Origin of the sequence: Paenibacillus agricola (genome assembly GCF_011440305.1) — a bacterium.
Taxonomy (GTDB): domain Bacteria; phylum Bacillota; class Bacilli; order Paenibacillales; family NBRC-103111; genus Paenibacillus_S; species Paenibacillus_S agricola.
In genome coordinates this window covers 1-115,343 of the sequence record NZ_JAAOIW010000016.1, presented here as the reverse complement: position 1 = coordinate 115,343, position 115,343 = coordinate 1, and the positions used below count along the sequence as shown (strand labels likewise).

The window sequence follows — 115,343 nt, the reverse complement described above, 5'->3', positions numbered from 1 at the left end:
AGTATCGTTTTCTTGACTAATAAAAGTGATCGTAACTTTTCTTCCATCTCCAATAGTGTAAGAAATACATTCATTTATTCTCACTTCGTCATAAACTCCACCAAAATCAAATCCAAAACTGCCATCCTTAGCTTCCATTCTTGTAAGAAATCTCCCGCCAACCCTTAAATCATTTTCGGCATTTGGCGCATGCCATTCTTCAGAAGCAAAAGACCATTTCGTTATGTGCTGTGGTTCTGTCCAATAATCCCATACTTTTTCAACGGGTGCATGAACTGTGGTTTCTACCGTGATTGTTACTTTATTACCTGTTTCCATTTTATCTCCTCGATTCTATAAAATTACAATACTAGTTAATTATATATGTTAAAAGCATTTTCTTCAAATTGTATTACGGGTACCGCGGCATTCAGATACAGCTCGTGTCTGAAGAACAATGGGCAATACCATGCTCGCTTGTACCGTATATGTTTATAAAAAAAAGACACTCACGCATTCACGTCAGTGTCTTAAAAGTAAACCCTAGTTGGGAAAACTGCAACTTAAAGTTGCACTGTTTTTTTCCAATCGGCAGCGAATTTCTCCATGCCTTGATCCGTCAGCGGATGCTTGGACATTTGTTCGATGACTGAGAAAGGAACGGTTGCGATATGCGCTCCAGCCATTGCTACGCGCGTCACGTGGTCCGGATTACGGACAGATGCCGCGATGATTTGTGCATCCAGGTTATGCGTACGGAACAATTCAGCGATTTTTGTTACGAGTAGAACGCCGTCTTCCGAAATATCATCCAAGCGGCCAAGGAACGGGGAGACATAAGTCGCGCCAGCGCGAGCAGCCAAGAGTGCTTGGTTCACGGTGAAGATCAGTGTTACGTTTGTTTTTACACCTTTCTTCGTTAGGTAACGGCATGCTTCTAAACCTGCCAACGTCATCGGCAGCTTAATGGTGATGTTTTTGTCATTGTTGTTGATTTTAATCAGTTCATTCGCTTGGGCGATCATGTCATCAGCGGTTACTGCATCAGGCGTCACTTCGGCCGAAACGGATTCAACCTCAGGTACTTCGCGTAAAATCTCAGCGATGCGATCTTCGAACTTTACACCTTCTTTGGCAATCAAGGATGGGTTTGTTGTAACACCAGACAAAAGACCGACTTTATAAGCCTTTTTGATATCTACCAGATTCGCAGTGTCGATAAAGAATTTCATAGTTATTTCCTCCGTTTTTTTATGGTTTTATTTCAATTACTTATACAAATCTAACGTATTTAACCTCAATAGTACATTCCAACTATGTTTTGGCTATAATTTTATTTCTACAGGTTTACTATAGTAGCTCTTTCGTCAAACGAACCACATTATCCACGGTAAAGCCAAAGTATCCCAAGACCTCAGCACCTGGTCCTGAAGCTCCGAAGGTATCGATGGACAATATATGGCCGCTTGGTCCTGTGTAACGCTCCCAACCAAGCGAGATACCCGCTTCAATAGCTAAACGCTTCGTAACAGCAGCAGGTAATACAGACTGCTTATAAGCTTCGGATTGGCGGTTGAACAGCTCACGGCTCGGCATGGCAACTACGCGAACAGAGATATGATCCTTCTCAAGCTCAGCTTTGGCGTTCACGGCCAAGGAAACTTCCGAACCGGTAGCAATCAGGATGACATCTGGCTGATCATTGGTTTCCATTAGGACGTACGCTCCTTGGGCTACCCCTTCCACATTGCCTTTGGTTGCTTCATATATAGGCAGGTTCTGTCTGCTAAGCACCAGGGCTACCGGACCTTCATTTTGCTGCAAGGCATAGGCCCATGCGCTTGCCGTTTCATTGGCATCGGTAGGTCGAATGACCGTAAGTCCCGGAATGGTTCGCAGCGCAGCCAAATGCTCAACTGGCTCATGCGTAGGCCCATCTTCGCCGACAGCCACTGAATCATGGGTAAATACGTAAGTAACAGGCAGTTTCTGCAGCGCAGCCAGTCGAATCGACGGGCGCAGGTAATCGCTGAACACGAAGAACGTGCTTACGAATGGTTTTATGCCGCCGTGCAGCGCCATACCGTTGCCAGCAGCGCCCATTGCATGCTCGCGGACGCCGAAGTAGATATTGCGTCCAGCATAGGATTCAACGGCAAATACTTGCTCACCGCTAATATCGGTCATTGTCGAATGGGACAAGTCGGCGCTGCCACCGAAAATCGATGGGACTGATTTAACGAAATGATTGATCGCTTGACCGCTTGCTACGCGTGTTGAAACCGTCTTGGAAGAATCGAAGGTAAGGATGTCTGCTGCATCGATTAAGACGGAACCGCCGATGCTTTGTTCAAGCTCCGCGCCAAGCGTTGGATACTGTGCTTTATATGAGAAGACCAATTGGTTCCACGCTGCTTCTTTGTCCTCGCCATTTTGTTTAAGCTGCGCAAAATGAGCTTTGACTTCTGCCGGAACCGTGAATTCTTCCTCATACTTCCAGCCATAAGCTTCTTTAGTTGCCTTTGCTTCTTCTTTGCCAAGCGGATTGCCATGCGCTTTATTGGTTCCTGCTACTTTGCTTCCGTAACCGATAATCGTCCGGATTTCGATAATCGTCGGTTGGGAATCATTTAGCTTGGCTGTTTCGATCGCTTTAGTAATTTGCTCGATGTCGTTGCCGTCTTCAACTCTTAAATACTGCCAATGTACGGATTCCGCTCTTTTTTGCATGTTCTCTCCGAAGGAAAGATTGAGTTCTCCGTCCAAGGAGATGTCGTTGGAATCGTACAATACAACTAATTTGCCCAGTTTCATATGTCCTGCCATGGACATGGCCTCGTAGGAGATCCCTTCCATCAAGCAGCCATCTCCGACAAGCGCATATGTGTAATGATCGACGACCGGGAACCCGCTTTGGTTGAATTTCGAAGCCAGATGCGCTTCAGCCATCGCCATACCTACAGCCATCGCCACACCTTGCCCTAGAGGGCCGGTTGTTGCATCTACGCCATCCGTGTGGCCAAATTCAGGATGACCTGGCGTTTTACTGTTCAGCTTGCGGAACTGCTTCAGATCTTCTATAGAAACGTTATAGCCAGACAAATGCAGAAGGCTGTAAAGCAAGGCCGAGCCATGGCCTGCCGATAATACGAAACGATCGCGGTTGAACCATTTGGCATGGGCAGGATTGTGGTTGAGTTGTTTACTCCAAAGTGCGTACGCCATAGGCGCAGCTCCCATTGGCAGTCCCGGATGTCCGGAATTGGCGGCGTTGACGGCATCAATAGATAACGTACGGATCGTATCGACAGCCAGTTGATCAATCGTTTGTGTGATAAGCATAGTGTTCTCCTTTTATGGTTTCGACTTCTTGTTCCGACTTGTCATCGAACCACCAATGATAGCCGTCCTGTGCCAACAGATCGTCGGATTCGGCAGGACCGTAGGTGCCAGCTGCATAGAGATGAAGTGGAACCTGGTTCTCTTCGTATGCATCTAGGATAGGTTGAACCCATTGCCATGACAATTCGACTTCGTCCCAATGCGCGAAGAACGCAGAATCTCCGTGCAAAGCGTGGCTAATCAAATTCTCGTAAGCCTCGGGCACATGATCTCGACTCTCACGAAAATCGATGTGCATGGGCTTGAGCTCCCCTTTGTTCAGATGATCTCTTGTATTTAATTGGAGTGAAATCCCTTCGTGAGGACTGATTTCAAATACGAGTAGATTAGGCGTTTTATTATCATGGTTTGCCCCAGACTGCTTTAACGGTTCTTTGAACTCGATCACGATTCGCGTCGATTTGTCCTTCATTCTTTTGCCTGTGCGGATGTAAAATGGAACTCCCCGCCAAAAATAATTGTCGATCTGGAGCTTTGCTGCGATAAATGTATCATTTCTTGAGGTTGCGGCAATGTTGGGTTCAGATAAATAACCGACCACTGTTTTCCCTTCGATCGTTCCTGGTCCGTACTGCCCGCGGATAACATGAGATTTAACATCCTCTTTTTGCAGCTTCTCCAGGGATTCCATCACCTGTTTCTTTTTGAAACGGATATTCTCGGAAGTACTGTTGTTCGGGAGGTGAATCGTCAGCATCATGAGCAATTGCAGCATATGGTTTTGGAACATGTCTCTTATTGCACCCACATGATCGTAATAGCCAGCCCGTTCCTCAACACCGACGATTTCGTTCGCCGTTATTTGAACGTTAGCAATGTAACGGTTGTTCCATAATGCCTGAAGGACAGGATTATTCTGCTGCAGAACCTCAAGCTTCTGTACCATCGGTTTGCCGAGATAATGATCGACACGAAAAATCTCATCTTCTTTAAACGCTTTGCTCAGATTTTCATTCAAATCCCGAGCAGATTGCAAATCATGACCGAAAGGCTTTTCGATCACCAAGCGCTTCCAGCCATTCGCAGAACCTAGCCCACTTTCCAGGATGTTGGCAGTGATCGTTTCAAAAAATTCAGGTCCTACGGACAAATAAAACATACGATTCGGAACTGTGCGTTGCTCTTCTTCCTGCTGTTCAATCAAGTGCAGCAGCTTCTGGTAATCTTCTTTACGGCTTACATCGAGAACACTATAGCGAAATGCACGTAAGAAGTTATTCATTAAAACGGGATCTTTTGCTTCACGTCTGGAAAACATAAGGAGAGATTGCTCGACATTAGCTTGAAAGGTTTTATCGGAAAGTTCTCTTCTTCCAAGACCGATCACGGAGAAGGACTGAGGTAGTTTCTGATCGACGAACAAATTATATAGAGCAGGGTAAATTTTTCTTTTGGCTAAATCCCCTGTCGCCCCAAACAAGACAAACGTAGTAGCTTCCATTTTCCTTCTCCTTTCAGCAGGCTTCTTAGTTAGCTCTGGTTTCTATTTCTTAAATCCACTATAATATGAATATCATCTATACAGGTAATTAATATATTTTACAGGAGCTATAGACCACGTCTATGATCAATTACGAACTATACAAGGTTTTCTATTGGGCCGCGAAGACAGGAAGCTTGTCTAAGGCCGCCAAATCGTTGTTCATCACCCAGCCAAGCGTCAGCCACGCGATCAAGCAACTGGAAGACAGCTTCGGCATCATCTTGTTTTACCGGAATTCCAAAGGCGTTGCCTTAACGCCGGAGGGCGTCACGCTTTATTCCTATATCGAGAAGTCCCAGATCCTAATCTCGTTGGCAGAAGAAAAAATGGCAGCGCTTAAAAATCTGGACAGCGGCGAGCTGCGGATCGGCGGCAGCGATTCGTTGTTCAAGCACTATATGCTTCCTTACCTGGAAAGCTATCATCAGAAGCATCCCGGTATCAAATTGCATCTGAATCATGGGACCACGCCAGAAATCATCGCATTTTTGAAAGAAGGTAAAATCGATTTGGGCGTCGTTCGTATGCCCATTATCGATCCCCAACTTGAAGTGATGAGGGGAATTCAGCTGCAGGATTGCTTTGTAGCGGGTTCTTATTATGCCGAGCTTAAGGACAAAGTACTCTCGCTGGAGTTGCTGCTTCAGTACCCCATCATCCTATTCTCGCGGAATAGTCGGGTACGGATGGCCATCACGGAGCTATTTCAAAGCTACGGTTATCAAATCAAACCTGAAATTGAGGTGGGAAGCGTGGATCTTCTCATCGAGTTCGCGCGCAAAGGCCTCGGAATCTCTTACATAACGAAAGAATTCATTTCCAAGGAACTCGAAGAGGGGTCCCTCTTTGAAATTCAATTAGATATCAAGATGCCACCTTCCCAGGTGGGATTCATGATTATGCGCGACATGCCGCTTTCCCATGCAGCGAGTAAGTTTATTGAACTCGTGAAAGAACCAATGGGTAATCATGAAAGTAACTAACAAAAAGCATCCGCTATCCGGCTGAAACCGGCTGGGATGCTTTCTTGTTTCTACGTTTAGATTAAAAAAATAAGCGCGAACATTTTACCTGCAATTTTGATCACCAATGGAGCGGATCCGAAGGGACAATCCATAGTCGCTCCATATGTTGAGCTTCGTCCCCGTCATTAAACGAAGAACTTATTTCTCTTACTCTAGTCCGATACCTTCGTCAAATCCAAGCATAATGTTCAAATTTTGAATGGCTGCCCCCGAGGCACCTTTTCCCAAGTTATCAAATCTAGTAACAAGTAATATTTGATCTTTATGACCAAAAACAAATATATCCAAATAATTTGTATGATTACATTGCATGAGATTAAAGAAACCGTCTTCAAGATATGCCTCAGAGTCGTATGGGATAACTCGAATAAAACGTTCATCTTTGTAATACGAGGCAAGCAGTTCTTGAATATCTCTTGCCGTTACATTCTTTACAAACATTCTAGGAAAGAGAGGAATAGTAACTTCATCACCCTGGTAATAGTTCGCGACTATTGGAGTGAAAAGTGGTGCTGAGTTTAACCCGGAATATAGTTGCATTTCTGGAAGATGCTTGTGGTTAAGGTTAAGTCCATATTGTCTTGGTGCAAAAAGCTGTTCTCTTTTTGAGCTCTGATATTCAGTTATAAGTTTCTTACCTCCACCACTATATCCTGTAAGCGAATAACAAGACACAGGATAATCCCTAGGTATAATTCCTTCAGCTACTAAGGGCTGTATAGCTAAAATAAATCCTGTCGCGTGACATCCAGGGACAGATACCCTAGATGAATTTCGGATTTTATTCCGTTGATTTTCATGTAATTCTGGTAATCCATATGTCCACTCCTGGTTCGTCCGAAACGCCGTACTTGCATCAATTATTTTGGTCTTAGTATTACTTATCATAGCTACGGAATCCCTTGAAGCGGAATCTGGAAGGCAAAGGAATACGACATCAGCTTCATTTAACAATGCCCTACGGGCTTCGTAATCTTTTCGCTTTTCTGACTCAATTTTGATTACTTCTATGTTAGAAACCTTAGATAAGTAATCATGTATTTTTAAGCCTGTTGTACCTTCATGACCATCCACAAATATTTTATATGTCACTTTTCCACCCCTTACCGTCAAACCTCTATGTATAATTATATATTAAAGTGTATATTTATTCAATACTAGCTATTGAGTTATCCTGTCCGTCCATTAAAAGAGAACGCTCCCGCGCCTTCGCTTGGGATACGTCCTCCACATTACCAACCCGGCTGGCGCATTGGCAGATTAAATACCGAGTTCATCGGGATCTACCCTTTCTCCCGAATAACTCCTTTTTATTCGTGCGGGATCTTCCTTAGACTGTCGGAATCGTTCCGCCATCGATGACATACTCGCTGCCCGTAATCGCCGCGGCGCGATCCGAAGCCAAGAAGGCGACGAGTTCGGCCACTTCCTCCGGCAGCCCAGGTCGGCCGATCGGAATGCCTCCCAAAGAATTCATTAACTGCTGCAAGGCAGCGTCGCGGCTACCGGCTTGAACAGCCAAGCGATCAATCAGACGATCAGCAGCTTTAGTCTGGATGAATCCCGGCGCTACGGTATTCACGCGAATCCCTTGCGGCGACACTTCTTTGGACAAGCCCTTGCTATAGTTGGTCAGTGCAGCCTTAGCCGCAGCATAAGCCAAGGTAGATTCGTACAGCGGGAGCACCCGCTGTATGGACGAAATGTGGATAATGACGCCGGAGCCTCGGCTCAGCATGGAAGGCAGGATTCCGCGGTCCAGCCGGACGGCAGCAAACAGATTCGTATTAAAGGTTTCCTGCCAAAGTTCATCGGTGAGCGCCAGCGCACCGCCGGACGGTGCCGACGATCCGCCGACATTGTTAATCACGATGTCGATATCGCCTAATCGCTCCAACGCGCCGTTGACCACTTTATCGATGCCTTCCGGCGTACTGATATCCGCCTGGATAAACAGCTCCGGTGATGACAATGAATCGGGAACCGATCGCGCGGTTGTCATGACGGTTGCCCCTGCCGCGGTTAACCTTTGGACAATTGCCTCCCCCATTCCTTTCGTTCCGCCCGTAACCAATGCCTTTTTTCCCACAAAATCCTTCAAATTGCTTTCTCCAAAATTCATGTGATTTCCTCCAGTTCAATTTAGCGTTCTATCTTCTCTGATAATCAGTCTGTGTCTGGATATTTGGTCGCCAATCAACAAAAAATAAAATCTAAAACGATAGCGACCACCGGGATAATCACTGTTATACTTGCGATTACGATGGTTTCAAGCTCCTCACGAGCGATCTAGGATTCGACAACTTTCGGCAATGCAGATGTCAAATGAAAGCAGTCCTTTCTTTGAGAATCGACGTCGATTGCCTCAAACTTATATTATCATTTGACGAAGCTAGCAGTCTATTTTATAATTTTCATAATAATCATGAATTATATTCATCAATGGAGGAGACAATGGAACTTACGCAACTCGTTTATTTTCTGGCTGTCGCTCGTCATCAGCATCTGACAAGAGCATCCGAAGACTTGGCGGTTACCCAACCTGCACTCAGCCATGCAATTTCCAAATTGGAGAAAGAACTGGGAGTTCCGCTATTCGAGCGAGTCGGCCGTAATGTCAAGGTGAATAGGTACGGGGAGATATTTGCCAGGCGGATCGAGAGAGTTATGCAGGAGCTTGAAGCTGGAAAGCACGAAATCGCAGAAACCGCCGATCCCGAGACTGGCATCATCAGCTTATCGTATTTGAATATTCTGGGGGTTGACCTGATCCCTAATCTTGTCCGGGAATATCAGCGTTTGAAACCCAAGGTCCGCTTCGAGTTGATACAAGGCAACCTGGACGACATTCATTCCCAACTTGTAAACGGGTATTCAGATCTCACGATTACTTCCAAGGAATCGGGCATCGAGGATTGCGAATGGATGACGATGAAGAAGGTACCATTGTTTATTGTTGTTCCCGCTGCACACCGTTATGCGAATCGACCATCCCTAAGTTTGCTGAAGCTCAATGACGAACCGTTTATCGGCATTAAAAACAATTGCGGTCTCAAAGCGACGCTGCAATCGCGTTTTCAGCATACCGGCTTTTCTCTTACCTCCACTTACGATGCCGAAGATCTAATTACCGTTGCCGGCTTTATCTCCGCAGGTCTCGGCGTTTCGGTCCTCCCTCATACAGCAGGTCTAGCTTTGGATGGGCTTGTCTGGCTACCGATTGAGGAAGAAGGATGGGTTTGGGAGATCGGTGCCATGTGGAAAAAGTACCGCTTTCTGTCTCCCGCCACGCGACAATTTCTTCAATTTGCAACTGGCACTCTCGACATAAATATTTTAAAAGCTTGATTCCGCGCACCGTCAGTTCCTAATAATGGGATTGACCACATTTTTCATCTTACCTGACAACTCCGCTAAGTAGTTCGGTTAAACTTGGAACGAATATAAATGTTGGGGGAATCATTATTGGCTGCTGCGGGCAGATCCCTCGGCAGCTGATATCATTCAATTAATTTGCCCGTAAGCGTCAGACCCCCCGAGTCATTTTCCCGTGGCAGCCGGATAATGTGCTTGTCCGATAACTAAAAAGCCCGCTGATTTCGCGGACCTCATTCGGATAATGTGCTTGTCTTCCGACAAATAAGGATGATCTTATGGGAATCAATCTCCGTCTGGAGAAGCGCTAGAGTCAATTCATCAGTGACATTGCCGTTGATATCTATTTTCGACGAGGCATGGTTAATGACTGATCAGTGCAGCATTGCATCCAAACAAAACATCTCTGAGATGCATATGGCTGCGCACTTAATCCCAACCGTTTCCGATGACGGGAGCAGGAAATTGCGGATGTCCGTTAGCAGGCTGCTCCCGCAGTCCGTAAGGCTTCTGCGGATAGTGGGCACCATGGTGATGGGTATGGGAAGGCGCGTTTGCCGTTCCACCCACTTGGCCTGGCTTGCATCCGACAGGCGGTCCGATGACGACCGTTTGCGTAATAGGTGCAACCGCTGCTTTCCATGTTGCTTCATCCAGGCAGTAGGTATGGGCAAAAACACTGGCCGGTGTCAATCGGAGCAGATCCGAGCCCGGAATAAATTCTGGTACCGGCGCGTCGAATATCGCGAGCAGATGGGTATTATCGACCGTGGCGATCTCGTAATGCCACCAGCCTTGGGGGACGTTTGCCACTTGGCCAGGCTGAATCGGAAAGTTCAGCAATTTTTTAGTGAACGGATTGATCAGCGAGACGACTGCCGCGCCGGAGAAACAGTAGACGAGCTCAGAAGCGTTTTGATGAGTATGGGGTTCGATGACATTGCTCGTGCTGAGGTAGATGTCCAGCAGCGAGACGTTGCCGAGTGTATTCAGTTGAGCTATGCCGAGAGCGTTGATTAAATTGCGCGAATCCTTCGTGAAGAAATTGTTGTTCTTCAGATCGTACGTAAACTGTACGTTCGGAGCGGTGTAATCCATGTAGGAAACTGCCATTCTTTTCTCCTGCCCTTCTGTCCATATAGGCTCTTGCCTGATGGAGTAGTGTATGTTCATGGGCGGTTCCGCGTGCATCTCCATGGGCAATAAAATCGGGCCCAAACTAAGCCGGTGGGAGTTGTTATGTTTCAGTTTTGGCCACCCGGCGAAAAGAGGTCTTGCAATGAATAACGGAACTTGACGCAACTTCATTTGCTTGGCTGGAAGAAGAGCAACACCTCGTTTATTCAATTCGTTACATACTGCATCCACATCATCCACTCGAATGGTAAACTGAAAACGAGATCCAGATTCTCGGCTTGCGACTGTTCCAGGATGGATAAGACCGTATGCCTCGGAAATATCCAAGAGGTTAATACTCATATTTCCGAATTTGAATACCGCAGACACATCGTCTTCAGATTTAATCATTAATTGCTAAGTTCCAAAATTTACTGTTACTTCCTATATCATTTTTAATTAGATTTACTAGAAGTTATACTTGTCCCCTTTGAATGGCATTACAAGCACTCAAAAAGTTTCCATCTGGGTCTTTGAAACCAAATCCCCCGTGGTCGGAGTTCATATTCAATTTCCCGACTTCAACACCTTGTTTTATTAGATAATTACGAAACTCTTCGAGATTAGAAGTATAGAAATCTACTACACTGTGGGTTATACCATTAGAAGTATTTACGAATTGCAATCTTTGGTTATCCTCTGTTTGACAAAGGAAAATACCTGGCACACCTATTGCATTAAAAGTTAACATGGCATCATTTGAACCTCTATACTGTACTTCTAATCCTAATAGCTTAACATACCAATTTATTGAGCTTTCTAAATTAGAAACAGGAATTTCAATAGCTGAAATTCTTAGAATGAAATTTTCCACCGAATAACCTCCCCCTAGATTTTGGTAATATATATTAATTTCTGTATCCATCATAATTTTCCTTCTAATCCTCTTATTTTACATAACTGTCAGTTAGCTTAGTCCTCTTCAGTAATTTATTAAATGACAAGAAACTGGTCATATCACTATTAGGATCCGATTCCCCACCATCAATAAATACATCACGAAACGGATCGAAAAAGAAAGCCCCATATGGGACCTTCTACTAAGTACCTCATTAAGATATCGTTTCCTTTAGTTCAACGCGACGCCAAGCTGACCTAGATACGAATATCATTCATAGATATTCTAGAAATATCTTCTGTGATTAATAACGAGACTTTCATGGCTACTTCCTCTTTGTGAAACGATGTATCCCCAGATGCCCATAAATAACCAGCCTCGTGTATGATATTGGCATAAATAGATACGTAAAAATTCTTCTCTATTTCTGTTAATATGTTATCCAAACTTCTCAGCATATATTTTTTCAACTCAATTATCATTTTTTCTTTCAAAAGCGGTGCAAGGCTTAAGTAGCTACGGCGGCATTGAATATTCGGTGGTTGATGAAAGTCACATACGGCTAAAACGAGTTGAATGATGTTGTTCTGATCGAACTTTACCACTCCTAATGTACGTTTTTCAATCACAGTAGAAGCAGAATCATTAATCATGTAATCTAACAATTCGTACTTGTCATTGAAATGCGCATAAAATGTAGCACGATTCACCTGAGCTCCATTTGTTATATCTGCTATTAATATTTTGTCGAAATCCTTTTTGTTCACTAAGCTAACAAAGGCATTAATCAAAGACTGCTTTGTCGGTGTCATTCGTATATTCCTTACTTTAGTCCCCACTTCTTCTCCCCACCAGACATGTTTTTATTATTGTTGCTATAACGACATTCTTACTTTATTGTTGGTTGTTCTATTTCATTATAGGCTATATGCTTATTAAGACAACACATGTTGCTTTAAAATACACCACAGATAAGGGGATAAATTAAAATGAGAACTATTGCAATAATCGGTGCAGGACCTGGACTAGGATTGTCTCTCGCGAAAAATTTTGGAGAAAAAGGATTTAAGGTAGCTGCGATTTCTCGTAATCCTGAGAAATTGGAAATTATCGTGAACGAACTAAACAAGCTGAATATTGAGGTACGGTCTTATGTCGCGGATGTCACGGATTTCACCGCATTAAAACAAGCTTTACGGGCTGCTAAAAAAGATTTTGGCAGCATTGATGTACTTGAATTTAGCCCTTATGCAGGATGGACTACATTTACAAACGTCTTAGAAACAACACCTGAGAGTGTTATGGAACAAGTAAACAGCTATTTGCTTCCTGCCGTTCTTTCAGTCAATGAAGTATTACCGGACATGCTAAACAATGGTTCAGGAGCGATTCTATTTACAACTGGCTTATCTTCTATGTTCCCTTTGCCTTCTGTTGGAAATGCTGGAATCGTGATGTCAGGCATTCGTAACTATGCAACAAACCTGCATAATGAGCTAAAAGAAAAAGGAATATTTGTAGGGCATCTTTCTATAGGAACTTTTATACAAGCAGGTACAGCAGGAGATCCAGATGTCATTGCAGAAGCATGGTATAACCTATACGATGAAAAGAATTGCTTTGAAGAAACATTCCCGAAAGGGATTGATCCCACTAATCTGTCAAATTAATAGTTAAGCGATAAGATGACCATCAAATAGCTGTCTTATCGCTTTTTTGATAATATCCGTGAGTTTAAAAAGTTTTCATCATGTGCTTAATTTATCTATCTGGTCAAGTGTCGGAGAAAAGATATTCAGGGGTCTTTTTTTTGAAGAAGCGGACTTGAATAAATCCAATTGCATCCCCAGAGTAGGTTGCTCCATCCCACGTGCAGGTCGCTTACTCGGCCTTCATATTTAATGATACTTCCTCATGTAAACGAAATCGAAAGGAAGAAACAATTTCCCATTGTTCTTGCTCCACTTGAATATGATAATGAAACTCTTTTCCCTGGAATTGAATATTAACCACTTCACCTTGAATCCCTTGGTGAGATGCCGGATCCAGTTTAAATTGGTCAGGTCTTACCGGATAAAGACCTCCTGCTTTAAATTCACTGGCCACATGCTGACCAAGCCATTGCAAACTACCATCAGTTCCATCAGGTGTGAACCTATCATCATTCCATCGACCACGGATAAGGTTAGCTTTCGAGACGAATCTGGCTACAAATTCAGTTTGGGGCCACAGATAAATTTCCTCCGGCGAACCGACTTGCTCAATTTGTCCGTCCTTCATGACAACGATACGATCTGCCATAGCCAACGCTTCACCCTGATCATGTGTCACATAGACGATTGCGGATCTTGTTTGCCGGTGGATGGACTGAATCTCCCGCCGCATATCCGTTCGCAGCATTGCATCCAGACTGCTTAACGGCTCATCCATTAATAAAATCGATGGTTCCGCAGCGATCGCTCTGGCAAGAGCAACCCTCTGCTTTTGTCCCCCTGATAATTCATGGGGCATCCGTGTCCCCAGTTCAGACAGCCCTACCATACCCAGAACTTTGGAAATTCGTTCTTTTTCATTAGCACGAATGGCTTCAGGGGTTTCATGATGATGATGAATAGGAAAACGAACATGCTCCCTAACATTCATATGAGGCCATAACGCGAAAGCTTGAAATACCATACCGATTCTTCTCTTATCTGGTGGAAGTATAAAGCCCTCTTTAGCTACAAGTACTTTGTTCATATGGATTTCGCCGGATGTAGGCTGCTCGAATCCAGCCAGCAGCCGCAACAAGGTCGTTTTTCCGCAGCCGGAGGGACCTAAAATAGCCACGAATTCTCCATCTGCTATCGTAAGATTCACTGAAGTTAATGCTTCAAAGCTCCCGAATTTTTTGCTTACCTGATTCAATTCAATGCTCATCATTAAACTCCTTTTTCATTGGGATTTCATTGGGACCGGGACTTTTTGCAAGATATGCAAAGCTCCCATTCCTGCAACAATCAAAACGACAATTAACGACGATAATGCAGTAGAATATACCGTATCTCCTGCCTGCTCAAAGTTAAATATCGTAACGCCTATTGTTTGAGATCCCGATGACCAGAGAAGTGCTGATACGGTAAGTTCTGTGAGGGCCGTCAGGAAGACAAGAAAAGCGCCGCTCAGCATTCCTGGAAGCAGCAGCGGTAGCAGTACAAATATCCATTTTCTCCATCCGTTAGCTCCAAATATGTGGGCGGCTTCTTCCATAGATACATCGATTTGCATGAAGGCAGTAATACTCGCCCGAACCTGCAGAATCAGAAAGCGGCAAATATACGCAATAAATAAAATACGTATAGATCCATAAATGCCAGGATTCCACCCAGGGATCGGCTCCATCCATGTAAAGATCATCGATAAACCGAAGACAATCCCGGGCAATGCAAAGGGAATACCAATGATGATTTCCGCCGTTTTGGTAAACCAAGAAGGTCGGCGAACCCGCAAATAGGCGAGCATCGTACCGAGTATCAAACAGACGGCAAGCGTCGTGAAAGACAGCGTAAGACTATTTTGAATGGAGGTCCATACTTTCGGATTCTCCAGCAGGATATACCTATAGTGAGAAAAAGTTAAATTACTCAGCTTAAAGGGCAATCCGTAAGCCTTTTTCATAGAGGTAACGACCATTGACAACAGTGGCACGACCGTGACCAGTATCAACGAAGTCCACAAGAGCGCACTCACCCATTTTCGAAAGTGCCCCAAATTATAGCGAGGATTTTCGTCTACCTGCATCGTGTCTATTGCTTTTATTTTTCTGACTGAAAGCCACTGAAGAAGTGTACCCATGACTGCAAATACACCCAAAATTACAGCTAAGGAAGCCCCCCTTGCAAACGCAGTCGGGCCGAAGCCGATAATTTCTTCATAAATTAGAGTGCTTAGTACAGAGATATTAACGGGAATTCCCAAGAAGGCAGGGATCCCAAAATTGTCCAGCCCAGCCAGGAATGCAAGCAGCCCACCGCTCGCCAAGCCTGGCAGTGCCATCGGAAGCGTGATTAAAGCAAAAGTTTTGAGCTTGCCTGCCCCACTTGCTCTGGATGCCCACTCCAAATCCCGCGGGATTTTCTTCAGTACATCAACGGTCAGCATATAGACAAGGGGGAAGTGATGAATTCCCATAATAAAAATAATGCCGCCGTAGCTATACATGCTCCAAGGCTTGGCAACTGGATTAAACAGATGGAGCACATACGCCATTAATCCTTGGGTTCCCATAAAGGAGGACCAGGATAGCGTTAATACATAAGAAGGCAGAATAAAGGAAAGCAGAAGCATTAGGTGCAGCAGCTTTTTGTGCAAAAGATCGGTATATGCCATCAACCAGGCGGTCGCTACACCTAAGAAAACGGACAAAAGCGTGGATCCGGAAACAATAAGGAAAGTATCCTTTAAAGATTTCCAAGTTCGGGCTTGTTGAAGGATTTCCATATAATTCGCTAAGGATAGTCCCGTTTTAACCTGGACGCTTAAATAGAGCAATTTCCCAATCGGTATAAGGAAGAACACAATAAGGAATACGATACCTAATAAGCTAAAGAGCTTCTTGCCGGCAAAAAAAGAAGAGGGCAGAAGATTGGATTTAATCTCCAATCCGCTCCCCTTCATTTGTTTGTTATGTGAGTTAGATGTAGTCATTGGGGTTTAGTCTCCACTTCTTACTGTCCGAACAACTGGATGAATTCCTTTTTATCCGCTTCGCGAGCTTCAGTCAGCTTGGAAATATCTGATGACAGCACTTTGAACTCCGAGCTCGACTTTAATCCTTTAGGCGCCGCAATCCCTTCTCGAATCGGGGTATATCCAATTTCAGAAGCCACTTTTTGCCCTTCTTCAGACAGCACGAAATCCACAAAGGATTGAGCGGCTTTCACGTTAGCCGCTTTTTTCATAATACCAATCGGTTCTGTAATGATGGGAACCCCTTCGGAAGGGTACACAAGCTCAACAGGAGATCCTTTGGCTTTCTCCCTTGCAACCATATAATCAACCACCATAGCGTATGCTTTCTCCCCTGTTGCTACGGATTTCAGTACAGCACCATTTCCCTTGACGACGGAAATATTATTCGTTTTTAACCCCTTCAAATAGTCCCATCCAAAACCATCCGTGCGTGTAAATACACCTACATTATAAGCAGCGGCCCCAGAATAAATCGGACTTGGCATGATACTATTATCTTTACTTTCGGCAGAACTCAGCACTTTCCAACTAGTCGGAACTGTTTTAACTTTCTCAGTATTAATAGCCAAAGCGGTCGCTATGATTTTGGTTCCCGCATACATGCCATCCGGGTCCACTAACGTCTTGGGTATCTTGTTCAACTCAGGCGATTTATAAGAAAGCAGAAGCTCTTGTTTTTTCAAGCCTTCGAATGTTACAGCATCAGCCACCAACAGGACATCTGCTTGAATTTTGCCCGCTTGATTTTCCGCCTGTACCTTGGCTATAACTTCTTCTGTACCAGAACGGAAAGTTTCGACCAACACATCCGGAAATTTCTTATTATAGGCAGCTAGCAGCTTCGTTACATCTTCTTCTGGTTGGGACGTATAGAACGATAGTGACCCCGCTACTGGCGTGGTTACTGCTTTATTCACGCTTGTCTGTTCTGAACCTTGTGTAGGTGCCGATTGCTCTTTGGAACCGCATCCGCTAATTATCATTAATACTGCCAACCCCATCATCAATCCGTTTTTCTTAAACAAATAGTTTCTCTCCCTTAAAAATCGTTTTATCTCTCTCCCCTCAATTATAAGCAGTATTTGTTAACAGACTATTATCCACAGATTTTCAGTTTGTAAGAATCCGAGTTAAATCGATTAATCAAGTATAAAATTGAAGATTCAATAACTAAGGGGCTATCCCTCATGTCTTTTCAGACCTTTAGGACAACCCCTTATAATAATTGATGGTAGGAACCTTTAAACCGATGCTCGTTCAGCCCTTCTATCAATGAGCGCCTGCAAGTTCGCTAGCCCTGCGTCTATACTGCCTAATGGGTAGGCCATATTTCCATAGCCTCCGTGAAAATCGGAGCCTCCGGTCATCACCAGATTATACGTTTGCGCATAGGCTTTTGCCTTTTCCACTTCTCCAGCTTTGTTGTGGGAAGGGTGAAAGACTTCGATCCCTTCTAAGCCAATTTCGACCCACTCGGCAATAGCTTCATAGTTATTCAGCTGTCCGGGGTGGGCTAATACGGGAATGCCTCCTGCTTCACGAATCGCTTTAATCGCGGTAGCTGCATCCACATATTGCAGTGGAATATAGGCAATTCCAGGTTGATCTCCTTCACCACTGCGTGAAAACAGCTTTTTGTGTAATTCACCTAAGATTTCGCTGCAATAACCATTATCCATCAATGCATTCATAATATGCTGTTTATAGACAGCCGACCCGCCCTTGGCATATTGCTGAACTTGCTCCCAGGTGAGATTATAGCCTGCTTCGATTAATTGTTTAACCATTTGCATGGAGGCTTGATGCCTTTGCTCGACAATTGGATTACATATCTCTGTTATGGCCGGGTGTCCCTGCATGATATAGTAACCCAATATATGGGCTCTTCTATTTCTGTTGTAGTCATAGGCAGAAATTTCAATACCAGGAATAATATGAATACCCTGCTGTTCCCCAAGGGTAATCGCTTCTGCTAAGCCGAGTGTTGTATCATGATCCGTGATAGCCAAATGGCTGATCCCCGCTATCTTTGCCGACTCTATCACTTCGCGAACGGTAAGCGTATTATCGGATGCTTTGGTATGGCAGTGTAAATCCACTTTACCTTGAGTAATCATCAAACAGCGCACCACCTCTTGTTTTTTTCTGCGCACATGCTCTTGTATATTATCCTACATGTTGCTTTTCGGTTGGAAGGGTCATATCTATTGGTGTACTCTCTAATGACAAAAGATCGTGGTGCTTTTGGGATAATTCGCTCCAGCTGTACTCGTATTGTTCTCTTATTTCGTGAATCAGGTAACCATGGAATGGTGTGGCTTCCAACATTCTGGCGATTTGCGCCATGGGAACCTCGCCTTCCCCTATAGGCATATGCATGTCGCCGCGTCCCAGAGGCAGGAGCTCGTATTGGTTCTTTTCCGTCGAAAAGCAGGGCTTGCCGAAATTGTCATGGACATGTAAATGGATAATATATGGAAGCATTGCCTGGAGCTCATCATGCAAGCTTAGTCCATACATCTGCGTGGAGAGATGTAAATGTCCTACATCCAGTGTAATACCTACATGAGCATGGCCAATGGCGGCAACCTGCTGCGCTAGCATTCTTGGAATGACCGAATAGCAGTAATCAGGACAATCTAGATAAGGCCGCACATTTTCCATTCCGATTCGAACCTTTAGCTGTTGGGCACGTTCTCCAGCGATACGTATAAAATCAATTTCCTGCTGCATCAATTGCTGCTTTTCGGCATCCGTGTAGCTCATCCAAGTATGCGGATAAATAAATTGCTCTTCACCTACGAAACGTCCAACGTGATAAACCATGATCTCCGCTCCAACCGCTCCAGCCACTTCAAGTGAAGCCATAAATAATTTTTTCTCGAAGGATAAGCTACCTTGCCGGAATAAATTCAGATCGAATGGAGCATGCATCGTATAGTTCAATGACAAGCTGCCAAGCAGCTTCGAATAGGCATCCAGCCTTCGCAGATCGATCTCACCGTTTACAATAACGTTCATTCCTTGGATCGGAATTTCAACCGAGCTAAAGCCGGCTTCGATTACGTTTAACAGTTTTTCTTTTAACCGCTCCAAATTACTGACAACACCGTATGACATTAAGCTCACTCCGACACCCTTAAGCTTCAACACGTTCTGCTCCTTTCAAGGACGCAGCAGTCAATCCCGATAAATAGTCCATTTGACAAACAACTTGACCGCGAACCAGAACTTTTTCAATAACCGGCGATTGTTGGTTTTCCTTGACGATTAATAAATCGGCTTCTTTACCCACTTCTATAGACCCTGTTCGATGGTCGATATTCAATGCCCTAGCTGGATTTAAGGAAACCATATTAACTGCTTCTGTTAGACCCAAACCTTGGTTGTATAAAAGAAAAACCGCGCGAATCATGGCAGGAGGATAGTAATCGGAACATAGAATGTCGACAACTCCCGCTTTTACCGCGTCCTGAGCGGAAAGATTGTTGCTGTGCGAACGTCCCAGCATGACATTGGGTGCTCCCATAACCACATAAAGCCCACGTCGCTTTGCTTCAACGGCCACCTCCATATCAACAGGGAATTCACTAATGGTCCCTCTCCACTTCTGAACCATGTCCAGCTTTTCTATCGTATCGTCGTCATGGGAAGCTAAGGGTATTCCGTTATTGTACGCAAGATCCGCGAGCTTCTGAAGCTGCTCTCCATTGATTTTCGTTCTAGTTTTGCGTTCCTCCAGAATAGCCATAACTTCTTCCTCAGTTTTCTTTTGACGCTCCATAATGAATTTCTTTTGCACATCCGTATTACGATATTGACCTTGACCCGGGGTATGATCCATAAATGAAATCTGATCAATGACTCCGTTGTCTATGAATTCTTCGACGAAGGGAACAACACTATCATTCGTCATCTCAACCCGAATGTGAACTCGATGATGAATAAGGTGTTCTTGTTTACGTAATTTCCAAATACTATCAACAATTTCCTTCACACTTTGGTTTTTGCGGAAGTCATTGGTAGTATTCTCACCCCACATACTCAAAGAATGATAAATCGTTGTGACTCCTTGGCTAACGAGCTTACGCTCCAGCTCGTAATAAGAAAACTCCAACGCAAATCGACTTGTTGGCCTTGGCTGCATCTCATGCTCGATGGCATCACTGTGCATGTCAATCATGCCCGGCAGCACTAGGCGGCCCTTCGCATTATAGTCAGTCGAAGCAACCCTCCCTGTAGAAGAAGGTCGTATATCTACGATAAGGCCGTCTTCAATAACGATTGTTCCATTCTCAATAATTCCCTTTGGCGTCACAATGTTGCCGCCGTGTATAGTTAGATTCTGTTTCATGGTTGGTCTCCTTAGAGTTTGCGGAGCAAACTAGCTTCGTAAGCATCCGCCTTAGAGTTTGCGGAGCAAACTAGCTTCGTAAGCATCCGCCTTAGAGTTTTCTTTAGAAAACTTACTTCGTAAGCATATCCCTTTGAAGTAATGAATCTACTCAACGCCTGCCATTTGCTGCTGCCCCTTAGCAGATTGATGTGTACGCAAATCCAATATATGATCGGCAACCTTGCCCATCACTTCCCAATCATGAAATACTCCGATCATCGTTGTGCCTTCCTGCTTCATCTCTTTCAGAATCGCCAGCACGTTATGTTTCGTTTCATTGTCCAGCGATGCGGTAGGTTCATCCAAAATCAGCAGCCGTGGGCGTACAATAAACGCTCGGGCCAAGTTCACCCGCTGCTGCTCCCCACCGCTGAATGTAGCAGGAAATGCTTGCCACAGCTTCTCCGGAATATTTAGTCTTTCTAATAACTTTGTGGCCAAAGCTCTCGCTTGCTGCAAGGAATAGCCCAGCGGCAGCAGTCTTTCCGCAACGATATCGAGTGCGGAGATGCGAGGTATTACTTTTAAAAACTGGGAAACATAACTGATTTCATGGATACGCAGATGTGTGATTTGACGCTCAGTTGCTTGGGCTAAATTGATCGTTCCATAAAGTGACGAATCGTACCATACCTCGCCTGTAGTGGGCAAATAAGTGCGATACACACATTTTAAAATGGACGATTTTCCTATTCCGCTGGGACCCGCAATGCCCATAAACTTACCTTCTTCCACCTCAAAGGAGAGGTTTTCAAAGGGATTCACTCTCATATGATTCGAAATGGACAGTTCAAACAATTTGCCTAATCCTATTACCTTTAAAATAAGGCTCACCGCTTTCTTTTTGAGGTACACTCGCATTTTATGTTGCAGAATTATCTAAAGTAAGGAATGGACTAGCAGCTGCGTGTAAGGATGCTGAGGATCCTCTAGTATTTGATCTGTTAAGCCTTGCTCCACAATAAGTCCCTGGCGCAGCACCATCGTCCGATCAGCAAGCATACGTATAACGCCAAGATCATGGGAGACAACGATCATTGCCACCTGCAGCTCATGTTGGATATTACGTATTAAATCAAGCACCTTTGCTTGAACCGAAAGATCAAGTCCAGTGGTCACCTCATCAAGCAGCAATAGTGGAGGGTTATTGGCCAATGCTTTGGATATTTGCACCCTTTGCTGCATGCCACCACTGAAATTTTTCGGCGGTTCATCCATGCGAGAGAGCGGAATTTCTACTTTTTGCAATAAATCAGCGGCTCGCTCGCGAATGCTGCCCACATGAAAATGATCGGCGGCAAACAGCTTTTCAGCGATATTTCCACTGCTGGAAAAACCCATCCGCAGTCCCAGATAAGGATTCTGGTACACCATCCCCATTACATGATTGCGAATATACCTTTTTTGTTGCGCGGATTTACTGAATAAATCGGTGCTGCCCTCTTCAAAGCTTGAGATGCTCATGGAGCCTGACGTCACTTCTTCATCAAAGTATAAGCATTTTACAAGTGTGCTTTTTCCTGAACCACTTTCGCCAACTACCCCAAGAATTTCACCCGGATATAAGTCAAAGCTTAAGTTTCTGCATGCCCATATGCTCCCACAATATTTACAACGGCTGCCTGTCTGTTCATCAGTAGACGGCTTATGGCAATGAACGCACCCCGCACCGAATTGTTTATGCAGTCCTTGAACCTTGAGCAGTGGTGTTTCGTTCCAAACCATCGGTTCGAGAGCTTGATCTATCGTCTTAACATGGTTCATCGACATTGTTACGCCTTCCTTTCCTGTTGCTGCTTACAATATGCGGTATCTGAGCATTGGTAAAGCGTCGTTCCTGCTGCCTCGTCTGCCACTTCATCAAGAAATGTATGTGTGCTATCGCAATGGCGGCATGACTTATCTATAAAGCTCTCCACCTCAAACGGATAGTCCTCGAATTGGAGTGGCGTCACGTTTGTATAGGGCGGAATTGCATATATTTTCTTTTCCCGACCGGCTCCGAACAAGGAGAGGTGGTCACTTTGATGCAGCTTTAACGTGTCCCAACGAGGTATTGGACTAGGAGCCATTATATAGCGGCCATGAACCATAACAGGATAATCCGCACCTAAGGTAATGCTTCCCCATTTCACTATGCTTTCATAAAGGGTTAGCCACATAGCACTGTAATCCATCTCTGCATGGCGAATTCTCGTCATTTCTTCCCGACGTTCAACCTTACGTAAAGGCTCAGGCTGCGGTACCTGCAGCACGAGAATTTGGCTCTGATCCAGCTTTTCCTCAGGTATGCGATGGCGTGATTGAATAATCGTTGCTTCCGATGTGGCTTCGGTTGTCGAAATGCCACTCGTTTCTTCTACAAGTCTACGAATGCTAACCGCATTCACGCTATCATCGTTCCCCTGGTCAATCACCTTCAAAATATCCTGCCGGCCCAGCAAAGACAGTGTTAGCTGCAGCCCACCGGTTCCCCAGCCTCTTCCTATAGGCATCTCCCGTGAAGCGAACGCCACTTGATATCCTGGGATAGCTACAGCCTTGAGTGATTTTCGGCGAATTTCCCGCTTGGAGCCTTCGTCTAAAAAGGCAAAGTTATACGCCGCTGTGTTGAAGGTTCTTCTGTTCGGCTTTTCCTCTGTCATCTGCATCCTGCTCATTCTCCTTTATTTGGGCTTTCTCCTGTGTCTGAACCTGAACTTTTCTGATTTGGTCAAGCGATGATTGGAACGTAATATAGTGAGGCAGCTTCAAATGAGACACAAACCCGCTGGATTCCACTGAATCAATATGGGTCAAGACGAATTCTTCATCCTGTGCAGGAGCTGTACCTTCTGTCTCCAAGCTGCGTTCGAGGATTGCCATCGATATCCCTTTGACCTCATTTTGACCGAAGCACAAACCATAACCTAATAAAAACTGCACTTCCCCTGAATCCCCATCCTGCTTAAAGGAATTGATCGTTTCCACTTCGGTTAGCATCATTTCACCAATATATACGGTGTCGTCCTCATCATCCTGGCTGTAAGGATAAGGGATATGGACGGCTGTATAACCAACGCGAAGCTCACCAATGGTTGGATGCACGACACCATACCCGCGCATGCTGCTGTAGGCGAGAGCCGTCATCGCACCGGTTTCACCGCGAGCAAGGGTTTGTAAACGCGCAGCACGCGTAGAAGGGATGGTCATCTTTTGCCTCGTAATATCAAAAGGCTCTTGTTCTTGTTCGCGGGATTCTGCATTCGCAATCTTCGCCATAAGCCCCTGTTCGCGAAGTAAGTCCGCCACCTTCTTCAAGGTAAGGCTGCCCTCTACAATATCAACTTCTGCCATATATTCCTTGGCAAAAGCAACCATAGCTTCATCGCTTTCCTGACGTAGCGAAAAGTTCAACATCCGATGTGTATAATCATAAGTCGGTCCTAGAATTTGCCCTCCGGGAACATCGCGAAAGGATGACGAAATTCGGCGGATGACCCGCATATCTCCCGGCTCCACGGTCAACGAGTAATGATTTCTCGGCAGCGTCGAACGATAAGCTCTAAGCAAAAATGCTGCTTCTGCCGGATCACCCTCAGCTTGTTTTAAGGCAATAGCCGCGTACTCGGGTGAATACATACCGCCTTCACCCATAATCCGATCAATCAACAGCCGCAGCTGCTTTTCGATTAGCTCTATATCTATACTTTGCTTGGAGTCCTTAACACGATAAAAATTAACGAGGCTATTCGCTTCTGCGATAGCTTCCTGACCTCCGGTAACCGCAACATATGCCATCTTACACGCCCTCTTCCCTCATGATTGTTGTTCTTGGCAAAGCTGTTAGCTGCCCGCTTTCCGTAAACAACACCATATCTATGCCTAATGGATACTCAGCATTTAACTTGGTTCGCTCATCTATCCACGCCTTGGGTAGCCCTTGTACACATAAGGTACCAACATCTTGAATACCAGGACCTGTGAGTGTCCAACAATTTCCTTCCGTGCCCTTATTCGCATCCATCCCATCAACATGTATAAATACCGTAGCTCCGTCTTCAGGCCGAATCAACGTTCCGTTTTTCAGCTTGGATAACAGGTCGTATATCTGATCCTCTCCCATGCTGCCTTTAGCAATAACGTAATCCGCCTCTGAAGCGGGGCCAATCCGGCTAAAGGTTTGCTGACGTACATAAGCCTCCAACTCTTGCTTATCCTCCATTTCAATGGAAATGCTGACCTCTCCGTCAAAAAGCGTCATCGCGAAGCATGTGACCATTGCTTGCAAAGGAGATAAGGAGCTCAGTTTTGTGGAATTGAGCGCAATGCTACTGATTTGACCGGGTCTTGCGAATGCATCCAGCAGCTGCCTATAAATAAACTGCGTATCATGAACTCGATCGAAAGTCTGTTCTTTAACGTTTGGCATTGTATTCCTCCATCGTGTCGAAATTCACTTTCGTCTTCATAGCCTGGGAATACACGAGCTTATGCTCCATCAGGATATTATGCTCCTCCACAAGCAGCAGCGCATCCCATGCTTGCGTTTCCGGCAGACTCGCCTGAAAAGCTCCATCTACAACGGCAAGCTGATAGGATCTTTCCGCATCCTCACCCATTAAAATACCGAAACCATAAATACCACCTATTGAAACCGTGCACTCCGTAACTAACACTTCACCCATGTAAAAAGGCTGCTGCGAAACGGAATCTTTGGCTTTAGTCATGACCAGGCTTTTCTCTGGAGGTTTAATAATGTTGATTGTGTAATTGTGCTCGATCTCTTCACTTAAAAGCTGTAGCAATTTAGGATCACCACTAATTAAAATACGGGAAATTTGCGACTTTTTCATAATGACTACCCCCTTCTGCGGATTTTAATTTTCAACCGATTGCTGAAAAATTCAACACTGAACACCATAATAAAAATGACCAAGGCAACAAACCCGACTGTATCAAATTCATAAGCCCGCATCGCATTGGAGATTTCCCATCCAATACCTCCTGCGCCTACTGCTCCTAGAATGACAGCTTCCCCAATATCGATTTCTAGACGGAAGACGCTCCATGCCATAAATGAGGTGAACACATTCGGGATAACGGCCTGAGCCATGATTTGCAGCCAACCCGCTCCTGTAGCCCGCATTGCCTCTAACGCACCTTCGTCTACTTCTTCAATCGACTGGGAGAACACCTTGATTAGCATCCCCACCGCATGTACGCAAATAGCTAATATTCCGGGAAAGGGCCCTAAACCGACAGCAACGATGAATATTAATGCCCATACCAGCGTAGGTACCGCACGGAGAAAAGATCCCAAGCCTTTAAAGAACCATGCCGTCCGAGGAGACACATTCTCTGCAGCCAGAAAAGATAGGAAGAATGCAGAGATAACAGCAAGGACCGTTCCTACAATGGCAACCTGGAGAGTGACAAGCCCGGCCAATAAAATTTCTTTCCAGTCGGATACGTTTGGAGGCAACATCATTGCAAAAGAAGCAATAAATTTTAATGTGCCTTGAAATATTTTATAGTAATCGAAATTTAACTGGATTAAGCAAAAGACGAAGAAGATCGCCCCAAAAATCGCCGCTCCTACCAATAAAGGATCTTTCCTTGGTTTCTGCGGATATTCAACCAATCCCTGCCGCTGCAAGTCTGCCATTTTACCAGCAGTTTGAGTCCAATCAGTACTCATAGGATACGCTCCCTTATTTTACTTGTTGTCCATTCCGTCATCACCACGATAAGAATGACCATAATGATCGCCATGCTCACTTCCTGGTATTGGAACAGCTTAATGCCCTTTTGGATTGCAAAACCCAGACCACCGCCACCGACCATGCCAATAATGGTTGAAGCCCGAATATTCAGCTCCAATTTATACAGTGACCAACCAATAAACCCGGGCATAAACTGTGGCATAACCGCTTGCCCCAGAACTTGAAAGTAGGATGCGCCCGTCGCCCTGACCGCTTCAACCTGCCCCATATCAATTTCTTCCAATATTTCCGCATAAGCTCTGGTTAAGGTTCCAATCGATGTAATAATAAGCGCCAGACAGCCGACCGTTGTCCCCAAGCCATAGGCAAAGACGAGTAGAATGGCCCATATTAATGTGGGAATATTACGCATGACCGAAGAAAATGCTCTTACGGCAACCTGAATCACTTTATTGGGAGCCGTTGTTGCGGCTGCAAAGAATGCCAGAATCATGGAAATGAAGGCACCAATGACCATAGCTACAAAGCTGATGTAAATCGTATCGAGCGCAGGTCCTATTAAGTTATTAATTCTCGAGAAATCTGGAGGGAGGAAGTCGAAAATGATAAAGCGAAAGATTTCGCCTCCCCCCTTAAAGAGCTCTCCAACTGAAAAGTTGGTTTCAATAGCCGACCAAATCGTAATAGCCAGAATTGCTGCGGCAATCAACATGGACTGCTGCTTTTTCTGCCGCTGCAAATCCTTCAACCGATCTTTCATCGCGTGGCAAGCCCCTTTCCGGACTATTTCTGGTAAATATGCTGTATGACTTCATCCGACAATTCATCCGGCTTGCCGTCAAAAGCAACGGTTCCCTTATGAATACCGATAATTCGTGTTGCATATTTTTTGGCTACCTCAACCTGATGGAGATTGACAACGCAAGTAATGCCATCCTCCTGACAAATCGTATGGAGATGATTCATAATCGTCTCCGACGTCACGGGATCAAGGCTTGCAATGGGCTCATCCGCAAGGATCAACTGAGGCTGCTGTGAGAGCGCACGGGCAATGCCGACTCGCTGCTGCTGCCCTCCACTTAATTCATCCGCTCTTTTATAAATCTGCTGATGGAGTCCAAGACGGTGCAGAATTTTTTTGGCCTCTTCAATGTCGTGTTTGGAGAACATACCAAGTGTGCCCATCAGTTGGTTCATATAGCCGAGACGTCCGTGCAATACGTTTGTCAACACCGATACGCGTTCAATTAGATTGAAGCCTTGAAAAATCATCCCAACCTCACGGCGCAGCTTTCTTACTTGACTATGGCTCGCTTTGGTGGCATCCATATTATTGAACATTACGGAGCCTTCCGACGGCTGCACCAAGCGGTTAATACAGCGCAGCAGCGTACTTTTACCTGCTCCACTGGAGCCGATCACAACTACGAATTCGCCTCGGTCCACCTTAAAATCAACACCTTGCAGCGCAGTAGTTCCATCGTTATACACCTTTTTTAAATTACGGATTTCCAAAAGAGCTGCCATGTTTCCGCTCACCGTACCTTCCTGCTATTTCAATAATTGTGCTGGATCCATATTGAGTGCTTTGGCCGTATCTTTGACAACCTTGAAGTCTTTATCTTCAATCGGGAAAAATTTTTGGGTGCCATTAGCAAAAAATTGAGGATTTTTCGTATGGTAATCAAACATAAACGTTTTGATTTTTTCTACCAGCTCGACCGGAAGATCTTTACGATACGTATACGGGCTCGTTGGGATCGGATCGGATTTAGCCAAGATACGGAAGTCGGTTGTCTTAACAAGTCCAGCGTCGATTACTTTTTGTATACAGGTGTCACATACCCCTGCTCCGTCTGCAGTGCCTTTGGCAATAGCCATAATTGACTTATCATGACCACCGGAAAAAGATACATTGGAGAAAAAAGATTCTATATCTTCATTCTTGACTCCTAATTTGTTAATGAAGATGGCCCGTGGAAACAGGTGGCCGGAAGCGGAGGCCGGATCTGCGAACAAAAACGTTTTTCCTTTTAAATCAGCTATCGTTTGTGCTGTTGAACTAGCAGGGACGACGACCAAGCTGTTATAAAAGGCTGCCTCCAAGCTGGTTGCTTTCACGGCAAACGGGACAGCTCCGCTGCGTTCAGCAGCAATAATATAGGCGAACGGTCCGAATGAAGCGATATCGATTTTTTTTGTACGCATGGCTTCAATAACCGCTGTGTAGTCATCGCCTACGAATAGCTCCGTCTTCAACCCGGTAGCTATACCCAAATCCTCAACGAATTTCTTATTGCCGCGTGAAAGCTTTCCTTCTTCTTCGCCTGGCAATACACCAACGCGGAGCACTTCCGGCATTTTCGGTGCATCCACTTCTTTGACCACAGCTGCTCCTGCAGCCTGTGCTTCCGGTTTGCCCGAATCCGCCATTCTCTGACCGCAGCCTGCTGCAAGGATAGCCAGTACCAATACCACAAGTAGTGCAAACTGATTTCTCCAAAGCTTAGAAGCTAACTGAAACTTATTCATGTTTTTTCCTCCATCAATTTTTTAGTCCAACTCATTTTTGTTCAAATTCAATGGAGACACGGCACAAATCCCCACGATATTTCGCTGATGTATACTCCACTAGTTGCCTATCGTCATCCCTCATAACACTTTCGATATGTAACAGATTCGTATTCGGCGGAATTTTTAAATAGCTGGCCTCCATAGCTGTCGGATACGTGGCCTGAAACGTCGACCATATTCGGTGCAGCTGCATACCGTAAACACCTTCGAGCATAGCGTACAAAGAGCCTAAGCAACGTGTGTGATCCAAAAGCCCAGGGAAATACTTACTTGGCAGCCATGTCACATTCCATGCGAGAGGGACACTGTCGGCATATCGTAAAATTTCTAAACGATACGCGTCCTCCTCTGGTCCAAGCTTCAAAGCAACTGCGATGTCTTCAGGAGGAATCAACTTTTCCTGCTTAAGCAGCTTCGCTTTGGGCGTACAACCAAGCAAAGTAATTTCATTAGAAAACCTCGTATTGGGTGTGATTGTATATTGAAGGTTAAGCGGCTTTTCACAAACATAATGTCCCTTGCCCTGATGCGAACGGATAATTCCCGAATGCATAAGAAGTTCTAATGCCTGTCTAATCGTATACCGATTCTCACGAAAACGACTGCACAACTGCGCCTCTGATGGTAAACGCTCATCTAATTTGTAGCTCCCTTTCACAATCTCGCTTTGAAGTACATCCGCAATCTCAAGATAGCGGGGAGTTGCATCCTGCAGGTCTGATTCCTGCATCATCGTATCACCTCCATTCTTTCGTTTGCCCCTTACTAGAAGTTAACTTGTCTACAACAGCGCAGTGTTAACATTAAATTAAGATAATGTTAAGAATGTTCAGACAATAAAAAAACACCCCTCTATATGCACATAGAAGGGTGTTTACATTACCGTTTATTTCCATAACGACCAATAAAAGCATCTAGATTATTTAATTCTTCAAACCTTTCCTGCAAAATGTCACGAGGCCAATCCCACCATGCGATTTCAAGCAATTGACGAGCTTTATCGGGAGAGAATCTTTCCTTGATGAGCTTGGCTGGCACACCGGCAACGATCGTATATGGCTCTACGTCCTTAGTCACTACAGCTCCCGATCCTATAACTGCGCCTGTGCCAATGCTCACGCCGGGCATAACCGTAACTCCGTGTCCTATCCAAACGTCATGGCCAATGGTAACTTTACGGGATCTTCTCCAATCAAAAAATTCCAAATCATCCGACTCAGCAAATTGATAAGAAGTTTTACGGTAAGTGGAGTGATGCTGGGTAACCCGCCACATGGGATGGTTGCCTGGATTGATGCAAACATGGGAAGCAATGGAGCAAAACTTGCCAATCTCGGCATAATTAATCTGCACTTCATCCACACAGTAGCTGTAATCTCCAAATGTGACTTCATTCATGCGGCTTCTGGCTCCAATAGCCGTCCATTCTCCCACATAACACTTATGCAAGCTTGCCGTATCGTGAATCGTAGGTTCAATACTCAAAGATTTCTTTTTCGTCTCATGATTGATATAGGTTAGTGCGACTTGAATCATCTCCTCTTTCATTTCGGCATATGATTCAAGTATATCTTGTCAACATGTAGGCAGTGTAAAGATTGTCTATACTTTGTGTTAATTTATAAGACCCGGAGTAGCAGCTACACCGCTCCCCGGGTAACAACACTATTAACAAGGAATCTACGAAGTCTTAGGCCTTTTCATCAAAAAGTAAAACTGCACGGGTTAAGGCTTCCACTCCTAAGGTAACATCCTCGTAAGATGTCCATTCTTCCGGGCAATGGCTTCTTCCATCTTTACTTGGAACGAAGATCATGCCGATAGAGGTAATTCTTGCAAGTTGGTTCGCATCGTGACCAGCACCACTCGGCAAAGAAATAGTAGGCGCCGTGGCTTGGCAAGATTCCCAAACCAAATTTTGCACCTCCGAGGTGACAAGAATAGGCTCCGATTTGGACAGGCTATCAAAGCTTACCTTCAAGCTGCGCTTATCTGCAATTTCAAGCGAGTTTTTTTGTAATTTAACAATAATTCGTTCTAAAATATCGGTATCCAGCGAGCGGACTTCTAAGTCAAATACAACACGACCGGGGATGACATTTGATGCGTTAGGTTCGACGTTCAACTTTCCAACTGTGCCCACCACAGGTTCAGCATAGGTTTCCCGGCAAAGCGATTCTAGTTCCAGTATGACTTGTGCGGCACCCGTTAAGGCATCCATTCTCATATTCATAGGGGTGGTACCAGCATGGTTCGGGCTACCCTCAACGACGACCCGATAACGCTGAATGCCTACAATTCCCGTTACGACACCAAGCTTATTACCCGTTTGTTCTAACACAGGTCCTTGTTCAATGTGAAGCTCAAGATATAAAGCAGCAGCGCCTTTCCTTCGTGCTTCCTCTGAAATCGCACTTGGTTTGCCACCTATCTGTAGAATGGCATCATTTAGAACAAGACCTGCTGGGTCTTTTCTCTCTAACATTTCTTCCGAAAGATTATCGACCATGCCACGACTGCCTATAGTTGAAATCCCGAATTCACTCGGCTCTTCGGCCGTAAAATCAACCACTTCCAACGGATGACATAGGGTAATCCCGGCTTGTTTCAGTGAGCGTGCTATTTCCAATCCGGCTACAACGCCGATAATTCCGTCAAATCGCCCTCCCCCTGTCACTGTATCCGTATGTGAGCCCACCATAATGGGCTTAAGGTTAGGATCGCTGCCAGGAATTCTACCAATTAAATTGGAGGCAGCGTCGATTTCCACTTCCATTCCAATTTCCGTCATCTGTTTCGTCAACCATTCTCTACTTTGCACATACCAGCGTGTGAAGGGTCTACGGGTCCAACCCGGTTTGCTTGTATCGACGAACGTCGCTAAGGTATCAATATCCTGCCGAATCTTTTCCATACTAGGTTTTATTTGCATTCTTTTGATTCGCCTCCTTTTTATTAAGTTGCCTCTCGGCCTATGTCGAAATCACTTTCGAAACTCGCATGAAATAATATCTATTAATCATTTTGAATACTGCTTAAGAAACGGGTAACTCGATCATTGTCATTAGAATCAAATATTTGTGTGGGACTTCCCTCCACCACAATTCGTCCATTTTCCATAAATATAACTCGGTCGGATACTTGTTTAGCAAACCTCATCTCATGAGTAACGATCATCATGGTCATGCCTTCCTTGGCAAGATCCGTCATAATTTGCAGGACTTCTCCGACGAGTTCAGGGTCAAGGGCAGAGGTACATTCGTCAAACAACATCACGGTGGGTTCCATGGCAAGAGCTCTGGCAATAGCAATTCGCTGCTGCTGGCCTCCTGATAAATCGCTAGGATGATCATTTCGTTTCTCGTACAAGCCAACCTTATTTAAAAGTTCGTCTGCTTTTTCAATCGCTTCGGCTTTAGTCTTTTTCTTAACAATGATAGGACCTTCAATAATATTCTCCAATACCGTCTTATGTTTCCACAAATTAAAGTGTTGAAAAACCATGCCTACTTTACTTCGTACCTTACTCATTTTGATTTTGGACATCAAAGTTAACTGCCCAATACTGTTTACCGAATATTGAATAGGTTGACCTTCTATGATGATTTCGCCGCCCGAGGGAACCTCTAGAAAATTAATACAGCGAAGCAAGGTGCTTTTTCCTGCACCACTGGGGCCGATGACAGAAACGACTTCCCCTTTTTTGATGCTCAAACTGACATTGTCCAAAACGACTTTTTCTCCGTACTTTTTCTGAATTTTTTTCAACTCAATCGTAGTCATTCGCATATCCCCTAACGTCATTTTCATAGGCTATCTGTTGTTTTGGGCAACCTTCAACTTTTTCTCAGTCCATGTCTGAACCAACATGAGGGAGCTTGTCATAATCAGATATAGAACAGCAGCAACGCCAAGTGTCTCTAATGGAAGATAAGTGCTGCTGTATTGAGTTTGCGCATTGAGCATGAGATCGGGAACCGTAATGACGGAAACCTGAGCAGATTCTTTTAACAAAACAACCGAGTTGTTAATGTACGGCGGGATAATCAGTCGTATCACTTGTGGAATCCGAATCCGAAACATGATCTGAAAAGGATTCATTCCAATCGCTTCAGCCGCTTCAATTTGTCCCTTTTGCACAGCCAGCATGCCGGAGCGGATAATTTCAGCCTTATATGCAGCAGCGTTCAGTGACATACCGAGCAGCCCTGCTTCAAATGCTGTCAACGTAATGCCAATTGAAGGTGCTGCATAATAGAATAAAAACAAGATAATTAAAAGAGGCAAACCACGAAATAACCAGATGTAGGTAAATGCAATTTGTTGTACTAAGCGGATATGAGATAATCGCATCATGCAGAGTACAAATCCTAAGACCGTTCCGATCAGAATAGCTAATATGGAAATTTCAAAAGTGACTAATGCGCCTTCTAATAGAAACGGCAATCCATTTTTTATGACCTCAGCATTCAAGTTAATCCCCCCCTGTCACATCTTCTCGTTGACTTACTTATCAAATGTTAAACCAAAATATTGTTGAGTCAGTTTGTTATAAGTGCCATCTTTCTTTTTCATTTCAATGATTCTATCGATTTCCTTTTTCAACTCATCATTTTTTCGCAAGCCCACACCTACATCTTTGACTTCAAACGTCCCGCCAACCATTTCAATATCTTTGCCCGATGGAGAGTTCTTGATATATTCGGCAGCTGAAACCACACCTATCGCAACTACATCGACACGACCTGCAAGCAAGTCTGCAAAGCTTTCAGCTGCACCTGGGTACGTCTTTAAATCTTTATACCCGCCAATTCTTTTTACAGCCGCTTCAAAAGCTGAACCTGCATTAACTCCAACGACTTTCCCTTTAATATCAGCGATGTCTTGTACGGCATTCGTGCCTTTTTTAATAACAGCGACGGCTCCGTCTTGAGAATAGGATGCGGAGAAATCAATGGATTGTTTGCGTTCTTCGGTAATGTTGGCTCCGGACATCAGAACGTCGAATTTATTAGCAATCAGCCCGGGAATTAAGCCTGCGAATTGCCCTGTAACAAATTCAGCTTTAACTCCTAATTCCTTAGCGATCATGTTACCCCATTCAATGTCATATCCAACGAGCTGGTTGTTGCTGTCCATGTACGAATAAGGGCGGAAGTTACCAGTCGTACCGATAACGATTTTTCCGTCTTTTTTGATTTTTGCAAGTGTATCGTTCGCTACCGCTTCCTGTTTGGCAGGGGCCGCGGAACTTTGAGCTGTTCCTTGTGTTGTATCAGTTTTCGTTCCACAAGCGGTAATGCTGGCAATTAAAGAAAGCATGAATAAAATAATGAGTACTCTTTTCATAGTTGAACCCTTCTCTCGGTTAGTTTTGGAGTGCAATGACCCATTGCTTGAATGGATTTGTTTCATCTAATACCAGCGTTGCCTGGACGATTCGCTCTACCTGCTGCTCTTCCAAGCTGGACGCCATCATCTGTTTGAACTTCTCCATCATTCTCGCTGTTGGAAAGGACTGTTCATATCCACCAGAAGCCGCATCAACATAAGACGTTTTGGAGTTGCCATTCTTCAATGTAATGGTGACCCGCGCTGCTCGCTTATTGGGAAGAAGCTCCGTCATTTCTGGATCTTCACAGACGTTAATCTCTTTGGCTAAACTACGGACCGACGGATCAAACAAAACAGATTCATTAAAGCTATTAAAAAGCGTATTGCCATGTAAAAGTGTAGAGAGCAAAAACGGAATTGAAAACTTTGCCGCTAAATCATTTTTTGGATCAGGATTATCCAGACGCGCTGCCAAATTATAAGTATCGACCTTGACTGATTCAACTTGCTCGATAACCACTTGTTCATCCTGCAACAAGTTCAGCATCGCATCTATGGCGGAATGCGAGAAACGGCAGGATGGATACAATTTAAAATAATTTTTTTCTAGTAAAGGAGGCGACCACAAATCTTGAAGAAATAATTCGTAATTCATTCTCTCAGATAGGAGGCTCCCCCACACGTGATCGACTACATGCGCACTGCTCTGAAATCCAAAGGACTGAAATTGTAAAGCTTGATAAGCTACCAGACTTCCTAAACCCGTATATAGATTTCTTGCCGTCATCCCTGTAACCGCTGCTTCCCATGAAGTAGTCAAGGGAAGTGTCGCTGCCAGAAGGGCGGCTTCGATGATCTGTTTTTTCTCTTTTTTCTGCAAAATACCTGCCGCCACGGTTCCACCGATGATACCCCAAGTTCCATGGGGGTGCATGTCATCTTTCATATTGCTGGCATATGCAAGCCTTGATGCAGCTTCGTATCCAATGATGAACGCCCTAATAAAATCAGATCCGGATGCATTGTTTTCAATAGCCGCAATGAACGCAGGTGCAAAGATATGTGCTGCTGGATGTCCTTTGGCGAACTGATTGCCTTCATCAAGCTCATTGCAGACAATCGCGGTTCCATGAATTATGGCATGATGGTAAGGTGTGGTGTAGAGTCCGCTCCCCACTATAGGAATTGTATTTACGGCATCCGCTTGGTTACAACCTACGGCGTTCACATAATTTTGCAGTTCTTTGGAACCCATGCCATACCAGGCAGCAAACATAGTGTCAGCAATCATCCATTTGGTTCGTTCAATTGTCGACTCCGAAAGATCCTCCCAATTTAAATCCAGAAGCTTGTCCAGCAGTACGGTAAAGTTTTGAATAGACAGGATTATTCACTCCCGACTAAGCTTTTTTTAGCAGCCGATCCTGCAATAAACTTTCCGAACCCTGGTTTTACCGTTAAATCAGTGCCATCATATACCGATGTGCCTCGGACAATGGTATGCACGACTTTACCTTGAATTTTTTTGCCATGAAACGGTGACAATTTAGAGTGAGAGCGGAACTTGGTCTCATCTATAATCCAAGTTGCGTCCGGGTCAATGACGGCAAAATCCGCATCATAGCCCACTGCAATCTTACCTTTACCTGGGATTTGGAAAACCTCGGCAGGATGTTGGGACATCAATTTGGCAAATTGCAGCGGAGTTAGATTCCCTTTAGCTACTGCACTGTCAAACATAAGTGGAGCTATAATTTCCAGTCCCGGTAAACCGGATGCAGCAAGGAAAATGTTGTCTTTACCGATATCCTTTTTCTCCGGTCCCCATGGTGCATGATCCGAAGAAATGAGTTCGATGTTACCAGCTTGCAGGTGTTTCCACAATCCATCTGAATCTTCAGGATATCGAAGAGGTGGATTCATTTTTGCCTTTGGACCGAAATGGTCTAAGTCATTTACATCAAGTAGCAAATAGGGGAAACAGGTTTCAGAAGTAACCTGAACACCTTGACTTTTAAATAAATTAATTAAATCGATCGTACGCGGATGACTGACATGAACGATATGCAACTTAACGCCTGTCCAATAGGCAAACTCCATCAGTTTCAAAACCGCACTTGTTTCTGTAACAGGGGGCCGTGTTTCCATATGTGCCCTTGGGTAAACTTTGCCGGATTTTTGATACTGGTCGATCAAATCCACAATAATTTCATCGTTTTCTGAATGAAAAGCGGCACGCAGCCCTGTTTCTTTAATAAGCTCCATGGCTTTAAGGATCTCCGGATCCGGAATTCTTGGAAAACGATATTCGTCGGTTTCAAATGTTGACATTTTGAAAGCAATCGCCCCCGCTTCAGCCAGTGGAATAATCTGATCGGTTCCACCTGTCTTGGAGATCGTGCCCCACAGACAAATATCAACCAAGGCTTCCTGCTCTAATTGGTGAACTTTTTTGTTAAATTGTGCTACATTGCTAATTGGATTCGGGAGGTCGTATGGCATATCCATGAAGCTTGTTATACCACCGACCGCTGCAGATGAGCTTGTAGGAATAAAGCCTTCATTAGGATTGCTAAAGCAGTGAACATGGACATCGATCATGCCGGGAAACACATAAGACTGGCCAAAGTCCAGAGTCTTATTCCCTTTTAATACACCAATATCTCTGGAGATGGCTGTAATCTTTTCGTTCTTAACACCAATCTCTGCTATTACAACCTCGTTCTCTAAAACAACTTTACCTATTACCACCAAATCAAATATATCCATCGAAATCTGCCCCCTTTATGTTTTTTTATAAGTATTTTTGTATTTCATTAATCCCTGATTGGAGATGATCAATAATGTTGTTTGCATCTTTTACAAGCATTCGTTCCCGGGGCCCTGCAATAGTTAGAGATGCAATTACGATGTTATCCGAATCCCTAATCGGTACAGCGTAGGCCAGAACACCTTCGTCCAGCTCGCTGTCGGATACGGCATAACCCTTGTCTCGAATCTCTTTGAGATTTTGCCTTAGCTGATCAATATCGAGAATAGTCCTCGAGGTGTGCTTTTTTACGATTCCTTGTTTAAACAACTCGACAACCGTTTCATCAGGCAAGTAAGCCAATAGTGCTTTCGAGGATGCACCTCCGTATAGTGGCATGATCTGCCCCTGCTCGGCTGTTACTTCAATGGGCTGGGAGGGGCTTACGGTTTCTAAGCAAACCACATTCAGTCCGGATATGATGGTAAGAATAGATGTTTCCCCAGTCTCTGATGTTAATTGCCGCATTACGGGAAGAGCAAGAGAAGAGATGCTATTATCTGTCCGAACAATCTTTGCCATTTCCAGAAACCGATATCCGAGTTTATGCATCCCTCCGTTTGTCTCGATTACATACCCTTTTTCCTTAAGAACCCTGAGATGACGATAAACAGAACTTTGTGGTTGGTTTAATAATTGTGCAATTTCAGGCACTGTCAATTCTCTGGTTTTAAAGTTAAATAAATCTAAGATATCTAACGTCTTTTCTGCACTCACTTGCTATGTCCACCTCTCCACATGTCAGGTTTTTGATATAAAATCATATAAAACAAGAAATAAATTAGAAAGTGATGAATTGAAATCGTTAATAATTGATAATTGATTATCATTTATTAAAATTATATTAACTTATATAACATAGATTTGTCAACCAACTATATTAATTATGTTAGATTAAATAACATGTAGTGGATTTTTTTGATTATATCCATCACTGTACGCCTATGAAAAGTAACGGAAAAGAGGATATTTAATGTCTTAGACTTGCGACATTAAATACCCTCTTAAATTATGATATCCCTTGTAATATCCTAGATAGCATTGATTCATACGAAAAAACAGCCATCTTTCGCAAAATAGATGCGCAAGAGTGGCTGTTTGGTTTATGTTGTCTTTCTTGGACCGGCCAATAGTATATCATCACTAATCCCTGAAAATTTTTCAAAGTTTTTAATAAATAGTCCAGCCAATTCTGTAGCTTTCACTTCATACGCCGACTTGTCTTGCCATGTATTTCGCGGGATTAGCACGTTGCTTGGAACTCCCGGCAGCGATTCAGGACATAACACACCAAATATTGGATCGGCAGTAAACGTCTGCTGCTCGATGCTTCCGTCTAGAATAGCAGTTACAATTGTCCTAGTATAGGTCAGATTTATTCGTTTTCCTACACCATATGGCCCTCCGGACCACCCTGTATTAACCATATAAACTTTTGCCTGATGCTCCTCTACTTTTTCACCCAGCAGTTGCGCATATACATTCGGATGAAGAGGAAGAAAGGGAGCTCCAAAGCACGTTGAAAAAGTCGCTTCCGGGTCAGTAATCCCTCTCTCTGTACCTGCCAGCTTTGAGGTATATCCTGATAAAAAGTGGTACATAGCTTGTTCTTTGGTCAGTTTAGAGATCGGAGGCAGCACACCAAATGCATCAGCCGTTAGGAAAAGGATCACTTTCGGATGATCTGCCATCCCAGGGATCATTGCATCGGCAATATAATGGATTGGATAAGCAGCACGTGTATTTTCTGAAATCCGAATATCGTTATAATCAGCAATTGCAGTTTGGGGATCCAACACAACATTCTCCAAAATGGACCCGTAACGTATCGCTCGCCATATTTGTGGCTCTTTTTCCTCGGAAAGGCCCATGCATTTTGCATAGCAGCCGCCTTCAAAGTTAAAAATCCCTTGATTAGACCAGCCATGCTCATCGTCACCGATTAAACGGCGATTCGGATCGGCAGAAAGAGTCGTTTTCCCCGTACCAGATAAGCCAAAGAAAAGAGCACTGTCACCCTTCTTCCCAACGTTTGCTGAGCAGTGCATGGGTAGAACTCCTCTTAAGGGCAAGAGATAATTAAGCACACTGAAAATAGCTTTCTTCATCTCGCCTGCATATTCGGTTCCTCCAATTAGTATCATCTTTTTCTCAAAGGATAAGCAGATAAACGTTTCAGAACGGGTTCCGTCTGTTACTGGATCAGCCTTCAATCCTGGCAGTGCGATCACCGTAAATTCCGGTGAATGCGCCATCAGCTCCTTATCGGTTGGACGGATAAACAGTTGGCTGGCAAATAAATTATGCCATGCATATTCGTTAACTACTCGGATTGGAAGTCTATATTCAGGATCTGCACCTGCAAATCCGTCAAATATAAACAGTTCCTTTTCAACCATATATTGTTGCGCTTTTCGATACAACTGCTCAAATTGAAACTCAGAAATAGGTTGATTAAGGGAGCCCCAATCAATTTGCTCGGTGACAGACGGATCAGTAACAACGTACTTGTCCTTAGGGGAACGGCCCGTATAGGTTCCCGTGAAAACCTGTAAAGCTCCAGTGGATGCAAGCTGTCCTTCCTTTCGTTCCAATGCTTTTTCTACTAATTTTGATTCAGCCAAATTATAATGGATATTTCCAGCTATTATTTTTTTCATCACCTTTGCCATACTATCGTCTCCTATCTGCTAGCACGTAGTTTCTTCTTGATCTACCAATACCACTACATATAACTATCTCTTTTGATTTATTTGTTTATAATGTACACTATTTATATTTAACACACAATATAAATATATTTATAAGGTTGTATATAATATTTTATCACCTGTTTAAAACACACTAATTAAATATTTACCGCTTATAACACACTTACACTCTCGTACGCCTCATGCTGCGCACCAAAAAAACATGTCTTTAACAACTAGACATGTTTGGTGATGATATACAGGCAAGAAATGATTCCCCTTTTATAAATTTGATCCTTGAGTATCTTCGTCGTCACTTTTGTATTCTAAAACATCTCCAGGCTGACATTCTAAAGCCTTACAAATCGCCTCTAAAGTGGTTAATCGAATTGCTTTTGCCTTTCCATTTTTCAATATTGAAAGATTAGCCATTGTGATTCCAACTCTCTCTGAAAGTTCTGTAACGCTCATCTTCCTTTTAGCAAGCATCACATCAATATTGGGCTTCTTGTAAAAGTCTTTGGAGAACGGCAGTAAAGACTGCGATAACCATTGAAGCAAAAATCATGACCATTCCAAGTAGTATGACACCTGGGGCGTCGTCTATCTCCGCCATGAGATAGAAGAGTGGCATGCCTACCCATTTTATACAAAGATAAAAAGCATTTCTCGTTACAAAGAAATGCTCCATAATTTCAAAACTATTCAATTTATAACTTATTCAACTAATTATATGCCGGCTGTTTAGGAGGGCTTTCACCCTCCTTGTAGCAAGTGTTAATTCAAGAAGAAGCCCGGCAAAACGAAGTATTTACTCCAACGTCTTAAGATTGAATTTCTGAGCCCATTCATTAAGCTTATCCAGCAGATTCGCCGTCAAATCAATCGTTTCTTCGCTTAATAATTTGGCTTTTCTTTGGTAGGAATGCTGACCTGGTATCTGCAAGCCGGAAGCCCTGGCTTCCATTCGCTCCAAAATCTCGGTCGTTTTATGGGTGAACTCCCGCTGACCCAGCAAGCCGCCAGCCTTAATGCATATAGCGGTGTGAGAAGGGATTCCGACCAAGCCACTCCCGGGCTGCGGCTCATCGATAATTTGCCCTTCGGCCAGAATACCGGTAATAACTTCACCAAATAAAGTAAGCCCGAAGCCTTTATGGCCGCCGATTGGCAATCGGGTGCCTTTACTGATCAAACCAGGGCTGGTGGTTGGCTTGCCATCTACATCAAGCCCCCAATGTGAAGGAACCTCCTCACCTGCTCGCGTTTTATCCGATAGTACACCATTGGAAGCATAGGCTAGACAAGCATCAAACATGATCGGATAATCTCGATTAGTCGGAATGGCGTAGCCCATTGGGCTTGTGCCAATGACTTTTTCTTTTCTTCCTGGAGCGCCCATCGTGGGTGCTCCCCGGGTAATAATATAGCTGATATAGCCCTCTTCTGCTGGTTGCTCCAGATATGGCGTTGATGATAATAAATGATTGGAATTGCGAATCGCACACAGCCCTATGCCATGCTCATCCGCTAATTGCTGGGCGCGTTTCATAATAAACATGCCACCCAGCTCGCCCAAGCCATTATCTCCTTCATAGTTTTCCAAAGCGGCATATTTATGAATTAGCACCATCTCAGGATTTGCTTTGATTTTGCCTTTGCTAAGACCCTCCAGCCTACCGGGGAGATCATACACATCATGATGTCCCACACCGCGAAGTGTAGCCCTCATGAATACTTCTGTAGCTATACTCGCATTGTCTTCATTTAAACCAGCAGCATGCAACAATTGATGGATGGTTTGTTCTAGCTCGGATATTTTTATTTTCGCCATAATTCGCTCCCCATACCCATTTTCGACTATTTACCCTATTATCTTCTGATTTCGATTCCGGCTTCCTGCATCCCCTGTTTCACCGCATCCAGCAGCTCGAAGGTGGCACCGTCGTAATGCCCCAGCGATAACCCATCGACTCCCAGTGTGCTTAATATACGAATGCTTTCACGCACCAGCTCGGGAGTTGCATTGGGCCTGGGTGCAAATGCGGCAATCAAATCTTTATCATAGCCAATGCCGCGCCTGATCTTAAGAATCGTGTTTTTCTTCCGCTTAAAATGGTCGGGAGCTCCTAATTGCTCGGAATAATCCGAGTCTCTGACCGAATCCAGGTAGTCCTTGACCGCTACATAATCAAGCCCGGCAAGCTCAGGGTATCTTAGGTAATTGTTGTAACGGAAGTCCACCTTGGAATTGGCTGCTTTAATGGATTCATTAATTTCCTTCAGTAGCCCCGTTACCGACTTCATCCTGAACTCCAGGAACAGGTGCAAGGATGGATTTTCCAGCAGGAAGCCGGCCTCCAGCAGATCGCCTCCCATCAGAAGATGATTATCCATCACGTAGTCGAGATTTTTGGAAGCCGTTGCATTCGCCATCAGCTCCAGCTCCTTGAGATCGCTGACGATTTTATCCCAATCGTATCCCTGGTTGGTTGCTTTTTCCCGGCAATGGTTGCAGAAGCAGCCTCCTTTGACAACACCCAGCAAGGTTCCAACCTTGTTATGGGGATCATTTTCCATAAACCAAGGTGCTTTGACAGGCTCGCCAATCGCGAACAGCCGCATGCAGGTTTGAATAAAATCAATATCATGATTTTTGACGGTATCGTAATAGATCGCCTTCATGTATTCCCTTACATCATCATTGTTGCAGCAAAAATAATTTTCAATAATACCACCATGGATATTTTTCTGGAGCACATCCGGGAACTCCTTTTTGGCTACCTCGCAATCGAAAAAGCTGTGGGAGATTTCCGCACCGGTTTTCAGGTTTCTTTTTCTCCCATACACAGTGAGCTCCTCGAGCCAATCCCGGCCTTTCAGAAAATCTCTTGTCGTATATAGGGGCTTTAGTGGAGTGTTTTTGAAGTTGTTTTCATCCATCGGATAATAGACACGGCTGTCCTCCGGCAAATAAAATTTCCGCTTTGGATTGTGGGTGAAGAACAGGCTGGTTAACGGCCGCTTCTCCTTATGCATGATGCCAACAAGATATACACTGTTGACAAGGCTATGCTCAACAACATTATCCACGCAGGTCTCAACGCCCTCATCTGCCAAATCCCACGGGTAAAGACTGGCTGCAACCTCTTTGATATACATGCTACATGTCTCCTGTCTATGATTAGTTGTGATACCCTTAAAACCATTTACTTATAAAGATCCTTCGTCAAAAATGCTTTATCCTTATTCTCGACGTACCAATCCTTATACCATTTCTCCGCTTTCTCTCCGCCAGCACCCTTCCAGGTAGCCTTGGCTTTCTCAATAGCATCCGCTACTGTAGCAGTGGGGCCTGACACAATGGCTTTAGCCAATAAATCGGAAATCGGCTTCGTTGTAGTCGTTTCAATCAACAGGATATCTGCAGGCGTGGCTGGCAGCGTTGAGCGATGGGTGAAACCCGGCTCAGGCCGGTCACTGGAAACATACGCATCCTGCGCAATATCAATAAACTTGCTAAACTCCTGATCAATCGGCTTGCTAGGATCCAAGGTGTTTTTAAAATCCGTACATTTATCCAGATAAATACTGGAGGAACTTATCATGTTAAAATCCGATGCAAAGGTGACTTGCTTGGCAAGCTCATCACTAATAAATTGCGGACAGCCATTCGCCCCCGCTTTGGAATGGACGCCTTCAATCCCATAATTCAAAGCTCTCACAAAAGGCTCGGAATTCATAAAATCAATAAACTTCACCACAGCGACCGGATCCTTAGCCGTTGCGCTGATCATCCCCAACGTTCGAGCTGGAGCGCCGATCCATGAGCTAAACTGGCCAAACGGGCTTTTGGGCAATTCAATCGGAATAATCTCGGCATTCGGATTATTTTTCTTCAACGTGACATAGGATTGGTAGCCCAGCTTTGTCGTACCGTTATTCGCTCCCCATATACCCAGCTTACCGGTTACCCAGTCCTGCTCGCCTTTGGCGCCAGCTGTATCCACCAGAAAATCCTTATCCACGATGCCTTCGTCATAGAGCCGCTTTTTAAATTCCGTAACGGCTTTAAGTCGCTCCCAATCTCTTACAAGCTGACCATTTTCGACAACCCAGCCTACGTTTTGAAACATATTATCAAGAACCTGCCCGCTGACAAAGCTGAGGCTCATCCCATACGTGTCCTTCTTGCCGTTGCCGTCCGGATCTTGTTCGGTGAAGGCTTTAGCCACCTTGTATAAATCCTCGGTTGTTTTGGGTATTTCCAAATTCAGCTTTTTCAACCAATCCACCCGGATGTAATAGGCATGATTGGGCGTTACTCTGGTGGATACAGTGCCAACCTCATAAAGCTTTCCATCAGGCTTCCTGCCTAATTTGTCCAGGTTCGGGTATTTTTTGAGCAAGTCTTTATAGATCGTGCTGTTTTTTTCAATCAGATCATCCAACGGCATAACCAGCTTTTTGGCGTATAATTCGTTTTTGTAATCGGCCAAATATTCCATAATCAGATCAGGCGCATTCCCCCCAGCAAAAAGCGTATTGAATTTCTGCACGGATTCCCAGCGCGGAATAGGAATAAAGGTGACTTCAACAGGGCCATTATCATTAATCCATTTCGTCCAGCGATTATTTTCCAGAGTTCCCTCTGATGCCGGAACAGCTCCACGCTCATACACACCAACTGTAATCTTGGACTTCTTCTGCGGCTGCTGGGCTTCTGCCTTCGGGGCAGGATCTGCTTTGCCCTTTGCATCCGTTGCTTCATTGCCCCCAGAGCACCCTGTAATCGTTAATAGGCCAGCAACCATACCCAGTACAACCCAACAAGGCCGTTGTAGAGAAAACAGATTTTTCATTGCATATCTCCTCCATCATGATTTTGCTTTGCTGCGCCATGCCCCCTCATCCACTAGGCAAACTCACATGTTGAATCACCTCCCACTTACGCCAATGGCTCCTATCCTTTTATTGCGCCCAGCATAATGCCCTTGATAAAATATTTTTGCAAAAAAGGATACACCAAGAGCATCGGAGCCACCATAATCAGGACTGCGGCTGCTTTGATCGAGTCCGGTGTCATGGTCAGTATGTCCTCGGGCTGCAGCCTGTTCATTTCCTGCATCAGGGATTGGCTCCTTACCATTTGCTGAACCAATACCGTCAAATTGAATTTCAAGGTGTCATTGATATAAATCAGGACACTCATGAAGGCATTCCAATAGCCAACTCCGTAGAATAAGGTCAATGCGGCCAATACGGGAACGGATAAGGGCAGCATCACTTTAAAAAGCAGCTTGAATTCATTACAGCCATCCATTCGGGCCGCCTCTTCCATTTCTACCGGAATATTTTCAAAAAAGCTTTTCATCACCAGCATGTTAAAAGCACTCACCAATCCTGTGATCCAGATCGCACCGTAGGAATTAACCAGTCCCAAGCCCTTAATGACCAGAAAGGTGGGCACCAAGCCGCCGGAAAAGATCATCGTAAATACGATGCCCAGTGTGAATAATCTGCGGTAGTAAAAGTAGGGACGTGACAGTGGATATGCGGCCATAATCGTAAATGTCATGCTGAGAATAACACCTATAACCGTAATGATCACACTATTCAGAAAAGCCTTTAGTATATTCGTTCCAACAATGAGTGTGCTATAGGCAGCACCCGTCCAATCGATAGGCCAGAATATAACAAAGCCGGATGTAATCGCCGCTGAGTCACTAAAGGATAAAGCGAATACATGCATAAAGGGCAAAATGCAGCTTAAGCCTGCAATGGACAGCACCACATAGTTGAACACATAAAAACATTTCTCGCCCGCTGTTTCTTTCATTCCGTCTCACCCCCTCTTCAATTACGAATGCTCCCTTACATGATCAAAGCCAATTTAATTACCAAAGCCCTCTGCCAAATTTTCTAGCTATTTGATTGGCGGTTAAAACCATGATCAAGCTTATTATCGATTCAAATAGCCCCATTGCCGCTGTGAGACTGAACTGCATGCCTTGCAGGCCTACCTTATAAATATAAGTGCTGATCACCTCGGAAACATTGGATATCACCGGATTTTGCAGCACATACACTTGGTCGAAGCCAACCTCCATCACATGCCCCATAGAAAGAATAAACATAAGCACAATCGTTGAGCTAATTCCGGGGAGCGTGATATGCCAAATTTTCCTCAGTTTTCCCGCTCCATCAAGGCTGGCCGATTCGTACAGGCTGGGATCAATCGTTGAGAGCGCTGCCAAATAAATAATAGCTGTCCACCCGGCTGTCTTCCAAATGCCTGATCCCACAAAAATCGCGATCCATGAAGGCTCCTTGTACAGAAAAGGGAATGCACTTCCCGTCCATTGCTGAATCCAGTAGTTCACAATCCCTGTATCTTGGGAGAAAATGCTTAAGACCATGCCTCCAATCACAACCCATGAAATAAAATGAGGCAAAAACACGAGCGTTTGCACCGATTTTCTGAACCAAATTTTCTTGACTTCACTTAACAGAATGGCCAGCATGATCGGAAAAGGGAAGCCAACAAATACACTTAACAGACTTAAAAGCAGCGTGTTGCGAATGATCTGCAACGTCTGGGAGGTATTGAATAAAGTTTCGAAGTTGCTGAGCCCCACCCAGGGGCTCCCCCATACGCCATCCATAAAGCTGTAATCTTTAAAAGCGATAATAAGTCCAAGCATAGGGATATATTTGATAACGATGAAATATACGACAGGAGGGAAAAATAGGAGTAGAAGAAAGAGGTTTTGTTTGAGCTTTTTCCTTGCCTGCATCCAATTGAAATGTGTATGCTGAGCGATTTGCTTGTTTGCCAGCGGAATTTGTCCTTCCTTCATTCGCATATTTGACCTCCTTAGGTGATTGCCTTTAGAGTAAACGGTAACGAATTTAGGGTCAATATACATGATTCCCAGCATATACCATTCGTACTATAGCTGATTTGTTGTCTCTTTTCGGTAATCACCAGGGGTGAGTCCTACGATTTTTTTAAAAACCCGTATAAACGATAGGGAGTGAACATAACCCACTCTGACTGCGATATCCTGGATCGAATCGGTCGTTTCGCACAACAATTTCTTGGCGTTTTTCACTCTGACGGAAACTAAATAATCAACAAAATTAACTCCGAACTCATCCTTGAACAATCGGCTCAGGTATTTGGGGCTGATACCGAATTCATCGCTTAGGCTATTAAGAGAAATTTCTTGATTGGCATAATGCTCTTCTATGTACATCCTGACCTTTTGGATTTGAAAATGATTTTTTTTGCTGTCCCGTAAAAGATCCATTTCCGCCTTGGCTCGAACCAAGATATCAAAAAATTCTTCTTCTACCTCTTCAATAAGATCGAAACGATCCACCAGCTTATTTAATTGCGGTAGTGCTGCGTGCTTCCAAATATCCTGAAAATCAACAGACAGCTCCATAATATCCTTATAAAGATAATAAATTAAATAGTGTAGCTGCGAAATCACCTCATCTCTGGATAAAAAGCCGTGCTTTAGCTCATTCATAAATTGTCTATATGGACCTTCCCATTCCGGTTCCCCCAGACGAAGATGCTGGGACATCGTACGAATGAAATGCAAATGCCGGAAGCTTTCCGTGTACGCCTTGGCCGAAATTTCCCAAAACCCGATAATCCGATTATTGCCCAGAGCTGTCTTGTATTTGGTGCTGTCCAGTGATTCGTGATAGGCATGCGGAACCATTGAAATTTGTTTGGTGGCATTGCCAATTCCTATCGTTACCGTGAACTTCAGATTGCGCTCGACCCATATTCGCATTTGCTCACATAAAGCAAAAATAATTTCCTGAGCATTGATATTGTTCTCGCTAATTTGGAATAAAACACTAAGCTGATGCTTCTCCAACCATTCTGACCATACATTGATCGAGTTTTTCTGGGAGATTTCCAGCAGGACGTTACTGAGAATGAAGGTTAACAGGTATTGATCCTTATTCGAATACTTGTTTTTAAACTCGTAGTAGTTATCTATTTCAATAATAGCCACACTTAGCTGCTCGAATTCATTGGAGAGCCCGAGCTTTTCCACTTCAAAATTCCATTCCGCTTCACTTATTTTATGGTTCTCGCTCATTAATTTTCGAAAAAAATGTGATTTTCGATAGATGAGATTCTCTTGATACTGCTTCAAAAAACCGCTGGATTGCTTGATGAGCGCTTCTACAGGCTTGTAGTTCCAGCGTATCACATAAAAGATCAACAAGCCCCCGAGGATCGCAATAAACAATCCGCCAGCCATCCACATATAAGAGATGATCGAAGAGGCTACTCCGAATACATTGTCGCCCTTCAAGCCGCTGAGGTAGGTCCAGTTTGTGTAGGTGGATTGGATATTGGACATTTCTTGCTTGGATAAATGAGCGGCTCCATTCAGATCTCCCCATAGTAGCTTTCCTGCTTGATCATAAATATCGATGAAGGTAATTTGCGAGGTTGACATATTATCAATCATTTTCTTAATCGCATCGGTTTTTACATTAACCACCAAATATCCCTGATGCTCATTAGACAAGCTTCTTACAAGAGAAACGACTTGTACAGGCTCCTGCTGGTTCTGGAATTCTTTATAATTCCTCACTCCAAACCAGTTGTATGGTGGTCTATTGCCATTTAGATTAAGAAGAAATTCCCGATCATTAAACGTATCTATCGAAACCAATTGGTTTGTAGTCAGGATGAACTGGTCAAAGATACGGTAAAAATATACGGAGTCGATTAGCGGGTTAAGCAAGGTAAGCTCCCTTAAATCATTGGCAAGCTGGTAATTGACTAGTGGAAGGTTCTCGTATTCGGATAGGCTTGCAAAATTTTTCATATGGTTATTCGTCAATACTTCTTTGATCATCTGCTGATTAATCGTTTCCAGGGCGTAATCGATGGATTGAATCGCATGCTGCAGATAAACGCCATCGGCTTTGGTTACTTCTCCCTTAATGATTTGGCTGGTTGATAAAAAAATGAAAAAAATAAGCGTGGAAGAAATAATGAAAAAGATGGGCAGGTAGGTGAAAAGCTGACGATAAAACCAATTATTTTTGAATATTGATATCATAAGCACAACTCCCCCGATCACATGGATAATAATTCCATGTAAGTTGTAAGCGTTATTTTTTATATTCGAGATCCTCATACTGATACCTGCTTGTCCATATAGAAGATATCTATTTAGATAGGCAAATAGAGCTACAATAGGCTTGCGCCCGTCGTAGCTCATTCTAAAAATTTCATCCCCACAACTATCCCCAATAAGCTAGCTTTGCCTCTTTAGACAGTTACTCCCAGCTGGGCAGCGGTTTCTTGAGTCCGTCCTCGATCCATAAAAACCGTCCGTTGATAGGATCCGATTCAGGCTTTAGCAGATCCAATATCAGCTTGACCGTTTTTTCAGGTAAGTCTCCTCCCGTCTGCTCTACCCAATTGATCCAATTGGCCATACCTCCTGATTCACGAGAAGCCATACGTATGGAATCGAACATTTCAGTCATGACTTCCCCTGGATGCATCACATTAGCGGTTACTCCGGTTCCTTGAAGCTCGGCGGCAAGTTGCCTGGTAAAGTGGTTCAAGGCCACTTTACTAACGGCGTAGGCGCTGTTTGACGGTGTAGGAGCAGCTAATGATGCAGCGGAGGTGATATTGACGATTCTCCCCCATCCCGTTTTCATCATCTCGCCTGCAAAAGCGCGACATATCAGATAAGGTCCTGCCGTATTTGTCATCAAGGTGTTCATCCATATGGCCGGATCACTTTGTGAAATCGGGTTTACTTCCCCATAAATCCCTGCCGCATTCACTAGAACGACCGGAATGCCGTGATGTTCCAACACCTGACTAGCCATGCTAGCTATAGCCTCCTGAATACTAACATCCACCGCATACCAGAACGCATTACCACCTAAGGCTTGAATGATCTCCTGCGTTTCTCTAAGCGCCTGTTCCCTCCGACCGATGAGAATCACTTCCGCTCCCTGATCGGCAAGACCAATCGCAATCGCCCTGCCTAGACCACTCCCGGCGCCGGTGACCAGCGCTACTTTTCCGAATAAACGGCTTATCAACTTCCGTTCCTCCTCAGCTTATTAAATAATATATATTCAATTCAATGTGCTCAAAACGGAGGTGAATAGATAAAGTCTTTACTTAGTTCGTCAAGCGATTTCAGAACGTCCTCGGAAAGGTCGAGGTTAACCGCCTTCAGATTCTCATCGATTTGAGATTCACGGGTCGCTCCAGCGATGACGGTGCTTACCGCAGGCTGGTGCATCAACCAAGCCAGCGAGAGGGCCGTGGCAGATGTACCGATCTCCGCAGCAATTTTTGCCACTTGTTCACCCAACTCTACTCGGGCGGCGTTCACACGTTTCGCAAAGTTAGGGTTCTTGTCCAATTGCGATCCGCTAGGTACAGAACCTTCCGAATATTTGCCTGTAAGAATTCCTCCTGCCAGAGGAAAATAAGGAATGAGTCCGATTCCCTGATCTACACAGAACGGAATCAGTTCCCTTTCTACACCACGATCAGCCAGTGAATAACCGGGTTGAACCGAAACATACTTGATCAGGTGTTGACTTTGGCTAATGGCAAGGGCTTTCATCATTTGCCACGATGCATAATTCGATGCCCCCACGTATCTCACTTTTCCGGATGTTACAAGATCATCCAAAGCACGGAGAGTCTCCTCAAGCGTAGTTTTCGGATCAAAAGCATGAATCTGATAGAGGTCTATGTAGTCCGTACGCAAGCGACGCAAACTTCCTTCGAGTTCCTTTAGAATATGCTGACGTGAGGAACCTCTGGTGTTCGGACCTTCTCCTAGCTTTATGCCCACTTTTGTCGCAAGGAGCACCTCATGACGCCGTCCTTCAAACGCTTCTCCGATGATCTCTTCCGACTTTGTGCCTGTATAAATATTGGCGGTGTCAATGAACGTGATCCCATTATCAACTGCATGATGCAGTACTCGAATCGATGTATTTTTGTCTGCGCGTCCACCGAATGCATTCGTACCCAAACCAAGCACCGAAACTTCTAATCCGCTTGTCCCTAAATTACGATATTGCATGTTAATCCCTCCAATACTTTATTTTACCAACTATTATAATATAACATAAAAATATTATTGAATCTGTCGAATCACACTGAAGAAGTAACTGAAAAATAACGCTCTGCACTACCACCCTTCTGCACCGCGCGGAGATCCCAAGAGCGCGGTGGGGCGATACGTGTTGGCAGTCAACCACGTCAATACCGTACAGATTGCTTAAAGGAATGGGTATGTGGAGTACACTCGAGCTAGTGGTAGCTCTCTATTGTTGTGCCCGGCCTACCTGTTCGAATAGATAGAACCACCGATACGAGCACTAGTAATCGCCGCGTCTCCCATTCCAAGTAGGTTCTTGAAGGCTTGAACCGCGGCATTGGCCACTTCGATGTCTTGAGCGCTCGTTCCTCCACTTACACCGATGCCACCGATGACTTTGTCTTTACTGACGAAAGGGATGCCTCCGCCCAAGATGACAAGTCTACCCTGGTTGGTAGTATTAATACCGAACGAGGGACCTCCAGGAAGCGCCGATTGCGCAAGGTTGGCTGTCGGCATCTGCATGGCTACACTAGTCCAAGCCTTGTTCATGGAGATGTCGATACCAGCAATTTTGGCATTGTCCATACGATGGAAAGCGATTAGGTTCGCACCTTCATCAACGATCGCGATATCGCTGGAAAGCCCCATTTGCCGGGCTTTCTGTTCTGCGACAGCAAGCAATTGTTTGGCAGTTTCTAAGTTTAGTTTAACCAACGCATTCACTCCTCAAGATTTATTTACTCCGTTATTATATGGGCATTCCCCTAGCATGGTGAATTCAACGGGCAAAATAAGAAAATTGCGAAAAGCAAACGATTACAAGGAAATGGAGGTTTTACATGAGGCAGTTACTTCAATGAAAAAGGAGGAAAAAATAAGAGCAGCTGCCGCGGCAATCTGCTCCATGTATTTGCTTATATACTAAAGTTCTTTTACCATGGCTATATGCGGGATATCCGCTTCTAGGAAAACATCGGATACCGTTTTGTAACCGATCTTGCTATAGAACTCTTTGGCGTGCGTCTGCGCGTGCAACTTTGCCTTACTAAGGCCCCGAGATTTCGCGATTGACTCGAGTGCATCCATGATTTTTTTGCCAAGCCCATATTTGCGATATTCCTTCAAAATGCAAATTCGCTCTAGCTTGGCCATATCCTCAACAATTCGAATACGGCCAGTTCCGACCGGCCTATCTTCGAAATAAACCAGTACATGCTCCGACGTCTTCTCGAACTCGTCATACTCCTCTTCTTCGGTTACGCCCTGTTCCTCGACGAATACTACTTTCCGGATAGCATAAACCATCTCAAGATCCTGCTCACTCGTTACTAATATGGCTGTCATTCTGTCATCATCCTTTCGCTTATATTATAACGCATACTCGCATCCATAATGCTGTAGACACCTTTAAGACAACTTTCCGGAGTGCTGTTCATCCATGAAGTTTAGGTGGTTAACTATTTGCATAATATAGGGTATTTCCAGCATCCGATGCCGTCAATCTACGATTGTATGCTCTAGTCTAAAGTTACAAATCCGTTTTGTTACACTAAATAACTCAAATTGTCGGTATCGATACATATCGTTCTACGTAGTTACGAATAATACGAATTAACTTAGTCACTCATTATGCTCATTTTGTAGGAGTGCAGATGTCATATAATTCCACTAAGCTTGTGACCGTGTATGTACTTTGAATTTCTTCAGAGCATTTTTGTGACTTTCTGTTAATCCAGCAGGTATCAATTCCTGACAGAAGACCGCCTTTTATATCGGTATTTAATGAATCCCCGATAATAAGGGTTTCCCTTATATTAAAATCTTTAATATGACTCATCACGTAATCAAAAAATTCTTTTGATGGCTTTTGAAATCCAATGCTTTGAGAATCAAAAATGTCTTCAAAAAATTCATATAAGCCTGACTGCTTCAATCGTTTTATCTGAGTTTGGGTTATACCATTAGTAATAACAAACAGTCTATGGGATATAGATAAGCTCTGACACACTTCTAAAGCTCCTTCCATAAGCAGCTGACTTCCATTGCCCAAAAGTTCTCTATACATATTTTCCCATTTAATGCCATCCACAACTTTTCCAAGTCTTGACATAGTTTCTGAAAATCTTGAGTTTAGCACAACATCTAATACAATTTTTCCATTTTCATAATCAGCCCATAGTTGTTTGTTGACGGAATTATATACTCGAGACCACTCATCCGAAAAAGTATATCCGTGTTGCTGAAACAATTTGTTTAACGAATCCGTTTCATTAGCTCCGAAATCTAACAATGTATCATCTAAATCAAATAGAAGTATTTTATAGCTCATTTTTCCTCCCCTAAAATATAATAATCTTGACTTTGTCTCATCTTACAAAGGTGAACATTGGTCTGTAGAGCAATAGGGCTCAGGACTATTGCAGGCCTTTGACTAAAGTCAATCCCCGTACATAGTCAATGTACGGGGATTGCGCCTGCAAAAATCTGTTATTTATGTGCGCCCGGCTTATGGGATGAACTTTTATCTAGTGGGTGTCGGTTACATATAACGCGGTTGACATGATTGATCTCTCTCAGTAAGCTTCTTCTCTTTACTCCTGTTCAGGGAACATCCCTGTGGAGATGGCGATGCGATTCCATGCATTAATGGTATTGATTGCCATAATGATTGCCACATATTCTGCCTCATCTACGTGTGCCCGAACTCTTTCATACAAATCCTGCGGCACGCCTTGCTCGGAAATACGGGTTACAGCTTCCGTAAGCTCAAGCACCACTCTTTCTTTATCAGAATAAAAGGGTGCTTCGCGCCACGCGCTAAGTAAATAAATCCGTTGCTCCGTCTCGCCCATTTTCCGCGCATCTCGTGTATGCATGTCCATACAATAAGCACACCCGTTTATTTGTGAGGCTCTGATCTTAATGAATTCATATAGCTTTGCATCCAACCCACTTGTCTTAATAAACCCTTCCAGCTTCATCATTGCTTGCAAAGCACCTGGACTTGCACTGGTATGATTTAATCTAACCTTCATAGTAATCTCCTCCGTGAACAATAAATTTTATCTTGCTTCTATAAGTATAACATCGACAAAGTATATCGACGATTTACTTGATCTATAATATAACTCTATAATTTATAGCTGTCAACCAAAAATCATGAGTCATTTTTAGCTACAAATACCCAAGTACTCAAATACCCATATTTGACAAGGGTTTTAAATCCACCTAAGATGATTAATAGCAACTTTTATATCTAGAAAGCAGGTGTTTACATGCAGTATAGTATTGGCGTTGAATATGGACTGCATTGCTTGGTATATTTAATTGATATTCCTCCTGATTCTACCATTGGGATTAAAGAGCTTTCCGCTTTTCAAGGTGTTTCGGAAACTTATCTTTCGAAAATTTTTAGTAAATTAACAAAAGCTGGTATCGTAAGCTCTGTCCCTGGTGTAAAAGGAGGCTATAAATTAGCCAAGTCTCCTGCGGAAATTTCTTTTTGGGATGTAGTTGAAGCTGTTGAAGGTGCTACTCCCATTTTTCAATGTAAAAATATCAAAAATAATAGCTATCTATGCCGTGATGAAGACTATGCAGCATGCACTCTAGCTTCTTCCTGTCTGATTAACTTAACTATGCTCGAAGCTGAAGATAGTATGCGCAATGTTCTGCGTAACAAGTCACTTACTTGGTTGAATGAAGAGCTTGATCGCGTATTAACTCCTCAATCGCGCAAAGAAACTCGTGAATATTTTGCTAATAGCAACAATGTTTAATGTATATGGTTATAAATCCCAAGCGTATTCCAGTAAAATAAGGATGCTGAACGAGAGAAGGGATGTGATATGTAACATATTGGTCTATTAAGATTACAATCAACACTGGTAGCTTATTCAAATGAAAAACCTTGAAAGGCATGAAGCCAATCAAGGTTATTAAAAAACCTACTATGTTTATCATATTAAATTTAAACGTATTAGAAGGATTTGGTGATATGCCATCGCAAAAATCATTCAGCTGCAACTTTGACAAAAATGCTCAAGACTCTGACTCTGCTCATGACGAAAATTTGTCAGTCTAAGAGATCCTGAGCTCTTTTCGTTCATAAAATTAAAAAGTATTATATACATTTTCACATTCTTCTGCGGTCGGTTCATAAAAACAGTGCTTCTTCCATCGTCCTACGAACGGCTGATTATACCAAGTTGGCGGACATGGTCCGGGATTTTCGAACGTTCCTGGACGGAAATACCATAGGGAGAATTTGCCTGGCCAATTCCGCTCCCCATTCACAGTCCGTTGCGCCAGACGGCGTTCCCTCTCTCTTGCGTTTTGATAGTACATACCATGTTGCAATGCTTCGAACGCATGCGGCTGGTTGATCATTTGGGGAATTGTCCGGATTCCTTTAAAATCGGAGCAATTCGCTCTTATTCGGTTAATGCCAACATTTCCAACAAGGAGCATGCCCATTTCGCCTTCGGTCTCAGCTTCAGCTCGAAGCAACCTTGCCAACATATCAATATCCTGTTTCCTGGCTTTTACGACTGCCATCGGCTCACCTCTTAAGATTGTATTTCTAACACATCATATTGTAGGCGAAGTGAATATGTTACTCTGGCTTTTGTTGTGACTTGTCGGAAGTGATCATTCTCTCGGTAGCGGAACAAATCACTCTGCTCTCATCCCTTGGTCTGAAGGCTTGTTATCCAATGCGTCTTACCTTCCCTGCTATTCCCCCAAGGGTTTATTCCAAGATCCCCTGATGCAGTCTTTATAAATAAGATCTTTTAAACTTTTTTCATTAATTCCATTTTGAACAAATTGGAAATTACTATACGTCAATCTTTGTACTCGGTCGATTATTTGTCCTAAATGATATCCCGTATGTTCGACTAAATGGTAAATATCAAACATATCGAGGTTCTTCTCGTCCTTGTTTCCATCTGTATAATCAATCATGACTTCTTTCCATGAATTAAAACGTTGAGTTATAAATTGAATTAAGTCAGATGGGGAGGTGGCAACTTCATCAGGAAAGTGATTTTCTATTCCGCCCTCGATTTTCCCACTATTTAAATATCGGATCACATGCCGTTGAATATGCGATCCTACATGTAACACGATGCCACCAATTGAATTAAGAGTTTCTTTCTCATGTTTCCAAAGAACTTCTTTATCCACACTTTCCAAAGCTAATTTCAATTTAGGAAGGTAGTGCTCGCACATTCTAAATATCGAAATGCGTACAAATTCAAGTAGTTCAATACCCATGAACACCGCCCCTTTTTTAACAATATTTATTCAATATTCCGTTGAAATATCCCCGCCGAAGACATGAAATATGGCTGCCGATCACTGGCAGACTGTTGTTCATCGAGCTCTTGTTTCTGTTAGTCCAATAAGCGAAAGGGCTCTGATTATATAAGTCCATTATTTTCTCCAACAAAATAAAAGCTCGCCTTCGAATTTTTCAAAAACTGTTGTGTACGTATGGAAGAAATGTTGGTAGAGAAACAGAATTTGTACAGCCCGTCATACATCATCATGAACATCTGTGTTATTTTCATTTTCAAGGTTTTCTTCAATATTTAATAATATATTACCACATAATGGATATATTAATTGCACTATCCTGCCCGTTGAGCAAACAAAAAACGGCTGCCGAAGCAACCTCTATTCCAGTGGCAGCCTAGGACCGAAAAATAAAGCTTTGACTGCCGCTGGTTTATTGAATTAACGTGCTGCGTAAGTGCAATAAATGAGGCAGATTGCACTAAGTATTAATTATAAGCTATCTTATTGATCACATATCAATGTATCGAAAGAAAACTACGATCTATAAATTCCCTCTCCACAGAGTATGCCTTGGGTGCTCTTTGGTAACCACAACCGCAGTATTGCTACGAAGGGGCGGATGAGGCAAGTAGTCTTCGTCAAGAAAAAAGCCTTTAAACTCGGGAATTAGAACCGATTCCTCTCCACCAGACAGCCATACTGCGCTAATTTCTTCAATATCGATATAACTAATGCCTTCCGGAAGCTTAACTGTAGTGCTGAATTGAAAGTAGGGACCATCATAAGCACAGCGGAAATTACCAACGCGCAGATCACCGAAGCTGCTGGAGAACCATCCTGTCATTTCTTTGAGCTTGACTTGAATATCTATAGATGTTTTCTTATAGGGATCTGTCGTTACTTTGGCCGTTTGAACGTAAAGGTAATTACGTAAATCGGTTAGCTGAAATGAATTGTTCACTACGTGTGGACTCATCGGATATTGACGAAGCATCTCCCATGCGGTGACCTGATAGGTAAACGGAAAGGCATCCATAACCCGCTCCCTCGGCTCCGCCTCCTGATTCCATTCATATACAGGCGGAAAAAGAAATCTGTAGTTAGAAGTTACCTTATCATGAACCATCCCATTCGTTGTTGATACCTGAAGCACTGGATGCCCTCCCAAGGCTCTACCGCCTTGAAAGTCTGTCGTAATATGATGCGGTCCCTGGAATGTAGCCTTCAGCACCTCGCCTTCTCCACTCAGCTCCACTCGGTAAACCCACTCTATATCGGTAGTCCGTCCCCATTTACTCATTAGCAATGGAGTAGGCGTCCCTTCATCCTCATGAGAGAATATCATTTGATATTCAATCGCTCTACCACTCTCCATGGGTTCCGTATAATAAAACATCACCATCGGCGTGTCCGTATAACGGCTCTCATAGGGATGATAAACATTGCGTCCGTATAATACGGGTGTATGTTTATATATTTCATATAGTTCTGATTGTTCAGTAACTGTGTTGACCACAACCGAATCGATAAATGCCCTTCTTACCTTAGGCGATGAGATCTCCAATTCAAAAGCGAACCGCAGCGTATAGGTACCTGACTCCAAGTAACCAAGTAGCCTTGTATAAAGGAAAGGACGGCTTCCGAAAAAAAGAACACAATCCTGATTATATTCACCCTGCAACCAAAAACGCAAAACGGACGACTCATAACCCTCTTCGCGCCAATCACTTTCCGACTTGGCCATTAGGTCAATCTCGACAAATCCTGCTTTCTCCAAATGAAAATCCATTGTGAATTCTTCATACTCATTTACTTCTTTCCATCCAATTGCTCCTGTGGATACAAGCTGCTGCTTCATCTTCGGTTCCCTCCGATATGTCCTGGAAGAATTTCAAATGCATATTAAATCGTTGAACATGAGCTTCTTTCGATGATTTTACTTTCTATAATTGTATTTTCCGGGAAATCCCCCGGTAACACGTCCAATTTATGCATTAATAGTCGGACAGATTGAATCCCGAGCTCCGAAGGCTGCAAATCCATACTCGTCAACGAAGGGTTTGATTGCACCATCATCGAGAGATCTCCGCATATTACGAATAGAGATATATCCTCAGGTACACTTAAACCCAGGTTCTTGAGCGCATTCAACACGCTAAATGCCGTTCGGTCATCATCAGCAATAATGGCAGTTACTTTTTTCTTAAGCTTTCCCACAATACGAATCGTCTCTGCGTATCCATAATCCATGTAGTCATTGGAAAGAATCGCTGGTTTATGATGAATCATGTGCGCTTCCACTTCGATCTGGTGATCATTCATGGTTTGAATAAATCCTGCTGCTCTTTCGATCGATACGGTCATCAACTCATTGGCATTCAAAAACATCATGTTTCGATGACCCTTATCAATCAAATACTTGCATATACTATTAATAATCTTCACATTATCGTTATCCACACTCGCAGTATGATCAATATCGGCATTCATCACTTTACCTACAGTGACAAAAGGAATTTGCCCAAGATGCATCAGATTGATCCGCTCATCTTCTGTCGTAGGACTCATAACAACTGCACCATCAATCGGATAACTCGACAAGAAGGGCGTCTTTACCTTTTGTAAAGGGATCATGTCCAGCAGCACTCTATATCCATAATAAGAAGCTTCCAAAATCACAGCGTTTATGAATTGCGTATGGAATGCGTTAAAAAAATAGCTGCCATGCGGAATCGTCAAACCAATAGCCATTGTTTTTTTGGTAACTAAGCTTCGCGCAATATGATTAGGCACGTAATTTAATTTTTTGGAAACATTCATGACTCTCTCGGTTACTTCCTTGCTTGTAGGTCTTTTTTGACTAAAGACATTCGATACTGTCCCCTTGGAGACCTTTGCTAATCTTGCAACATCATCAATTTTGGCCATCACTTGTAACACCCCTTCGGGAATCCATTCAACCTAATTGTTGATTAAGCTTTTCAACCAAATCAAGCAATTCCAATGGATTACTGATCGTATAGTCGGGAATCTCACTCTCATCCAAGTGTAGTTTGGGATATCTGGGTGACCAACTGAGGAAGATACTTGTAATGCCCATTTCATTGGCACCCTTCACATCCCGACTCAGATTATTACCTACCATGACAATTCGTGAGCAGTCCTGTTCAGTAAGATCCAAGGCTCCGATCGCTGCTTTAAACATGCGAGAGCTTGGTTTGTAAGCTTTAACCGTCTCTGAATATACCATGGTGGTAAAACAGTCGTATAGCCCATTTTCCGTCAATATATTTTTGAAGGATTGCGCGTAACCGTCAGCTACGATAGCCAGCGTATAACCACGTTCGGCCAGCGTCTTGACCATCACATCCGCCCCAGGAATCACATCAGCATGGATGACGATATCGTGCTCATCCCGAATTTCGGTTCCTTCATCAATAATCGTGTCCCCACAGTCCAGAAGGATTATGAGTTTCTTTTGATTGGAAACATTCTTTGTTTTATGACTCACGTTTTACGCCCCTTAAAGTAAATTCGTTGGCATAGTGGCAGGCAGCATAATGATTGTCGCCTACAAGTTGCAGCTCGGGTTCATGTTGCACACATAGGTCCGTCTTATAAGCACATCTTGGATGAAAGTGGCAGCCGCTTGGTGGATTCGCTGGATTCGGGACTTCACCTTCGAGAATAATTCGATCTTTTTTAAGATGCGGATCAGGTTCAGGCACAGCTGACAAAAGAGCCTCCGTATAAGGATGTTTAGGATGATCAAATAGTGAATCCACAGGTGCTAATTCCACAATTTTACCCAAATGCATAACAGCTACCCGGTCAGATATGTTTTGAACGATAGATAAATCGTGTGAGATAAAGATATACGTAATTTGCAACTGCTGCTGGAGATCCTTCAGCAGGTTAATAATTTGCGCTTTTATCGACACATCCAAAGCGGACACTGCTTCGTCGCAAACAATGAGTCTGGGCTGGGAAATGAGTGCCCTAGCGATAGCAATACGTTGTCTTTGGCCACCGGAGAAGGCATGGGGATAGCGTTTGAGGTAACTAACATTTAACCCTGTCTTTTGCGCGATCTCTGTGACCTTCTCATCCACCTCGGATTTACTCAGCTTGAAATTGGCAATCAACGGCTCAGAAATAATATCATACACACTCATTCTTGGACTGAGCGACGAATACGGGTCCTGAAAAATCATTTGAATATCTTTTCTATATTTCTTGAACTCCTTACCGCGTACGCCTAAAAAATTAACCTGCTCTCCGCCTTCAGTATGATAAAGCACCTCTCCGGAGGTGGCATTTATCCCTCTTACAATGCATCGGCCCAATGTGGTTTTTCCACAACCCGATTCTCCGACGATACTTAAGGTTTCACCCTCCATCAGCTCAAAAGAAACATTGTTTAACACACGAATGTAAGAAGGCTTACTAAATAACTTGGTTTTGGATTTCACTTGAAAATCCTTATTCAGATTATTTACATCTAGTATAGGTTTAGACATACTTATTCTCCTTCATTCTCATCCTTGTACAAAAAACATCGAACCATATGGTTGTCGGATATCCGTGTTTGGGGTACAGCCTGCACATTGCATATGCCTTCAATCCGGTCGGTACAGCGGTCATAGAAACCGCACATCGGAGGCATATTAATGGCCATCGGAACCGTTCCTTCGATCGACTCCAAACGTTTATTTCTATCTGCGCCTAATTTGGGCATCGATTTGAGAAGCCCCTTCGTATAAGGGTGTTTCGGATTGTAGAAAATCTCATCTACCGTCGATTGCTCAACGATTTTCCCCAGATACATGACGGCTACCTCGTCACACATTTCTGCAATGATGCCCAGATCATGAGTCACAAGCAAGATAGCCATGCCAAATTCCTTTTGAAGCCCTCTCATTAATTCCAGCACTTGTGCTTGAATCGTAACATCAAGTGCTGTTGTTGGCTCATCAGCAATTAATAGCTCCGGATTACAGGACAAGGCCATCGAGATCATCGCGCGTTGGCGCATCCCACCGGAAAATTCATGCGGATATTGATCAAACCGCTTCTCTTGATCCGAGATGCCAACTTTACTGAGCATTTCAAGCGCTATTTGCTTAGCCTCTTTTTTATTCTTGGTGCGGTGGATCAAGATCGATTCCATGATCTGATTGCCAATTGTGTACATCGGTGAGAATGCTGTCATAGGCTCTTGGAAGATCATGGCGATCTTTCTGCCGCGAATGGAACGAATTTGTTTGCCACGCGGGTCTAATGATAACAAGTCCAAAGGATCTAACGTCTTCTCCGCAGAGTGATAAACAATTTTGCCCGAGGTTTCGCATTCTTTAGGATTGATACTAATGATAGCTCTACTGGTCAGACTCTTACCGCAGCCGGACTCTCCAACAAGACCTAGTGTTTTCCCCTTTTTTATTACGAAGTCCACTCCATCTACAGCTTTCATTTCCCCATTATCCATTTGAATACGAATTTTGAGATCTTGAACGGTGAGAAGGGGTTGTTCGAATTCAGCTTGTGGAGCCTTTGTAGCTTGTGTTGCTTGAGATGCCATAATATCCCCTCACTATACTGAAATAGGTATGAGTAGTCGCTCCATACAATTATCTCTTGTAGGGATCCGCAGCATCGCGTAACCCGTCACCCAAAAAATTAAAAGTTAATACGGTAAGAATAACAAAAACCAAAGGTATTAATTTCCATGGATATAAAGCTATATTCTCAATCTGCTGCGCTTCCTGAAGCAGGACTCCCCAGCTTGTAGCAGGTGACCGGATACCCAGTCCAAGAAAGCTCATAGCCGTCTCACCTAGGATCATACTCGGTATGGCTAAGGTCGTGGCTACAACCAAATAGCTAATAAAACCAGGCAATAAATGTTTGAGAATGATTTTGGCGTCGCTGACGCCTGCTATTTTGGCCGCGAGAACATACTCTTCATTTTTCAAAGAAATAAATTTTCCTCTAGCAACCCTTGCCAGCTCCGTCCAACCGATAAAAGCGAATATAATGACGATATAGATATACATCGTGACAACGGGTATGCGTGGAGGTATGGCGGCAGATAGTGCCATCCATAGCGGAAGCGTTGGAAAGGAGCGAATAATTTCGATAATTCGCTGAATCACAGAATCGATCCAGCCTCCGAAATACCCCGATACCCCACCGATAAGCAAACCAAGGACAAAACTAATCGCTACTCCAATGAGAGGAATACTTAATGAGATTTGACTTCCTAAGAAGATACGAGACAATAAATCTCGACCCATCCCGTCTGTACCAAATAGAAATAGACGTCCAGGCTCATCCACACCAAACAAGTGAATATTCGTTGAAAATAAACCGAGAAATGAATAAGTTTCACCTTGGGTAAAAAAACGAACGGCATGACGGACCTTGTCATCTTGCACAAACACTTTACGCAGGGTAATCGGGTCTCTCGCTGACTTAAGCTCACTGACAAAAGGTCTCAAAGAAAACTGGCCGTCTGCATCTACAAAGCTTACTTTGACTGGGGGTGCATTCACATACTTACTGTCATAGCTCTGCAAGCCATACGGCGCTATGAACTGTGCGAAGATGGCGGCAATATACAACATCGATAATACAAACAAACTGATACGTGCTAACTTATGCTTCTTCAACCTTAGATACATGAGACGCCATTGTGAGCTGTAGTAGACTTCGTTACTCATGGCTGGCTTGGTAGGGGTCATCTTTTGTTTTCCAAATATCGGGATTGTTTTCATAGATTACATACCTCTAAACTCTGTACGAATTTTCGGATCCAGCCATGCCAATAAAATGTCGGAAATTAATGTCCCGATGACCGTTAATACGGCCATAAACAATAACCAGGTACCCGCCAAATACATATCCTGAGCTAATAAAGCGTTATACATCACTGGACCTTGAATGGGTAAATTCAAAACAATCGCTGTAATCGTCGAGCCTGTAAAAATCGAAGTGAGTGACCACCCAATCGTGCTGACAATTGGATTCAGAGCTGCCCGTGTCGGGTATTTAAGCAAGATTTTGGTTTCTGATAAACCTTTCGATCTGGCTGTCACCACATTCGGTTTATTCAATTCATCTAACATTTGGCCTCTCATGACGCGAATCAGCTCTGCTGTGTTAGCCAAACCAATAACAAGTACAGGGATAATCATATGCTTTAGTAAGTCGAAGACCTTATTCATTGACCATCCGGCATTGGCATATTCACTTGAAAATAGCCCCAGCAGCGGATCTCCAAAGTATACGTAGGAGAGATACATGAGTATAATAGCTAACAGAAAATGAGGCGTCGCCATGCCCAGAAAACCTATGGCTGAATATATATAATCGCCTAACGAATACTGCCTCACCGCACAGTAGATACCTATAGGAATCGCCACTGCATACGTAAACGCCATAGTCACCAGAGACACGATGATCGTTAGCGCCATGTATTGCTGGATAACCGCCATAACCGGTTTGTTATAGCTAAACGAATAACCAAAGTCAAAATGCAAGATGATATTTTTCATCCAGACAAGATACTGGATAAACCAGGGCTGATCTAATTTCAAGCTTACTCTCATTTCGTCCATATCTTGTTGTGTCATAACATCACCGGCTACAGCCATTTTGGCCGCGTAATTAGATACATAATCACCAGCAGGAAGCTGTATGATGTAGAACACGATAATGGAAATGAAAATAACAACGGGTATCACTAAAATGATTCTTCTTAATATATATTGGAGCATCTTTGATTCTTTCCTCCCCGCTTCATTCGAAGCTGCCATTGGAACCCATAAGGGGGAACTCACTTCCCCCTTATCAAGATTAACGAACTCAACTTATGGTTTGATAAAGAATTGTGATGGGTGACCGTGACCTATGCTGCGGAATTCATCTGAATAAATCAAATCCTTAGGTACATTCCCTACTTTATTGGAAGCGACGATCAGGCGAGGTGTTGGACCTGCGTAGCCTATAACCCACTGATTTTTTTGATGAAGCTTAATGATTTCAGAACCCCATTTATTGATATCCTCTTTGCTTGTGGAAGCTTTTACTTTATTCCAGTAGTCAAGAATCAAAGCAACATCGCCCTCGGGCTTAACTCCTTCCTTTCCATTGGATGAAGTATACAATCCATACTGTCCGTACCATGGAGTCAAGACTCTTAGAGGCACAAGCGTATCAGGTCTAAAAGATACATTAACTAAAGAGATGTTTTCAGTTGTGGCCGGTATTTTATTCGAGTATTTGAGCTCTTGATGGGTTCCTGTATCCACAACCTTGAGATCTACTTTAATGCCTACAGTTTCATAATATTTTTTTACTAATTCCAGGAAGCCCGCGGTATTCGTACTGCCTTCAATAACGGTTATGGTTAAATCCGATCCATCCTCATTTAAACGGAAGTTGTTTTTATCACGTTTAGTCAAACCAAGCCCATCCAATAGTTCGTTCGCACGCTTCGGATCGAATTTAGTCCATTGATCCGCCCAGCCTTTTTGGTAACCTACCAAGCCTTCAGGAACCGAGGCCTGTATAGGAGCGCCCAAACCATTCGTAACGATCTCAGAAATTTCCTTCCGGTCTACCGCAACAGATAAGGCTTCTCTGAATTTAATATCCTGGAACAGCTTACGCAGGTTCGGGTCTTCAATCGTCTGATTGAGTTGAATGCCTGCACTTGTCCAGGTGGGCGTTGTCCAAGGCAATACCCGGAAATTCGCTTTTTTCTCATTCTCTTTCAATACCGTAAAGTCCTTAAATTCAAAATCAAGAATATTATAATCTCCTGCCAAGGCGCCCAGAATTCTTTGAGCGGGATCCTGAACCTTGGTAGCCACGATACGGTCCATATATGGAAGCTGGTTACCTTCACCATCGACTTTCCAGAAATACGGATTGCGTTCCATAATAAATTGGTCACTATTCGGATCATTTTTCGCTACCCAAGCTCTTAAAGTTGGAATTTGCGGGTAGACCCAGTAGTAATATCCGGTTGCCACCAGAAAAGATTTTACGTCCTCAAAGCCCCATTTTTTTGCGATCTCAAGCGCTTTATCCTGTCCTATAAATTCCGGTAAAATGGTCTTTTGAAAATGCGCCGGTGCATGGAACCATTTGTTGTCAATGGCTACACGCTCTAGGAACTGCACACTTGGATATTTATGAACGACCTTGAAGCTGTAATCATCAATTTTAGTGACAGTAGCTAAAGCTTTATCTCCGGTCACGGGATCAATCGAGTAATACGCATCATAGATTTTTTTACCAAAGGTCTCTTTACTGAGCATGTGTTCCCAGTAAAACAGGACATCATCCGCTGTAAAAGGCATACCATCCGACCATTTCATGCCTTTTCTTAAATAAATGGTGAACTCTGTTGAATCTTTATTAACATCGTAGCCTTTGGCTACATTAGGTTCAACCGTACTTCCATCCTTGTTAAAGCGGAAAAGCGCTTCCTCGGTAGGTTGACCAACCGTCCAGCGATCGTTAACTCCTGACCAAGGCAGCTTCCAATCGCCGCCGTACTTACCTATTTCCTCTACAACCTTTTCGACCATAATATCTTCCTTGGCTGGCAGGCGTTCGGTAACCGCTTTTAATGTAGTGGCGGTAACAAGCTTAGCCAGCATCGGAGCCTCTTTGTAACCTTCTATCTTCGTTGGAACAACCGGAGTCGCTTTATCCGGAGCCACAGGAGTTACGACTACTGTTGTCTTGGCATTTGGATCACTTTCACATGCAGCAAGACCCATAACAAAAATTAACATCATAACAAAAAGCCACCCATTTTTTTTCAAAGGTAATCCCCTCCGTAATGAACTTGTATTTCAGTTTTCCTTACCTATTACAGCAATCCGTTTACCTTCACCTCCTCGACATTAAACCGGTTTAATGAAACATTAATGTAAATGTAAGCGTTATTATATATGTCATTGGTTGTATCGTACCTCGGATTAAAGCATATTGCAATACTTTTCCAAAAAATGTACCAAATTCCACTCCAATGGATAAAAGGCTCCTCAGGTTTTAAAAAATCAGACCTGTATTTTTGATTTATCTTACAAGAAAGAAGTATCCGCAATCATATTCCCTTAAGTTTACAAGTGACCCATACTGATTATAATATCTTCCCGAAGCTATATCATCTTGTGTTGCTTAGCTTATTTTCTCATTGTTTCGCAAGCGTCAAACAGCCCCCACCTTATCATCAAGTTAGGGGCAGTTCTATATAATTTTGTTCTATTCAAAGTAAACAAATAATTGTATTTGCTTGCTTGAAGAGCCCTCTGTAAGCCTGTGACATAGGATTCTACCCGCTGATATTGTTCGTTGCTTATGCCAGTGATTTCCTTTTTAACAGCCAGAACCAATATATGCGCAAATGCCCAGATTGGTAACAAATGTTCGGTACATGGGAGTTTTATAGATTAGCCCAAGACGACGCTTCATTGCATTTTAAATAACGGCGGTTGTCCGGTGTCTTGTATTAGTAATTTTCAAATAATATTAATCGTTGTTTATATAAGATGAAACGTTACTTACGTGTGAACGCTTCCAGAAGGTCTCCTACACTAATCTCACCAAGTTCTTCGGCAATACGGTCCGCCTTTGTTTTCTTTCTTATCGAGCCTACAAGAACGATTTCTATGTTTTGATCTTTGTCAATTAAGATAGAATCGACATCTAAAGCATTAGTCAATAAACCCACAATTACAGCAAGCTGTTGCGGAGAAAGCTTGGAGAAAGGCGCTTTTTTACCCTTGCCGTTTTTTAGCATAAACCATCACACACCCCATCAACCTATAACTATGTCTGGTTGGTTACCATCGCCCTCATTTACATCAATCCCAATAATAAAGGAGGTGATTATAACTGCCATCACAATGAATGTTATAACTGCTTTTGCGTCGGTTTTGTTCATAACACCCTCCTAATCCATATTTTTGTTTATGTTATGATATGAAAAGGATTCTTGCCCGTTCCAAAGATAATAAGGTATTTTTAGTTCTTAGGCTATTGCCGTGTTTCCTCTGGATATATCGTAAACGTCAATTAGCCCACACCTTGTTATCCCGAAGAGGGCTCATATCAGCTGCAATTAAGATTTAAAAACGCGGCAAGTCAGTGGTAGTTATGCCGACTAGGGGAAGTCGTAGATGAGGGTGAAACTTCTTTGAAAACGTTTAATACTTTTTAATCTTCAATATTCTGTAAAAGCCCTTTATTAAGTCTCATTAAATAATCTTCATGCATATTTAGTGTGTAAAATTCAATTACATTGTTTTCTGTATCTTTAAAATAAATCCTTTTATGACCTAAATTATTTATTATAATCTTATAGTCAATATTACATTCTTCTAATCTATTTATTGCGTCATCTATGTCATTATGATCTATATATAGTGCTAAATGAACGTGAATTCCACCTTCATCAAATAAACCATTCCAACCCGATATTAGCTTACTTTTTTCAAGTAATTGTTCTTGGCTAAATTCACGGGGGAGCCATAATCCCAGTCTTGTACTTCCTCCAACGTATAACCAAGTAGCCCATATCTGCTCTGTATTCTTGTTAAACTGCCCATCACTATATCCCCATTGATCAACTATAGGAAAACCTAGTTTCTTGTGCCAGAACTCAACAGATAGATCCATGTTTATCACTTCAAGAACAGCTTCAGAAATCCCTCTAGATTTAATCTTCATGTTTAGCCCACCATTCTTATAAATAATTCAGGCTCTTTCGGATAACGTTCTTGTAAGTTCCATTATAACAGTCATTGTAAATATTGGAAATTAAAAAGGAGGCTCACAAAGTCCTTAAAGACTTTGCAACCTCCCGATGCTTTCGGTTCTGATGAAGTTGTAAAAGACATTTGTTTTGTGTCACACCAAAACCAAATACCGTCATTCAGGCTTCCGTAAACACAGACGGAACAAAGTTTTCCTTTTAATTCAATTATTTTTTCACACTGTTATACCAAGCATTGGCTTCATTGGTTAACTGCTCACCACCGTCTTTGTTCCACTTTTGTACGGTTTGATCGAAGGTTTTATCGATGTCAATATCCCCTGCTATTGTTTTAATGACATATTCCTTCACTCTTGTACTTAGCAGTTCAGAATATTTGGCTTGGGAAGGTAATCCGACCTTAAGTTTATTTTCATAAGACGGAAACTTATTGAACACATCGGCAGTTAACTGGAATCGTTGCACATCTCGCGGGCCCCACAGACTTAAATAGTCGGGATTAGTCCAGTTCATGACGTTCGTGAGCCAGTTTACCCCCAAGTGAATATACAACGGGTGAAACAATTTGTGTTTCGGCCATTCCGGATTCAGCAGCTTTTGTCCGCTCTTGTCGGTAATCCACATCAAGCCTTCCGGACCAAAGCTTTGCTTGATATGAGTATCCTTATCCGTATGCAAAAATTCCAGGATCTTCAAAAGTTTTTCTAACTTTTTCGGGTCTTTTTCAAGCTGTTTTCCGAAACCCAGGATCGTGTCCTGGAACCCTTGACGATGGTACCCGCTTTTCCCTTGGGGACCCTTAACAGGCGGCAAATCGATATAAATGGGTTGAATGACCTTATCGTCAAAATCCGTAAACACTTTTTGGGCATATAATTTAGCAGGATCACCTTTATTATCATCGTAAAACTTTTTCCAATCCGGGCTATTGGCTACCCATCTGAAACTAAGATGTCCGTCATTGTCCCACTGATGATCATCAAAGCTAAGACTTTCGATATACCCAAGCTTTCCTTTAGCAAATTTAGTAGCCAAATCCTCAACATCACTGCTTCTTCCATTGTCCGTAATAAATTCGGGATCAATGATTCCTGCTTTATACCATTTGTTCAGCAGCTTCAAAGCATCCTTGGCTTCGGGAGTAGTTAAACCAAACTGCAGTTTACCGTCCTTTTCCACCCACATAAACGGATTGGCCCCAAATGCTCCAAATATGGATTGAAACCATAAATCCCCTGCAAAGGTACTTGGATTGGACAAAGCATACGTATCCTTTTTGCCATTTTTATCAGGGTCATCATTTCTGAATTTCAGGAATGCGTCTTCAAGCTCTTGGATAGTTGTCGGCACCTTTGTAATCCCGACATTTTTCAGCCAATCTGCTCTTATAGCGGCGGGACGAGGTACACCTCCATTTGGCTTTAATCGGGCCAGCCCCATATTTTTACCATCTACCTTAGTTATGGATAAAAGATCAGGGTCGAACTTGTTCATGTTCTTATAATATTCTGGCATGTTCTTTTGTACCAGATCGAGAGGCAACTCTGCCAGTACTCCCTGTTTGTTATAATCCCCTACATCCGGTAGCGTAATCGTCACCAAGTCTGGGATTGTTCCTGTGGCGTACATCAGATTCAGCTGTTCTTTTCGATCCGCGCCATCAAGTCTAACAAACTTAAGCTTTACATTAAATGTTTTTTCGAATAAACGTTGACCGTACGAACCGTCCTTTAAAGGAGTGGGACCAAAATTCACCACATACTCAAACGTCGGAGAATTTTTGAAGTATTCCGGGGTCGTGACCTTGGCCAAGTCAGCATCAATGATTTGTTGATCCGCTTCCTCTGAATACGGATCCAGATTGTTCGAATTACTGGGTGCCGTTTGTGGTGGAGGCTCAGTTTTCGTGTCAGTCGGCTTTGGACTGGTAGCTTCATTGCTTCCGGATCCACCTGTACATCCCGCAACGATCATACATATGGCCATGAATAACACATAGACTGTCTTTTTTGAGGCTTTTATCATGTTAAACCCTCCCCGTTGATATGGTCCATTTTCCCGGTCATTCAGGTTCAGTGTTCCTTTTTTTTGCTCTTTCCTCTGGTGTCTCCCATTCCTGTGCAGCCGTACTTTTCTCCCAAGCCTCCAGATTTAAAAGTCCAAGCCCCATTCCATAGCCGGGCTCACTATCATAAGTATTAATCATAAAAGCCAGCCATTTGCCATCGGGACTGACATTAGAATTGCTGGTGCGCCATGGAGGCGTATCAATCATTCTCGTCATACGTACACGCCTGCTTGAACCATCCAATTTCAATTTCCACAAATCAATGGGAGGAAAGAAGTTGATATGATCGCAGGAGGACTCCAAACAAATGTATTCACCGCCCGGAAAAATCCCCTCGCATTCATTGTGTGTTGTGGGCTCATCGATATAGGTGCGAACCTCAAGGGTTTCCACATTGACTCCCTTCACGGTGCATTTCCAATTATCCGGATGTGTTTTGGGTCGGTTAAAATATTCCGCCATAATTACCTCTGTGTCATTATTGCGGAAATCCTGTGGTTCACATCGGTGTCCCCCATCGGTACGATAAATAATTTTATCTTCACCTAGTTTCGGCCCATCCTCATCGTAAACAATCTCAGTAACGTGGGCCTCCCAACGATCCGTCCCGCCAAGCTCAGGGGTTGTGCGGCTGCTTAGTGCATAAGTGATGCGGTTGGCAATTGCTGAAACCCCGCATCCCTCATATATTCTCCGACCCAATGGCTTTGGAGGATGTATCGCATCTTTATCCATAATCCACAGTTCGGATTCCTCATGTCTGCTAATATCCCGATCTTTAAATTGCTTAGGCCCTATAAGCAGATAATCCCCGTTTGCAAGAAAGAGTACACGCAGGAAAGAGTGATGATCCCCTAAGTTTTTCGTTAGATTTCGAACTTTTCTGCTTTCCATGTCAATTTCACAAATATCTCCATAGTTACTTTCAACAAATGCAATCCGTTTTCCATCTGGAGACCAATAAGGTCTTTCACCGTAGTCCAGCAATTTTTCATGAAATTCAGGTGCGTCGTTTAAAGGATTTGGTCCCTCGTGCATCTTGTTTCCAAATTCGTTTTCAGGCATTTGAATGTCCTCCCTTATAGGTATAAATGTACAATTAAAAGATGTCCCCTCCATCAATAGTCCCTTCGACGACTCGCTCAAGCTTTCATTTTCATTTTTTCGGGATTGGGTATTCCCATTGCTGTCCCTCTTGGCTTTTCTCCCATTCCTGCAGATTTAGTAGGCCTAAGCCTCTTCCGTAGCCCGGTTCGTCCGAAACCGTGTTCACCATGTAAGCAAGCCATTTCCCATCTGGACTTACATTGGAATTGTTGGCACGCCAGGGTAAATGATCAATCATCTGAGTCATTCTTACACGTCGACCGGTTCCGTCGAGCTTTAACTTCCACAAATCTATTGGTGGATGCGAGTTAATAAAGTCACGGGAGCACTCTAGGCATATATGTTCGTGGTCTGGAAAAATTCCCTCGCATTCATTATGGATCCATGTTTCATCAATAAAGGTTGTGACTTCCCCCGTTTCAATATGGATACCCTTAACCGTACAATTCCAGTTGTCAGGGTTAGAAAATGGACTGTTAAAATATTCTGCCATGATGACCTCTGTGTCATTGTAGCGGAAGTCTTGAGGCTCAGGACGATGTCCATTATTGGCACGATAAATCACCTGATCTTGGCCAAGCTCCGGTCCGTTCGGACCATAACTGATTTCCGTTACGTGAACTTCATAATCATCAGGAGACTCAAGGTTAGGATCATGCCTACCATTCATAGCGTAAGTGATTTTATTGGAAACCGTGGACACACCGCAGCCTTCAAATATGGCACGACCCAGCGGCTTCGGTGCTGTTTTCGCATCCTTATCCATGACCCAAAGCTCGGATTCTGTACCTCTGCTTATTTGGCGATCCTTAAACACCTTTGGTCCAATTAGTAAATAATCCCCATTAGCGAGAAAGAGAACTCGAAGAAAGGAATGATGTTCTCCCAGATTTTTTGTCAGGTTACGTACTTCTCTTGTTTCAAAGTCAATTTCACAAATATCACCGTAGTTACTTTCCACAAACACGATCCGCTTTCCGTCGGGGGACCAGTATGGACGTTCACCATATTCAAGCAGCTTTTCGTGAAATTTAGGGGGATCATCAAGAACATGCGGTCCTTCATAGGGCTTATGTTCCCTATTTAATTGGTAAGGATATGGATATTGTAAATATTCTTTCGCGAATTCCTCTTTACTCATCTGATTGTTCATGTTATTTCCTTCTTTCATCCATAGTATTTGTCTAGCAGCTTTTCATTTCCATTATCCCTTTACGGCTCCCATGACGATTCCTTTTACAAAAAAACGTTGAATAAACGGATATACGCATAAGATAGGGATCATCGTAATGAGAATAGCAGCAGCCTTCATGCTTTCAGGTGTAGGTATATGTTCCTTATCATAAAAATCCATTGCGTCACTCATTAACAAAGCGCTTTGCTCAATAATCAGCTTTCTGATATGAACCTGGATAACCTGAAGATCTGCGGATTGGACATAGATGATTGAATCAAACCATGAATTCCAATGGTTTACCGCCACCCAAAGACTGATTGTAGCAATGGCAGGGGCAGCTAGCGGAATAATAATGTTGAAGAAAATTCTTATATCACCCGCACCGTCCATTTTTGCAGAATCTTCAAGACTATCCGGTATCGTCATAAAAAAATTCCGCAGAATTAATATATAAAACGTGTTATACAAGAACGGAGGGGCCAAAATATAAACTAACGGATTATTCAGCAAGCCTAGACTCTTTATAAGCAAGTAGGTGGGAATCAATCCCCCGGTAAAAAACATAGTGAAGATAAAGAAAAAGGTAAGGGATTTTTTAAACGGAATTTTTTTTGAAAGCGCATACGCCGCGAGACACATCAACAACACAGCTAGAGATGTTCCGACTACCGTTCTCGATATCGTATAAAAATAACCTGTGTAAATATAGGTTTGGTCCAAAAACCCCGAATATGCCTTCCATGTAAATCCCTGTGGCCACAACCATACTGACCCACTTGCTTGAGCCATCCCTTCCCGAGAACTAAGGGAAAGAACGAGTAAATAAAGAAGAGGATAAACCACTGACACCGACAAAAGAGTCATGCCTAAATAGTTCAAATAATCAAAAATCATAAACCGTTTTTTCTGCCCTACAGCTGCCAACGTTCTTCCCTCCTCTTACCATAATCCGGTTTGCCCAAATCGATTGGCCAATCTATTAGCTAAGAGAACAAGAATTAAACCAATTACATTTTTAAATAAACCAACCGCCGTTGAAAAACTATAATTCATTTGCACAAGCCCGACGCGATATACGTAGGTGTCCAAAATATCACTGACTTCATAGACTCTTGGATTGTACAAGTTAAAAATTTGGTCGAATCCGGCGTTCATGATGTTACCGATATTAAAAATCATCATGATAATAATGACATTTGCAATGGAAGGCAATGTAATATGTACAATTTTCTGAAGCCTTCCCGCTCCATCCATGGTAGCAGCCTCATACAATTGCGTATCAATACCTGCAATGGCAGCCAAGTAGATAATAGAACCCCAGCCGCAGCTTTGCCAAACATCGGAAAGGATTAAAATGGGAACAAACCATTTTTCCTCTGCAAGAAAATAGATTGGATTGCCTCCAAATGCTTTGATAATCTGATTCACCAATCCGCTTGAGGGAGATAAAAGTTCTACCATGATACTGCCAATGATGACCCAGGATAAAAAGTGAGGCAAATAAGTTAGACTTTGTACAATTTTTTTGAATTTTTCATGAAAGATTTCATTTAGTGCAAGCGCTAAAAATATGCCGGATGTATACACGAAAGTTAGCTTTAAAGCACTAATGATTAATGTATTTCTTAAGACTCTGCTAAAATCGGAGGAATCGAACATTCGCTCAAAATGTTCAAAGCCAACCCATGGACTTCCTAAGATCCCTTTGGTGATGGAGTAATCCTTGAAAGCAATGGTAACGCCATACATAGGGATGTAATAAAATACGACATACCATACAATTGCGGGTAGTAAAAAAAGGAATAAGTACTTGAATTTTATGCATTCTTTCACTAATTCGTTATATTTCGTTCTAATGGAAGAAAGTGAATTCTTCTTTTGGCTCAACGGTTGAAGGGTTCCTATCGGCATATTGGACACACACAATCTCCCCTTACAATGTTATTAACTGCGGCAGGAGCATTTTGTTAGCTCCTATCGCTAGATAGTTACAGCAATCCAGCCAGACTCCATAGTAATCGGATACGTCTCGACAGTCAGCGATTCTTCGGCGTCCTGGCTCACCACCTCAACATCGTATGTTTTCACAAGGCATTTAGAGGGATCGAATATCGATTTCCCATTTGTAATATCGAATTCCCAGCCATGCCAAGGGCAACGTATAATTTCTCCTTCCCGACCGTATGTATATTCATCCGGTCCTGACGGCAGCATGACTCCCATGACTTTTCCTTTGCAAAGCTGGGCCGATTGGTGGGGACAGCTGTTTTTAAGTGCATAGTACGTACCTTTAATATTGAAAATCCCGATCGATCTGCCTTCCAGCGTTACAATCTTGCTATTATCTGGCGGTAATTCATCGATAGAACAAACAAGATGTCGTCCCATGCTCTGCTACCCCTTTCTTAAAGTTTATAGAAATCGCGGGCGTTTTCAAAAAAAATCCGTTTTTCCATTGATTCGCTCATTTTCGGAAAAGCCGCTTCGACCGATTCAAAATTGCTGTCCGGATAATCGCTGGAAAACATCAGAAGGTGCTCAGCGTCCATCATATCCAATACTTCCAGTAAGTCTTGATCATTCCTGGGTCTTTCTAGTGGTTGCGAGGTAAACCTTACATGTTCCCGTAAATATTCACTGGGTATTCGCTTCACGGAAGGAATCTCTGAGCGCAGCCCCTTATATTCCATATCTAGCCTCCACATTAACGCAGGAAGCCAAGTAACCCCTCCTTCTGTAATGACAACCCTGAAATCCGGGAAACGCTCAAACACGCCTTCCGTTAACAAACTCACCAAATGCGACTGCATTGCAAATGAAAATCCCGTATAATATTCTAGATAATGGGATGGATAACCCTGTGAAACAAGCTGGTTAATGCCCATTCCATCAGAGCCCGGGTGGATAGCCAACGGTAATCCGTTACGGGCGCACGCTTCATATATCGGGTAATACTGTCGTTGACCGAACGGTGCCCTCGCTCCGCTATCCGCCAACACCTGAACAAAATGGGGATGACCGGCCCAACGATCGATTTCTTTAGCAGCGGCATAAGGGTCCTGATGCGATATCGTAATAGAGCCTTTGAATACACCATCGTCGTTATTTTTGTTCAGCCATGTATCGGCCAGCCAATTGTTATATGCACTTGCTACAGCAGTTGAATAATCAGGATCATGATTAGCAGTGACATTAGCCCTTGGAAACAAAATAGCGTGTGCAATCCCATTCTGATTAATTAATTGCTCTCTTAGAAACACCGGATCCGTACCCGCTTCTCCACCACTCGGAGGGTTTTTGTCCGTTGGTTTTAGCGGGTTTTTATACAACATATTTTTTCTTATTCCAAATCGGTGTTTCCAGGGCTGATCCAGATATACTTTAATCGCGTCGGCGTTAACGGGATAGACATGGACATCACAGTCAATCAATGTCCGCTTGTTCTTGTTTAATTTCATGTATGCGAACCTCCCCCACTTCATAATGCAGAGCATTTATAACTTATATAATTCACGGGCATTTTCATAAAAGATTCGCTTACGCATGGTGTCGGGGAGCTTTGGAAAAGCATGCTTTGGGGAGTCGAAATCCCAATGAGGATAATCACTTGAAAACATAAGGATCCGCTCTGCATCCGCCATCTCAAGCATCTTTAATAAATGCCTGCTATTAACAGGACTTTCTAACGGCTGAGAGGTAATACGCACATGGTCTCTGATATATTCACTGGGCTTCCTTCGCAGCCACGGCACCTCGGACCGAAATCTTTCATACTGTTGGTCAAGCCTCCACAATAAAGTTGGCAGCCAAGAAACACCTCCTTCCACAAGAACCACTTTGAGCGTCGGGAAACGTTCAAACACTCCTTCCACTAATAAGCTTACCAGATGTGTTTGATAAGAAAGGGAGTGACAGGTGCTCCATTCGATATAGTGCGTCGGGTAGCCTGTAGAAGGCAGTATACTAATTCCAATGCCATCGGCACCGGCATGCATGGCGAACGGAAGGTCATGGCGGACACATGCCTCATAAATCGGGTAATACTGGCTTTGCCCATAAGGAGCACGTGCACCGGAATCGGAAAGCACTTGAACAAATTGAGGACACCCTCCCCATCTATCTATCTCTTTGGCCGCTCCCAAAGGATCCTGGGTTGAAATCGTAATAGAGCCCTTGAACACACCATCGTGATTATATTGACCAAGCCAGGTTTCCGTGATCCAATCGTTATAAGCGGAAGATAAAGCCGTAGCGTATTCTACATAAGGAATCTGATTCGTAAAGGGTCTTTGTAGCAAAATGACATGATTTATTCCATACTCATCCACCAATTGTTCTCTAAGAAATTCAGGATCGGATCCAATTGGATTGCCATTAGGGGGAACGGCATCAGTCCGATTCACATAAGTCGGATGACTATATATATCTCTTGAGCTCATAGCAAAACGATCCCACCACCGTTGATCCAAGTGTTTTTTAATCTCCTCTGGGTTTTTAGGCCCAACGTGAACATCGCAATCAATGATTAGCTGCTCAGGCATTTTGCAACCTCCTCCTCTTAGCTCTAATTCCAATGTAATGCAGCAAGTGCTGAGGTACAATAAACATGTTTCAAAATGAATACACCGTGAGTACAAATTTATCCATACACAATACCGGAACCATACACAATATCGACTAATTTCGGATATACGGTGCTAGTTCTTACTTGCGAAAGTCCCCAGGCGTTACTCCTACCATCCTTTTAAATACTCTAATGAATGAGAATGGATGTACATATCCTACCTTTAAAGCTATACCCTGAACGGATTCTGGTGTTTCTTGCAAAAACTTCTTAGCATGTTCAATTCGCACTCTGACCAAATAATCCACAAACTTTTCACCAAATTCATCTTTAAATAACCGGCTCAAATATCTCGAACTCAAATTAAACTCTTCACTCAGATGGATTAGTGACAAATCGGGATTGGCATATTTATCCCCAATATACTTTTTTACTTCGTGAATCAATGGGTGACTCGTCCTACTTTCTCTCAACAAGCTAATTTGATCTTCAACTTGTTTCAATACTTGATACGAATTCGTTTGAAACTCTTCAAGCGTCTCAAATTCCTCAAGCATCTTCGTAAGAGCTGGCATGACGTTCTGCTTCCAACTATCTTGTATGGGCACGGAAAGCTTTATCATTCCACGATCCAGATAATAAATTAAATAATAAAGCAAGCTCGTAATATCTTCTCGTGGGAACAACCCGATCTTGGCTTCATAAAAAAATTGATCGAATTGCTTTTTCCAGGTTTCGTCACCTAAACGGTAAGTTTGAGCAATCGAGTGGATAAGCTGGACAAGATTGAATATGTCCTGTCTCGGCTTGTTTGATAACTCCCAATAATTAATTACACGTTGATTACCCAATACAGACTTATATTTCAACGAGTCCAACGCATCCTCATACAACTGAGGTATTTCTGTGATTTTATCCGCAGAACCGCCGTTACCAACGGTTATTGTAAAGTTCAGATTAGCGTTAACCCACGATATTGCCTTATTACAAACTTGGAGGACAAGATTTGTTTGGTGTTCATTTTCGTATTTACTTTGATTTTTTAGCTGGAATATAATTCCTAACTGCGAATTCGATATCCATTCAGTCCATACGTTAATTTCCTGGCCCTCCGCTATTTCATTCACGACACTGTTTAACACAAACTTCAGCAAATATTGATCTCGATCCGAGTACTTAACAGAAAATTCAATATATTTATCGATTTCCAAAATGCCAAACATAATCCGCTCAAAATCATCGCAACGTCCCAGTCGCTTCATTTCAGACTTCCACTCACCTAAGCTTATAAAACGGTTCCCCTCAAGAAGCTCGATAAAGAAATTGCGACGAATATGAATTAAATCCTCTTTGTATTGGTTTTGAAATTTAGTCGTTTGTTCTAATAGGTTATCTATTGCCAATTCGATGAATCTCATCTCATCCTGATTAACTTTGCCAAACAAATCACTGTTTTTATTGACAAATACCCCATTGATTCTGTTAATGATCGACTCTATGGGCCTGTAGTTGAGGCGAGTCACATAAATCACTAAAAGAAACCCCATGACAATAGAAATAAAACCCAATGTAACCCAGAAATAAGGAAAAAAAGAAAAGAAATTAAAGATATTTCCATCTTTGATGCCGCTGCGAACTTCCCAATTCGTGTATCCTGACTTAATCCTTGCTAATTCTTTTGAGCGATGATTGTCCAACTGATCCATATCGTTAGTGCTAAAAATCAACTCGCCTTTTCCGTCAAAGAAATTAACAAAGCTCGTTTTTAGGCTGGACATTTTAACAACCAAGCTCTGGATATCACTTACTCGAATATTGACTACAATGATCCCTTGTTCTCCGGTAAGAAAGGGAACCTTGCGAACTAGAGTTACAACCGGCATGGGCTCAAATCTTTTTTGGTCTTTGTATATGCGCTTCCCCGTCCACGAGACAGGCTGTTGTTTCTCCATTTGACTTAAAATAAAATCACGATCTGAAAAGTTGCTTAAATAAGTTAACGTGCTGTTACTTATGATGAGCTGATCGGCTTGATGAAAAATATATACCGAATATATAATTGGAAAATTAATGATAAGATTATTTAATTTTTGAGATATTTCATAATTCGTATAGGTTTCATTGTTTTGGTCATTGAAAAACCTTCTGAATAAGTCGTTGACTAATATCTCTTTGGCAATGATTTGATCGATTGGCGTAAGAAAATTTTCCACTGTTTGGTTGACCTGTTCATTAAATACTTCATTTGCCCTAATCGTCGTTTTTTTGATATGCTCACTAAACGCCATAAAAAAAATTAGAAATAAGATCGAGGAAATAAGAAAAAAAATAGGAAGGATGGAAAATAAAGTTTTGTAAAACCAATGTTTACTTTTATTCATGGCGTCCCCCCACTTTAGAAAGTCCCTGTATTATTACTATTAACTAATTTTGCCTTTCATGAGATGAGTACGCAAAAATAAAGACAGGAACTTTAAATAAAGTCCCTGTCTTCCATTATGTGATTCTATTAGCTTCGGGATCGTCAGTATCAAACCCAATGGCGTCTAGCGCAGGCCAAAGCTCGGAAGGAATGGGGTAACTGGCGAGCTCCAACGTCTGGGCAACTCGTTCCGGCTTGGTTATGCCAACGACAGTACTCGTGACACGGGGGTCACGCATGGAGAATTGAAGTGCCGCGGCGACTAGGGGAACATCGTAATCCTGACAGACTTTCACAAATAATCGGGCGCGTTCGAGCAACAACGGCGGTGCATCACTATAAGCATAACGAGCGAAGGCCTCTGGGCCTTTTGCCAACATGCCGCTACCATAGGGTGCTGCGTTGATTACTGCAACACCCAATCGACTGGCGACATCAAGCAAAGGCTCGGCTGATCGATTGAGTAGCGTGTAACGGTTATGGGTCTCTACCGCACTAAACTCGCCCGTTTCTATATAACGAATGAGCATCTGGATCGGCCCACCAGATATGCCAATGTGATCGATGACTCCCTGGTCCTTGAAGTTTTTCAGCACCTCAAGCGGTCCACCCGGTCCCATGACATTTTCAAAGGTGGTATGCTCCGGATCATGGATATAGACATATTGCAGGCGATCTAGCCCCAATCGGAAGAGACTTCCTTCGATGGAACGTTTGATTTGTTCTCCGCTGAAGTCCCCAGTATGTAAGCAACGGTCAGCTTTGGTGGCAAGCACAAAGCCCGATGGGAGTCCACCATTCTCTTTAATTACCTTACCAATACGGCGCTCACTCTCACCTTCCCCATAGGCCGCAGCTGTATCGAGGAAGTTAATCGGGCTTGCAAAGGTCGCACGAATTGTGGCAAGCGCGTTTTCTTCTGGTACATTATAGGTAAAGGTTTCAGGCATATCTCCAAGTGAAGCACCACCAATACAAAGTGGTGAGACAAACAGGCCAGTTCTGCCAAGTGACCGATTGGATAGCAAAGGTTTAGACATAGAGTGATCCCCGCTTTCTTCGCAAAATTTGTGTTGTCATCCAAGAAATGAATAATTTTAGATTACCTAACACTATCTTGTATATAAACTAAATCTGTCTCACCTGACCCATCAATATCAGAAAACAAAATGATAAAGTGCAATCGTAAAAGATAGCAGACACAGTATTATAGCTGGGATCGCTTTTTTAAATGGATCACGTGCGATCACAAGCAGAGTAAAGGCAGCAACCAGCATGGTCGCTCCTAACAGCAATCCGGATAACAAAGCCACGATCGGAAACCATATTCCCAATATCATGCCAATAGAGCATAAAATTTCAATAAATCCTGTTAAGAAGTTGAATATGGACGGAAGACCAAATCGTTTAAACTCATCTGTCATTTTTCCAGAGATTATTTTCGTTCCTGTAATCATGAAGAAAATGCTCATTATAACTTGTAAAATAATAATCAACATACCGTAATCACTCTCTTTCTAAGTTAAATTACTCATCTTTTACGCTTGAATACAGTTTGCCAAGGAGCTCATGTAACTCTAGAAGCTCATCCTTACTCAGATTTTTGGTAACATGATCGTGAGCTGCCAATACAACTGGCAAAAGTTTTGTTTTGAGACCCATTCCTTTGTCGCTAAGGAACAAGTTGTGGGAACGTCTGTCAAAATCACTCTGTATTCTATTTACTATTCCTTTTTTTTCAAGTGAATAGATCATCCTGACAACAGTGGTTTGATCTTTGTCAATGGCTTCGGCAAGCTCTTTCTGGCTCGTTGCTCTTTCCCCCTCAAGTACACTGATAATTCCCCATTGTTCAGGAGTGACTTCATATTGTTTAAGCTTTTTTGTGAAAAAATTAGTCATTTTCATATCTGTACGATGAACAAGGAAACCGGTGAGCTTATATAACTCCATAAATATACTCCTAACTTTTGATATATTGACTTCACTTTAGATTTTCTAAGTACAGATTTTTTTTCAATGGCCATATAATAAAACGTAACTTTGAGCGATGGTCGTTTTTTATATGCTATAGCATATAAAATATATGAAAACCTCTTGTTTGTCAAATAGAATAATTATGAAAAGATCGTACTCCCGTAGCCATCAACGTTCAGGCAGTACGATCTTTTTGTCATACTAGCTTTTGTAATAGGACCACTCCTATAACTCCAAGCTTATGGCTTCGGATAAGGCCGCGCCTGTATGCCCAAGCCACCGTCAACCGATAAGGTTTGGCCCGTCATAAAGCTGGAGTCCGATGAAGCCAGGAACAACGCGCTGTTCGCAACATCCTCCGGCGTTCCTTGTCTTAACAACGGTGTGCCGAAATCAGCCGGATTTTGTCGTGCCAATATATCATCGTCCATCTTCTTAACAGGCGTGCCCAGAATAACAGCCGGAGCAATAGCGTTAACACGGATGTTCCATGGTCCCAGATCCAGTGCGGTTGCTTTGGTAAAGGCATCAATCGCACCTTTACTGGCATCATAGGCAACCATCTGCCTGTGAGCTTTCGTCGCGCCAATCGATGATAAATTAATAATCACACCCTCGCGCCTCTCTACCATCATAGTGGCTGCCCGATGTGTGGTCAGGTACACGCTTTTCAGGTTGATGCGAATGACCTTATCCCAGAACTCTTCGTCATATTCCAGAAAATGCCGATTACATTGCGTCCATCCCGCATTATTGACCAGAATGTCAATCCGGCCAAACTCTCCAGTGACGATATCGAACAAGGAATCCACTTGCTCTTTAAGCGAAATATCCCCTAAATGAGCAAACACCTTTTGGCTGGATACAGCTTTGATCATCTCCACCGTTTCATTCAATCCGTCTTCGACAATATCATTAACAATAACGTGAGCGCCCTGTTCAGAGAATTTCAACGCGATGCCTCTGCCAATTCCCATTGCCGCACCCGTAATGATTGCCACTTTATCCTGCAACTTCACTCGAATCGCCACACTTTCTTTATTTTTTAAATGAGCTCGTTATTACAGAAAACTATTGAAGCTTTAGAATAAGCGCATCCTTCGCAGGCAGCGCCACCTTGAGCTGGTTTCCTTGAAACTCTGCCTCAGGCTCGCCCCAAAGCTTCTCCACCACTGATACCTGGGCAAACTTATCAGAAATATGCAATTCTACAGCCGCTTCCGCATCCGAGCTATTGATGATCCAGACGAACTTGCCACCACTGCCTTCATGAAGCCGAACCTGAACCAACGGATTATTGACCCGCACCGATTGCTCTTTCCCGCTCCATGTAAAGACATCGGCAAAAAATTTCTTCGTACCCGCATCGCTTGTCCGGTAATAGGCTTCTGACGGGAATGTGCCGACCAGCAGCACCTTGCCTGCTCCAAAGCTGTTCTCGACCGCTGCGATCGTTCCATCCTCATAATTACCTATAGCGGTTCCTGTTGTCAACTTGTACGATTGCAGGAACACGCCGCCCTTGACCGCTGCACCATTTATCTCAAAAACAATAGGGTCTGCGATATCAGGCATAAATTCCACATGCTGTTGCCTTGCCCCGAACACCTCATCCAATCCCAAATTTGGCTGTACGGTTCCTACCGTTCCAAAATCCCCGAAATAGGCTGGGCAGCCTTCGCAGATCAGCGTACCACCACGCTTCACCCATTGCTTCAATTTCTGCGCCTGCGCCTGCTTGAGCATAATCGGGTAAGGGAAATAAATGACCTCATAGGCATCGATCTGGTCGATATGTACCCAATCCGGCTGCAGATTATTATCAAAAAAACCGCGGTAGGCTCCCCACATCGTGCTGGAATAGTAATCACATTTCACTTCGCGTGAGTAGATATGGTTGAAGGTCTCGGTCTCCGGGACTACCAGGATACCGATATCGCCTTTGATTGGCGATGAGCTGAACAGCGAGGCTTGAGCCGGTTCATTCGCCCATTTGGCAATCGAGCTTGCCATGGCGGAACGGTCTGTCCGGGAGCCGTCCATTTCGTATGGACCAAAAGCGCCAAACAAGGGTCCGTCCAGCAGTGGACGCCATCTTGGGAACAGCAGACCCGTAGCACCGCCTGCCAGCGAGATCATATTCCACAAGCGGATATCCTCCGCTTTTGTGATCCTTCCATCCTGCCTTGGCCGGCCGGTCAGCTGTGGCTGCAGCCACAAAGGCCCGCCTTGCATTTCTGCATGCCAGAACGGCTTCCCGTTCGAACCCGAACGGGTCAGGTCCACGGCATGCCACTGCTTCCAAGGGTCGCTGCCTTTTCTTGTAGCGACCCACGTAAAGCCGTAGATCTCCACATGGCGGGCAGATTCCCAATCATCGGAGCCTGAGGCAGCCATCTTGACGAGGCTGGCGGCCTCGCCGTGCGCCGTAATGTAATTGTCAGTATCCAGGCTGGCGATAAGATCGCTTCTCCATTTCATTTTGGCATACAAATTTTGCTTATTGAACTCAATCCAATCGAAGGATTCAGGGTATAACCCAACCTTCGCTGGAGGCTGCACATCGTTCCAATCGGTGTAGCTGTAGCGTCTCCAAGTGACGCCAAGCGTCTTCAGGTCACCATATTTGGCTTGCAGCCATTGCCGATATTTGGCTCTGGAATGCTCGCAATAGCACATGCCGGTTGTCTGGAAATTGCATTCGTTCAGAATGTCATAGCCGACCATACTCGGATGGTCCTTATAATGCATAACCAATTCGGTAAGGAAGCGCTCTCCCAACGCCTTGACCTCATCGCTGTCGAAGCACAGACCGCCATAGCCGCCAACTGCACTGCTTCCGCCCATCATGCTATGGATCTTTTTGCCATCGACATTCGTATGCAAAGCATCGGGATACTTCGTAAATGCCCACTCAGGCGCAAAGGTCATCATTTCGGAAATGACGGTTTGGATGCCGTTCTTGGCGGCAAGCTCCATATGCTGGTCATATTCCTCCCAGTCAAAAACACCAGGTGCTACCTCAATAGCGCTCCACATGAACCAATGCCGGAACATATTGTAGCCATCCTCACGCGCTACTGCATAATCACGCTCCCAATCCTCTTGGGGCGGGTTGGATTTACGGAAGTACACAGCGCCATAAGGAACCTGCGGTAATTTTTTTTTTGCCATCGTATATAACACTCCATTTCTTTAGTCAACTCTTTAAGCCTTAGCCCTTTAACCCTTTAATGCACCGGCAGATATGCCGCTTATTACATATTTTTGCAAAGCCAGATATACGACTGTAAGCGGCGCTATTGCCAACAGGAATCCTGCGAAGACAATTTGCCACTGTGTCCCGAATTCTCCATGCATCGAATACTGCGATAAAGTGAGCGTAAAATCGGTCTTTTTCTGCAATACCAGCAATGGGAGCAAGAAGTCATTCCAGATCCAGATCAGGTCAAGAATAAAAAGCGTGATGATCACGGATTGCAGCATCGGAAGCAGAATGCGCCAATACAACTGGTATACGTTGCAGCCATCTATCGTGCCTGCCTCCATAATTTCTTTCGGAATGGAGCGGATAAAGCCGACCAGCAGAAACACCGCAAACGGAAGACCGTGCCCTATATATACAATAACAAGCCCCAGCTTGGAATTCATTAAATATAAGCTCTTGAGCAGCTTGACCAATGGAACCAGGACCGTATAGCTTGGAATCATAATGCCCGACAGGAAAAAATAATACAAAAAAGTGTTCAGCTTATTGGCTTGCTTCGCCAAAGTAAAGGCTGCCATGGAAGCAACCAGTATAATACCGGCAACGGACAGCAGGGAAATGAAGGCTGTGTTGAACAGCACGGTGCTATATTTGGTAATTTCCCAGGCTTTTACAAAATTATCGAAGTTCAGCGTTTTCGGCAGACCAAAATTCGAAAGAAGCAGCTCGCTTGGTGTTTTCATCGCCATCGTAATGACAATATAAAAGGGCAGAAAATAAATGATGGTAAATACAATCAACATAATTTCAAGCAGAATTAGCCGCTGCTTTTTCAGGCTCATCGGTTTATTTCTTAGACTCACCGCTTTATCGGTTACGCTCATCGGTTTATATGACATCTTCCTCCCGCTTTCTTAAAAATTTCAGCTGGATAAGGGTGCATACAACAATGAGAAGGAACAGCATAATCCCGATTGTTGTGCCATAGCCAGCCCTTGAGAAAAAGAAGGATTCCTTGTAAATACTTAACGCCATAACCAGGGTGGAATCACCCGGTCCTCCGCCCGTCAGGGCAAAAATGCTGTCAAAGTCTTTAAGACCGCGCTCGAAGGTAAGTACGACATTGATCGTGATCGCAGGAGCCAACAGTGGCAAAGTGATATAGAAAAACTTATAGAACGGACCTACGCCATCAACTTCAGCCGCTTCGTACAATTCTTTGGGAATCATCTGCAGACCTGCGAGAAATATGATCATCGTCCATCCGGTCATACGCCATATGCTGGCAAAAGCGGCTGCATAAATCGCCCCATCCTTGCTGCCCAGTATGTTGTTAGCCAGCATATCGATTCCGAGCAGCCTGCCTACACCCATCAGCGGTCCCGAGTATACAAAGCTCCATATATAACCGTTAAGTAAGGGGCTCAAGGTACAGACAATAAAAATTGCGGTGCGCAGGACATTCTTGGTTTTAATGCTTTGATTCAAGGCGATTGCCAAGAGCAGTGCCAATAAATTCTGAAATACCGTTACGCAAATCGTATATTTCATCGTTGTAGAGAAGGTTCGCAGCACGATTTTGTCCGTGAATAAGGTGAAGTAATTATCAAGTCCAATAAAGCGATACGTTTTACCTAACCCGTCCCAATCCGTAAAGCTGTAATAGAACGCCCCGATAAGCGGGACGATAACCAAAACCAGATATAGGATAATAGCCGGTAGCGACAGCGAAGTGTATTGCAGACTTTCGCGCAGCCTCATTCTTTACCAAAATTTTCGACAAAGGTTGGATTGGCTTTCATTAACCGTTGATGCTGCTCTTCCCATTGGTTTAATACGCTGTCGATGGGTTCTCCCAAAAACCATTTTTGCGTAACTTCTTTCATGACATCTTTAATGCCGGGAATCCAGACAAGATCCGCATGCGGCGATTTTTTGTTCCCGTTTAGCCAAGGCAGCATGCTCTTTAATGCATCGTCATAAGCCTCGGTTACGCCTACTACAGTGGAAAACTGTTTGGCTTCTTTGGAATATATATTCCCCATTGCAGGCGTCAGCGCGAATTGGATGAATTTTTTTGCTTCTTCCGGATATTTACTGCTGCTTGAAATGTGAAGCCCGGTCGTAACCCCTACATTAAGAATGCGGTCTTCTGTCTTATCCTGCAATACGGATGGAACCATCGTCAGCTTCGTATCAGGTCCATAACGGCGAATCGTCGATAATAAGCCGTTCAAGTTCATCAGCATCGCCCCTTCGCCTTTAATAAGCCGTTTTACAGCCTCATCAGCATCGACACCCAAAGCATCTGGAGACACATATTCCTTCAGCATTCCGTAACGTTCAAACATCGTGCGAATCAAAGGGCTATTGAAATGCAAATCACCCTTCAGCATTTTTTTATAGTAATCGGGATCGCTGGGCACTACTACCGTTGCCAAATATTGAAAATCAAATTGTGATACGTGGTTCACATCCTTACCTGCCACAATCATCGGAAATTTGATGCCTTTTTCCCGTAAAGCTTTGTTCACATCCAGAAGTTCATTAAAATTTTCCGGTGCTTTCAGACTGTATTTATCGAAAATTTCCTGATTCAGGTAAATCCCAGTAGCTTGGGCATTCAACGGTGCCGCGTAAACCTTGCCCTTGTAGGTGACGAGCTTCAGGTCATCCTTCTTAATGTTGGCCAAGAGCGGTGTGTCCGTAATATCAAGCAGCAATCCCGCGTTCGCAAACTCTCCGGTTCTTGCGCCTACCTGAAACGAATACAGATCGGGAGCATCCCCGGAGGAATATTTAGCTTTTAAAGCCGTAATGAATGTATCGGTGCCAGGGACCGCATTCACTTCAAACTTGACTGTCGGGTTCGTTTTTTGAAATTCTTCGATGATCTTGTTGAAGGCTGGGACATCATCGGCCGAGTTCAGCATTAATTTCAATGTTACATTAGCTGCAGTTGCAGGGCTGCTTGTCTTGCCTGGCTCGGCAATGCTGTCAGTCGTTGACGGTGAAGAGCAAGCGGTTAACATCATTAATAGGCAAAGCCAAATTGGGACTAACTTTCTCATGAAATCATCTCCTCTTTGATTAGGATTGCGAAAGCGCTACCATCCTATAAATACCTCTAAATCTTAATAGGAAACATCTTTGCTGGGTACCTCATTATTAATCATTATTCTAACACCATATTAATTTAATAGTGCTTATCGCGATATTCTGTTGGAGTAAGCCCATATTCCTTGCGAAACAGCTTGTTAAAGTAGCTGAAATTGTCATAACCTACCATCAGTGCGACATCAGAAATACGATATTGAGGATCCATTAGCAGCTCCAGCGCTTTACGCAGCCGGATGCCGTGCAAATATTGATGGACGGTCAGCGCAAATTTCTGTTTGAAACGGTTGGCCAAATATTCCTTGCTAATGTAAAATTGGTGCGCCAGATGGTTCAGCGACAAAGGCTCCGCATAATGAGCATCGATATAAGCTTTAACTAGCCCAATTCGGTCACCTGCCCCATCAAGGTCGCCCTTCTGCTGAATATCGATCATTTCCATAATCAGGTGGATAAAATAGCTGCGGATTAACTCTGCATTAAACTTCATCTTCAGCCCAAAATTAAATGAATCAATTGGACTGTTATCAGATAAATCACCGTCCGTGGAAATGTTGGCGATGGAGGAGTAAGCCAGGAACAGGAAGTGGCAGGTCAAGGCACCTTGGCTCTCCCATCGCTCGAACAATTCACAGACTATATTTTCAACCCGATTTTTCTGGGCGTGCTTGATTACGTAATTAATTTTTCGCGTCAGCTCGCTGATTTGTGAAATCAGCAGCTCGGGAGCGGATTTGCTTTCTTTGAGCATTGCAGCGTTATGCCCGTTACCGAGATGTTTTAAGTGGGTGTAGACGATAACCTCCTCCAATTTCTGAATGCTGCTGCCTACCCGATCACCAGCGACAGGCTCCTCTTTGCTTAAGAAAAAGCAGTCTACCTTCAGCACCTTTTTGATCGACACAGTCATTTCCGCCAACACCTTCGGGCCCACCTCCTGCGAAACCAGAATCCAGTAAACAAGATGTGGATAAGTCGAGGAGGAGCCAATCACATAAGCACGTCCGTATTGCTCCAGCATTTCCCCGAAAAATTTACAAACAATATAGGAAAATAGCTCCCTATCCCCATGATACCGATCCGATACACTATCATAATAATTTTGCACCACCATAATATGGACATGCCACAAGGCTCCTTTTTCCGTAAAAGCGGGCAGCTCTAAATTCTCTTCGGGCGTTAAGACCTTGCCTTCATAAATTTTTTGTTTAATCAGATCCTGGCGGCGTAGCAGACTCTCCTTCTTATTGCGGGTAATCGTACTCTCCATCGCCAGCATCGCTTCCTGCACATTCATTCGTTCCACTGCTTTCTTTAAGGCACTCTCTACATCCTCTAAATCAAAGGGTTTGAGTATGTAATCGATCACGTTAAAACTGATCGCCTGCTTTGCATAGTTGAAATCGTCAAAGCCGCTGACAATAATAACATGCTTAGGGGCTTGCTTTCTTTGTAAATGGGCTAGCACCTCCAAACCATCCATAACCGGCATGACAATATCGAGAAAAATTAAATCAGGCTCCAGATCCTCCATGAGCTTCAGCCCCTGAATACCCGTTTCGGCTTCGCCAATAATCTCAATTGCGTAGTTGGACATGTTGAGAAGCGTATGCAACGCTTTGCGCACCTTGGGCTCGTCATCCATGATCAACACTTTGATCAGCGATCCATTCTTAGCGTTACTAGATGCTTGTTCAGAACCACTCACAGTTTTATCCATCTCTTTAATCCACCCTCCAAATGACAGAAACCTCTGTTCCTTCACCAAATTGACTTTGCAATTGAATACCCGTTGAATCCTTGAAAAAATGCTGTACTCTTTGCTGGACGTTGCTTAACCCGATATGGTTGTCTTCCCCCGCATCGACATTCAGACCTAGCTGTAGGGCCATAAGCCTTTCTGGTAAAATCCCACAGCCCGTGTCCGATATCATAATCATAATTTGGCCACCTTCCTTTTTGGCGGTAATCGTTAAAGCTCCCCAGCCTTTTCTCGTAATTCCATGCAAAATCGCATTCTCAACAATAGGCTGTAGCGACAACTTTACACAAGGTACATCCATGAAGGCTTCATCGATATCGATGTGAAAGCTCAGCTTCTCCTCGAACCGATATTTCTGAATTTGTAAATAATGGCGGACATGCTCAATCTCCCGCGATAAAGACACAAGATCATGCTCGGATTCGATCGTATAGCGGAATATTGAGGACAAGGATTTGATCATCGAGCAAATCGATGTGGCTCCTGCATCCAATGCCTCCGAATACATCGAGGTCAACGTATTATACAGGAAATGTGGATTGATCTGTGCCTGCAGCGCCTTTACCCGCGAATACGATTCCTGTAATTTGAGCTCATATTCATTCTGGATCATAGCCTCCAGCTTCAACACCATTGTGTGGAACTGCCGTGACAGAAATCCGATTTCATCCTGCCTTTCATTGATCGGATTTGCAATATCGAGCTTAAAATTACCGTTCCCCACATTTTTCATCGTCTGCGCCAGGCTGACAATCGGGCGGTAAAATTGCTGGGCGAACAGCAGCCATAGCACAATGCCGACAATCAGGACGCCGACTCCCAAATAAATCGTAAATTTAATCGAATTCCAGGCGGTCTGCTTCACGATGGATTGGGGGATATACTTCACCACAAACCAGCCATATTTATTTTCTTCGCTTCGAATTACATAGACCTGGTTCTTTTGCAAATCCAGCTTTCGGGTTTCATAAATAACATTCCCTTTGGAGTCGTTGACCTGAATGTAATCGCTTGCATAATCCTCGCCGAATAAATCGACAAAAAACTTTTTGTTCAGGCCCAAGCCAAGTACCCCTACCTTCTTTTTCTGAATGACGTCGGATATTGCCCTCCCGATAAATACTTCATTTACATCCTCTGAAGAAGAGGTATGGATCGTCATCGCACCGCCACCCTGCTCAACCTCATTCAACCAAATTCTATCCTTCGGCGTGAAGCTATTTAAAAGCCCTAAATTCAGATAATCCACTCTGTAAAGATATTGCTTAGCATCCAAATACAAGTAAACGCTGCTAAAGCCCTTCATTGATAAGGTCAGCACCTTCAGCAGGGTTTCCATTCTCTGCTGCCTTTCCGGGGAAATCGTATTCGTATTCGTCAAATTGATTAAATAATCATACACATCCGATGTCTCATAAATACTCATGAGCTTGTTATCCAGCTCGTTGACCGAATATTGAATATTCCGGTTTAACTGGTTCATCAGCTGCAGGTGCGAGGTAATAATCTCCCCCCGGTATTGCTTTTGAATTTCATTGTAAGTAAACAGCAGGCTAGCCAGAAGCGGAAAGGCCATAAAAAGTACGGACAGTAGCAAATATTTATGCTTTAGCTTCACTTGCTCATCTCCAAATGGTCAAATTTAAAACTAGTCCTATTATAAGTCTGCTCTTCTGAAAAAGAAATACAACAAAAAAAGCCGCGATTTACGCGACTCTTTGTCAAAGGGGGAAATATTTGTATAATGAGTAGCTCACTTGCTGCGGACATACGCTTGGTACCGGCGTCCTGCGCTAACTGTCGCTTCGTATACCGTCCGTCCGATGAGATAGCCGACCTCTGTCGCTGTACCCGCGTAGCGGTGCATGGATGCGTTTCCGATTGATGCGATCAGCACCGCATCCGATGTCGTCCCTGTGGCATACCCGGCCCCCTCAACGCGCTCGTCTAGCTCCTGTAATGCCGCGCTTTTCGCTTCGGTAGCGGTTATCACGGCATTCACCATAGCAGAGTCCGTCATGGTGCCACTCACTAATACAATGGAGTTGATCGTGCCTGGGTACAACTGCGGACTTGGCACAGCCAGCCCCGCACGAGCCTTGTTACCTAGTCCGACAGTAACGAGACTTGTTACCTTCGCCTCCCCATAGGAGGCGCTTTCCACTGAGATGTCTGCGACCCGAGCGGCGGTCATCAGGCAAGCCGTCGCTCGGACATCCAACTGCTGCCTGTCCAGGAAAATCTCCATCTCAGAGATGGGATCCTCATTGTTATAGGTCATGTCGACTTGCCGATTCACTAAGAACCTGTGATGACCGAACCCGCCTCCCCATGGCGAGGAGTTCAGTGTCCGAACAGGCTTGGCCATGTCCACTAGAAGATATGGATGACCATCTCCGGACATACGTTCCACCCGCCATGCCTGCAACCCTTCCATGTGAAGCTCAAGTTTACTCTGTTTGACATCTGAGCGGTTATGCATCCTAATAAGTCACCTCTTCCCATAACATACAGTATAGACCGGTAGGAAAATAAAAAAAAGATGCTGTCCCCATGTCATCACAGACTGAGTAATCTGCTCACCATCAAGTACGTAATGTTCAAAGCTTTCTCTTTCGCCTTATCCACATTAATAATCACACAATCAAAAGAAGCCCATTAGTACGAAACGATACGATGAGCTGCTATTCTTAAATTTAATACAAGTTCTGATCTTCTTCTACTACTTCACTGATGACTCCATTTTCAATTAAATATTCTCTTATATCCTTTGTGCTATTCGGGATAGGCCATCCGTCTTCACGCAATCTTTGTTCAGCCCAGAATGCAACTATGCTTCTTATATCTCGTTTCAGTTCTTCTTCACTAACATGAATAATCGAATCCTTCACAACTGCCTTTACATTGACTCCAATTTGACTTTGGACTCTGATTCTCATGCGATCACATCCAGTTTGAGTTCGTACCCTACAAGTTATGTTCGCACACAAAATATGGTTTATGTACTTTTCTACGTATCCCTCCTATCTGTGTTCGACAAAAGAAGTGTTAAGTTGCGTTCAAAATATGACATACTTTAGGACAAGAGTGATCGTATAATCAAAATAGAAGCCAAGTTTCTCTTAAGGAGATGATCCTATTGGATGATAAATTTATAAAAGAGTTGCATAAGCTAAAACATGAAGACGAAATGAGATCAAAGGTTCTTCTCTACGGTGTCAATCGTATATTAGCCGAAAAAAGAAAAGAAAGTATGTTGCATAAACTATTCAAAAGTAAGAAGAAAACCATTGCTGCTAAATGGAATTAAGCCATCTCCATTATCCTTTTTATTTACGTGAAATGCAAAGAAAGCCTGTAGGTTTTAACCAGCAGGCAAATCTAGATTAGGGCTTGGCTTGCTTTTCACTTTTTGATAACTGTGAGCAGGCGATCCGGATGATTCGTCGTAATACGCACATTAGGATGAGCAAGCACTATTTTTTGAAGCGTTTCCGGATCATCCACAGTCCAGATGCCGACATCGATCCCTTTGTCCAACATCTCGTTGATAAAAGCGGGGCTGGAAAAGCTATGATTGATGGAAAAACTTATTGCTCCTGTATATTGCAGCTGCTCCCAAATCAACGTCGGTTTACCAAAAAAAATGAGGCTGGTGGCGATGGAGGAATCCACCTCATTTGCCTGTTTCATGGAGTCATGATCGAAAGAAGAAAGAACGACCTGGTCCCCCATACCGTACTGATGGACCTTCTGAATCACTTTTTGTTCGATTCCTTCATAATTGTTTGCCTTCGTCTTTAATTCCACGGCCAGTTTGCAGCGTCCTTTGGCCAACTTCAGAACTTCCTCCAAGGAAGGTATGGTTTCCCCTTTGAATTCTGGGGCAAACCAACTCCCTGCATCCAATTGGCGCAATTCGTCAAAAGTATGTTGGTTTACCCTACCTTTTCCATTGGTAGTGCGCTCCAAAGTGTGATCGTGTATGACTACAGGCACCCCATCTTTAGAAAGATGCACATCAAATTCAATCATATCAATAGCTGATTCAGCCAAGGCTAACTCGATAGCGGCTAACGTATTCTCAGGTGCTTTCCCCGACCAACCGCGGTGTGCGACGATTTTAATCATGATATAGTCTTCCTTTCAGATCGTTTATTTTACGCCAGTATAGACAAAGGCTTGAATAATATGCCGTTGTGCAAAGAAAAATACGATCAAAATCGGCGTTACCAGGATCATATTGCCGGCCATTAGCACATTCCAGTTAGCCATCCCTTCTTCTTCCCGAATCTTTGCAATCCCCAAGGGCAGTGTTCTTGCTGCTTCATCTGTAGTCATTACCAAGGGCCAGAAATAATCATTCCAGTGGGCAATAAAGCTGAATAAAGCGAAGGTCGCCAGTACCGGTTTGGCCATGGGCACCATCAATTTCCATATGATCTGCCACTCCTTCGCACTATCCAATCGCGCGGCTTCGATCAATTCTTCCTGGATTTGTTTGAACGATTGCCTTAGGAGAAAAATACCAAAGGCACTGGATGCAAACGGAAGGATGAGCGCTAGATGTGTATTAAGCAGACCCCAGGCGCTCAGCTGCAAATAAACAGGCAGGAAGATCAACTGGGAAGGGATCATTAAGGTAACCATAACCATTCCGAATAAAAATCCCGAGCCCTTGAACTTATAACGTGCAAAAGCATAGGACGCCGGAATAATGGTCAGCATCTGCATGAATAGGATACCTATGGAAATAATGATGCTATTCATCAGATAGTGTAAAAAGGGGCCTGAGCCCCAAGCGCGGGCAAAATTGCCCCATTCCAAATGCTTTGGAATCCAATTGGGTGGGAAAATCATCGTTTCGGGCAGCGTCTTTAATGAAGTAGAAAGCATCCAGGCAAAGGGCATTGCAAATATGGCTACCAACAGGAGCATGCAAATCACATTTACAGCTCGTAATAAGTATTTTAACATTCTAGAAACGATGTCTTCTTTGCTGTTAATAGTGAACAAAGTACGATCAGCATCAATCGTGTGGTCTGCCTTCAAAGGATTCACCCTTTCTTATTGATAATGAACACGTTTGGACATCATTTTAAAGTAGATTAGGGTTAATACCCCAACAATAAACAGTAGAATGACACCTGCCGCAGAAGCGTAACCGATTTTAAAGAATCGAAATCCATATTCATAAATGTAATAAACCAACGTATTGGTTGTATTAACCGGTCCTCCCTGAGTCATGATCGCTATCGTCTCGAAAACCTGGAACGAACCGATCATATTGATAATTACCAGGAAAAAGATGGTGGGAGACAGCATTGGGAAAATCAGCTTGTGAAAGGTAGTCCAACGATTCGATTGGTCAAGGGATGCGGCTTCATAGATGTCTTTAGGAATACTTTGCAGCCCAGCGATAAAAACTAAAGTGTTATAGCCAAGCCCTTTCCATACAGCGACAATGACTAACGAGATCAGAGAAGTGCTCGTAGATGAAAGCCATGCGAGTTTACCAAAACCAAACAAACCGATGAACCAGTTTAACAAGCCAAATTGAGGATCCATTACCCAGGTCCAAATCATTGATATGGATACCCAAGAAACGATATGCGGACTAAAAATCGCACCTTGTACAAAGCTATGAAACGTGCCGATTCTATTTAACCACAGAGCGAATAGTAATGAGATTCCTATGATGAACGTAACTGTTAAAATAGTGTAGATCGTAGAGTTTGTTATCACTTGTATAAAATCTTTTTCCTGCAAGAGGTCGGTAAAATTTTGCAAACCGACAAAATTTTTGTTGGGGCTTATAAAATTCCATTCATACATACTCAGGTAGATCATATAAAGGATCGGATATATAAAAAATAATGAAAATATAGTAATTGCCGGAGCAACCATCGCGTACGGACGCAGCTTTCCCCACAGAGTCATCTCATACACCGCCGACCGTTACAAGCGTTGGCTTCTGCGTTACTTCCAGACCACGGATTCTTCGTCCATCCAGATCGAAATAGTAGAGATGATTATATGGAATAACCGCTTTGATGTGGGTTGCCGTCTCCATAGGTGCAAGGAAGGACTTTACGAAAAATATGCCAGCAGCCGATTGGATCTGATAAATAATTTCCGCACCCAGACTCTCTCGGGTAATGATTTCCCCTTCAATGGCAAATCCCTCTGCATGCTCCTTCGCACTCATCAGCACATGCTCAGCCCGGAAGCCGATATAGCCGATCTTGGCTGTCGTCTCTACCTCCAAGTTTTGAACCGCATTGAAATTGAAGATGTTCATCGCCGGAGTTCCAATGAACTGGGCAGTAAACAGGTTTTCCGGATCGTTATAGAGCTTCATAGGTGAATCCACTTGTTGAATCACCCCTTTGTTCATGACGACAATTTCATCTCCCATCGACATGGCTTCCACTTGATCATGGGTCACATAAACGAAGGTAGAACCTAGCCTCCGATGAAGCTGAATCAATTCCGTTCTCATTTGGCTGCGAAGCTTTGCGTCCAAATTGGAGAGTGGTTCGTCCAAGATAAACACCTTGGGTTTCTTTACCATCGCTCTGGCAAGCGCAACCCTTTGTCGTTGGCCTCCAGACAGGTTTTGCGGCTTCTTATCGAGGTGAGGCGTTAATCCGACGATTTCAGAAATATCACGGATCAAAATTTCCCGTTCTGGTTTGGGTACCTTGCGGTTTTTGAGCCCAAATTCAATATTTTCGCGAACGGTCATGGTTGGGTACAACGCATAATTCTGGAAAACCATCGCAACATCCCGAAGTCCGGGCTGAGTATGGTTTACACATTTGTCGCCAATCCAGATTTCTCCGCCGCTTTCCTTTTCAAGGCCTGCAATCATTCGTAAGGTCGTGGATTTCCCACAACCGGACGGACCAACGAGCACTGTAAACGATCCGTCTTTAATGGTAAGGTTTAAATTGCTGATGATGGTTTCGTCTTTATACATTTTGGCAATATTTTTTAAGATGATCTTTGCCATAGAATGGCCTCCTTTTCTTTGAAGCTTTATTAAGATGTTATTCGGGCCGTTTTATAGACCTGGATGTCGAACATCAACTGCTTCAGTTCATCCAAGGCGTGTAAACGCAAATCCCATAGATGATTATCGCCGCTCGGGTAAGGTGAAATAAAACAGGTTCTGCCGCCGATTTGCTTTACGGGGTATAGGTCGTTCCACGGATTATCTCCGATTGATAAGATTTCATGGGGCTCATATCCCTGTTCAAGTAAAGTCTCGACATACTTCTTTATACCCAATGGTTTCTCCGCACCGCAATAGATTTCATCAAACAGGTGAAGGATCTGCATATATTCCAAAAAGGCGATACCTGACTTTTCGTACGTATTCGTCATCAGAATCTTTTTCTCTACCGCATCTAATTGTTGAATGGCTTGCAGCATTTCGATAGGGTATGCGAATAAATAAGGCTCAAGAATCATTTCCTCACGGATACGTTCAAAAGCGTAGTTCATTTTATCTTCTGGGATCTTGTATTTGTGACGGATTGCTGCGACAACCCCCCATGGATCACCCATATAAATAAGGTTGGAATCATGAAGAGATAAGGATTCATATTGCTCGCGAAACTTCTGCTCGTCAAGTGCGAGGCCTAGCGCTGTTAAAGCCTGATTAAAAGCTCCGTTACTCGGTACCAATGCCACATCATCAGTTTTATGATAAAAATGACCGAGCTTAATAGGGTGATTACCCTCTATAATCTTTCTTGCCTCGACTGTAGCTGCTTCTATTTGTTGTTTGGAAACACTGCCTTCCAACAAATAGCTGATATAACGCTCCACAAAAGTGTCTTCCTGATAAAGAGTCCCGTCCATATCAAAAATAATTACTTTAATCTTAGACAGCCACTCCACATCGAGCACAGCCTTTCATATCGTGATGAACATAGGGGAGGACTAACTTCCAGCTTCCAGAACCGGAAGTTAGCTCCTCCCATATGGGACTAGAGATCGAGATCCCTATGGGTAGATTTACTTACTCAACAATTTGTTTGCTTTTTCCGCTGCCTCATTCATTGAATCCTGCGCCTTCACATTCGGTTCGAGTATTGCTTTTGTCATAGCATCTATGAGCACTTTCGAAACTTCGGAGTATGCATTTGCGTTCGGACGCGGTACGGCATACTTTAATTGATCCGAGGCTACTTTGTATTGCGGAAACTCTTTATAGTAAGTTTGTAATTCTTCGCTTTGTAAAGCAGAAAGACGGTTTGGCAGGTATCCGACATACTTATGCTGATAGATTGTATTTTCCTTTGTTGTCATAAATTTAATGAATTCCCAAGTCGCCTCTTTTTCTTTCTCACTAAGCTTCGATGTTATGACCAGGTGACATCCGCCGGTCGGAACGCCATAGTTTTTATTAGCAGGCATAAAGTCGGTTGCCATCTCAAAGTTATTGCCTTTAGAAATCTCCATGGCTGCTGCAACACCTGCAGTAGATCCAATTTTAAAAGCAGAAATTTGGTTGGTCCAATCCTTATCTGCATCCGCTCCCGCTGTCTTTCCTACTACAAATTTGATGAGGCCGTCATTGGACATTTTCTTCCAGAACTCTACAGGTGCAACCCCTTCAGGAGAGTTAAATAAAGCTTTCTTCCCGTCTTCAGCCAGTACCTTTCCTCCGCTCTGAGCAACCAACGCCTCATATTCCCAGACGCCGATGGCCATTGTCGTCGGTGTCTTGCCTTTGGACTTCAACACTTGGGAATACTGCTCCAATTCCGTCCAAGTTTTAGGACCAGCCGGATCCAAACCAGCCTCTTTTAACATCGTGACATTCTTGTAGAAGATCGGGGTGCTTCGCATAAACGGAATGCCATAAAGCTTGCCGTCCACATATGCATTTCCCATGAGACCTGGATTAAAGTCCTTAATATTAAGTTCGGCCTCATCTCTTGCAGCAAGTGGTGTTAAATCTACCAGCATGCCTGATCGGGAAAAAATTCCGGTGGATGAAATTTCCAGGTCAAATACTCCTGGTGCGTTTCCAGCAGCATATGCGGCTTGCACTTTCGCATGAAGGTCATCATAATTTCCTTGGTTCGCTGCTTGCACTTCAATGCGGTTTTGCGATTCATTAAATTTTTTCACAAGGTTTTGTTTAGCTTCTTCAATTTTCCCGCCATTCGCCGTCCAATACTTAATTACGATCTTGCCAGTGGCCGCAGTTGAATTGGTGGCCGTACCGCCTGTACCGTTGGAACCGCACGCCGAAAGCATAATTACCGAGCTTAGTGCAAGAATGGATAAACTTTTTTTCTTTAACATTTGAAACCCTCCCAATTTTTAATACAAAAGAAGAAGCCTAATCCACCACTGATTTTACATCAGCAGTTGATTAGGCTTCTCCTTTGCTCCGACCCAATGCTATTTACTTTTCATAACCTAATAATAACCGTTGATTATTAATGGAATGTTATCCCGATATTAAGAATATGCAAATGAATAGCTATACAATGTTCAGAATCTTCTTTTCTTGAGTGGGATACGTTTCACGCCACAATTCCGATTTGGATGAAGATACCGCGGTCGCACCCTGTCTCAAACATTCCATCGCCTGGCTCCGTTCAAACAATAAGCCACCAGTGATGATCGGGAGGGAAGTGAACTTTTTTATCTCTCCAATCATTTCCGGAATCCGGGCCGGCATTACTTCAATGATATTAGGCTCAAATTGGCTGAGGCTTTTGGATATGTTCTCCAGCCCTTCAGTATCCACAAGAAAGAAACGTTGAATGGTGAAAAGCCCCATTTTTTTTGCTGTTTTTACAACATTTGTTTTTGTGGTAATGACCCCGGTAGGTTTAATAACTTTAGCCAAGTAATCAAGCCCATAAGAGTCGGTGGATAAGCCGCCTATCTTCTCCAAATGCAAAAAAAACGGTACATCATGATTTTTAAATAAATCTACATAGCCTTTAATTACCCCAATATGCCCGGTTAGCAGAAATACGCCGCTTAGTTGGTTTCTGAGTGATAAGGCAAGCTCGATTTGTTTCGGCTCTTTTATAGAAGCGACCATCCTGTGCGTGGCTAACCTTTTTAAAAAGTTTTCACCTTCATCATTCCAATGTCTCTTCATCCGTTAACGCCTCCTAGCTAGATCGAATGCTCACATATGATTGAAATTCTAGGGGGTGCTTATTGCTTTTCTTACTTGACGAACTCCAGTATATCCACCTGTATATTCCAATCGGTGTCTTCTCCATGTGCGCCCAGTACTGGCGTGAATCCTTGCATTTTCGTATTAAAACGGTTTATATGGCCTGTAAGCTCCTCATGATCAATCGTTAACAGCTGTGATGTAACCAGACCCTCTTGAAGGTCAATGACACGGAAGGCAGGAATATCCAGGCATGCAGCTGTTTGAATGTAATACCATCCATCCTGTTGGACGATCGAATTCACATGATTGTGGCCACAGAAGTAAAATCCTGGCCCTTTTTTTGTATGTAATACAGCCTTCATATCAATATCCGGATGGATGCTCAGTTTTTCCATAGTAGAACGCGTAGTAGTTCCATATACGGGATGATGGGCGAAAACGAAGGCTGGTTTCTCACCCGATTGTTCAAGCTGGTTCTGCAGCCATGCTAACTGCTCTGCATCCATTTCCCCACCCCAATCGGTCAGGTTCATTTCTTTGGTCGAATCGAGAAAGATCAGTACAGCATCCTCTGTTTCGATCGAACTGTAACGGTGCTGTCCGGTAATGGCCAAAATGTCTTTTTTCGGGATGGAGTATGTGTCATGATTACCCAGGACATGTATAAAATTACGGTCGCTGCTGCCAATCCGGTCAAAAATATAATTGAATTCCTCAGGAACGCCTCTATTGGTAAGGTCACCTATAGAAATATGGAGCTGTCCATCCAATTCCAAAAAACTGTTGAGCATGATCGCATAAGCTTGGTCCCTAGCCTCTAACATCTCTTCAGAACCGTATTCCATTCGTGAATAATGAAAATCTCCCATGAGAACCAGACGCATTGATAATTACCTCCCGTTTTGTGGTAGCACTTGCGGATTTGTCAATTACAATCAACGTACATACTTAATATCCCGGCTTAGCAGCGACAACGGCATTACACTTAGTACGATCCAATTTTAGGATAAGCTAGAATTATTTTCGTCATATAAACACAGTGTTAAGGTATTTTTAAGATAGTGTTAAGACATCGAGGAAAACCCTCCCAATTGGTATGGGAAGGTTATTTGTTCCTAAACATTCAGATGGTCGCCGAACACTGTAATGATGGATAAAGTATTTAAGTGACACTTTTCTCTACTACAAATTCGGTTGCAATCATTCCCCATATATTCGGATCCTCCATTCCCAAACGCCAAAGGGCTAGCCCCCGGATTCCAAGACGATTGGCTAGTTGAAGCTTGGCACGGATACTCGCTGCATTTTCAAACCATACCTCGTGGTCATTTCCCGATTCGTCCTTATAAGCAAACATAGGTGTTTGCGTTTTTTGATCAAAAATGACGGGCTTATTGTATTTTTTTGCAAGATTCATTGCCATGTCGTAAGTCGCATAAGTATTCCTTCCGGTCGTCAAATTGAAGTCAAAGCCGAATACGGAAACAGCTGCAGTAATTTTTCTGCCTGGCATTTTGGTTAATGCATAACGGATGACGCTTTCCATCCACCCAATGGAAACGACCGGTCCAGGTCCGCTTCCCGGCCAACCATGTTCATTATAGAGCATGACCACCAATTCATCGGCTACTTCCCCGAGAAGAGCATAATTAAAAGGAGCGGAAAATGCATTGGTCGGAGCATCCGAGGTTCGTGACGGGGCAGCTACAGAATAATATAACCCCATGTTTTTTAGTCCTTGGCCTAATTCTCTGTAGAAAGCAGAAAGCAACTCTCTATCCTCGTAATACACATCTTCGAAATCGATATTTACGCCGTCAAAATTGTAGGACTGCAGCAGTTTTATCATATTTTGGATAAAAGCTCTGCGGGTGTTGAGGGTGGCCAGCATTTGTCGGATTACTTCTTTATTGGCCTCTTGTTTTCCCCGTTCATACAGCAGGTTATGGACGGTGGCCAGCATTTTGATATTGTGGCGGTGGCCGAAATCAACAACTTCCCGCATATGAGCATCTTCAAAAACAGGAAATTTCTCAACCTGCGTCGGATTCTCTTTGTCTATTCGAAAGTGGAACATACCGATATTGGATTGCTGATTGACTTGCTCGACGAAGAATTGTTGAGAACTGGGCAATGTCGGTCCTTCTTCTTCTGTATAATAACTGAATATTTCTATAACTGGACGTTCCCCGCTATGCGGAACCAAATTTACGATATCGCGGAATATCCAACCCGTCTGTTCATTATACAGGCGAACCCGAATCCAATCTCCCGCAATACCCGTTACAGGAAGGCGGGTACCACGCTCCATCCGGGCGATGACCGGAAATCCTGTTCCTGCGTATCTGCGCACATTGGCTCTATCGACGATGACTACCACTTCGGTATAGATGGGAATAAGCAGACTTTGGCCTACATAAAGCGATGTAGATGTTAATCCGTTGAGAATCATTATAGCTTCCGGAGTCGTATTGAATCTCTGTGCAATCCAATAGAGCGTATCGCCTGACTTCACTAGGTACCTGAAAGGCATGGTTAAGGGAATGGTTAGCTTTTGCCCTATATAAAGGGCGGATGATGACAGATTATTTGTACTCATTAACGCCTGTACCGTGATACCAAAACGTGTGGCAATGAGATAAAGCGTATCGCCTTGTTGAACAACATAAGTTAGCATGGGCTCTCTTCCTTTTCTTGTTATCGATATCAAGGTATTCATGATGCCTACCCAGTGGAACAAAAGGACGGATATTCCCAACTTTAAACTCATTTCCACTGATGTTGATTTGCATTTCCGAACGTTCGGCGCATGACTTAAGCATGGGGTGAACGGCTGCGTACGTACCCTGCCGCCTGTGCGTATGGACTGCAGCGCAAATAGACTGCCGAAGTTTCTCGGCAGTCTATTTGATAATGCTTCGCTGTCACACTCACGTACGACTGCTCATATTGTAGGTGTCGTACTTGGCACAGCTGTTGAATGCCTGATTACAAGCTCCGGTCTTAGCACCGTCCGCTGCTTGATATCTGGTTTCTTTTTCAACTGTCCGAGCAGTAGATCGACAGCCATTTTGCCCATCAGCTCGGTAGGCTGAGCGATGGTAGTAAGCGGGGGATCCGTGACCGACGCAAGTATTGTATTGTCGAAACCGACAATCGATAGCTCAGCCGGTACGCGTACTTCCAGCTCCTTGGCAGCCTGAAGTGCTCCGATAGCCAACAAGTCGTTGCAGCAGAATAGGGCGGTAGGACGTTCTTCGCTTTGTAGCAGCTCCAGGGCGTGGCGCTTCCCGTCTTTCACAAGGTCAGCTCCGCTTGCCACCACCCTGTGCTCAGGAAGCTCCAGACCCGACTCCGTCAAGATTTGGCGAAACCCGCGGATCCTTTCACGGCTGCTGCTTACATTGGGGTGCTCGGCAAGCACCCCAATACGACTGTGTCCCAGATCAAGTAAATGCCGTGCGGCCAGGCTGCCGCCTTCAAAGTCATCCACAACTACTGTCTGGACATCCAGATCTGGCATTTCCCGGGCAATCATCACGATCGGAACCGATCTTTCTATCGGTTGGTTCAGCATTTCTTTTTTCTTCAACCCGGTACCAATGATCATTCCATCGACGCTTTTTTGCTGCAGCAGCGATAAATAGCGCTCCAGCTTCTCGTCCTTGTTGTCCGTGCTGCAAATGACCAAACTGTAGCCCTGATGGTCACCCTGATCTTCAACAGCACGGGCGATTTCGGCAAAAAAAGGATTCGAGATATCCGGCACAAGCAGTCCAAGTGTATATGTTTTTTTACCTGTTAAAGCAGCTGCAATATGACTGGGCTGATACTGTAGACGCTCCATCACAAGCATAATTTCGTTACGCCGCTCTTCGCTAATTTTCCCTTTACCGTTGACAACCTGTGAAACTGCCGCGATCGATACTCCGGCTTCACGCGCGACATCGTAAATTGTTGCTCTCATTTTTTTCCTCGCTTGCTGCTTTCTTCACTTAGAAGAATAGGTTTTCTTTCTATTATGAAGAATAGCGGAAAAAGTTGCAACCTGATAGGGATTATACATTGGGTTTGGTCATAATCCAGGCATGCTCCGAATCATTGTTAAATTTCCAAATGCGATTCGGGCCCGCCATTACGTTTAAATAATAAACGTCGTAGCCCGGAGGCGCGGAAACGGGATGATACCCTTTTGGTACCAAAACCGCCTGTCCATCCTTAACAACCAGTGTTTCGTCGAGTGAGCGGTCATCCGTGTAAACCCGCTGAATCGCAAAGCCCTGCTCCGGCTGGACGCGGAAATAGTAAGTCTCCTCCAGCAGCGATTCTTCGGGAAGCGCATCCCGGTCGTGCTTATGTGGCGGGTAACTCGACCAATGGCCGTTTGGTGTAAAAACCTCCACCACCAGCAAGCTGTCGGCCGGTTCCTGCTCAGGCAAAATATTATGCACCTGACGCTCGATATTGCCGTATCCGCGAATTTCCACGCCGACCTGGTCGGGCCCGATCAAACGTGCCTTGTGATTGCCCTCTCCTGGCGCCGTGCAAACTGCTATCTCCAGCGCGGTCAATGCGCGTATGGAGTATTGGTCTTCATTCGGGACGTATACGGAGAAAGGAGGTGTTTTCTCAAACACACTCATTCGCTGCCCTATACCCTTCCACTGCTCGTGACGGGTCGATACGTCGGCTTTACCGCTCAGCAGGACGAGGCATACCTCCAGCCCACCGGTTTCGCGCGCCAGCGTTTGGCCTTCCAATAACCTGACGACCTCAAAGCCCACATATTCCCAGCCGGCCGATTCAGGCGTTACTGTCAAAAGCGTTCCTTCCGGACCTGGTACTTGCTCGGGTTTTACAATCAGTTTAGACATAGACTGTTCCTCCTTCAGAGTTTGCTAAGACAAACTAACTTCGTAAGTGATCCTGAGTTTTCAGGGGATTTAAACGGATTTTGACAGTTGTTTGGAAAGCTCTGCTATGTCACTGATAGCTACGGGGCGGCTCAAGGAGATGGATAGCTTGGCTGCCAGAGCGATACGTTCGGCCTGCAGGGCATCATTGCCGTCTACAGGAAGCGGCTTATCGTTCAGAAGACAGTCTATAAAGATTTGTGTTTCTTCAATGTAAGCCTCATTGTACCGCTCCAAAAAGAAATGCAGCGGTTTATCGCGCACAATGCCTTCCGATGTGCTGACTTCCGCCGTATTCGGATGATCATTATTTGCTGCTGCGCTCCCTTTGGAACCAAATACTTCAACCCGCTGGTCGTAGCCGTAAACGGCCTGCCGGCTATTGTCGATAACGCCTAAGGCGCCGTTCTTGAAGCGCAATGTCACGATAGCCGTATCCAAGTCGCCATGCTCGGCAAATACCGGATTTATCAGCACGTTGCCCATGGCATGTACTTCTTCAACCTCGCTGCCCGATAAGAAACGCGCCATATCAAAGTCATGAATCATCATATCCATAAAAATACCGCCGGATACTTTGATGTAATCCGGATGTGGCGGGTTCGGGTCACGGGAAGTGATTTTGATAATATGCGGTTCCCCGATTGTGCCCCCCTGAACATGCTCGCGCACACGCTTGAAGTTATGGTCGAAACGACGGTTGAAGCCGACCTGCAGCTTAACGCCCGCTTGGCGAACAGCTTCAAGAGCATCCTCCGTTTGTTTAATTTCCATACTAACCGGCTTTTCGCAAAAAATATGCTTTCCCGCCTGCGCCGCTTGTTTAATTAACGGTACGTGGGTGTCTGTAGATGAACAAATAAAGATGGCGTCAATATTGGGATTCGCTAAGATCTCATTGCTGTTTTTGGTCACGATGGCAATGCCTCTTTCTTGAGCCCAGGCTTCCAGCTCCGGGCCCGCAAACAAGTCACTGACTGCGACGATTTCGGCTTGAGGCAGCCGCATTAAATTATCGGTATGAATTTTTCCGATACGTCCTGCTCCGATAATGCCGATCCTGATTTTTTTCATGATTAGCTCCCTCCCGCTTTTCCTGAACTGCCGAACAAACGAATTTTTGCTTGCACGGACGCCATAATGGCTTCCCTTGCCGGAATTAAATAATTACGAGGATCATAGGCCTGCGGATTTTCATTCAAAAACCTGCGGATCGTCGCCGTACACGCCATTTGATTATCGGTATTCACATTGATTTTACTCGTGCCAAGCTCAATAGCCCGGCGTATTTCAGCATCCGGCAAACCACTTCCTCCATGAAGAACCAGCGGCAGCCCCGTCAGCTTTTGAATTTCTTCCATACGCTCGAAGCCCAGTTTCGGTTGTCCGCGATATGGACCATGCACCGAGCCGAGAGCCGGCGCCAGACAGTCGATCCCCGTAGCATTAACAAGCGCGACGCAATCCTCAGACACCGCGTACATACCATCAGCATCGTCTACCACAAGATCGTCCTCGCGACCGGTAATCCGGCCAAGCTCCGCTTCCACCGTGGCTCCAATTACATGCGCCGCCTGCGTAACCCGCTGTGTCACGTCAATATTGAATTCAAGCGAATGATGCGAAGCATCGATCATTACGGAGGTAAACCCGGCATGAAGCGCCCGGATGCAAACCTCGTAAGTAGAGCCGTGGTCCAGATGAAGCGCGACCGGTACCGTAATGCCGTAATGCTCAATCAAAGCCTTGACCATACCCGCAATGCAGGGAAGTCCGCCCATATAGGGGATATAAGCTTCGCTGACTCCGAGAATAACGGGTGCTTGTTCCTCCTGCGCCGCCTGAAGAATCGCTTGCGTAAATTCAAGATTATTCAAATTAAACTGCCCGACCGCATAGTTGCCTTTTAGTGCCTGTAGCAGCATGTCTTTCATAGAAACGAGTGTCATAAGTTTGTATTCAACTCCTTCAAAATTCCTTGTAGCTGAAGCCTACAGGCAACTGTTGATTTTGCATACTTGCACGGCCCAACCAGCCTGCTGCCTGTTAGCCTTCCTCTTAAACTACCAACGGGCCGTTACCATCTTTTTGCGTGTATAAAATTCTACGCCATCCGTACCGTTGGCATGAAGATCGCCGTAGAATGAGTTTTTCCAGCCGGAAAAAGGGAAGAAGGCCATAGGTGCGGGTACGCCTAAATTGATGCCCAGCATACCGGATTCGATCGTTTCGCGGAACTGTCTTGCGCTGCTGCCGCTTTTTGTGAATAAGCAAGCTCCATTGCCTAATTCGGAGCGGTTAGACACTTCAACCGCTTCTTCCAAGGTCGGAACTCTGACAACAGAAAGCACGGGAGCAAAAATTTCATCCTCCCAAATTTTCATATCGCTCGAAACCTGATCGAATATGGTAGGTCCTACAAAATAGCCTTCGCCACTGGAAGCCGCATCTTTACGACCGTCGCGAATAAGCAGCGCACCTTCATTTTCGCCGATTTCAATATATTTTAATGTACGCTCTTTATGAGCTCCGCGAATAACCGGTCCAAGGAAAACACCATCATTTGCGCCGTTTCCAATCGTGAGTTGGTTCGCCGCTTCGACCAGCTTGTTCACCAATTCATCACCGATATCGCCGACAGCTACAACAACGGAGCAGGCCATGCAGCGCTCACCCGCCGATCCGAAGGCAGCGTTAATAATTTCTTTCACGGAACCGTCCAAATCTGCATCCGGCATAACGATCGAATGATTTTTCGCGCCCGCCAAAGCCTGAACGCGTTTGCCATGCGCCGAAGCTGTTTTGTAAATATACTCGGCTACCGGCTGGGAGCCAACGAACGAGATCGCTTTAATGTCCTTATGCTCTAAAATACCATTAACCACATCATGGGAGCCGTGTACGATGTTAAACACGCCGTCCGGAAGCCCTGCTTCCTTGAACAGCTCGGCCAAACGGCCAGCCAGCAGCGGAGTGCGCTCGGATGGCTTCAGGATAAAGGTGTTGCCGCAGGCAATCGCAAGCGGAAACATCCAGCAAGGAACCATCATCGGGAAGTTAAACGGTGTGATTCCGCCAACTACGCCTACAGGGTAGCGGTACATGCCCGATTCCAGATTGGAGGCGATATCCGGAAGCTGCTTGCCCATCATCAGGTTCGGAGCGCCCGCTGCGAACTCTACACATTCGATGCCGCGCTGTACCTCACCATAGGCTTCGTTGTAGCTTTTGCCGTTTTCTTTCGTAACCAGCTTAGCCAATTCTTCCCAATGGTCCACCAGCAGCTGCTGATATTTGAACAAAACACGCGCGCGACGCGGAACAGGCGTACGGCTCCACGTTTCGAAAGCCGCCTTCGCAGCATGAGCTGCACGGTCCACATCCCCCTTGGTAGAGATCGGAACCAAAGCCAGTACTTCCTCGGTAGCCGGATTATAGACGGGTTCGTTGGTTGTGGATTCGGATGCCACCCATGTGCCGCCAATCCAGTTTTTCAAAATTTCAGCCATCTTCTATTTCCCCTTCCAATTACTCATTTCATTTTAATTAGATCTTAAGAAGCGGTTATTTCCCCGCGGTTGCAGCGTTCGATATAATCATGAACGGCCTCAGCCGTTGGCATCGCGTCAGAGCAGCTGTGGCTGGAAATGACGATGCAGGCCGCAGCACTGCCGAACTCCATGCTTTTCTCCAGCGTCCAGCCCTGCATAACTCCGTAAAGGAAACCTGCGGCATACGAGTCGCCGGCGCCGAATGTTTTCACGACCTTGGCCGGAAAGCTCTTGGCTTTATGACCTTCGCCGTCCTTCGTATAAGCGATTGAACCTTCCTTGCCGTGTTTGATTATGACGATCCTGGCTGAATAATCAAACCATTTGGAAGCAGTCACGTTATCACTATGCTCAGGGTTTTGCTCTAAACGTTCCATCATATCGAACTCTTCGCGCGTGCCGAGGATAATGTCGCATTTTTCCGCAGCCAGATTGTAGTAAGCCGCTGTTTCTTCCGGCGATACCCAGGTGTACGGCCGGTAGTCCAGGTCAAATACGATGACCGCACCGTGCTTTTTGGCATAGTTCAACGCTTGAAATACCGCTTCTCTGGATGGGCTTTGGGCAAGTGCCGTTCCCGAGATCAATAACACCTTTGACTGCGCAATCAGTTCCTCTTGGACCTCGTCGGCCGTCAAGCGCAGATCAGCCACGTTATCACGATACATTAGAATGCTGCATTCCGTCGGGCTTTTTATTTCCGTAAAAGCAAGCCCGGTTACCGCACCCGTCTTATCTGTGACGACATTAGAGGTATCAATGTGATTGCGGGTCAAATAGTCGGCGATGAACCGTCCCATTTGATCATCGGCGATTTTACCGATAAAAGCCGTCTTCAATCCAAAGCGTGACATCCCGATCGTAATATTCGCCGGAGAGCCGCCTACATATTTCGTAAAAGTCATCGTTTCTTCCATAGGCCGATTGATTTCATTTGCGTTCAAGTCTATACAAAGCCTTCCGATCGCTGTAAAATCGTACGCTTTTCCAGTAGGAAAGGAAACATAAGTCATGGTTTTTTACCTGCTTTCTTTTGAATTGAGTGCTTCTATATACTGTAAAGATTTTTTGGCATATTCGTACGCCGGATGTGCTGCTGGATCCTGCTCGCCTTCAAGCATGGCCCAGCCGTTATAACCACGGGTGATAAGCTCAGCGAATATGGGCGCAAAATCGAGACATCCGTCACCCGGTACGGTAAATACGCCTTTTCGGATGCAAGTCACAAAATCCACCTGCTCGGCACGCGCTTCATCCAGCACTTCCTGCCGAATATCCTTTAAGTGAATGTAAGCGATCCGGTCATAATGCTCGCGCAGCACAGTCAATGGATCAGCACCGCCGTAATAAGCGTGGCCGGTGTCATAGAGCAGAAACACCTTGGCCGGGTCCGTCAGCTCCATCAAACGGTCTATTTCCTCTGGCTGCTCCACGGCAGTCCCCCCATGATGATGATAGGTCAGCTTCAGGCCGTATTCCTGAGCGATAGCTCCAGCTGCGTTAAGCCCTTCAGCCAGGCTCTGCCAGCCGGCCTCGTCGAGCCGCAATACCTCTTTTTCATTTGGGGTACGTCTGGGGTCAAAATGCAGCGACCCTCCAACCTCGCACGTGCTGATGACAGTGCTGCCCATTTCTTTTAAAAATTCAACATGCTTCCGGTAATCGTTCAGTTCCTGTTCTCGGTAAGACGGATCGGAAAAAAGCACCGATTTCCACTGCGAAACGAGTTGAATGCCCCGCTTGGACAACTCTTTCTTTAAAGCTGCCGGATCGGTGGGGTATTTACGCCCCATTTCTGTTCCGGTCAAGCCCAAAGCTTGAATATCGTCGGCGATTTGCTCAAAAGTCGTGTTATCACCATGCTCCTTGACGTCCTCACCTACCCAGTTGATCGGATGAATACCCAATTTAAATGGCAGTTTCAGCATGTACGGATTCTCCTTTACTATCAAATGAGTTTAACGGATTGGATGCGGGCCTTCATCTCTTCATGCGCCGTAAGCACTTTATCGCTAACCGATACTTCCGGTACGCCTACATTCCACCACGATTCGTAGCCGTCCGTATTCGTTCCCGGCACAACCGGAATCTCAATCAAAGTCGTAACTGTCTCCTGCTTTGCAAGCAAAAGCGCTTTTTTCAATTCCTCAGCCGTATTCGCTTTATAGGCCTTTGCCCCCAAAGCGCGGGCATGAGCGGCAAAATCTATCGGCATATATCCGCCGGTCAGACGTCCGGTATCCTCGGAACGGTAGCGGAATTCGTTGCCGAAGCCGTCGCTGCCATGTCCTCTTTGCAGGTTATGAATACATTGGAAGCCGTGATTATCAAGCAGCAGAATCGTTATTTTGCGTCCTTCCTGCAGGCTTGTAACAAGCTCTGAATGAAGCATCAAATAACTGCCGTCCCCGACAATTGCGTATACTTCGCGATCCGGCTCGGCGAGCGCAGCTCCGAAGGCTCCCGCAATCTCATAGCCCATGCAGGAAAATCCGTATTCCATATGATACGTTTTCGGCTCCACAGATCTCCAAAGCCTGTGCAGGTCACCGGGCAGGCTTCCTGCCGCGCAAACGATCACAGATGAAGGATCGATTGTCTCGTTGATCACTCCGAGTACCCGCGTTTGCGCCAGTCCCGCTTCATGCTGAGCCGCATACAAACGGTCGACCTCTCCGTCCCAACGCTCTTTAAGTGAGGTAATCTCCCCGTCAGCGTATCCGCTCTTATAGTCGAAAGCTGCCGCAGTCTCATGAAGCGCTTTCAATCCCTCTTTGGCATCTGCGGTAATACCCGTTCCATTCAGCTTTGCCGAATCGAAGCCGCTAATGTTGATATTAATAAATTGAACGTCTGGGTTAGCAAATGCCGATTTGGATGCAGTCGTAAAATCCGAATAACGGGTTCCGACACCGATAATGAGGTCGGCATCCTTGGCAACCAGATTCGCCGCAAGCGCACCCGTTACGCCGATAGCTCCGACATTCATCGAATGGTTCCATGGCAGCGAGCTTTTGCCGGCCTGTGTTTCCGCCACCGGAATGCCAAATGCTTCGGCAAATGCTGCGAGCTCCTTACTTGCGGATGAATAAAGCACACCGCCGCCGGCGACGATCAAAGGTCTGCGTTTACCCTTCAGCAGCTGAGCTGCACGTTTTACCGCATCGGCCGCAGCCGGACGTCTGTCGATATAATGCACCTTTTTCTCAAAAAAGGAAGCCGGGTAGTCGTAAGCCTCCGCTTGGACGTCCTGAGGGAGAGCCAATGTTACAGCACCCATCTCAGCCGGATCTGTAAGTACACGAACCGCCTGCACTGCTGCCGTAAGTAATTGCTCAGGTCTGACGATACGATCCCAGTACTTGCTGACATTCTTGAAGGGGTCATTCGCGGATATCGTGTAGTCGCCCGCAACCTCAAGCTGCTGTAACACAGGATCCGGCTGTCTTGATGCAAAATTATCACCAGGCAGAAGCAGCACAGGAATCCGATTGACAGTAGCGGTCGCCGCTGCCGTAATCATATTGAGGGCTCCCGGACCGATTGAGCTTGTGCAGGCAAAGATTTGCTTGCGATTTTTTTGCTTCGCATAAGCAGCCGCCGCATGGACCATACCCTGCTCGTTTTTACCCTGGATATAAACCAGTTCTCCGGCGCTTCGTTCCAACGCCTCACCCATGCCGGTTACGTTGCCGTGACCAAAAATTCCCATAATACCTTTTACTAGCTTGGTTTCCTTGCCGTCTTCCGAAGTATATTGATTATCCAGAAATCTAAGAAGTGCTTGCGCCATTGTAAGTCTAATCGTGTCCATTCGATAATCTCCCTTCCATTCATATTGGATTAAGCGCTTAACCTTTCTTGGCAAAGCGCTTAATCCAAATGATTAAGCGCTTTCTTTGATCTTACTATAAATTGATAGGTACGACAATACTTTTCGTAAAACCGAGTTGTTCAAAGCGGAACCGATATGCCTCTATTCCGACTGTACTGAAATTTTCGCAGGAAGTGCCTCTGAATTTCATCACAAGTCAACACTATTCATCGTAAGTCAAAAATACTTTAAGTCCCTGCTTTTGCTCGCATAGCTCAAATGCTTCTTCCCAACGACTCATAGGCAGACGGTGGGTAATCATTTCCGCCAAAGCCAGCTTCTGTTGGTGAAGCAGCTTAATGACGCGCACCCATGTTTTTTGCGAATGCGCCAGCGTACCGACAAGCTTAAGCTGCTTATAAAGGATCGTGTCAAACGGCAAAGTAACTTCCTTGCCGATTATACCGACCTGGATGTAGGTACCAAGACGTTTTACCGCATTCAGACAAGATAATACCGATGCCCCGGCCCCTGCGCATTCCACTACGGCATCGACGCCCAATCCGTTGGTTTCACGGAGAATGATCGACTGCAAATCCTCCGCCATTACATTGACAGCAATGCTTGCGCCCAGTCGCAGCGCCATCTCAAGGCGCAATTGATCCTGGCCGGTTCCCGCCACGATAACACGGCAGCCTTTGGCTCGCAATAGCAGAAGGCACAGCATGCCAATCGGACCTGGTCCTGAAAGCAGGACAACATCACCGGCGTGTAAATCGGTCAGCTCTTCGATTGCCTGTACCGCGCATGCCAACGGCTCCGCTAATGCAGCTTCTTCTAGTGACACATAATCTGGAAGCGCATACACTTGATCCTCGCGTACAGCGACATATTTAGTGAAAGCGCCGTTAACCCCATGACCCATACCGCGGCGGATCGAACAAAACATGTAGTAGCCTTGCAAACAATATTCGCATTGCCCGCATACGACAGCCGTCGAAGGATTAACCGCCACCCTATCTCCCACTTTAACACGTTGAACAGCGGAACCGACTTCGACCACCACACCTGAAAATTCGTGCCCAAGTGTAACAGGAGGATAATTTTTGAACGTATCGTGATAAACATGCAAATCTGTACCGCAAATACCGGCGAACTTTACTTCGATTTTAACTCCAACGTCCGGTTGGCATATTGGCTCGGGAATATCGACCCTTTTTACATGACCCGCTCCTGGTTGTACTTTAACAATAGCTTTCACACCTTTTCACCCTTTACTCAAAAAGTACTTAGTTAAGCGCTTTACCCAATTATACAAAAATACAAATCAAAAAGAAAGATACTTTAGGCAATTTCACAAGTTCAATATACACCCTCACAGCCCGATACGTCCATCCATTTCCAGATAGTTAAATCTCGTGGAACTTAAGCCGATCACCTTCTTATCATGAATAATTTTCATTTTGTATAACACAAAAACCTATCCCATGATGGATAGGTTTTACAAGTTTTTAGAGTAAAAACACAATCTCCGACTCAACTATGTGATTAGCTATACAATATTTTGAATTAAGTTGCTTCCAGCTTGTAGGTTGTTACTCTGAACACCAGATTGACGATGGTAGCGGACACTGGTGGTGCAATCGCACCGTTTGTTCCTACAACACTATTATTACTTGAAATATGAATGGCGATGGTATATCCACTCGGTACGATCGTATTGCCAAGCTTGTCGCATCTGCTACTGGTACCGTTACGCTCGTTATGCCTGCGGCTACCTCTCCTGCACAAGGCTTGTTGACGCTCCGAACACTGTTGGTGTTGGCGTTATTAGAGCAATCAGATTTAATAAATTAGTTAAATCCGAGCGTGATGATGATCCTGTTTGAAAAAGATAATAAACGATATCATCAATGTGAATACCATCTCCTCCGACGAATTACCCTTTTTCATTTTCCCACGATTTAATTTCTTTGCTAAACATTTTATTGGTGCAGTTTGGATAATTCATGTTACTTTTAAAAGATCAAGCTTATATTTTGAATAGTAAAATTATACCATTCTATGTTGAGAATTAGCGGGATCAAGTCAAGTAGGAGCTGAAAAGGCAACTGCTACGATAATGCCAGCATTGAATCCATTCAAAGCATCCTGAAAAAGAACTCATTTATTTAGCGCACATTGAATCTTTCCATTCGATTTTGGAAGCAGCATGTTATGGGCGTCATGAATTTCGAGGCCTATCCATCCACAGACCTACGAGATCGTCACGCAATTTATTCAGGACTACAACCAGCGACGGATCCATGGCAGCCTTTATGATCTGTCGCCCTACGAATACATCGACGCCTTGAAGAAAAATCTCATGGAACCTAAGCCTATTAAGGTGTAAAAGAAGAGAAAAAGGAAATGAGAGCAATTTCAAGCTATTCTATGAGACCGGTTAGTTAAGAGATGTAATGTCCAGCATAAGAACGCTAACCGCCTCCGCCCTCAGCACATCTGAGTACACCTTATTCTTACAACGAATTTCAACCAAAGAAATCCCTTCCGGTCAACAAGTTAAGTACATCTTAACAGCTGGCCTTTTTTTGTTGTCACCATGAGAGGGTATATTGTATTTCCAAAATTCTGTTTTTTGTATAATCTTGTATATTTTCATGGATTTAAAGATTTAAAGATATTCCGTGTTTTTTAAATTGAATGTTTTTTATAGATTTTTGTCCAGTCCAATTAATTTCAGACTCATAGAATACAGTAATCTTTGAAAGGAGACGATAAATTGGGTGAAATTAAAAAATGTTTGAAATGTGGACATAGTAAATGCACATGTATCCGCAAAAAATGTTCGCAATGTGGTCATAGTAAATGCACATGTATCCGCAAAAAATGTTCGCAATGTGGTCATAGTAAATGCACATGTATCCGTAAAAAATGTTCGCAATGTGGTCATAGTAAATGCACATGCATCCGTAAAAAATGTTCGCAATGTGGTCATAGTAAATGCACATGCACACCTTCACAAAATGTTCAAGTGAAGATAAACGTACCTCGAGAATACCGAGGATACCGAGGATCACGAGGATCACGAGGATTACGAGGACAACGAGGATCACGAGGATCACGAGGACAACGAGGATCACAAGGTCCAAAAGGTGCTCAGGGAGATCAGGGAGATCAAGGTGCCCAAGGTCCTCAAGGTGCTCTAGTAGTCCAAGGCCCTCAAGGTACTCTAATAGTCCAAGGTCCTCAAGGTGCTCAGGGTGCACAAGGAGCCCAGGGTCCTCAAGGCCGCCAAGGTCCTCAAGGTGCTCAGGGCGCTCAAGGTCCTCAGAGTCCTCAAGGTGCTCAAGGTGCTCAAGGCCCGCAAGGTGTTCTTGGCCCGCAAGGTGCTCTTGGCCCGCAAGGTGCTCTTGGTCCTCAAGGTGCTCTTGGTCCTCAAGGTGATCTTGGTCCTCAAGGCGCTTTTGGTCCTCAAGGTGCTTTTGGCCCGCAAGGTGCTCTTGGCCCGCAAGGTGCTCTTGGCCCGCAAGGTGCTCTTGGCCCGCAAGGTGCTCTTGGCCCGCAAGGTGCTCTTGGCCCTCAAGGTGCCCTTGGTCCTCAAGGTGATCTTGGCCCTCAGGGTGCTCTTGGTCCTCAAGGTGCTCTTGGCCCGCAAGGTGCTCTTGGCCCTCAAGGTGCCCTTGGTCCTCAAGGTGCCCTTGGTCCTCAAGGTGCTCTTGGCCCTCAAGGTGATCTTGGTCCTCAAGGTGCT

107 protein-coding genes and 1 pseudogene (1 of these 108 running past the window's edge) are annotated in these 115,343 nt (G+C 44.1%); 6 read left to right on the top strand and 102 right to left on the bottom strand.

What is annotated here, in order from left to right; genetic code table 11:
* The 4 genes from G9U52_RS30695 to zwf form a co-directional block, all read right to left on the bottom strand.
* On the bottom strand, positions 1–318 hold the 5' portion of the coding sequence (locus G9U52_RS30695; RefSeq protein ID WP_166154864.1) for an SRPBCC family protein. Its footprint begins 117 nt before the window's first position; the window shows 318 of its 435 coding nt (coding positions 1–318); it begins with the start codon at positions 316–318; its stop codon lies beyond the left edge, outside the window.
* Between the two features lie 224 nt (positions 319–542).
* Entirely contained in the window at positions 543–1,211 is a 669-nt protein-coding gene (gene fsa / locus G9U52_RS30690) for a fructose-6-phosphate aldolase (RefSeq protein WP_166154862.1), read from the bottom strand.
* A gap of 118 nt (positions 1,212–1,329) precedes the next feature.
* Positions 1,330–3,321 (bottom strand): transketolase, encoded by a 1,992-nt coding sequence (tkt, locus tag G9U52_RS30685; protein ID WP_166154860.1) that lies wholly within the window; start codon positions 3,319–3,321, stop codon positions 1,330–1,332.
* Entirely contained in the window at positions 3,299–4,822 is a 1,524-nt protein-coding gene (gene zwf / locus G9U52_RS30680; protein WP_166154858.1) for a glucose-6-phosphate dehydrogenase, read from the bottom strand. Before zwf ends, tkt begins: the two co-directional genes overlap by 23 nt.
* A 122-nt stretch (positions 4,823–4,944) precedes the next feature.
* On the opposite strand from zwf, the gene G9U52_RS30675 reads away from it, so the two are divergent.
* Positions 4,945–5,847, top strand: a complete 903-nt coding sequence (locus G9U52_RS30675; RefSeq protein ID WP_166154856.1) for a LysR family transcriptional regulator — start codon at positions 4,945–4,947, stop codon at positions 5,845–5,847.
* A 189-nt stretch (positions 5,848–6,036) separates the two neighbouring features.
* Here the strand turns inward: G9U52_RS30675 and argC are convergent, their stop codons facing one another.
* Both argC and G9U52_RS30665 read right to left on the bottom strand, forming a co-directional pair.
* A complete protein-coding gene (gene argC, locus G9U52_RS30670; protein ID WP_166154854.1) occupies positions 6,037–6,981 on the bottom strand; it encodes an N-acetyl-gamma-glutamyl-phosphate reductase in 945 nt (314 codons plus the stop codon).
* Positions 6,982–7,219: 238 nt separating this feature from the next.
* Positions 7,220–8,011 (bottom strand): SDR family oxidoreductase, encoded by a 792-nt coding sequence (locus G9U52_RS30665; RefSeq protein WP_166154852.1) that lies wholly within the window; start codon positions 8,009–8,011, stop codon positions 7,220–7,222.
* Between the two features lie 332 nt (positions 8,012–8,343).
* Here G9U52_RS30665 and G9U52_RS30660 point away from each other — a divergent pair, with 332 nt between their 5' ends.
* Complete coding sequence (locus G9U52_RS30660) at positions 8,344–9,237, top strand: LysR family transcriptional regulator (RefSeq protein ID WP_166154850.1); 894 nt, start codon at positions 8,344–8,346, stop codon at positions 9,235–9,237.
* A gap of 456 nt (positions 9,238–9,693) precedes the next feature.
* Here G9U52_RS30660 and G9U52_RS30655 read toward each other — a convergent pair whose 3' ends face one another.
* The 3 genes from G9U52_RS30655 to G9U52_RS30640 all read right to left on the bottom strand — a co-directional run bounded on the left by G9U52_RS30655 (position 9,694) and on the right by G9U52_RS30640 (position 12,090).
* Complete coding sequence (locus G9U52_RS30655; RefSeq protein WP_166154928.1) at positions 9,694–10,377, bottom strand: cupin domain-containing protein; 684 nt, start codon at positions 10,375–10,377, stop codon at positions 9,694–9,696.
* Between the two features lie 478 nt (positions 10,378–10,855).
* A complete protein-coding gene (locus G9U52_RS30645) occupies positions 10,856–11,308 on the bottom strand; it encodes a VOC family protein (protein ID WP_243767653.1) in 453 nt (150 codons plus the stop codon).
* Between the two features lie 227 nt (positions 11,309–11,535).
* Entirely contained in the window at positions 11,536–12,090 is a 555-nt protein-coding gene (locus G9U52_RS30640) for a TetR family transcriptional regulator (RefSeq protein WP_207953315.1), read from the bottom strand.
* Between the two features lie 177 nt (positions 12,091–12,267).
* Here G9U52_RS30640 and G9U52_RS30635 point away from each other — a divergent pair, with 177 nt between their 5' ends.
* Positions 12,268–12,948, top strand: coding sequence for an SDR family NAD(P)-dependent oxidoreductase (locus G9U52_RS30635; protein WP_166154846.1), 681 nt, complete (start codon positions 12,268–12,270; stop codon positions 12,946–12,948).
* 211 nt (positions 12,949–13,159) lie between these two features.
* On the opposite strand, the gene G9U52_RS30630 is transcribed toward G9U52_RS30635, so the two are convergent.
* From G9U52_RS30630 to G9U52_RS30435, 40 genes and pseudogenes are all read right to left on the bottom strand, one after another.
* Entirely contained in the window at positions 13,160–14,200 is a 1,041-nt protein-coding gene (locus tag G9U52_RS30630) for an ABC transporter ATP-binding protein (protein ID WP_243767652.1), read from the bottom strand.
* A 12-nt stretch (positions 14,201–14,212) separates the two neighbouring features.
* On the bottom strand, positions 14,213–15,964 hold the full coding sequence (locus tag G9U52_RS30625) for an ABC transporter permease (RefSeq protein WP_243767651.1): 1,752 nt from the start codon (positions 15,962–15,964) through the stop codon (positions 14,213–14,215).
* Between the two features lie 20 nt (positions 15,965–15,984).
* Positions 15,985–17,013, bottom strand: a complete 1,029-nt coding sequence (locus G9U52_RS30620) for an ABC transporter substrate-binding protein (RefSeq protein WP_166154922.1) — start codon at positions 17,011–17,013, stop codon at positions 15,985–15,987.
* 237 nt (positions 17,014–17,250) lie between these two features.
* Positions 17,251–18,126: a PHP domain-containing protein gene (locus G9U52_RS30615; protein WP_166154920.1), complete on the bottom strand. Its 876-nt coding sequence runs from the start codon at positions 18,124–18,126 to the stop codon at positions 17,251–17,253.
* Positions 18,127–18,175: 49 nt separating this feature from the next.
* Positions 18,176–19,162 (bottom strand): sugar phosphate isomerase/epimerase family protein, encoded by a 987-nt coding sequence (locus G9U52_RS30610; protein WP_166154842.1) that lies wholly within the window; start codon positions 19,160–19,162, stop codon positions 18,176–18,178.
* Positions 19,149–20,363, bottom strand: a complete 1,215-nt coding sequence (phnM, locus tag G9U52_RS30605) for a phosphonate metabolism protein PhnM (RefSeq protein WP_166154840.1) — start codon at positions 20,361–20,363, stop codon at positions 19,149–19,151. The genes G9U52_RS30610 and phnM overlap by 14 nt, the downstream gene beginning before the upstream one ends.
* A 147-nt stretch (positions 20,364–20,510) precedes the next feature.
* Positions 20,511–21,266 (bottom strand): phosphonate C-P lyase system protein PhnL, encoded by a 756-nt coding sequence (gene phnL, locus G9U52_RS30600; RefSeq protein WP_166154838.1) that lies wholly within the window; start codon positions 21,264–21,266, stop codon positions 20,511–20,513.
* An 18-nt stretch (positions 21,267–21,284) separates the two neighbouring features.
* Entirely contained in the window at positions 21,285–22,169 is an 885-nt protein-coding gene (locus G9U52_RS30595) for an ATP-binding cassette domain-containing protein (RefSeq protein WP_446430485.1), read from the bottom strand.
* Between the two features lie 8 nt (positions 22,170–22,177).
* Positions 22,178–23,056: an alpha-D-ribose 1-methylphosphonate 5-phosphate C-P-lyase PhnJ gene (locus G9U52_RS30590; RefSeq protein ID WP_279538776.1), complete on the bottom strand. Its 879-nt coding sequence runs from the start codon at positions 23,054–23,056 to the stop codon at positions 22,178–22,180.
* Positions 23,001–24,185 carry a carbon-phosphorus lyase complex subunit PhnI gene (locus tag G9U52_RS30585; RefSeq protein WP_166154834.1) on the bottom strand — a complete coding sequence of 395 codons (1,185 nt, stop codon included), beginning with the start codon at positions 24,183–24,185 and terminating at the stop codon, positions 23,001–23,003. Before G9U52_RS30585 ends, G9U52_RS30590 begins: the two co-directional genes overlap by 56 nt.
* Before the next feature lies 1 nt (position 24,186).
* Complete coding sequence (gene phnH, locus G9U52_RS30580; RefSeq protein WP_166154832.1) at positions 24,187–24,816, bottom strand: phosphonate C-P lyase system protein PhnH; 630 nt, start codon at positions 24,814–24,816, stop codon at positions 24,187–24,189.
* Complete coding sequence (gene phnG, locus G9U52_RS30575; RefSeq protein ID WP_166154830.1) at positions 24,803–25,240, bottom strand: phosphonate C-P lyase system protein PhnG; 438 nt, start codon at positions 25,238–25,240, stop codon at positions 24,803–24,805. The genes phnH and phnG overlap by 14 nt, the downstream gene beginning before the upstream one ends.
* 5 nt (positions 25,241–25,245) lie before the next feature.
* Complete coding sequence (gene phnE, locus G9U52_RS30570) at positions 25,246–26,085, bottom strand: phosphonate ABC transporter, permease protein PhnE (protein ID WP_243767649.1); 840 nt, start codon at positions 26,083–26,085, stop codon at positions 25,246–25,248.
* A complete protein-coding gene (gene phnE / locus G9U52_RS30565; RefSeq protein ID WP_166154828.1) occupies positions 26,082–26,870 on the bottom strand; it encodes a phosphonate ABC transporter, permease protein PhnE in 789 nt (262 codons plus the stop codon). The genes phnE (G9U52_RS30570) and phnE (G9U52_RS30565) overlap by 4 nt, the downstream gene beginning before the upstream one ends.
* A gap of 23 nt (positions 26,871–26,893) precedes the next feature.
* The gene (gene phnC / locus G9U52_RS30560; protein ID WP_311764945.1) at positions 26,894–27,649 is read right to left on the bottom strand and encodes a phosphonate ABC transporter ATP-binding protein; all 756 of its coding nucleotides are present in this window, start codon (positions 27,647–27,649) and stop codon (positions 26,894–26,896) included.
* A 12-nt stretch (positions 27,650–27,661) separates the two neighbouring features.
* Entirely contained in the window at positions 27,662–28,642 is a 981-nt protein-coding gene (locus tag G9U52_RS30555; RefSeq protein WP_166154826.1) for a phosphate/phosphite/phosphonate ABC transporter substrate-binding protein, read from the bottom strand.
* 31 nt (positions 28,643–28,673) lie between these two features.
* Positions 28,674–29,417 carry a GntR family transcriptional regulator gene (locus G9U52_RS30550; protein ID WP_166154824.1) on the bottom strand — a complete coding sequence of 248 codons (744 nt, stop codon included), beginning with the start codon at positions 29,415–29,417 and terminating at the stop codon, positions 28,674–28,676.
* Positions 29,418–29,563: 146 nt separating this feature from the next.
* On the bottom strand, positions 29,564–30,232 hold the full coding sequence (locus G9U52_RS30545) for a DapH/DapD/GlmU-related protein (RefSeq protein WP_166154822.1): 669 nt from the start codon (positions 30,230–30,232) through the stop codon (positions 29,564–29,566).
* 142 nt (positions 30,233–30,374) lie between these two features.
* Entirely contained in the window at positions 30,375–31,616 is a 1,242-nt protein-coding gene (gene ertE / locus G9U52_RS30540) for an N-carbamyl-l-glutamate amidohydrolase ErtE (RefSeq protein ID WP_166154820.1), read from the bottom strand.
* Between the two features lie 83 nt (positions 31,617–31,699).
* Entirely contained in the window at positions 31,700–32,467 is a 768-nt protein-coding gene (locus G9U52_RS30535) for an amino acid ABC transporter ATP-binding protein (RefSeq protein WP_166154818.1), read from the bottom strand.
* Positions 32,468–32,497: 30 nt separating this feature from the next.
* A complete protein-coding gene (locus G9U52_RS30530; protein ID WP_166154816.1) occupies positions 32,498–33,157 on the bottom strand; it encodes an amino acid ABC transporter permease in 660 nt (219 codons plus the stop codon).
* Positions 33,158–33,190: 33 nt separating this feature from the next.
* A complete protein-coding gene (locus G9U52_RS30525; protein WP_207953314.1) occupies positions 33,191–34,006 on the bottom strand; it encodes a substrate-binding periplasmic protein in 816 nt (271 codons plus the stop codon).
* Between the two features lie 46 nt (positions 34,007–34,052).
* Positions 34,053–35,363 (bottom strand): MmgE/PrpD family protein, encoded by a 1,311-nt coding sequence (locus G9U52_RS30520; RefSeq protein WP_243767662.1) that lies wholly within the window; start codon positions 35,361–35,363, stop codon positions 34,053–34,055.
* Positions 35,364–35,404: 41 nt separating this feature from the next.
* Positions 35,405–36,787 (bottom strand): hydantoin-5-propionate amidohydrolase, encoded by a 1,383-nt coding sequence (locus G9U52_RS30515; protein WP_166154812.1) that lies wholly within the window; start codon positions 36,785–36,787, stop codon positions 35,405–35,407.
* Positions 36,788–36,812: 25 nt separating this feature from the next.
* Positions 36,813–37,544 carry an IclR family transcriptional regulator gene (locus G9U52_RS30510; protein ID WP_166154810.1) on the bottom strand — a complete coding sequence of 244 codons (732 nt, stop codon included), beginning with the start codon at positions 37,542–37,544 and terminating at the stop codon, positions 36,813–36,815.
* A gap of 386 nt (positions 37,545–37,930) precedes the next feature.
* The gene (gene pckA, locus G9U52_RS30505; RefSeq protein WP_166154910.1) at positions 37,931–39,487 is read right to left on the bottom strand and encodes a phosphoenolpyruvate carboxykinase (ATP); all 1,557 of its coding nucleotides are present in this window, start codon (positions 39,485–39,487) and stop codon (positions 37,931–37,933) included.
* Between the two features lie 312 nt (positions 39,488–39,799).
* On the bottom strand, positions 39,800–40,006 hold the full coding sequence (locus G9U52_RS30500) for a helix-turn-helix domain-containing protein (RefSeq protein WP_166154908.1): 207 nt from the start codon (positions 40,004–40,006) through the stop codon (positions 39,800–39,802).
* Between the two features lie 4 nt (positions 40,007–40,010).
* A pseudogene (locus G9U52_RS30495) lies at positions 40,011–40,157 on the bottom strand (DUF2975 domain-containing protein); the annotation flags it as partial.
* A gap of 171 nt (positions 40,158–40,328) precedes the next feature.
* Positions 40,329–41,351, bottom strand: a complete 1,023-nt coding sequence (locus G9U52_RS30490) for an Ldh family oxidoreductase (RefSeq protein WP_166154808.1) — start codon at positions 41,349–41,351, stop codon at positions 40,329–40,331.
* Positions 41,352–41,389: 38 nt separating this feature from the next.
* Positions 41,390–42,679: a hypothetical protein gene (locus tag G9U52_RS30485; RefSeq protein WP_166154806.1), complete on the bottom strand. Its 1,290-nt coding sequence runs from the start codon at positions 42,677–42,679 to the stop codon at positions 41,390–41,392.
* 47 nt (positions 42,680–42,726) lie between these two features.
* On the bottom strand, positions 42,727–44,379 hold the full coding sequence (locus tag G9U52_RS30480) for an extracellular solute-binding protein (RefSeq protein ID WP_166154804.1): 1,653 nt from the start codon (positions 44,377–44,379) through the stop codon (positions 42,727–42,729).
* A 101-nt stretch (positions 44,380–44,480) separates the two neighbouring features.
* Positions 44,481–45,356, bottom strand: coding sequence for a carbohydrate ABC transporter permease (locus tag G9U52_RS30475; protein WP_166154802.1), 876 nt, complete (start codon positions 45,354–45,356; stop codon positions 44,481–44,483).
* Positions 45,357–45,414: 58 nt separating this feature from the next.
* Positions 45,415–46,314 (bottom strand): ABC transporter permease, encoded by a 900-nt coding sequence (locus G9U52_RS30470; RefSeq protein ID WP_243767660.1) that lies wholly within the window; start codon positions 46,312–46,314, stop codon positions 45,415–45,417.
* A gap of 156 nt (positions 46,315–46,470) precedes the next feature.
* A complete protein-coding gene (locus G9U52_RS30465) occupies positions 46,471–48,621 on the bottom strand; it encodes an AraC family transcriptional regulator (RefSeq protein ID WP_166154800.1) in 2,151 nt (716 codons plus the stop codon).
* 220 nt (positions 48,622–48,841) lie between these two features.
* Positions 48,842–49,627: an SDR family NAD(P)-dependent oxidoreductase gene (locus G9U52_RS30460; RefSeq protein ID WP_166154798.1), complete on the bottom strand. Its 786-nt coding sequence runs from the start codon at positions 49,625–49,627 to the stop codon at positions 48,842–48,844.
* Between the two features lie 50 nt (positions 49,628–49,677).
* Positions 49,678–50,631 (bottom strand): aldo/keto reductase, encoded by a 954-nt coding sequence (locus G9U52_RS30455; protein WP_166154796.1) that lies wholly within the window; start codon positions 50,629–50,631, stop codon positions 49,678–49,680.
* Positions 50,632–50,892: 261 nt separating this feature from the next.
* On the bottom strand, positions 50,893–51,366 hold the full coding sequence (locus G9U52_RS30450; protein ID WP_166154794.1) for a GlcG/HbpS family heme-binding protein: 474 nt from the start codon (positions 51,364–51,366) through the stop codon (positions 50,893–50,895).
* A 207-nt stretch (positions 51,367–51,573) separates the two neighbouring features.
* Positions 51,574–51,996, bottom strand: a complete 423-nt coding sequence (locus G9U52_RS30445; protein ID WP_166154792.1) for a GNAT family N-acetyltransferase — start codon at positions 51,994–51,996, stop codon at positions 51,574–51,576.
* 289 nt (positions 51,997–52,285) lie between these two features.
* A complete protein-coding gene (locus tag G9U52_RS30440; protein WP_166154790.1) occupies positions 52,286–52,981 on the bottom strand; it encodes a YjjG family noncanonical pyrimidine nucleotidase in 696 nt (231 codons plus the stop codon).
* A gap of 262 nt (positions 52,982–53,243) precedes the next feature.
* Entirely contained in the window at positions 53,244–53,687 is a 444-nt protein-coding gene (locus G9U52_RS30435; RefSeq protein ID WP_166154788.1) for a carboxymuconolactone decarboxylase family protein, read from the bottom strand.
* Between the two features lie 240 nt (positions 53,688–53,927).
* Here G9U52_RS30435 and G9U52_RS30430 point away from each other — a divergent pair, with 240 nt between their 5' ends.
* Entirely contained in the window at positions 53,928–54,431 is a 504-nt protein-coding gene (locus G9U52_RS30430) for an RrF2 family transcriptional regulator (protein WP_166154786.1), read from the top strand.
* Positions 54,432–54,765: 334 nt separating this feature from the next.
* Here the strand turns inward: G9U52_RS30430 and G9U52_RS30425 are convergent, their stop codons facing one another.
* From G9U52_RS30425 to G9U52_RS30265, 34 genes are all read right to left on the bottom strand, one after another.
* A complete protein-coding gene (locus G9U52_RS30425; protein ID WP_166154784.1) occupies positions 54,766–55,209 on the bottom strand; it encodes a cell wall hydrolase in 444 nt (147 codons plus the stop codon).
* A gap of 177 nt (positions 55,210–55,386) precedes the next feature.
* A complete protein-coding gene (locus tag G9U52_RS30420; protein WP_166154782.1) occupies positions 55,387–55,929 on the bottom strand; it encodes a DinB family protein in 543 nt (180 codons plus the stop codon).
* Positions 55,930–56,494: 565 nt separating this feature from the next.
* Positions 56,495–57,811 carry a hypothetical protein gene (locus G9U52_RS30415; protein ID WP_166154780.1) on the bottom strand — a complete coding sequence of 439 codons (1,317 nt, stop codon included), beginning with the start codon at positions 57,809–57,811 and terminating at the stop codon, positions 56,495–56,497.
* Positions 57,812–57,855: 44 nt separating this feature from the next.
* Positions 57,856–58,881 (bottom strand): LacI family DNA-binding transcriptional regulator, encoded by a 1,026-nt coding sequence (locus tag G9U52_RS30410; protein ID WP_243767659.1) that lies wholly within the window; start codon positions 58,879–58,881, stop codon positions 57,856–57,858.
* A 28-nt stretch (positions 58,882–58,909) separates the two neighbouring features.
* Positions 58,910–59,464, bottom strand: coding sequence for an HAD family hydrolase (locus tag G9U52_RS30405; protein ID WP_166154776.1), 555 nt, complete (start codon positions 59,462–59,464; stop codon positions 58,910–58,912).
* The gene (locus G9U52_RS30400) at positions 59,454–60,473 is read right to left on the bottom strand and encodes an ABC transporter ATP-binding protein (RefSeq protein WP_166154774.1); all 1,020 of its coding nucleotides are present in this window, start codon (positions 60,471–60,473) and stop codon (positions 59,454–59,456) included. The genes G9U52_RS30405 and G9U52_RS30400 overlap by 11 nt, the downstream gene beginning before the upstream one ends.
* Before the next feature lie 2 nt (positions 60,474–60,475).
* The gene (locus G9U52_RS30395; protein WP_166154772.1) at positions 60,476–61,534 is read right to left on the bottom strand and encodes an ABC transporter ATP-binding protein; all 1,059 of its coding nucleotides are present in this window, start codon (positions 61,532–61,534) and stop codon (positions 60,476–60,478) included.
* A gap of 49 nt (positions 61,535–61,583) precedes the next feature.
* The gene (locus G9U52_RS30390) at positions 61,584–62,675 is read right to left on the bottom strand and encodes an ABC transporter permease (RefSeq protein WP_243767647.1); all 1,092 of its coding nucleotides are present in this window, start codon (positions 62,673–62,675) and stop codon (positions 61,584–61,586) included.
* A gap of 57 nt (positions 62,676–62,732) precedes the next feature.
* Positions 62,733–63,770, bottom strand: coding sequence for an ABC transporter permease (locus G9U52_RS30385; protein ID WP_243767646.1), 1,038 nt, complete (start codon positions 63,768–63,770; stop codon positions 62,733–62,735).
* 54 nt (positions 63,771–63,824) lie between these two features.
* Entirely contained in the window at positions 63,825–65,765 is a 1,941-nt protein-coding gene (locus tag G9U52_RS30380; RefSeq protein WP_166154766.1) for an ABC transporter substrate-binding protein, read from the bottom strand.
* 764 nt (positions 65,766–66,529) lie between these two features.
* A complete protein-coding gene (locus G9U52_RS30375) occupies positions 66,530–66,772 on the bottom strand; it encodes a hypothetical protein (RefSeq protein ID WP_166154764.1) in 243 nt (80 codons plus the stop codon).
* An 18-nt stretch (positions 66,773–66,790) separates the two neighbouring features.
* Positions 66,791–66,916: a hypothetical protein gene (locus G9U52_RS41090; protein ID WP_279538775.1), complete on the bottom strand. Its 126-nt coding sequence runs from the start codon at positions 66,914–66,916 to the stop codon at positions 66,791–66,793.
* Positions 66,917–67,188: 272 nt separating this feature from the next.
* Complete coding sequence (locus G9U52_RS30370) at positions 67,189–67,701, bottom strand: VOC family protein (RefSeq protein ID WP_166154762.1); 513 nt, start codon at positions 67,699–67,701, stop codon at positions 67,189–67,191.
* Positions 67,702–67,954: 253 nt separating this feature from the next.
* Positions 67,955–69,772 carry an extracellular solute-binding protein gene (locus G9U52_RS30365; protein ID WP_166154760.1) on the bottom strand — a complete coding sequence of 606 codons (1,818 nt, stop codon included), beginning with the start codon at positions 69,770–69,772 and terminating at the stop codon, positions 67,955–67,957.
* A gap of 37 nt (positions 69,773–69,809) precedes the next feature.
* Positions 69,810–70,880, bottom strand: coding sequence for a TolB family protein (locus tag G9U52_RS30360; RefSeq protein WP_207953312.1), 1,071 nt, complete (start codon positions 70,878–70,880; stop codon positions 69,810–69,812).
* A gap of 91 nt (positions 70,881–70,971) precedes the next feature.
* Positions 70,972–72,093: a TolB family protein gene (locus tag G9U52_RS30355; RefSeq protein ID WP_207953311.1), complete on the bottom strand. Its 1,122-nt coding sequence runs from the start codon at positions 72,091–72,093 to the stop codon at positions 70,972–70,974.
* A gap of 33 nt (positions 72,094–72,126) precedes the next feature.
* Positions 72,127–73,023: a carbohydrate ABC transporter permease gene (locus G9U52_RS30350; RefSeq protein ID WP_166154755.1), complete on the bottom strand. Its 897-nt coding sequence runs from the start codon at positions 73,021–73,023 to the stop codon at positions 72,127–72,129.
* Between the two features lie 15 nt (positions 73,024–73,038).
* On the bottom strand, positions 73,039–74,010 hold the full coding sequence (locus G9U52_RS30345) for an ABC transporter permease (protein ID WP_166154904.1): 972 nt from the start codon (positions 74,008–74,010) through the stop codon (positions 73,039–73,041).
* 69 nt (positions 74,011–74,079) lie between these two features.
* Positions 74,080–74,487 carry a Rieske (2Fe-2S) protein gene (locus G9U52_RS30340; RefSeq protein ID WP_166154754.1) on the bottom strand — a complete coding sequence of 136 codons (408 nt, stop codon included), beginning with the start codon at positions 74,485–74,487 and terminating at the stop codon, positions 74,080–74,082.
* A gap of 17 nt (positions 74,488–74,504) precedes the next feature.
* The gene (locus G9U52_RS30335) at positions 74,505–75,557 is read right to left on the bottom strand and encodes an amidohydrolase family protein (RefSeq protein WP_166154753.1); all 1,053 of its coding nucleotides are present in this window, start codon (positions 75,555–75,557) and stop codon (positions 74,505–74,507) included.
* A 36-nt stretch (positions 75,558–75,593) separates the two neighbouring features.
* Entirely contained in the window at positions 75,594–76,640 is a 1,047-nt protein-coding gene (locus G9U52_RS30330) for an amidohydrolase family protein (protein ID WP_166154752.1), read from the bottom strand.
* A 163-nt stretch (positions 76,641–76,803) separates the two neighbouring features.
* Entirely contained in the window at positions 76,804–78,876 is a 2,073-nt protein-coding gene (locus G9U52_RS30325) for an AraC family transcriptional regulator (protein WP_311764944.1), read from the bottom strand.
* 283 nt (positions 78,877–79,159) lie between these two features.
* Positions 79,160–80,125, bottom strand: coding sequence for an aldo/keto reductase (locus tag G9U52_RS30320; RefSeq protein WP_166154750.1), 966 nt, complete (start codon positions 80,123–80,125; stop codon positions 79,160–79,162).
* Between the two features lie 117 nt (positions 80,126–80,242).
* Positions 80,243–80,584, bottom strand: coding sequence for a DoxX family protein (locus tag G9U52_RS30315; protein ID WP_166154748.1), 342 nt, complete (start codon positions 80,582–80,584; stop codon positions 80,243–80,245).
* A 28-nt stretch (positions 80,585–80,612) separates the two neighbouring features.
* The gene (locus G9U52_RS30310; protein WP_166154746.1) at positions 80,613–81,038 is read right to left on the bottom strand and encodes a MarR family winged helix-turn-helix transcriptional regulator; all 426 of its coding nucleotides are present in this window, start codon (positions 81,036–81,038) and stop codon (positions 80,613–80,615) included.
* Between the two features lie 263 nt (positions 81,039–81,301).
* Positions 81,302–82,081 (bottom strand): SDR family NAD(P)-dependent oxidoreductase, encoded by a 780-nt coding sequence (locus G9U52_RS30305; protein ID WP_207953310.1) that lies wholly within the window; start codon positions 82,079–82,081, stop codon positions 81,302–81,304.
* Between the two features lie 52 nt (positions 82,082–82,133).
* Entirely contained in the window at positions 82,134–84,236 is a 2,103-nt protein-coding gene (locus G9U52_RS30300; RefSeq protein WP_166154744.1) for a beta-galactosidase, read from the bottom strand.
* Between the two features lie 48 nt (positions 84,237–84,284).
* Complete coding sequence (locus G9U52_RS30295; RefSeq protein ID WP_166154743.1) at positions 84,285–85,169, bottom strand: carbohydrate ABC transporter permease; 885 nt, start codon at positions 85,167–85,169, stop codon at positions 84,285–84,287.
* Positions 85,159–86,031: a carbohydrate ABC transporter permease gene (locus G9U52_RS30290; RefSeq protein ID WP_166154741.1), complete on the bottom strand. Its 873-nt coding sequence runs from the start codon at positions 86,029–86,031 to the stop codon at positions 85,159–85,161. The genes G9U52_RS30295 and G9U52_RS30290 overlap by 11 nt, the downstream gene beginning before the upstream one ends.
* Entirely contained in the window at positions 86,028–87,341 is a 1,314-nt protein-coding gene (locus G9U52_RS30285; RefSeq protein ID WP_166154739.1) for an ABC transporter substrate-binding protein, read from the bottom strand. The genes G9U52_RS30290 and G9U52_RS30285 overlap by 4 nt, the downstream gene beginning before the upstream one ends.
* A gap of 125 nt (positions 87,342–87,466) precedes the next feature.
* The gene (locus G9U52_RS30280) at positions 87,467–89,107 is read right to left on the bottom strand and encodes a response regulator transcription factor (RefSeq protein ID WP_166154737.1); all 1,641 of its coding nucleotides are present in this window, start codon (positions 89,105–89,107) and stop codon (positions 87,467–87,469) included.
* Between the two features lie 4 nt (positions 89,108–89,111).
* Positions 89,112–90,767: a sensor histidine kinase gene (locus tag G9U52_RS41085; RefSeq protein WP_166154735.1), complete on the bottom strand. Its 1,656-nt coding sequence runs from the start codon at positions 90,765–90,767 to the stop codon at positions 89,112–89,114.
* Positions 90,768–90,902: 135 nt separating this feature from the next.
* A complete protein-coding gene (locus G9U52_RS30270) occupies positions 90,903–91,631 on the bottom strand; it encodes an adenosylcobinamide amidohydrolase (protein ID WP_166154733.1) in 729 nt (242 codons plus the stop codon).
* Between the two features lie 214 nt (positions 91,632–91,845).
* On the bottom strand, positions 91,846–92,088 hold the full coding sequence (locus G9U52_RS30265) for a hypothetical protein (RefSeq protein WP_166154731.1): 243 nt from the start codon (positions 92,086–92,088) through the stop codon (positions 91,846–91,848).
* A 200-nt stretch (positions 92,089–92,288) separates the two neighbouring features.
* Between G9U52_RS30265 and G9U52_RS30260 the strand changes: the two genes are divergently transcribed.
* The gene (locus G9U52_RS30260) at positions 92,289–92,459 is read left to right on the top strand and encodes a hypothetical protein (RefSeq protein WP_166154728.1); all 171 of its coding nucleotides are present in this window, start codon (positions 92,289–92,291) and stop codon (positions 92,457–92,459) included.
* 95 nt (positions 92,460–92,554) lie between these two features.
* Here the strand turns inward: G9U52_RS30260 and G9U52_RS30255 are convergent, their stop codons facing one another.
* From G9U52_RS30255 to G9U52_RS30165, 19 genes are all read right to left on the bottom strand, one after another.
* Positions 92,555–93,280 (bottom strand): glycerophosphodiester phosphodiesterase, encoded by a 726-nt coding sequence (locus G9U52_RS30255; protein ID WP_166154726.1) that lies wholly within the window; start codon positions 93,278–93,280, stop codon positions 92,555–92,557.
* A gap of 24 nt (positions 93,281–93,304) precedes the next feature.
* The gene (locus tag G9U52_RS30250) at positions 93,305–94,126 is read right to left on the bottom strand and encodes a carbohydrate ABC transporter permease (protein ID WP_166154900.1); all 822 of its coding nucleotides are present in this window, start codon (positions 94,124–94,126) and stop codon (positions 93,305–93,307) included.
* A gap of 90 nt (positions 94,127–94,216) precedes the next feature.
* Positions 94,217–95,089, bottom strand: a complete 873-nt coding sequence (locus tag G9U52_RS30245) for a carbohydrate ABC transporter permease (protein WP_166154724.1) — start codon at positions 95,087–95,089, stop codon at positions 94,217–94,219.
* 1 nt (position 95,090) lies between these two features.
* Positions 95,091–96,164, bottom strand: coding sequence for an ABC transporter ATP-binding protein (locus G9U52_RS30240; protein ID WP_166154722.1), 1,074 nt, complete (start codon positions 96,162–96,164; stop codon positions 95,091–95,093).
* 29 nt (positions 96,165–96,193) lie between these two features.
* Positions 96,194–97,066, bottom strand: coding sequence for an HAD family hydrolase (locus G9U52_RS30235; RefSeq protein WP_207953309.1), 873 nt, complete (start codon positions 97,064–97,066; stop codon positions 96,194–96,196).
* Between the two features lie 108 nt (positions 97,067–97,174).
* Complete coding sequence (locus G9U52_RS30230) at positions 97,175–98,473, bottom strand: ABC transporter substrate-binding protein (protein WP_166154718.1); 1,299 nt, start codon at positions 98,471–98,473, stop codon at positions 97,175–97,177.
* 181 nt (positions 98,474–98,654) lie between these two features.
* Positions 98,655–99,287 (bottom strand): glycerol-3-phosphate responsive antiterminator, encoded by a 633-nt coding sequence (locus G9U52_RS30225; protein ID WP_166154716.1) that lies wholly within the window; start codon positions 99,285–99,287, stop codon positions 98,655–98,657.
* 71 nt (positions 99,288–99,358) lie between these two features.
* Entirely contained in the window at positions 99,359–100,195 is an 837-nt protein-coding gene (locus tag G9U52_RS30220) for a metallophosphoesterase family protein (RefSeq protein WP_166154714.1), read from the bottom strand.
* Between the two features lie 278 nt (positions 100,196–100,473).
* Positions 100,474–101,988 carry a LysM peptidoglycan-binding domain-containing protein gene (locus G9U52_RS30215; RefSeq protein WP_166154712.1) on the bottom strand — a complete coding sequence of 505 codons (1,515 nt, stop codon included), beginning with the start codon at positions 101,986–101,988 and terminating at the stop codon, positions 100,474–100,476.
* Positions 101,989–102,255: 267 nt separating this feature from the next.
* Positions 102,256–103,278: a LacI family DNA-binding transcriptional regulator gene (locus tag G9U52_RS30210; protein ID WP_166154710.1), complete on the bottom strand. Its 1,023-nt coding sequence runs from the start codon at positions 103,276–103,278 to the stop codon at positions 102,256–102,258.
* 91 nt (positions 103,279–103,369) lie between these two features.
* Entirely contained in the window at positions 103,370–104,185 is an 816-nt protein-coding gene (iolB, locus tag G9U52_RS30205) for a 5-deoxy-glucuronate isomerase (RefSeq protein ID WP_166154708.1), read from the bottom strand.
* Positions 104,186–104,254: 69 nt separating this feature from the next.
* Complete coding sequence (gene iolG, locus G9U52_RS30200) at positions 104,255–105,298, bottom strand: inositol 2-dehydrogenase (protein ID WP_166154706.1); 1,044 nt, start codon at positions 105,296–105,298, stop codon at positions 104,255–104,257.
* A gap of 2 nt (positions 105,299–105,300) precedes the next feature.
* Complete coding sequence (gene fba, locus G9U52_RS30195; protein WP_166154704.1) at positions 105,301–106,173, bottom strand: class II fructose-1,6-bisphosphate aldolase; 873 nt, start codon at positions 106,171–106,173, stop codon at positions 105,301–105,303.
* Between the two features lie 114 nt (positions 106,174–106,287).
* The gene (locus tag G9U52_RS30190; protein ID WP_166154702.1) at positions 106,288–107,733 is read right to left on the bottom strand and encodes a CoA-acylating methylmalonate-semialdehyde dehydrogenase; all 1,446 of its coding nucleotides are present in this window, start codon (positions 107,731–107,733) and stop codon (positions 106,288–106,290) included.
* Between the two features lie 44 nt (positions 107,734–107,777).
* On the bottom strand, positions 107,778–108,788 hold the full coding sequence (gene iolC, locus G9U52_RS30185) for a 5-dehydro-2-deoxygluconokinase (RefSeq protein ID WP_166154700.1): 1,011 nt from the start codon (positions 108,786–108,788) through the stop codon (positions 107,778–107,780).
* A 6-nt stretch (positions 108,789–108,794) separates the two neighbouring features.
* On the bottom strand, positions 108,795–109,703 hold the full coding sequence (iolE, locus tag G9U52_RS30180; protein WP_166154698.1) for a myo-inosose-2 dehydratase: 909 nt from the start codon (positions 109,701–109,703) through the stop codon (positions 108,795–108,797).
* A 20-nt stretch (positions 109,704–109,723) separates the two neighbouring features.
* The gene (iolD, locus tag G9U52_RS30175) at positions 109,724–111,589 is read right to left on the bottom strand and encodes a 3D-(3,5/4)-trihydroxycyclohexane-1,2-dione acylhydrolase (decyclizing) (protein WP_166154696.1); all 1,866 of its coding nucleotides are present in this window, start codon (positions 111,587–111,589) and stop codon (positions 109,724–109,726) included.
* 223 nt (positions 111,590–111,812) lie between these two features.
* Entirely contained in the window at positions 111,813–112,850 is a 1,038-nt protein-coding gene (locus tag G9U52_RS30170; RefSeq protein ID WP_166154694.1) for a zinc-dependent alcohol dehydrogenase, read from the bottom strand.
* A 308-nt stretch (positions 112,851–113,158) separates the two neighbouring features.
* Positions 113,159–113,380, bottom strand: a complete 222-nt coding sequence (locus tag G9U52_RS30165; RefSeq protein ID WP_166154692.1) for a hypothetical protein — start codon at positions 113,378–113,380, stop codon at positions 113,159–113,161.
* A gap of 1,472 nt (positions 113,381–114,852) precedes the next feature.
* Here G9U52_RS30165 and G9U52_RS30160 point away from each other — a divergent pair.
* The coding region (locus tag G9U52_RS30160; protein WP_279538774.1) for a hypothetical protein at positions 114,853–115,343 on the top strand (491 nt) is incomplete at its 3' end.

Bases quoted from the DNA above. Each gene is read 5' to 3' on its own strand.
- G9U52_RS30620 (WP_166154922.1), bottom strand. From the start codon at position 17,013: ATGATGGGGTTGGCAGTATTAATGATAATTAGCGGATGCGGTTCCAAA.
- G9U52_RS30230 (WP_166154718.1), bottom strand. From the start codon at position 98,473: ATGTTAAAGAAAAAAAGTTTATCCATTCTTGCACTAAGCTCGGTAATT.
- G9U52_RS30315 (WP_166154748.1), bottom strand. From the start codon at position 80,584: ATGTTGATTATTATTTTACAAGTTATAATGAGCATTTTCTTCATGATT.
- phnH (WP_166154832.1), bottom strand. From the start codon at position 24,816: ATGCCAAACGTTAAAGAACAGACTTTCGATCGAGTTCATGATACGCAG.
- G9U52_RS30365 (WP_166154760.1), bottom strand. From the start codon at position 69,772: ATGATAAAAGCCTCAAAAAAGACAGTCTATGTGTTATTCATGGCCATA.
- G9U52_RS30655 (WP_166154928.1), bottom strand. From the start codon at position 10,377: ATGGCAGTTTCCTACATGGATTACACCGCTCCGAACGTACAGTTTACG.
- G9U52_RS30360 (WP_207953312.1), bottom strand. From the start codon at position 70,880: ATGCCTGAAAACGAATTTGGAAACAAGATGCACGAGGGACCAAATCCT.
- G9U52_RS30535 (WP_166154818.1), bottom strand. From the start codon at position 32,467: ATGACTACGATTGAGTTGAAAAAAATTCAGAAAAAGTACGGAGAAAAA.
- G9U52_RS30415 (WP_166154780.1), bottom strand. From the start codon at position 57,811: ATGAAGCAGCAGCTTGTATCCACAGGAGCAATTGGATGGAAAGAAGTA.
- G9U52_RS30310 (WP_166154746.1), bottom strand. From the start codon at position 81,038: ATGGAGTTATATAAGCTCACCGGTTTCCTTGTTCATCGTACAGATATG.
- G9U52_RS30640 (WP_207953315.1), bottom strand. From the start codon at position 12,090: ATGACACCGACAAAGCAGTCTTTGATTAATGCCTTTGTTAGCTTAGTG.
- G9U52_RS30550 (WP_166154824.1), bottom strand. From the start codon at position 29,417: ATGATGCAGGAATCAGACCTGCAGGATGCAACTCCCCGCTATCTTGAG.
- G9U52_RS30645 (WP_243767653.1), bottom strand. From the start codon at position 11,308: ATGATGGATACAGAAATTAATATATATTACCAAAATCTAGGGGGAGGT.
- G9U52_RS30345 (WP_166154904.1), bottom strand. From the start codon at position 74,010: ATGCCGATAGGAACCCTTCAACCGTTGAGCCAAAAGAAGAATTCACTT.
- G9U52_RS30630 (WP_243767652.1), bottom strand. From the start codon at position 14,200: ATGATGAGCATTGAATTGAATCAGGTAAGCAAAAAATTCGGGAGCTTT.
- G9U52_RS30675 (WP_166154856.1), top strand. From the start codon at position 4,945: ATGATCAATTACGAACTATACAAGGTTTTCTATTGGGCCGCGAAGACA.
- G9U52_RS30380 (WP_166154766.1), bottom strand. From the start codon at position 65,765: ATGATGTTAATTTTTGTTATGGGTCTTGCTGCATGTGAAAGTGATCCA.
- phnG (WP_166154830.1), bottom strand. From the start codon at position 25,240: ATGAAAAAGTCGCAAATTTCCCGTATTTTAATTAGTGGTGATCCTAAA.
- G9U52_RS30220 (WP_166154714.1), bottom strand. From the start codon at position 100,195: ATGCGTCTGGTTCTCATGGGAGATTTTCATTATTCACGAATGGAATAC.
- G9U52_RS30485 (WP_166154806.1), bottom strand. From the start codon at position 42,679: ATGTATATCAAAGAGGTTGCAGCCAGTCTTTACCCGTGGGATTTGGCA.
- G9U52_RS30515 (WP_166154812.1), bottom strand. From the start codon at position 36,787: ATGGATATATTTGATTTGGTGGTAATAGGTAAAGTTGTTTTAGAGAAC.
- tkt (WP_166154860.1), bottom strand. From the start codon at position 3,321: ATGCTTATCACACAAACGATTGATCAACTGGCTGTCGATACGATCCGT.
- G9U52_RS30390 (WP_243767647.1), bottom strand. From the start codon at position 62,675: ATGAGTAACGAAGTCTACTACAGCTCACAATGGCGTCTCATGTATCTA.
- G9U52_RS30330 (WP_166154752.1), bottom strand. From the start codon at position 76,640: ATGCCTGAGCAGCTAATCATTGATTGCGATGTTCACGTTGGGCCTAAA.
- G9U52_RS30265 (WP_166154731.1), bottom strand. From the start codon at position 92,088: ATGAGAATCAGAGTCCAAAGTCAAATTGGAGTCAATGTAAAGGCAGTT.
- iolD (WP_166154696.1), bottom strand. From the start codon at position 111,589: ATGGACACGATTAGACTTACAATGGCGCAAGCACTTCTTAGATTTCTG.
- G9U52_RS30240 (WP_166154722.1), bottom strand. From the start codon at position 96,164: ATGGCAAAGATCATCTTAAAAAATATTGCCAAAATGTATAAAGACGAA.
- G9U52_RS30470 (WP_243767660.1), bottom strand. From the start codon at position 46,314: ATGCAGGCAAGGAAAAAGCTCAAACAAAACCTCTTTCTTCTACTCCTA.
- G9U52_RS30295 (WP_166154743.1), bottom strand. From the start codon at position 85,169: ATGTCATATAAACCGATGAGCGTAACCGATAAAGCGGTGAGTCTAAGA.
- G9U52_RS30545 (WP_166154822.1), bottom strand. From the start codon at position 30,232: ATGAAAGAGGAGATGATTCAAGTCGCACTAACCTATATCAATCATGAG.
- G9U52_RS30210 (WP_166154710.1), bottom strand. From the start codon at position 103,278: ATGAGAGCAACAATTTACGATGTCGCGCGTGAAGCCGGAGTATCGATC.
- G9U52_RS30475 (WP_166154802.1), bottom strand. From the start codon at position 45,356: ATGAAAGAAACAGCGGGCGAGAAATGTTTTTATGTGTTCAACTATGTG.
- G9U52_RS30665 (WP_166154852.1), bottom strand. From the start codon at position 8,011: ATGAATTTTGGAGAAAGCAATTTGAAGGATTTTGTGGGAAAAAAGGCA.
- G9U52_RS30490 (WP_166154808.1), bottom strand. From the start codon at position 41,351: ATGGCGAAAATAAAAATATCCGAGCTAGAACAAACCATCCATCAATTG.
- G9U52_RS41090 (WP_279538775.1), bottom strand. From the start codon at position 66,916: ATGAACAAAACCGACGCAAAAGCAGTTATAACATTCATTGTGATGGCA.
- G9U52_RS30500 (WP_166154908.1), bottom strand. From the start codon at position 40,006: ATGCTTGCTAAAAGGAAGATGAGCGTTACAGAACTTTCAGAGAGAGTT.
- iolB (WP_166154708.1), bottom strand. From the start codon at position 104,185: ATGTCTAAACTGATTGTAAAACCCGAGCAAGTACCAGGTCCGGAAGGA.
- iolE (WP_166154698.1), bottom strand. From the start codon at position 109,703: ATGCTGAAACTGCCATTTAAATTGGGTATTCATCCGATCAACTGGGTA.
- G9U52_RS30465 (WP_166154800.1), bottom strand. From the start codon at position 48,621: ATGATATCAATATTCAAAAATAATTGGTTTTATCGTCAGCTTTTCACC.
- G9U52_RS30355 (WP_207953311.1), bottom strand. From the start codon at position 72,093: ATGAAAGAAGGAAATAACATGAACAATCAGATGAGTAAAGAGGAATTC.
- G9U52_RS30395 (WP_166154772.1), bottom strand. From the start codon at position 61,534: ATGGCATCTCAAGCAACACAAGCTACAAAGGCTCCACAAGCTGAATTC.
- G9U52_RS30420 (WP_166154782.1), bottom strand. From the start codon at position 55,929: ATGGGTATTGAACTACTTGAATTTGTACGCATTTCGATATTTAGAATG.
- G9U52_RS30280 (WP_166154737.1), bottom strand. From the start codon at position 89,107: ATGGATAAAACTGTGAGTGGTTCTGAACAAGCATCTAGTAACGCTAAG.
- G9U52_RS30585 (WP_166154834.1), bottom strand. From the start codon at position 24,185: ATGGCATATGTTGCGGTTACCGGAGGTCAGGAAGCTATCGCAGAAGCG.
- G9U52_RS30270 (WP_166154733.1), bottom strand. From the start codon at position 91,631: ATGCATAACCGCTCAGATGTCAAACAGAGTAAACTTGAGCTTCACATG.
- G9U52_RS30455 (WP_166154796.1), bottom strand. From the start codon at position 50,631: ATGCAATATCGTAATTTAGGGACAAGCGGATTAGAAGTTTCGGTGCTT.
- G9U52_RS30300 (WP_166154744.1), bottom strand. From the start codon at position 84,236: ATGGCAAAAAAAAAATTACCGCAGGTTCCTTATGGCGCTGTGTACTTC.
- G9U52_RS30250 (WP_166154900.1), bottom strand. From the start codon at position 94,126: ATGTTAAAATACTTATTACGAGCTGTAAATGTGATTTGCATGCTCCTG.
- G9U52_RS30590 (WP_279538776.1), bottom strand. From the start codon at position 23,056: ATGCAGATGACAGAGGAAAAGCCGAACAGAAGAACCTTCAACACAGCG.
- G9U52_RS30190 (WP_166154702.1), bottom strand. From the start codon at position 107,733: ATGGCTGAAATTTTGAAAAACTGGATTGGCGGCACATGGGTGGCATCC.
- phnM (WP_166154840.1), bottom strand. From the start codon at position 20,363: ATGAAACAGAATCTAACTATACACGGCGGCAACATTGTGACGCCAAAG.
- G9U52_RS30440 (WP_166154790.1), bottom strand. From the start codon at position 52,981: ATGAGCTATAAAATACTTCTATTTGATTTAGATGATACATTGTTAGAT.
- zwf (WP_166154858.1), bottom strand. From the start codon at position 4,822: ATGGAAGCTACTACGTTTGTCTTGTTTGGGGCGACAGGGGATTTAGCC.
- iolC (WP_166154700.1), bottom strand. From the start codon at position 108,788: ATGACTTATGTTTCCTTTCCTACTGGAAAAGCGTACGATTTTACAGCG.
- G9U52_RS30370 (WP_166154762.1), bottom strand. From the start codon at position 67,701: ATGAAGATTAAATCTAGAGGGATTTCTGAAGCTGTTCTTGAAGTGATA.
- G9U52_RS30290 (WP_166154741.1), bottom strand. From the start codon at position 86,031: ATGAGGCTGCGCGAAAGTCTGCAATACACTTCGCTGTCGCTACCGGCT.
- G9U52_RS30660 (WP_166154850.1), top strand. From the start codon at position 8,344: ATGGAACTTACGCAACTCGTTTATTTTCTGGCTGTCGCTCGTCATCAG.
- G9U52_RS30245 (WP_166154724.1), bottom strand. From the start codon at position 95,089: ATGACTCTGTGGGGAAAGCTGCGTCCGTACGCGATGGTTGCTCCGGCA.
- G9U52_RS30335 (WP_166154753.1), bottom strand. From the start codon at position 75,557: ATGAAATTAAACAAGAACAAGCGGACATTGATTGACTGTGATGTCCAT.
- G9U52_RS30525 (WP_207953314.1), bottom strand. From the start codon at position 34,006: ATGCTTTCTTTAATTGCCAGCATTACCGCTTGTGGAACGAAAACTGAT.
- G9U52_RS30595 (WP_446430485.1), bottom strand. From the start codon at position 22,169: ATGAACCATGTTAAGACGATAGATCAAGCTCTCGAACCGATGGTTTGG.
- G9U52_RS30400 (WP_166154774.1), bottom strand. From the start codon at position 60,473: ATGTCTAAACCTATACTAGATGTAAATAATCTGAATAAGGATTTTCAA.
- fba (WP_166154704.1), bottom strand. From the start codon at position 106,173: ATGACACTCGTTTCTATGAAAGACATGCTGCTACAGGCACTAAAAGGC.
- pckA (WP_166154910.1), bottom strand. From the start codon at position 39,487: ATGAAAAAAATAATAGCTGGAAATATCCATTATAATTTGGCTGAATCA.
- G9U52_RS30615 (WP_166154920.1), bottom strand. From the start codon at position 18,126: ATGATTACTCAAGGTAAAGTGGATTTACACTGCCATACCAAAGCATCC.
- G9U52_RS30435 (WP_166154788.1), bottom strand. From the start codon at position 53,687: ATGAAGGTTAGATTAAATCATACCAGTGCAAGTCCAGGTGCTTTGCAA.
- phnE (WP_243767649.1), bottom strand. From the start codon at position 26,085: ATGAGTACTGATTGGACTCAAACTGCTGGTAAAATGGCAGACTTGCAG.
- G9U52_RS30635 (WP_166154846.1), top strand. From the start codon at position 12,268: ATGAGAACTATTGCAATAATCGGTGCAGGACCTGGACTAGGATTGTCT.
- G9U52_RS30625 (WP_243767651.1), bottom strand. From the start codon at position 15,964: ATGACTACATCTAACTCACATAACAAACAAATGAAGGGGAGCGGATTG.
- G9U52_RS30215 (WP_166154712.1), bottom strand. From the start codon at position 101,988: ATGCTAACTTATGTTGTTCAACAAGGCGATACGCTTTATCTCATTGCC.
- G9U52_RS30430 (WP_166154786.1), top strand. From the start codon at position 53,928: ATGCAGTATAGTATTGGCGTTGAATATGGACTGCATTGCTTGGTATAT.
- iolG (WP_166154706.1), bottom strand. From the start codon at position 105,298: ATGAAAAAAATCAGGATCGGCATTATCGGAGCAGGACGTATCGGAAAA.
- G9U52_RS30555 (WP_166154826.1), bottom strand. From the start codon at position 28,642: ATGAATAAGTTTCAGTTAGCTTCTAAGCTTTGGAGAAATCAGTTTGCA.
- G9U52_RS30340 (WP_166154754.1), bottom strand. From the start codon at position 74,487: ATGGGACGACATCTTGTTTGTTCTATCGATGAATTACCGCCAGATAAT.
- G9U52_RS30425 (WP_166154784.1), bottom strand. From the start codon at position 55,209: ATGGCAGTCGTAAAAGCCAGGAAACAGGATATTGATATGTTGGCAAGG.
- G9U52_RS30375 (WP_166154764.1), bottom strand. From the start codon at position 66,772: ATGCTAAAAAACGGCAAGGGTAAAAAAGCGCCTTTCTCCAAGCTTTCT.
- G9U52_RS30410 (WP_243767659.1), bottom strand. From the start codon at position 58,881: ATGGCCAAAATTGATGATGTTGCAAGATTAGCAAAGGTCTCCAAGGGG.
- G9U52_RS30385 (WP_243767646.1), bottom strand. From the start codon at position 63,770: ATGGCAGCTTCGAATGAAGCGGGGAGGAAAGAATCAAAGATGCTCCAA.
- ertE (WP_166154820.1), bottom strand. From the start codon at position 31,616: ATGCAAATAAAACCTAGTATGGAAAAGATTCGGCAGGATATTGATACC.
- G9U52_RS30225 (WP_166154716.1), bottom strand. From the start codon at position 99,287: ATGAAGAGACATTGGAATGATGAAGGTGAAAACTTTTTAAAAAGGTTA.
- G9U52_RS30285 (WP_166154739.1), bottom strand. From the start codon at position 87,341: ATGAGAAAGTTAGTCCCAATTTGGCTTTGCCTATTAATGATGTTAACC.
- G9U52_RS30255 (WP_166154726.1), bottom strand. From the start codon at position 93,280: ATGATTAAAATCGTCGCACACCGCGGTTGGTCGGGGAAAGCACCTGAG.
- G9U52_RS30480 (WP_166154804.1), bottom strand. From the start codon at position 44,379: ATGAAAAATCTGTTTTCTCTACAACGGCCTTGTTGGGTTGTACTGGGT.
- fsa (WP_166154862.1), bottom strand. From the start codon at position 1,211: ATGAAATTCTTTATCGACACTGCGAATCTGGTAGATATCAAAAAGGCT.
- phnE (WP_166154828.1), bottom strand. From the start codon at position 26,870: ATGAAAGATCGGTTGAAGGATTTGCAGCGGCAGAAAAAGCAGCAGTCC.
- G9U52_RS30320 (WP_166154750.1), bottom strand. From the start codon at position 80,125: ATGTCTAAACCTTTGCTATCCAATCGGTCACTTGGCAGAACTGGCCTG.
- phnL (WP_166154838.1), bottom strand. From the start codon at position 21,266: ATGCGAGTGTACCTCAAAAAGAAAGCGGTGAGCCTTATTTTAAAGGTA.
- G9U52_RS30445 (WP_166154792.1), bottom strand. From the start codon at position 51,996: ATGACAGCCATATTAGTAACGAGTGAGCAGGATCTTGAGATGGTTTAT.